80 protein-coding genes and 5 pseudogenes are annotated in these 88,358 nt (G+C 72.5%); 51 read left to right on the top strand and 34 right to left on the bottom strand.

Annotated elements, in window-relative coordinates; genetic code table 11:
* A pseudogene (locus ACWC91_RS31965) lies at positions 1–105 on the top strand (GTP-binding protein); the annotation flags it as partial.
* Between the two features lie 251 nt (positions 106–356).
* On the opposite strand, the gene ACWC91_RS31970 reads toward ACWC91_RS31965, so the two are convergent.
* Positions 357–1,655, bottom strand: a complete 1,299-nt coding sequence (locus ACWC91_RS31970; protein WP_450641019.1) for an Ig-like domain repeat protein — start codon at positions 1,653–1,655, stop codon at positions 357–359.
* Positions 1,656–2,029: 374 nt separating this feature from the next.
* On the opposite strand from ACWC91_RS31970, the pseudogene ACWC91_RS31975 reads away from it, so the two are divergent.
* Positions 2,030–2,629 (top strand): annotated as a pseudogene (locus ACWC91_RS31975) (CobW family GTP-binding protein); the annotation flags it as partial.
* 31 nt (positions 2,630–2,660) lie between these two features.
* Here the strand turns inward: ACWC91_RS31975 and ACWC91_RS31980 are convergent.
* Entirely contained in the window at positions 2,661–2,885 is a 225-nt protein-coding gene (locus ACWC91_RS31980; RefSeq protein ID WP_225077205.1) for a YozE family protein, read from the bottom strand.
* Positions 2,886–3,132: 247 nt separating this feature from the next.
* Between ACWC91_RS31980 and ACWC91_RS31985 the strand changes: the two genes are divergently transcribed.
* The 4 genes from ACWC91_RS31985 to ACWC91_RS32000 are packed head-to-tail and all read left to right on the top strand — an operon-like array spanning position 3,133 to position 7,772.
* On the top strand, positions 3,133–4,212 hold the full coding sequence (locus ACWC91_RS31985) for a Dyp-type peroxidase (RefSeq protein ID WP_281156530.1): 1,080 nt from the start codon (positions 3,133–3,135) through the stop codon (positions 4,210–4,212).
* A 19-nt stretch (positions 4,213–4,231) separates the two neighbouring features.
* Positions 4,232–5,065 carry a family 1 encapsulin nanocompartment shell protein gene (locus tag ACWC91_RS31990; protein ID WP_281156531.1) on the top strand — a complete coding sequence of 278 codons (834 nt, stop codon included), beginning with the start codon at positions 4,232–4,234 and terminating at the stop codon, positions 5,063–5,065.
* The gene (locus tag ACWC91_RS31995; protein WP_281156532.1) at positions 5,062–6,012 is read left to right on the top strand and encodes a lactate/malate family dehydrogenase; all 951 of its coding nucleotides are present in this window, start codon (positions 5,062–5,064) and stop codon (positions 6,010–6,012) included. Before ACWC91_RS31990 ends, ACWC91_RS31995 begins: the two co-directional genes overlap by 4 nt.
* A 41-nt stretch (positions 6,013–6,053) precedes the next feature.
* Positions 6,054–7,772, top strand: coding sequence for an alpha-keto acid decarboxylase family protein (locus ACWC91_RS32000; RefSeq protein ID WP_450641022.1), 1,719 nt, complete (start codon positions 6,054–6,056; stop codon positions 7,770–7,772).
* Between the two features lie 37 nt (positions 7,773–7,809).
* Here the strand turns inward: ACWC91_RS32000 and ACWC91_RS32005 are convergent, their stop codons facing one another.
* The 4 genes from ACWC91_RS32005 to ACWC91_RS32020 form a co-directional block, all read right to left on the bottom strand.
* Positions 7,810–8,118: a sulfurtransferase TusA family protein gene (locus ACWC91_RS32005; protein ID WP_450641023.1), complete on the bottom strand. Its 309-nt coding sequence runs from the start codon at positions 8,116–8,118 to the stop codon at positions 7,810–7,812.
* The gene (locus ACWC91_RS32010; protein ID WP_450641024.1) at positions 8,115–9,302 is read right to left on the bottom strand and encodes a cysteine desulfurase family protein; all 1,188 of its coding nucleotides are present in this window, start codon (positions 9,300–9,302) and stop codon (positions 8,115–8,117) included. The genes ACWC91_RS32005 and ACWC91_RS32010 overlap by 4 nt, the downstream gene beginning before the upstream one ends.
* Complete coding sequence (locus ACWC91_RS32015) at positions 9,299–9,967, bottom strand: ArsR/SmtB family transcription factor (RefSeq protein ID WP_225077212.1); 669 nt, start codon at positions 9,965–9,967, stop codon at positions 9,299–9,301. Before ACWC91_RS32015 ends, ACWC91_RS32010 begins: the two co-directional genes overlap by 4 nt.
* A gap of 155 nt (positions 9,968–10,122) precedes the next feature.
* Complete coding sequence (locus ACWC91_RS32020) at positions 10,123–11,391, bottom strand: MFS transporter (RefSeq protein ID WP_450641025.1); 1,269 nt, start codon at positions 11,389–11,391, stop codon at positions 10,123–10,125.
* 312 nt (positions 11,392–11,703) lie between these two features.
* Here ACWC91_RS32020 and ACWC91_RS32025 point away from each other — a divergent pair, with 312 nt between their 5' ends.
* Together ACWC91_RS32025 and ACWC91_RS32030 are read left to right on the top strand one after the other, a co-directional pair.
* The gene (locus ACWC91_RS32025) at positions 11,704–12,087 is read left to right on the top strand and encodes an MBL fold metallo-hydrolase (RefSeq protein ID WP_225077214.1); all 384 of its coding nucleotides are present in this window, start codon (positions 11,704–11,706) and stop codon (positions 12,085–12,087) included.
* 347 nt (positions 12,088–12,434) lie between these two features.
* Positions 12,435–12,953 (top strand): GNAT family N-acetyltransferase, encoded by a 519-nt coding sequence (locus ACWC91_RS32030; RefSeq protein WP_281156533.1) that lies wholly within the window; start codon positions 12,435–12,437, stop codon positions 12,951–12,953.
* 24 nt (positions 12,954–12,977) lie between these two features.
* Here the strand turns inward: ACWC91_RS32030 and ACWC91_RS32035 are convergent, their stop codons facing one another.
* Complete coding sequence (locus ACWC91_RS32035; RefSeq protein WP_225077216.1) at positions 12,978–13,490, bottom strand: GNAT family N-acetyltransferase; 513 nt, start codon at positions 13,488–13,490, stop codon at positions 12,978–12,980.
* 260 nt (positions 13,491–13,750) lie between these two features.
* Between ACWC91_RS32035 and ACWC91_RS32040 the strand changes: the two genes are divergently transcribed.
* A complete protein-coding gene (locus ACWC91_RS32040; protein WP_450726134.1) occupies positions 13,751–13,915 on the top strand; it encodes a hypothetical protein in 165 nt (54 codons plus the stop codon).
* A gap of 165 nt (positions 13,916–14,080) precedes the next feature.
* Here ACWC91_RS32040 and ACWC91_RS32045 read toward each other — a convergent pair whose 3' ends face one another.
* Together ACWC91_RS32045 and ACWC91_RS32050 are read right to left on the bottom strand one after the other, a co-directional pair.
* Positions 14,081–15,418, bottom strand: coding sequence for a dicarboxylate/amino acid:cation symporter (locus ACWC91_RS32045; protein WP_450641029.1), 1,338 nt, complete (start codon positions 15,416–15,418; stop codon positions 14,081–14,083).
* A 107-nt stretch (positions 15,419–15,525) separates the two neighbouring features.
* Positions 15,526–15,654 (bottom strand): hypothetical protein, encoded by a 129-nt coding sequence (locus ACWC91_RS32050; protein ID WP_281156534.1) that lies wholly within the window; start codon positions 15,652–15,654, stop codon positions 15,526–15,528.
* A gap of 549 nt (positions 15,655–16,203) precedes the next feature.
* Between ACWC91_RS32050 and ACWC91_RS32055 the strand changes: the two genes are divergently transcribed.
* On the top strand, positions 16,204–16,728 hold the full coding sequence (locus ACWC91_RS32055; RefSeq protein WP_450641030.1) for a transglycosylase SLT domain-containing protein: 525 nt from the start codon (positions 16,204–16,206) through the stop codon (positions 16,726–16,728).
* Positions 16,729–16,985: 257 nt separating this feature from the next.
* Complete coding sequence (locus ACWC91_RS32060) at positions 16,986–18,236, top strand: glycoside hydrolase family 3 N-terminal domain-containing protein (protein ID WP_450641032.1); 1,251 nt, start codon at positions 16,986–16,988, stop codon at positions 18,234–18,236.
* A gap of 116 nt (positions 18,237–18,352) precedes the next feature.
* Here ACWC91_RS32060 and ACWC91_RS32065 read toward each other — a convergent pair whose 3' ends face one another.
* The 3 genes from ACWC91_RS32065 to ACWC91_RS32075 form a co-directional block, all read right to left on the bottom strand.
* Positions 18,353–18,508 carry a hypothetical protein gene (locus tag ACWC91_RS32065; RefSeq protein ID WP_172633279.1) on the bottom strand — a complete coding sequence of 52 codons (156 nt, stop codon included), beginning with the start codon at positions 18,506–18,508 and terminating at the stop codon, positions 18,353–18,355.
* A 106-nt stretch (positions 18,509–18,614) separates the two neighbouring features.
* Entirely contained in the window at positions 18,615–19,238 is a 624-nt protein-coding gene (locus ACWC91_RS32070; protein WP_450641033.1) for a LysE family translocator, read from the bottom strand.
* A complete protein-coding gene (locus tag ACWC91_RS32075) occupies positions 19,232–20,428 on the bottom strand; it encodes a diaminopropionate ammonia-lyase (protein ID WP_450641034.1) in 1,197 nt (398 codons plus the stop codon). The genes ACWC91_RS32070 and ACWC91_RS32075 overlap by 7 nt, the downstream gene beginning before the upstream one ends.
* Positions 20,429–20,529: 101 nt before the next feature.
* Here ACWC91_RS32075 and ACWC91_RS32080 point away from each other — a divergent pair, with 101 nt between their 5' ends.
* A complete protein-coding gene (locus tag ACWC91_RS32080) occupies positions 20,530–21,450 on the top strand; it encodes a LysR substrate-binding domain-containing protein (RefSeq protein WP_225077223.1) in 921 nt (306 codons plus the stop codon).
* An 84-nt stretch (positions 21,451–21,534) separates the two neighbouring features.
* Here the strand turns inward: ACWC91_RS32080 and ACWC91_RS32085 are convergent, their stop codons facing one another.
* Positions 21,535–21,981 (bottom strand): VOC family protein, encoded by a 447-nt coding sequence (locus ACWC91_RS32085; RefSeq protein ID WP_225077224.1) that lies wholly within the window; start codon positions 21,979–21,981, stop codon positions 21,535–21,537.
* 206 nt (positions 21,982–22,187) lie between these two features.
* Here ACWC91_RS32085 and ACWC91_RS32090 point away from each other — a divergent pair, with 206 nt between their 5' ends.
* Positions 22,188–22,919 carry an MgtC/SapB family protein gene (locus ACWC91_RS32090; protein WP_172633278.1) on the top strand — a complete coding sequence of 244 codons (732 nt, stop codon included), beginning with the start codon at positions 22,188–22,190 and terminating at the stop codon, positions 22,917–22,919.
* A 190-nt stretch (positions 22,920–23,109) separates the two neighbouring features.
* Here ACWC91_RS32090 and ACWC91_RS32095 read toward each other — a convergent pair whose 3' ends face one another.
* The 3 genes from ACWC91_RS32095 to ACWC91_RS32105 all read right to left on the bottom strand — a co-directional run bounded on the left by ACWC91_RS32095 (position 23,110) and on the right by ACWC91_RS32105 (position 26,349).
* Positions 23,110–23,928 (bottom strand): anti-sigma factor family protein, encoded by an 819-nt coding sequence (locus ACWC91_RS32095; protein WP_450641037.1) that lies wholly within the window; start codon positions 23,926–23,928, stop codon positions 23,110–23,112.
* Between the two features lie 25 nt (positions 23,929–23,953).
* Complete coding sequence (locus tag ACWC91_RS32100; protein ID WP_225077226.1) at positions 23,954–24,487, bottom strand: sigma-70 family RNA polymerase sigma factor; 534 nt, start codon at positions 24,485–24,487, stop codon at positions 23,954–23,956.
* Positions 24,488–24,696: 209 nt separating this feature from the next.
* The gene (locus tag ACWC91_RS32105) at positions 24,697–26,349 is read right to left on the bottom strand and encodes a phospholipase C (RefSeq protein WP_450641039.1); all 1,653 of its coding nucleotides are present in this window, start codon (positions 26,347–26,349) and stop codon (positions 24,697–24,699) included.
* A 386-nt stretch (positions 26,350–26,735) separates the two neighbouring features.
* Between ACWC91_RS32105 and ACWC91_RS32110 the strand changes: the two genes are divergently transcribed.
* The 6 genes from ACWC91_RS32110 (at position 26,736) to ACWC91_RS32135 (ending at position 31,826) form a co-directional block, all read left to right on the top strand.
* Positions 26,736–28,631 (top strand): ATP-binding cassette domain-containing protein, encoded by a 1,896-nt coding sequence (locus tag ACWC91_RS32110; RefSeq protein ID WP_450641040.1) that lies wholly within the window; start codon positions 26,736–26,738, stop codon positions 28,629–28,631.
* 137 nt (positions 28,632–28,768) lie between these two features.
* A complete protein-coding gene (locus ACWC91_RS32115; RefSeq protein WP_225077229.1) occupies positions 28,769–29,134 on the top strand; it encodes a DsrE family protein in 366 nt (121 codons plus the stop codon).
* Between the two features lie 80 nt (positions 29,135–29,214).
* Positions 29,215–29,601: a hypothetical protein gene (locus ACWC91_RS32120; protein ID WP_450641042.1), complete on the top strand. Its 387-nt coding sequence runs from the start codon at positions 29,215–29,217 to the stop codon at positions 29,599–29,601.
* Between the two features lie 65 nt (positions 29,602–29,666).
* Entirely contained in the window at positions 29,667–30,155 is a 489-nt protein-coding gene (locus ACWC91_RS32125) for a hypothetical protein (protein ID WP_450641043.1), read from the top strand.
* 67 nt (positions 30,156–30,222) lie between these two features.
* Positions 30,223–30,969, top strand: coding sequence for a DsbA family protein (locus tag ACWC91_RS32130; RefSeq protein WP_281156540.1), 747 nt, complete (start codon positions 30,223–30,225; stop codon positions 30,967–30,969).
* Positions 30,966–31,826 carry a cytochrome c biogenesis CcdA family protein gene (locus ACWC91_RS32135; RefSeq protein WP_450641044.1) on the top strand — a complete coding sequence of 287 codons (861 nt, stop codon included), beginning with the start codon at positions 30,966–30,968 and terminating at the stop codon, positions 31,824–31,826. Before ACWC91_RS32130 ends, ACWC91_RS32135 begins: the two co-directional genes overlap by 4 nt.
* A gap of 83 nt (positions 31,827–31,909) precedes the next feature.
* Here ACWC91_RS32135 and ACWC91_RS32140 read toward each other — a convergent pair whose 3' ends face one another.
* Complete coding sequence (locus ACWC91_RS32140) at positions 31,910–32,521, bottom strand: restriction endonuclease (protein WP_374113966.1); 612 nt, start codon at positions 32,519–32,521, stop codon at positions 31,910–31,912.
* 208 nt (positions 32,522–32,729) lie between these two features.
* On the opposite strand from ACWC91_RS32140, the gene ACWC91_RS32145 reads away from it, so the two are divergent.
* Positions 32,730–33,062, top strand: coding sequence for a putative quinol monooxygenase (locus ACWC91_RS32145; protein ID WP_225077234.1), 333 nt, complete (start codon positions 32,730–32,732; stop codon positions 33,060–33,062).
* A gap of 53 nt (positions 33,063–33,115) precedes the next feature.
* Here the strand turns inward: ACWC91_RS32145 and ACWC91_RS32150 are convergent, their stop codons facing one another.
* Positions 33,116–34,963, bottom strand: a complete 1,848-nt coding sequence (locus ACWC91_RS32150) for an exo-alpha-sialidase (RefSeq protein ID WP_450641045.1) — start codon at positions 34,961–34,963, stop codon at positions 33,116–33,118.
* Between the two features lie 287 nt (positions 34,964–35,250).
* Between ACWC91_RS32150 and ACWC91_RS32155 the strand changes: the two genes are divergently transcribed.
* Complete coding sequence (locus tag ACWC91_RS32155) at positions 35,251–36,129, top strand: endonuclease/exonuclease/phosphatase family protein (protein ID WP_450641046.1); 879 nt, start codon at positions 35,251–35,253, stop codon at positions 36,127–36,129.
* Positions 36,130–36,194: 65 nt separating this feature from the next.
* On the opposite strand, the gene ACWC91_RS32160 is transcribed toward ACWC91_RS32155, so the two are convergent.
* Complete coding sequence (locus ACWC91_RS32160; protein ID WP_281157663.1) at positions 36,195–36,623, bottom strand: PucR family transcriptional regulator; 429 nt, start codon at positions 36,621–36,623, stop codon at positions 36,195–36,197.
* 283 nt (positions 36,624–36,906) lie between these two features.
* On the opposite strand from ACWC91_RS32160, the gene ACWC91_RS32165 reads away from it, so the two are divergent.
* A complete protein-coding gene (locus ACWC91_RS32165) occupies positions 36,907–37,722 on the top strand; it encodes an IclR family transcriptional regulator (protein ID WP_450641047.1) in 816 nt (271 codons plus the stop codon).
* Positions 37,723–37,773: 51 nt separating this feature from the next.
* Here the strand turns inward: ACWC91_RS32165 and ACWC91_RS32170 are convergent, their stop codons facing one another.
* On the bottom strand, positions 37,774–38,979 hold the full coding sequence (locus ACWC91_RS32170; RefSeq protein WP_281157518.1) for a cytochrome P450: 1,206 nt from the start codon (positions 38,977–38,979) through the stop codon (positions 37,774–37,776).
* A gap of 264 nt (positions 38,980–39,243) precedes the next feature.
* Here ACWC91_RS32170 and ACWC91_RS32175 point away from each other — a divergent pair, with 264 nt between their 5' ends.
* On the top strand, positions 39,244–40,197 hold the full coding sequence (locus ACWC91_RS32175; protein WP_225077240.1) for a PDR/VanB family oxidoreductase: 954 nt from the start codon (positions 39,244–39,246) through the stop codon (positions 40,195–40,197).
* Between the two features lie 11 nt (positions 40,198–40,208).
* Here the strand turns inward: ACWC91_RS32175 and ACWC91_RS32180 are convergent, their stop codons facing one another.
* Positions 40,209–40,931 carry a CBS domain-containing protein gene (locus ACWC91_RS32180; protein WP_450641049.1) on the bottom strand — a complete coding sequence of 241 codons (723 nt, stop codon included), beginning with the start codon at positions 40,929–40,931 and terminating at the stop codon, positions 40,209–40,211.
* A gap of 321 nt (positions 40,932–41,252) precedes the next feature.
* Between ACWC91_RS32180 and ACWC91_RS32185 the strand changes: the two genes are divergently transcribed.
* The 7 genes from ACWC91_RS32185 (at position 41,253) to ACWC91_RS32215 (ending at position 48,582) form a co-directional block, all read left to right on the top strand.
* A complete protein-coding gene (locus tag ACWC91_RS32185; protein WP_450641050.1) occupies positions 41,253–42,149 on the top strand; it encodes an ABC transporter substrate-binding protein in 897 nt (298 codons plus the stop codon).
* Positions 42,146–43,105, top strand: coding sequence for an amino acid ABC transporter permease (locus tag ACWC91_RS32190; RefSeq protein ID WP_450641051.1), 960 nt, complete (start codon positions 42,146–42,148; stop codon positions 43,103–43,105). Before ACWC91_RS32185 ends, ACWC91_RS32190 begins: the two co-directional genes overlap by 4 nt.
* 8 nt (positions 43,106–43,113) lie before the next feature.
* Positions 43,114–43,869: an amino acid ABC transporter ATP-binding protein gene (locus ACWC91_RS32195; protein WP_225077307.1), complete on the top strand. Its 756-nt coding sequence runs from the start codon at positions 43,114–43,116 to the stop codon at positions 43,867–43,869.
* Positions 43,866–44,681 (top strand): hypothetical protein, encoded by an 816-nt coding sequence (locus ACWC91_RS32200; RefSeq protein ID WP_450726136.1) that lies wholly within the window; start codon positions 43,866–43,868, stop codon positions 44,679–44,681. Before ACWC91_RS32195 ends, ACWC91_RS32200 begins: the two co-directional genes overlap by 4 nt.
* Positions 44,678–45,769, top strand: coding sequence for a histidinol-phosphate transaminase (locus ACWC91_RS32205; protein WP_450641405.1), 1,092 nt, complete (start codon positions 44,678–44,680; stop codon positions 45,767–45,769). Before ACWC91_RS32200 ends, ACWC91_RS32205 begins: the two co-directional genes overlap by 4 nt.
* Positions 45,770–45,789: 20 nt before the next feature.
* A complete protein-coding gene (locus tag ACWC91_RS32210; protein WP_450641407.1) occupies positions 45,790–47,451 on the top strand; it encodes an HAL/PAL/TAL family ammonia-lyase in 1,662 nt (553 codons plus the stop codon).
* Between the two features lie 81 nt (positions 47,452–47,532).
* Positions 47,533–48,582: an aldo/keto reductase gene (locus ACWC91_RS32215; RefSeq protein ID WP_225077247.1), complete on the top strand. Its 1,050-nt coding sequence runs from the start codon at positions 47,533–47,535 to the stop codon at positions 48,580–48,582.
* Between the two features lie 43 nt (positions 48,583–48,625).
* On the opposite strand, the pseudogene ACWC91_RS32220 reads toward ACWC91_RS32215, so the two are convergent.
* Positions 48,626–48,745 (bottom strand): annotated as a pseudogene (locus ACWC91_RS32220) (3-hydroxyacyl-CoA dehydrogenase family protein); the annotation flags it as partial.
* Here ACWC91_RS32220 and ACWC91_RS32225 point away from each other — a divergent pair.
* Entirely contained in the window at positions 48,717–49,013 is a 297-nt protein-coding gene (locus ACWC91_RS32225; protein WP_450641442.1) for a hypothetical protein, read from the top strand. The pseudogene ACWC91_RS32220 and the gene ACWC91_RS32225 sit on opposite strands and share 29 nt — an antisense overlap.
* Positions 49,014–49,045: 32 nt before the next feature.
* Here the strand turns inward: ACWC91_RS32225 and ACWC91_RS32230 are convergent, their stop codons facing one another.
* Positions 49,046–50,188: an acyl-CoA dehydrogenase family protein gene (locus ACWC91_RS32230; RefSeq protein ID WP_450641410.1), complete on the bottom strand. Its 1,143-nt coding sequence runs from the start codon at positions 50,186–50,188 to the stop codon at positions 49,046–49,048.
* A 285-nt stretch (positions 50,189–50,473) separates the two neighbouring features.
* On the opposite strand from ACWC91_RS32230, the gene ACWC91_RS32235 reads away from it, so the two are divergent.
* Together ACWC91_RS32235 and ACWC91_RS32240 are read left to right on the top strand one after the other, a co-directional pair.
* Entirely contained in the window at positions 50,474–51,667 is a 1,194-nt protein-coding gene (locus ACWC91_RS32235; RefSeq protein WP_450641411.1) for a CaiB/BaiF CoA transferase family protein, read from the top strand.
* Between the two features lie 158 nt (positions 51,668–51,825).
* Positions 51,826–53,250 (top strand): purine-cytosine permease family protein, encoded by a 1,425-nt coding sequence (locus ACWC91_RS32240; protein ID WP_281156177.1) that lies wholly within the window; start codon positions 51,826–51,828, stop codon positions 53,248–53,250.
* Positions 53,251–53,275: 25 nt separating this feature from the next.
* Here the strand turns inward: ACWC91_RS32240 and ACWC91_RS32245 are convergent, their stop codons facing one another.
* The 5 genes and pseudogenes from ACWC91_RS32245 to ACWC91_RS32265 form a co-directional block, all read right to left on the bottom strand.
* Positions 53,276–55,165, bottom strand: coding sequence for an aldehyde dehydrogenase family protein (locus tag ACWC91_RS32245; RefSeq protein WP_450641413.1), 1,890 nt, complete (start codon positions 55,163–55,165; stop codon positions 53,276–53,278).
* A 138-nt stretch (positions 55,166–55,303) separates the two neighbouring features.
* Positions 55,304–56,401: a P1 family peptidase gene (locus tag ACWC91_RS32250; protein WP_450641415.1), complete on the bottom strand. Its 1,098-nt coding sequence runs from the start codon at positions 56,399–56,401 to the stop codon at positions 55,304–55,306.
* A gap of 71 nt (positions 56,402–56,472) precedes the next feature.
* Entirely contained in the window at positions 56,473–56,832 is a 360-nt protein-coding gene (locus ACWC91_RS32255) for an LLM class flavin-dependent oxidoreductase (RefSeq protein WP_263638080.1), read from the bottom strand.
* A 521-nt stretch (positions 56,833–57,353) separates the two neighbouring features.
* Positions 57,354–58,505, bottom strand: a pseudogene (locus ACWC91_RS32260) (winged helix DNA-binding domain-containing protein).
* A gap of 73 nt (positions 58,506–58,578) precedes the next feature.
* The gene (locus ACWC91_RS32265; protein ID WP_450641417.1) at positions 58,579–60,759 is read right to left on the bottom strand and encodes an MMPL family transporter; all 2,181 of its coding nucleotides are present in this window, start codon (positions 60,757–60,759) and stop codon (positions 58,579–58,581) included.
* A 209-nt stretch (positions 60,760–60,968) separates the two neighbouring features.
* On the opposite strand from ACWC91_RS32265, the gene ACWC91_RS32270 reads away from it, so the two are divergent.
* The 13 genes from ACWC91_RS32270 to ACWC91_RS32330 all read left to right on the top strand — a co-directional run bounded on the left by ACWC91_RS32270 (position 60,969) and on the right by ACWC91_RS32330 (position 72,287).
* Positions 60,969–62,093: a sensor histidine kinase gene (locus ACWC91_RS32270; protein ID WP_281156182.1), complete on the top strand. Its 1,125-nt coding sequence runs from the start codon at positions 60,969–60,971 to the stop codon at positions 62,091–62,093.
* A complete protein-coding gene (locus ACWC91_RS32275) occupies positions 62,090–62,752 on the top strand; it encodes a response regulator (RefSeq protein ID WP_225077256.1) in 663 nt (220 codons plus the stop codon). Before ACWC91_RS32270 ends, ACWC91_RS32275 begins: the two co-directional genes overlap by 4 nt.
* A 105-nt stretch (positions 62,753–62,857) precedes the next feature.
* Complete coding sequence (locus ACWC91_RS32280) at positions 62,858–63,124, top strand: hypothetical protein (RefSeq protein ID WP_308043094.1); 267 nt, start codon at positions 62,858–62,860, stop codon at positions 63,122–63,124.
* A gap of 172 nt (positions 63,125–63,296) precedes the next feature.
* Entirely contained in the window at positions 63,297–63,470 is a 174-nt protein-coding gene (locus ACWC91_RS32285) for a hypothetical protein (RefSeq protein WP_225077257.1), read from the top strand.
* An 85-nt stretch (positions 63,471–63,555) separates the two neighbouring features.
* Positions 63,556–64,383: a class I SAM-dependent methyltransferase gene (locus tag ACWC91_RS32290; RefSeq protein ID WP_225077258.1), complete on the top strand. Its 828-nt coding sequence runs from the start codon at positions 63,556–63,558 to the stop codon at positions 64,381–64,383.
* A complete protein-coding gene (locus ACWC91_RS32295; protein ID WP_450641419.1) occupies positions 64,380–66,149 on the top strand; it encodes a CoA transferase in 1,770 nt (589 codons plus the stop codon). The genes ACWC91_RS32290 and ACWC91_RS32295 overlap by 4 nt, the downstream gene beginning before the upstream one ends.
* Positions 66,146–66,610: a hypothetical protein gene (locus ACWC91_RS32300; RefSeq protein ID WP_225077260.1), complete on the top strand. Its 465-nt coding sequence runs from the start codon at positions 66,146–66,148 to the stop codon at positions 66,608–66,610. Before ACWC91_RS32295 ends, ACWC91_RS32300 begins: the two co-directional genes overlap by 4 nt.
* Positions 66,600–67,595, top strand: coding sequence for a UbiA family prenyltransferase (locus ACWC91_RS32305; RefSeq protein WP_376499753.1), 996 nt, complete (start codon positions 66,600–66,602; stop codon positions 67,593–67,595). Before ACWC91_RS32300 ends, ACWC91_RS32305 begins: the two co-directional genes overlap by 11 nt.
* A 124-nt stretch (positions 67,596–67,719) precedes the next feature.
* Positions 67,720–69,315 (top strand): class I adenylate-forming enzyme family protein, encoded by a 1,596-nt coding sequence (locus tag ACWC91_RS32310; RefSeq protein WP_450641421.1) that lies wholly within the window; start codon positions 67,720–67,722, stop codon positions 69,313–69,315.
* Between the two features lie 101 nt (positions 69,316–69,416).
* Positions 69,417–69,743, top strand: a complete 327-nt coding sequence (locus ACWC91_RS32315) for a hypothetical protein (RefSeq protein ID WP_225077263.1) — start codon at positions 69,417–69,419, stop codon at positions 69,741–69,743.
* 154 nt (positions 69,744–69,897) lie between these two features.
* Complete coding sequence (locus tag ACWC91_RS32320; protein ID WP_450641423.1) at positions 69,898–70,575, top strand: TetR/AcrR family transcriptional regulator; 678 nt, start codon at positions 69,898–69,900, stop codon at positions 70,573–70,575.
* Positions 70,526–71,320 carry a maleylpyruvate isomerase family mycothiol-dependent enzyme gene (locus tag ACWC91_RS32325; RefSeq protein ID WP_225077265.1) on the top strand — a complete coding sequence of 265 codons (795 nt, stop codon included), beginning with the start codon at positions 70,526–70,528 and terminating at the stop codon, positions 71,318–71,320. Before ACWC91_RS32320 ends, ACWC91_RS32325 begins: the two co-directional genes overlap by 50 nt.
* Before the next feature lie 148 nt (positions 71,321–71,468).
* Entirely contained in the window at positions 71,469–72,287 is an 819-nt protein-coding gene (locus ACWC91_RS32330) for a maleylpyruvate isomerase family mycothiol-dependent enzyme (protein ID WP_225077266.1), read from the top strand.
* 43 nt (positions 72,288–72,330) lie between these two features.
* Here ACWC91_RS32330 and ACWC91_RS32335 read toward each other — a convergent pair whose 3' ends face one another.
* Positions 72,331–74,142: a glycoside hydrolase family 35 protein gene (locus ACWC91_RS32335; protein WP_450641425.1), complete on the bottom strand. Its 1,812-nt coding sequence runs from the start codon at positions 74,140–74,142 to the stop codon at positions 72,331–72,333.
* 321 nt (positions 74,143–74,463) lie between these two features.
* Here ACWC91_RS32335 and ACWC91_RS32340 point away from each other — a divergent pair, with 321 nt between their 5' ends.
* Positions 74,464–75,507: a LacI family DNA-binding transcriptional regulator gene (locus tag ACWC91_RS32340; protein ID WP_450641427.1), complete on the top strand. Its 1,044-nt coding sequence runs from the start codon at positions 74,464–74,466 to the stop codon at positions 75,505–75,507.
* 226 nt (positions 75,508–75,733) lie between these two features.
* Positions 75,734–79,789 (top strand): endo-alpha-N-acetylgalactosaminidase family protein, encoded by a 4,056-nt coding sequence (locus ACWC91_RS32345; protein ID WP_450641429.1) that lies wholly within the window; start codon positions 75,734–75,736, stop codon positions 79,787–79,789.
* Between the two features lie 58 nt (positions 79,790–79,847).
* Here the strand turns inward: ACWC91_RS32345 and ACWC91_RS32350 are convergent, their stop codons facing one another.
* Positions 79,848–81,110 carry a DUF418 domain-containing protein gene (locus ACWC91_RS32350; protein WP_450641430.1) on the bottom strand — a complete coding sequence of 421 codons (1,263 nt, stop codon included), beginning with the start codon at positions 81,108–81,110 and terminating at the stop codon, positions 79,848–79,850.
* A 197-nt stretch (positions 81,111–81,307) separates the two neighbouring features.
* Between ACWC91_RS32350 and ACWC91_RS32355 the strand changes: the two are divergent.
* Positions 81,308–81,655 (top strand): annotated as a pseudogene (locus ACWC91_RS32355) (response regulator); the annotation flags it as partial.
* A 76-nt stretch (positions 81,656–81,731) separates the two neighbouring features.
* On the opposite strand, the gene ACWC91_RS32360 reads toward ACWC91_RS32355, so the two are convergent.
* The 4 genes from ACWC91_RS32360 to ACWC91_RS32375 form a co-directional block, all read right to left on the bottom strand.
* Positions 81,732–82,370, bottom strand: a complete 639-nt coding sequence (locus tag ACWC91_RS32360) for a hypothetical protein (protein WP_376499743.1) — start codon at positions 82,368–82,370, stop codon at positions 81,732–81,734.
* Positions 82,371–82,450: 80 nt separating this feature from the next.
* Positions 82,451–83,734: an ATP-binding protein gene (locus ACWC91_RS32365; protein WP_374113968.1), complete on the bottom strand. Its 1,284-nt coding sequence runs from the start codon at positions 83,732–83,734 to the stop codon at positions 82,451–82,453.
* 104 nt (positions 83,735–83,838) lie between these two features.
* A complete protein-coding gene (locus tag ACWC91_RS32370; RefSeq protein ID WP_450641432.1) occupies positions 83,839–84,738 on the bottom strand; it encodes a class F sortase in 900 nt (299 codons plus the stop codon).
* A 137-nt stretch (positions 84,739–84,875) separates the two neighbouring features.
* Positions 84,876–85,742 carry a hypothetical protein gene (locus ACWC91_RS32375; RefSeq protein ID WP_450641434.1) on the bottom strand — a complete coding sequence of 289 codons (867 nt, stop codon included), beginning with the start codon at positions 85,740–85,742 and terminating at the stop codon, positions 84,876–84,878.
* Between the two features lie 727 nt (positions 85,743–86,469).
* On the opposite strand from ACWC91_RS32375, the gene ACWC91_RS32380 reads away from it, so the two are divergent.
* Positions 86,470–86,679 carry a hypothetical protein gene (locus ACWC91_RS32380; RefSeq protein WP_225077274.1) on the top strand — a complete coding sequence of 70 codons (210 nt, stop codon included), beginning with the start codon at positions 86,470–86,472 and terminating at the stop codon, positions 86,677–86,679.
* A gap of 325 nt (positions 86,680–87,004) precedes the next feature.
* Positions 87,005–88,252, top strand: coding sequence for an FAD-dependent oxidoreductase (locus ACWC91_RS32385; protein WP_281156194.1), 1,248 nt, complete (start codon positions 87,005–87,007; stop codon positions 88,250–88,252).
* Positions 88,253–88,358 lie beyond the last annotated feature (106 nt).

Below are 88,358 nucleotides of genomic sequence, written 5' to 3' on the forward strand. Positions count from 1 at the left end.
TGCACCCTGCGCGACGACCTGCTCGAGGAGGTCGACCGGCTGGCCCGCGAGGGCCGCTTCGACTACCTGCTCATCGAGTCGTCCGGCATCTCCGAGGAGATACCTCCTAAGTGGCTACGACTCCCCGAGGGCCGGGTGCACGCAGATGCCCCGGTGCGACCCGCTCGGTCCGTGCGTCTTCTGAGGCACGCGTGGCTGTGTAGGTGAGCGCTGAGAGGGGTGTCGGTGTGTTCTGGCATCGGTTTTTGATCGGGATGCCGGGAGGGCGTGTCGGTGGGTCGGGACGTGTGGGCCCCCGCCGGGTGGATGGTTCGGCAGGGGCCCGTAGGGGTGTGCCTAATGGTTGTGCTGCGGCGTCACCAGCGCGGGAGCACCGTCAGCGTGAGGGTTTCGGGGTTGCCGCTGTTGCCCTGGTAGACGGTGTCGCCGCTGTAGACGGCCGTGATGGTGTGCGTGCCGGCGCTCTGGAACGAGGTGATGACCATCGCGGCGGCGCAGTTCCGGCGGAAGGGCCTCAGGGGAGCTGTGCCCAGGGTTGTGTGGTTGGTGGTGTCGGTGAGTGCCACGGTTCCGGTGGGCCTTGTCGTGGCGCTCGTGTCGGTGGGGCAGACCACATCGCGTAGTTGCACCCTCTTGCCAACTCGGGGGGTCCGGTGCGGGCGCGAGACCAGATCCGTGGTCACGGGCTTGCCCGGGGTGAGGTAGCTGATGGTGATGCCCGCGGCGGCGCTGGTCACCGTGGGGCCGGTGCCGCCGGTGGGGACCAGGGACGAGCCGCCGCCTCCGCCACCCCCGCCGCCGCTCGGAGTGATGAAGGGGTTGATGTTGCCGCCGCCGCCTCCGCCGTAGTAGCCCCCGCCTCCGCCGCCACCGGTCAGGGAGTTGCCCGGGCCGCCGCCGGTCCCGCCGACACCGAGCGTGCCGGGCCCACCGTCGAACACCCCGCCCCCGCCGGTGCCGCCGGTCCCGCCGTGGGTGGACGTGCCCGCCCCGCCGCCGTCTCCTCCGCTGCAGGTCGCGTCCGCGCCTGGCTGACCGGCGTCTCCGCCCGGGCTTCCGGTGCACTGGCCAGCCCAACCGGCTCCGCCGCCGCCCGCGGCCACGATGAGGCGGGAGTCGGTGGTGGTCAGGGGGGTGGTGCCGGGCTGGGTGCGGACGTCGGAGGCACCGCCGCCTCCTCCGCCGAAGTGGGTACTGCCGCCGCCGTTGAAGCCACCGGCGCACTGCGCGCTGCCGGCGCACGAGCCGCCGCTGCCGTTGGTGGGGGTGCCGCCGACTTCGACGTAGAGGGTCTGCCCGCCGGACAGCCCGGTGAGCGTGCCGGACACCTGGGCGCCCCGGCCGCCGCTCACGCCGTTGTCCTCCACGCCGCCGCCGGCGCCGATCGCCATGACGTCGACCTGCGTGACACCGCTGGGCACGGTGAAGGTCTGCTCGGCGCCGGTGAAGGCGAACGTGCAGGTGGTGGTGGGGCCCGAGACCGTACAGGTGCCCTGCGCGTGGGCGGCCCCGGACAGCGCCACCGGAGCGATGGCGGCGGTACAGAACACGCCGGCCGCCACGGCCGCCGCCCGGCCCCGGGCGGCGGCCGAGCCGGCACGATGCCCGGCACCAGGTCCCGACCGGCCGGCAGCATCCGACAGTGAGAACGTCACGATCCACTCCAGAAGACGGAAGAGGGCCTCTCGGCGGAGGATTTCCTCCCGCCACTGTGGATCACCCGGCCAGGGCCACGGCCCGCCTTCGGCCTGACACACCGTCGGTTCACACCAGCGGGTCCCCGGGCCCGGCCTTCGACCCCACCCGAGTCCGAGATCACGATCATGGTCTCGAAGCAAGCACTCGAGTGCTCTCAAAACTCGGCGATCCCGCGCGACTGGAGCATCGAGTGCTCTCGTCCCCGAGCAACAGATGCTCTCTCAACTCACGTATAAAGCCACACGAGGGACGGCCGCCACCGACGGTCCGCCCCCGCGTGGTTGCTGCTATCACCGGTGTCCTGCGGTCGCGGGGCGATCCGTGGCGGTGCAAGTCGGCGGAACGGCTTCGGGCGGCGCTCACCCGCCTCAACCCGGTGGCGCGCGTCGTCCAGGCCGTCCACGGCCGCGTGCGGGCCGCAGACGTGCTGGGAAACCCGACTGTTCGACCTGGAACGCGCCCAACAGGCCCCCGGCTGGGTGATGGAGCTCAACGGGGCGACCACGTCCCCGAGACGGAGGAGTACGGGATCTCCTCGACCGCCTTCCGCGCCGAACTGCCGTTCCGCCCAGGCCGGCTGTGGACGTTCGTGACCCAGGAACTCGACAGCGGCGCATTCGGGCAGATCCTGCGCTCCAAAGGGTTCTTCACGCTGGCCGGCCACGGGCAGGTGACGGGCCTGTGGTCACAGGCCGGCTCCGTCGCACGCTTCGAGCCCTCCGGCGCCCGCGACACCGACAGCCCGGAAGGCCAGGAACTGGTCTTCATCGGCACGCATCTGCGCGCGGACGCGCTGCACGCGGCACTGGGCGACTGCCTCATGGCCGACGGTGAAAGCCTGCCGCCCGTCGACCCGTTCCCCGACTGGGACACCTACGGCATCGGCGACACCTGCGAGCACGAGCACCCCGAACCCGTGGCGCACGTCTGAGCGCACGCCCGTGCCCTCAGTGGGCGTGCCTTCAGTGGGTGTGAGGCAGGTGCTGGAACTCGTTCCAGGCCTGACGCAGGGTGTCGATCACCTCCGGGGCCGCCCCGCTGCGCTCCAGGTACTGCCGGTACGTCTCGACGGTGCCCGCCGCGGGCCAGTGGGGGTCGTTCGCAACGGCGCGGGCGAAGGAACCCAGACGGTTCAGCTCGTCGGCGTGACTCTTGAGCCACCGCGTGAAGTCGGCTGTGTCGTTCATCGCATGTCTTCTCACAGAAGGAACGCCCACTGGTCCTCACCCGGCCGTCCGCCCCGTCGGCTGCCGTTTCTCCAGACTCCCACGAGCACGCGGCAAGTCAAACCGGTCGTCGGGCGTCCCCTGGAGAGGTTCGCGGCGACGCCTGTACGTATGCCGCCGGCGGCCCGCGGGCGCGGTGGCGAGTGCCGGGCCTGCGCCATACGGTGAACAGGTGCCCGCCCGTGACCGTCAGGAAGGGGCGTGCTCCATGTGCGCACACTCCCGGGCCCCGGAGCCCCAGCCGGTGCTGTCCCCGCTGACGGGCGCGGCGATCTTCCTGGTCGTGACCATCGACCGGGGTGGCGAGCCGGTCGTACGGGACACGCTGTCCGAACTGAACGGGCTCCAGCGGGCGGTCGGTTTCCGGGCGACGCCGGACGGGAAACTGAGCGTGGTCGTGGGCATCGGCTCAGAGGCGTGGGACCGCCTGTTCGCGGGTCCGCGCCCGGCGGAGCTGCATCGTTTCCGCGAGCTGGTGGGAGACCGGCACCGGGCGGTCTCGACCCCCGGCGACCTGCTGTTCCACATCCGCGCGGCCCGCCCGGACCTCTGCTTCGCGCTGGCCGCCGAGATCATGGAGCGGCTCCGCGACGTCGTCACCGTGCGTGACGAGGTGCATGGCTTCAAGTACTTCGACGTACGTGACCTGCTCGGATTCGTGGACGGCACGGAGAACCCCACGGGCCGGGCGGCGGACACGGCGGTCCTGATCGGTGACGAGGACCCGGAGTTCGCCGGGGGCAGCTATGTGGTCGTGCAGAAGTACGTGCACGATCTGGAGGCGTGGAACGCCCTGCCGGTGGAGGCGCAGGAGTTGGTGATCGGGCGCAGGAAGCTGTCCGACGTCGAACTGGACGACGCGGTCAAACCGGCCGACTCGCACGTGGCGCTGACCACCATCGAGGACCCGGACGGGACGAAGCACGAGATCCTGCGCGACAACATGCCCTTCGGGACCGTGGGGCAGGGCGAGTTCGGAACGTACTTCATCGGTTACGCCCGTACGCCGGCCGTGATCGAGCGGATGCTGGAGCGCATGTTCCTGGGCGATCCGCCGGCCACCCACGACCGGATCCTGGACTTCTCCACCGCGGTGACCGGGTCGTTGTTCTCCGTGCCCACCAGTGACTTCCTCGACGACCTCCCCGATGCGCCGGCCGCGCGCGAGGGTGCGGAGGGCGAGGAGAGGCAGGAGGGCGGCGGAGCCGAGGAGACGGAGCCCGTGCCTGCGGCGGTCCGGCCGCCGGCCGTGGACGGCTCACTGGGGATCGGCGATCTGAGGATGTGACAGGAGGCGAGCACCCGCGATGGACAATCTGCATCGTGAACTGGCACCCATCTCCGCCGCCGCGTGGGCCGATCTGGAGGAGGAGGCACGGCGTACGTTCAAGCGGCACGTCGCGGCCCGCCGTATCGTCGACGTGCCCGAGCCGTGCGGCCTTGAGCCGGCTGGTGTGGGGACCGGACACCTGCGGACCGTGGCGGCGCCGGCCGAGGGGGTCGAGGCGCGGCTGCGCCGGTTCCAGCCGCTGGTCGAGCTGCGGGTGCCGTTCACCGTGGACCGGCAGCAGGTCGACGACGTCGCGCGGGGTGCCAAGGACGCGGACTGGCAGCCGGTCAAGGACGCGGCCCGGCAGATCGCCTTCGCCGAGGACCGCGCCGTGTTCGAGGGCTATCCGTCCGCGGACATCGCCGGTCTGCGGGAGAGTTCGTCCAACTCCGCCCTGACCCTGCCGGCCGAGGCGCGCCAGTACCCGGACATCGTCAGCAAGGCCCTGACCGTGCTGCGGCTCGCCGGTGTCGGCGGCCCGTACGCACTGGCGCTGAGCGCCGCGGCGTACACCGCTGTCAGCGAGACGTCCGACTACGGCTACCCGATCATCAAACACATCGCCCGGGTGCTGGACGGCGACATCGTCTGGGCGCCCGCCATCGAGGGGGCCTTCCTGCTCTCGACGCGGGGCGGGGACTTCGAACTGCGCCTCGGCCAGGACCTGTCCATCGGTTACCTGTCGCACGACGACACCAGCATCCGGCTGTACTTCCAGGAGACGCTGACCTTCCTCGTGCACACCGGCGAAGCCGTCGTGCCCGCGCGGGGGTCGACTCCCCCGTCCGCACCCGCGGAGGGGTGGGCATGAAAGTCGCCGTCGTGGGAGCAGGCGCGGTCGGGTCGGCCACGGCGCTGTCCCTGGTCGAACGCGGGGGAACCTGCCGGGAGATCGTGCTGATCGACCGCGACACCGCCCGCGCCGACGGCGTGGCCGCCGACCTGCGCTACGCCGCTCCGCTGTCCCCCACGGTCGACGTACGCTCCGGTGGCTACGGTGACCTGGCCGACGCCGCCGTCGTCGCCATCACCGCGGGCGTCAACGAGAAGGCCGGGGGCGCCACCGACCGGTCCGAGCCCCAGGGGCGCCTGCGGCTGCTGGAGACCAATGCCAAGGTCTTCGCCGACGTCGTCCCCCGGGTGGTCGCGGTCGCGCCGGAGGCGGTGCTGATGGTGGTCACCGACCCACCGGACCCGCTGGCGGACCTCACCCGTCATCTCGCCGGGCACGACCGGGTGTTCTCGACGGGCACCCTCATCGACAGTCTCCGGTTCCGTGTGCAGCTCGCCGACCGCCTGCGGGTGCGGCCACGTGACGTGCAGGCCCTTGTGGTGGGCGAACACGGCACCTCCGAGGTGCTGTTGTGGTCCTCGGCGGGTGTCGGCGGCATTCCCGTCGCCGAACTGCTCGCCCAGGACGGCCGGTCGGTCGAGGACATACGCGAAGAGGTCGAGAACGACATCCGGTACGCCAACATCACCATCATCGAGGGCACCGGCGCGAGCCAGTACGGCATCGGCGCCGTCTCCGCCCGGCTCGTCGAGGCGGTCCTGCGCAACGAACGCGCGGTGCTGCCGGTGGCCGCGTACTCCTCCGCCCACGGGGTCACCCTCTCCCTGTCCAGCGTTCTCGGAGCGGGCGGCGTCCAGCAGATGCACGAGCCCGCCATGACGCCCGAGGAGCGACGGGCCCTGGAGGAGAGCGCCGGGGTGCTGCGCGAAGCCGCCGAACGGGCCATTGCCGTGGGGGCGACTTGAGTTGGGGGGCCCGACGAACGGCCTGACAGGGGACGGACACCATGACGACCACGACCGCATCATCCCGGACCGCGCCTTCGACGGCGAGTATCGGTGACTTCCTCCTGCGGCGCTTGCGGGAGGTGGGCATCGGGCACCTGTTCGGCGTCGCGGGTGACTACAACCTCGAGTTCCTCCTTCAGATGGAGGACGGCCACGACTTCATGTGGGTGGGCAACTGCAACGAGTTGAACGCCGCCTACGCCGCCGACGGGTACGCGCGGATGAACGGGATCTCCGGACTCGTCGTGACGCACGGCGTCGGGGCGTGGAGCGCCATCAACGGTGTCGCGGGCGCCTACAGCGAGCACGTTCCCGTCATCTGCGTCTGCGGATCGGTTCCGCTGAAGGCGCTGGATCGCAAGCTGCGGATGCACCACACCTCCGGGGAGCCCGAGTACGACGACGTGCTGCGCGGTTACGCGCAGGTCACCGCGGCACAGGCCCGGCTGACTCCGCAGAACGCCGTGCGGGAGATCGACCGGCTCATCCTGACCGCCTGGCAGCGCAAGCTCCCGGTCTACATGGAGCTGCCCTCCGACATCGCGCACCTCGACGTCGAGGTGCCGGCGGAACCGCTGGTGCCGGCGATGCCGAAGAGCGACCCGGAACGGCTGACGGCGTGTGCCGACGCGATCGTCGCGCGCCTCACCAACGCCCGTTCGCCCGCGATCCTGCTCGACCTCGACGCCGACCGCTTCCAGGTGACCGGTGAACTGCTGGAGCTGGCCGCCAAGCTGAAGGCCCCGATCGCGGCCATGAACACCTGCAAGGGGATCGTCGACGAGAACAGCCCGTACTTCCTGGGCCTTTACGCGGGCTCGGGCAGCAAGCCCGAGATCCGCGAGGCGGTGGAGAACAGCGACGGGCTGCTGGCGATCGGAGTGCGGCGGGTGGACACCACCTGCGGCGGCTTCACCGACGCGCTCCCCGCGGGGCGGATCGACGCCCGCGGTGACAGCGTGGACATCGGGCCGGACAGCTACCAGGGCGTCTACCTGAGGGAACTGCTCCGCCGGGTCGCCGACGGCGCCCCGGCCAAGGAATCCGGATACGCACGGCCGGCCGGCACGCCGCGTGAACCCAGCGCGGTGGCGGGATCCGACCCGCTGACCCAGGCGGCGTACTGGAGCATCGTCCAGGATTTCGTCCGCGAGGGCGACGTGCTCATCGCCGAGGACGGCACCTCCGAGGCCGGCTGCTGGGGCCTGGACCTGCCGCCGCGGTGCTCCATCGTCACCCAGGCCGTCTGGGGTTCGATCGGCTACAGCGTGGGAGCGGTCCTGGGCACGCTCCTGGCCGCACCGGAGCGCCGCCACCTGCTGTTCGTGGGCGACGGATCCTTCCAGCTCACGGCGCAGGAGGTGTCGACCATGCTCAGGCACGACCTGAAGCCCGTCATCTTCCTGATCAACAACGGCGGTTACACCATCGAGCGCACCATCTGCGGAAAGGACGGGCGCTTCAACGACATCGCGAACTGGGCCTACGCCGACCTGCCCAAGGTCCTCCATCCGGGGACGAACGCCCGGACGGCCGTGGTACGGACCCCGGCCGAACTGAAGGAGGCGCTGGCCTCACCGCACGACAGCATGCTCTTCATCGAAGCCGTCATGGACAAGTACGACGCACCGCCGATCGCCGTCGAATCCGGACACCGCATGGCGGACATCGACTACGGCCCACGCGGCCCCCAACATCGCCCGGGCGTCCAGATCTGAACCGAACAGACAGCACGGGGGCATCACTGACAACTCGTCAGAATCGCTGGTGGGTCGGTTCGGTGGTGTGCCAGGGGGCATCGGGGTGGGTCGGGCGCGCGTGGGTGGTCAGGCGGAGGGCGTAGACCGGGGGTTCGGCGGTGTTCGGGACGGGGCCGAGGTAGTGGTGGCCGGTCATGTGGCACCAGGCGGGGAGGTCGAGCGGGGCAGCGGGGTCGGTCGCGATGACGTGCACGTGGGTGCCGGGGGCGGCGTCTTCGATGGCGGCACGGAGTCTGAGCAGGAGGGTGACGCACAGCAGTCCGGTGCCGTCGACCGTGATGTCCGCCTCGCCGGCGGCGGTCACCGGGTGCCTGCCGCAGAAACGTTCGCCGCGGCGGCGATCGCGGTCGCGGCTGCGGCGATCTCGTCCCGGGTGGTCCAGCGGCCGAGGGAGAGCCGGACGGCTTCCAGGGCCCGCGCGGGGTCGGTGCCCATCGCGGTGAGGACGGGCGAGGGGGTGTGGATGCCGCTGTGGCACGCGGAGCCGGTGGAAGCCGCGATCCGGGGTGCGCCGTCCAGAACGCGGTGTCCCGGTACTCCGTCGATGCCGATGTTCAGCGTGTTGGGCAGCCGCTGTTCCACGGGTCCGTTGAGCCGGATCCGCCCGGGCAGGGCGTCGACGAGTCGGCGGTGCAGTTCGTCGCGCAGGCCCCTGATCCGCTCGTGCGCACCGTCGGCGAGGTCGTCGGCGGCGAGCTTCGCGGCGGCGCCCAGGGCGACGGCGAGGGCGACGTTCTCGGTGCCGGCGCGCAGCCCGCGTTCCTGGCCGCCGCCGTAGACGACCGGCTCCAGTCGCACGCCGTCGCGCACGAACAGGGCGGCCGCGCCCTTGGGCGCGTACATCTTGTGCCCGACGACCGTGAGCAGGTCGGCGCCCAACTCACGTACGTCCAGAGGGATTTTCCCGACGGCCTGGGCGGCGTCGCAGTGGAGCAGCGCTCCGGCCCGGTGGGCGGCGTCGGCCAGTTCCCCCACCGGCTGGAGGGCGCCGGTCTCGTTGTTGGCGACCATGACCGAGACCAGCACGGTGTCGTCGTCGAGCGCGGCGGTCAACGCTGCCGGGTCGACCAGGCCCTCGCGGTCGACGGGCAGCACCGTGATCCGTGCGTGGTGGAGGCGTTCGAGGGCCTGGCAGGTGGCGAGGATCGCGGGGTGTTCGGTGGCCTGGGTGATGACGTGGGGGCGGGTCCGGGTGGCGGCCAGGGTGGCTCCGCGCAGGGCGAGCAGGTCGGCCTCGGAGCCGGAGGAGGTGAAGACGATCTCGCCCGGGCGGGCACCGATCAGCTCGGCGACCTGGGCACGCGCCGCCGTGAGGGCGCTGCGGGGTTCGCTGCCGTAGGGGTGGGTGCTGGAGGGGTTGCCGAAGTGGCCGGTCAGGTGGGGCAGCATCGCTTCCACGACGCGCGGGTCGACGGGTGTGGTGGCGTTGTAGTCGAGGTAGACCGGTCCGCCGGTCAGGCCCTGATGCGGCGGCGGACGGTGGGTCATGCGCCGGCTCCCGCGTCCACGGGCAGTTCCGCCAGGCGCCATTCGAGCATGCCGTCGTTGAGCCGGATGGCTCGGCGGCCGTTCTCGGTGAGGAGGCGGACGGCGTCGTGGGCGAGGACGCAGTACTCGCCACGGCAGTAGACGACCACCTCGGCGTCCTCGGGCAGTTCACCGACGCGGTGGGCCAGTTCCTCGACGGGGATGGAGACGGCACCGGGAATGTGCCCGGCCCGGTACTCCTCGACCGGGCGGACGTCCAGGAGCACCACCTGCCCGGATTCCGCGCGGGTCCGCAGCTCGTCCCGGGTGACCGCGCGGCCGCCGCCGTCGCCTAGGTAGGCGTCGCGGGCGGCCGGAACGCCGGCCTGATGGGTCTCGGCGACCTTGCGCAGCAGGGCGAACAGTTCGGCGACGTCGTCACCGGCGAGCCGGTAGTGGATGCGTACGCCCTCACGCCGGGTGCTGACGAACCCGGCCTGTTTGAGCGTCTGGAGGTGCGCGGAAGCGGTCGTCAGATTCAGTCCCGCCGCCTTCGCGAGCGCGTCGACCGTGCGCTCGCCCTGGGCGAGGAGGTCGAGCAGTTCCAGCCGTTTCCCGCTGGCCAGCGCCTTCCCGCTGGCCGCGAACGCGTCGTAGAGCCGCGCCTTCGTGGCCGTCTCCGCCATGATCTCCTCCCTTTCCTCCAAAAATCTATGGAATATGGTACCCGGGCTGAGGCCGGACGGCTGTGGGTCGTGGCGTTCGCCGCACGGGCGGCCGTGCACTCGGCGGCCGCACCGTGCCGGCGGTCCCGTGCCGCCGTCACGTCCTCTTCACCGGTTCACCGGCTGTGGGCGGTGACGGCGATGGCCGGGAGGACGGCCAGGGCGAGAACACCACCGGTCAGGGCGAGGACGGGATAGCCGGCGAGGTCGACGACGATGCCGGAGGCCAGTCCGCCGGTGGCGCCCGCGATGGCGATGGAGACGTCGACCATGCCCTGGGTCTTGGCGCGGGTCGCCAGCGGCACCGCGTCGGTGATGATCGCGGTCCCCGAGACCAGGCCGAAGTTCCAGCCGAGGCCGAGCAGCGCCAGGGCCAGCGCCAGCGCCAGCAGGGCGACGGAGTCGCCGGGGGCGACGGCGGCGACCAGGCCCGCGACGAGGAGGGTGACTCCGGAGGCGGCGGCGAGCGCGATGCGGCCGTAGCGGTCGACGAGGCGGCCGGTGAGCGGCGAGGGCAGGTACATCGCGCCGACGTGGATGGCGATGACCAGCCCGGAGGCGGCGGTGCCGTGGCCGTGATCGTGCATGTGGACCGGGGTCATGGTCATCACCGCGACCATGACGAGCTGGGTGAGGATCATGACCAGGGCTCCGAGCACGACGCCGCCGCGCGGCTTCGCCGGTGCCTCTTCGACGGCCGGACGGGCCTGCGCCGGCGGCACGGCGGGGTCCTGCTCCGCTTCGGCGAGGGTGCGGGCCAGCAGGAGGGGGTCGGGGCGCAGCCAGAGGGCGAGGACGACGGCGGCCGCCGCGTACGCTGCCCCGGCGAGAAGGAAGGGTCCGGCCAGGCGGGGAATGCCGAGGGCGGCGGCGAGGTCGCCGGTGGGGGCGGCGAGGTTGGGGCCGACGACACCGCCGAGGGTGGTGGCGACCAGGACGGTGGACACGGCGCGGGCGCGGTGGGTGGGGGCGGCGAGGTCGGCTCCGGCGTAGCGGGCCTGGAGGTTGGTGGCGGTCCCGGCGCCGTAGACGAACAGCGCGATGAACAGCAGGACGGGGCTGCCGAGGCCCGCGGCGGCGAGGACGCCGGCACTGCCGACGGCGCCGGTGAGGTATCCGGCGGCCAGGCCCGGGCGGCGGCCCCTGGCCTGGGATATACGGCCGACGCCTATCGCGGCGAGCGCGCTGCCCGCGGTGAACAGGGCGCTGGGCAGTCCGGCCAGACCCGTGGTGCCGAGCATGTCCTGGGCCAGCAGGGCTCCGACGGTGATGCCCGCCGCGAGCCCGGCGCCGCTGAGGACCTGGGAGGCGACGAGGACTTTCAGGATGCGGCGCTGCACGTCGGGGCCGGCGGCGAGGGTGGACGGAGCTGCGGTGCTCGTCACGGGTGGGGCTCCTTTCGGTGGCGGGCGCTTCCCGCCACACGGCGGGAAGGGGTACGGGCCGGACGGCCAGGGATTGTCAGGCGTCGGACACCTGGGCGCGGTCGGCGAATCGGGCCGGCGGGGTCCGGGCCGCCAACGGACTCCGGGCATGGCTCTCGGTCATGTTTCTCCTTGTGACGGCGGAGCAGGATGGTCGCACGCCTCCGCGGCACCCGCTCCGATCAGGCTTCATACCGCCTGGAGACGAATCTGCGCCCCTCAGCGAGGGCCCCGCCCACACTATTCCATAAATCCATGGAATAGTGTGGGGCGGTGAAGGAGGGTGGCACCAGCGCCTATCCGCTCGGCCCGGGCGACGGACGCGCCCTGGCTGTGGACTCCGATCGCGACCTGCACGCCCCGTATGCGGTGGCCGAGCGGCGCGGGCCGCACGTGGCGTTCGCCGCGGACGCGTATTCGCACACCGGCTCTCTCTCCGGCGCCGTGCGGCTCGGTCAGGACGCCGGGGCGACCGTGCTCGCCTCCGCCGCCGGCCACAGGGCCTTCGCGCACACGCCGCCGGACGACGGTGACGAGGTGGACCTGGGCGGGCTCACGCTGTGGGCGCTCGCCACCCCGGCCGAACCGACGAGCACCTGTCGTACCTCGTCCTGGACGGCCGCACCGAACTCGGCGCGTTCACCGGCGGGTCGCTGACCGTGGGCGCCGCCGCCCGGACCGACCTCCTCGGCGCCGGGACGTGGAGCGGCCGATGAGCACCCCACCTGGCGGGCCAACGCGCCGCGGACCCAACAGTTCTGGCGCGATGTCGGCCACGCCGCCGGAGCCCTCGTCGCCGGTGTCCTCGCAGACACCCTCGGCCCGAACGCCACCGTCATCGCGGCCGCGGCCCTCACCGCCGCCTCCGGCCTGCTCGCCGCCCGCTGGATCACCGACCGCCCCGTCCACCGGCCATCCGCACACCGCGTCCCGGAGAGGTACGCGTCCCCGCCGACCATCTCCCCGGCAGCCGAAGCCGACGCCCGCATGGTTGAGTTGCGGGCATGAGCACCCTCACGGCCCACGCCATCGGCACCAGGCGGCTGGATCTGCTGCCGCTGCACGTCGAGCACGCCGAGGAGATGGCCGCGGTCCTGTCCGATCCGGCCCTGCACACCTTCATCGGCGGCACGCCGGACACCCCGCGAGCCATGCGCTCGCGCTACGAGCGCATGACGGCCGGCTCTCCCGATCCGGCCGTCTCCTGGCTGAACTGGGTGATCCGGCTGCGGGAGGAGTCCTGCCTGACGGGCACGGTCCAGGCGACGGTCGGCCCCTCCGACCACGGGCTCACCGCCGAGCTCGCCTGGGTGGTGGGGACTCCGTGGCAGGGACGAGGCATCGCCGGCGAGGCCGCCCGGGCACTCGTCGACTGGCTGGGCCGCCGGCGGGTGCGGACCGTCGTCGCCCACATCCACCCCGACCACCGGGCATCCGCTGCCGTCGCCACCGCCGCAGGGCTCACGCCCACCGACGCATGGCACGAAGGCGAGCGCCGATGGTGCCTGAGCGTCAGGCGATGACGTCGGCACGCTGCGTCACGGTCTTCAGCGCGCCAGTTCGTCGGCCAGGAGGTCCATCAGGAGGCCGTCGTGCCAGGTGCCGTCGGTGCCGCGCTCGTACTGGCGCATGATGCCGACGGGCCGGAAACCGGCCTTGGTGTAGCAGCGGATCGCCGCGGTGTTGTCGGCCGCCGGGTCGATGACCAGGCGGTGGTAGCCGTGGGTGTCGACGAGATGACGGGCCAGGGTCCGTACGGCGTCGGTGCCCAGGCCCCTGCCGTGCACCGAGGGATCGAGGAAGATGTCGATGCCGGCGTGCCGGTAGTCCGGCTCCTCCTCGGCGTGCCACTGGATCATGCCGACGGGCCGCTGCCGGAAGTCGACGGTCAGGCACCGGGTGTGAGGGTCCTCCAGATCGGCCGCGATGTCCGCAGCGAGGTCGTCCCCGCCCCTCCACCGTGCGCGTACTTCCGGTGTGGCCCGGATGCCCGCCAGGGCGGGGATGTCCTCGCGGGCCGTGGGGCGGAGGACGACAAAAGCGCCGCGCAGCTCGGTCATGACCGGGAATTTTACGGGAGTCGGGCACGCGCGGTGTGCTCGGATTTCCGCGGTGTCCCAAGGCTGATGTGAGGGCGCAGAGTTGCGTTCGCGGGCGCGCGGCTGCTCGTGATCGAGATGCAGGTTGCGGGGAGCGGTGCCAAGAATCGAACTGAGAGGCAGTGACGCCGACTACAGAAAGGCAGTCGATCATGCGAAGCAGGATCATACGCGCTCTGACCGCCAGCGTCGCCGCAGGCATGCTCGCCAGCGGAGCAGCCGTGGCCTCTACAGGAACCGCCTTCGCGGTGCCGGCGAACGCCAAGGTGTCCGACAGTCACCACGCGTCCGTGCCGGAATCCACCAAGATGCCGCACCACAAGAAGTGCCCGAAGGGTGAGCACTACAAGAAGGTCCACGGCAAGTGGGGCTGCCACAAGAAGTAGCCGCCGTGCCGGGCGCCGGGGACATTCGGCCGACATCCGTGCCGACTGCGCGACTCCCCGGCGCCCGTCATCCCGCGTGGTTCTCCCCCTGAGGACGCACCTCCGCCCTGACGGCCGTTGGCCGTCAGGGCGGAGGAGGTAGTCAACCCGGAATGAGGCGGGGCGTCAGGCGGACACGGGAGCGGCCTGCTTCGGGTCGTCGTAGAGGCTCTCCGCGTGGTCGGCCGGGGAGGCCGAGGCGTTGTCGTACTTCGTGTGGTCCAGGATCTTCTCACGGGCGGAGACGAGCACCGGGACGAGTGCCTGACCCGCGACGTTGGTCGCCGTGCGCATCATGTCCAGGATCGGGTCGATGGCGAGGAGCAGGCCCACGCCCTCCATCGGCAGGCCGAGGGTGGACAGGGTGAGCGTCAGCATGACGGTCGCGCCCGTCAGGCCGGCGGTGGCCGCCGAGCCGATCACCGAGACGAAGGCGATGAGCAGGTACTCCTTGATGCCGAGCTGCACATCGAAGATCTGCGCCACGAAAATCGCGGAAATGGCCGGGTAGATGGCCGCGCAGCCGTCCATCTTGGTCGTCGCGCCGAACGGCACGGCGAAGGAGGCGTAGTCCTTCGGGACGCCGAGGCGGATCGCCGACTGCTGGGTGACCGGCATGGTGCCGACCGAGGAGCGGGAGACGAACGCCAACTGGATGGCGGGCCAGGCGCCCTTGAAGAACTGGATCGGGTTCAGCTTCCCGACGAAGGAGAGCAGCAGCGGGTAGACGCCGAACAGGACCAGGGCGCAGCCGATGTAGATGTCGACGGTGAACGTCGCGTAGTCGCCGAGCAGGTTCCAGCCGTACTGCACGATGGCGCGGCCGATGAGACCCGCCGAGCCGATCGGGGCGAGCAGGATCACCCACCACAGGGCCTTCTGGAGCAGCTCCAGGATGGACTCGGAGAGCGTGAGGACCGGCTGGGCCTTCGAGCCGATCTTGAGGATCGCGATACCGGCGACGACCGCCATGAAGACGATCTGAAGCACGTTGAGCTCGGTGAACGGCGTGATGACGTCGGTCGGGATGATGCCGGTGAGGAAGTCGAGCCAGCTGCCGGCGTGGTCCGGCTTGGCGCCGTCGGCGGGGGTGAGGGCGGAGCCGGAACCCGGGTTGGAGACCAGCCCGATGACGAGGCCGATGACGACGGCGATCAACGAGGTGATCATGAACCAGAGGAGGGTGCGGCCGGCCAGGCGGGCCGCGTTGTTGACCTTCCGCAGGTTGGTGATCGACACCATGATCGCGAAGAAGACCAGCGGTGCCACGGCCAGCTTCAGAAGCTGCACGAAGATGCCGCCCACCTTGTCGAGGGTGGTGGCGAGCCAGGACACGTCGTAGGTGCGGGCCACGAAGCCGAGGATCAGGCCGACGACGAGACCGAGCAGCACTTGGGCCCAGAAGGGGACGGGTATCCGGAAGCCTGAGTTCGCGGGCTTCGGATCAGCGGTGTTCGCGGACACGGACACACTCCAGTAGGGACGCGCGAAAAGGTGGGTTTGAGCGGGGACTTACAGGAGCGGCGCGCAGAAGAGACGTCAACAGCGCCGCTGCATAGATGAGTTCGCGGTCAGGCGCGACAAGCCGCGGACACGCAGCGGCAGAGATCGACATGCAGGCGCGCCACGAGCGGTACGCCCATGACGACACGGCAGACGCCGTAGGAGGCGTCTGCGCGGTACGCGGCTGCTGTCTTCACGGTGAAACGTTAACACTTCTACTTTGAGAACCTCAAAGGGCCCCTTTGGATCGAGGGTGCCCTTTTCCCGTCTTGCGGGGACCCCCTCCCTCCGGGAGCCGGCTTCTTGCGGGGACCCCCTTCCTCCGGGAGCCGGCTTCTTGTGGGGACGCCCTCCCGCCGGGGCGCCGGCATCCGCTCCGTTTCCGCGCCGCCGGGGCCCGGACAGCGGCCTCGAGAGGCCCGTGGATGTGATGCCACCCATAGGAGCCAGATCACGTCCTAAGACGGTTCGTAGCGAGCATGCCGCCCCAAGCAGCAAAGAAAGCCCCATGATGGAACATTTCGGGCATTTGCTACGTAGTTGGGTAGTACGTCACATCATTGCGCCCCGTCCGGCCGACGGCTAAACATTGCTGTCGTTGCTCCGAACCACGAGACGGACGACCCGGCGAACTCCGCCGGATCCGCCCGCTCCGGTCTGTGCAGCGCGGGGCTTCGCCCCACGCCACCGCAATCGATTGCGGCCGGCACCCACGACCACGTCCCCCACTGGAGGGTTACTTCCGTATGACCACGACCACTCGCACCGCCCGCTTCGCCCGTCTGCGCACCCTCACCGTCACCGGCATCGCCACGACCGGCGCCGCAGCCGCCGCCCTGACCCTGATGCCGTCCCCCGCACAGGCCGCCGAAGCGACGCAGGTGCAGGCCTCCCCCGTGGTCGCGGCCCGCTCCACCGACAGCCACGCCTACAGCGGCAAGGCCGGCTACAGCAACAACCTCGACGGCTGGATCAAGCAGTCCCTGGCCATCATGAAGGCCAAGGGCATCCCCGGCAGCTACGAGGGCCTGCACCGCAACATCATGCGTGAGTCCGGTGGCAACCCCTACGCCCAGAACAACTGGGACATCAACGCCCGCAAGGGCACCCCCTCCAAGGGTCTCCTCCAGGTCATCTCCCCCACGTTCAACGCCTACCACGTCGCCGGCACGGCCCACAGCCTCACCGACCCGGTGGCCAACATCACCGCGGCGGCCAACTACGCGGCCCACCGCTACGGTTCCATCGACAACGTCAACTCCGCGTACTGATCCCGCCCACGCGGTACTGATCAGCGCACACACACGCGCACGACAGGGCCGGGGCCGGCAGCGACAACCGCTGCCGGCCCCGGCCCGTTCCGTCGCTGGAGGCGTCGGCACCCTGCGTAGTCACCGAAGGGGCGGACAAATGCCCAATAAAGTACCGTGAGATGGTCATGGCGAGCGTGGCTCGCCATGAGGAAACAGCCGCGAGACAGGCGGCTGCGGGGAGGCCACAGCACCCGTACAGGCCAGGAGACGAACCCATGACATCACGTGTCCGGCAGATCAGGAGCCGCCGTTCCACAGCCCTTCGCTGCGCGGCACCGATGATCACCCTGGCGCTGGCCGCCACCGGCTGCGGTGCGTCGGTCACGCCCGGGCGAACAGGCGACTCGCCCTCATCCCCCACCACCGCGGACGCGCCCCCCGCCGCCGCGAGCACCCCCGCGCCGACACGGGCGGCCACCTGCACCGACCGCTACTTCTCCGGCATGACCACCGCTCAGCGGGTCGGGCAGCTCTTCATGGGCGGGATCTACGCGGCCCACCCCGACCAGGCCCAGCTGCGCACCCTGCGCGACAACCACGTGGGCGCCATCATGCTGACCGGCCGCAGCACCGCCGGCACGACGGCGACGAGGAAGACAGTGGACGGCTTCCGGGGCCAGGCGGACCAGGTCGGCGGCCGCCGGGTCGGTCTGCTGGTCGCCACCGACCAGGAGGGCGGCCAGGTACAGGTGCTGAACGGCCCCGGCTTCTCGGCCATACCCAACGGCCTGACCCAGGGCAGCTGGTCGACCGCGACGCTGCGCAGTCAGGCCGCCGGATGGGCCAAGCAGCTGAAGGCCGCCGGTGTCGACCTGAACCTGGCGCCGATCGCCGACGTGGTGCCGGCCGCGCTGGGCACCCGCAACATGCCCATCGGGTCCTTCCAGCGGGAGTACGGCCACACCCCGGTAGCCGTGACCTCCCACTCCGGTGCCTTCGCCGCCGGCTTCGCGCAGTCGGGCGTGCTGACCACGCTCAAGCACTTTCCCGGGCTGGGCCAGGTGATCGGCAACACCGACACCACCGCCAACGTCGTGGACTCGGTGACGACCGCGAGCAGTTCCAGCCTCGAGCCCTTCCGGGCCGGGATACGGGCCGGCTCCCCCTTCGTGATGGTCTCGTCGGCCACCTACACCAAGATCGACCCCAAGCATCTGGCGGCCTTCTCACCGACGGTCATCGGTCAGCTGCTGCGCGGCCGGCTCGGCTTCAAGGGCGTGGTCATCTCGGACGACATCGGGAACGCGGTCGCGGTCCGGTCCTTCAGCCCCGCGCAGCGGGTCGTGAACTTCATCGCGGCCGGCGGAAACATGATCCTCACGGTGCGGCCGAGCACCGTGCCCGCGATGACACAGGCCATCGCGGCCCGGATGCGGCAGGACGCGTCCTTCCGGGCCAAGGTCGACGACAGCGTGCGCCGAATACTGGCCGCCAAGCAGTCCGCGGGACTGCTCGACTGCCACTGAGGGTCCCTGCCCGCGACTGCCACTGAGGTTCTGCCTGCGATCAGACGCTCAGGGCAGGTGCTCAGGGTGCGCGATCAGGTGCTCAGGTCGGGTGCTCGGGATGCGTCCGAGGCGCCTCAGGCAGCGGCTGTCATCGGGCGGCCGCTGCGGGCGAAGGCGTTCCAGAGCTGGACGAGCAGACGGATGACGAGCGCCTCGATCACGGCGACCGCCACTTGTGTGAGGAGCGAGGTCAACAGGTGGGGCACGGGGGTGCCGCCCTTCTTGTGCATGTTTGGGTCACTTACCTTTGTCCGCTACCACGACGTCGCGCGGACCGACCGCAGGTGACCGCGGGTTTAACTTTCGGTTTCGCCCGGGACCGGGGGACGCGCGGGATCAGCCGGCCGTGGTCGCGACCACGAGACCGAGACCGATCAGCACGACGCCCGTGGCCCGCCCCAGCATGCGGCGGGTCCCCGGCCTTTCGAGGACGCGCCCCGCCCTGGACAGCAGAAGAGCATAGCCGCCCAGCCAGGTGAGGGTCAGGGTGGCATGGAGAAGGACCAGCAGCGTCATGGCCCAGGCGGCGGGCACCTGCGGCGGGGCCAGGGTGGGAAGCAGCCCGGAGTAGAAGACGGCGATCTTCGGATTGAGGGCGTTGCTGACCAAGCCGGTCCGCCACGGGCTCCCGATGGCGGGGGAGCCGCTGTCCGTGCGGGTGGTGTGCGAGGCGCCGCGGCGGTTCTGCCACAGGGCCTGCGCGCCCAGGAAGACCAGGTACGCGGCGCCGAGGAGCTTGACGGCCAGGTAGGCCGCGGGTGAGGCGGCGAGCACGGCCGCGAGTCCGGCCACGCTCAGCGCGCCCCAGAGCAGCAGCCCGGTCGCGATTCCGCCCACGGTGCGCAGCGCGTCCCCTGGCCCCGCCACGAGGGCGCGTCGTGTGACCACCGCCATGTCCGGGCCGGGCACGACGGTCAGCAGGCCGAGGACACCGAGCGCGGCTGCGAAGTGGGTCAGCACGCCGGTCTTCTCCTGATCGGACTGACGGGAGTGGTCAACGGGGGTCCTTCCGGTGTGGCGTGATCGGCGACGGGGTGCGGGTTGGCGTCCCGGCCCTCGGTGCTCAGCAGCACGACCACCGAGGTCGCGTCGAGTCCCAGGGCCGTGCGGCGCTCCTCGCCGCCCGCACCGGTGAGCACCGTGCGGAGACCGGCGAGCGCGGCGGCTCCGCAGGGGCCCGAGGAGACCCCGAGGGCCGTGAGGCGGACGGCCGCGCGGGCGCTGTCGGTGTCGGGGACGGCGACAGCGGCGTCCAGGCCGCCGCGCAGGTAGGGCCAGGCGATGCTGGAGGGGGTGCCGCAGTTCAGCCCCGCCATGGTGGTGTCGCCGCAGGTGACGGTGACGGGTTCGCCGCGGGTGAGGCTTTCGAGCACGCAGGCCGCTGCCTCCGGCTCCACAGACAGCAGCGCCGGAGCGCGCCCGGAGGGGCGGCTGCGGTAGTGGGTGACCACGGCCTGGGCCAGGGAGCCCACGCCCACCGGAACGGAGACGAGGTCGGGGCCGTCGGCGGCCCCCTCGGCCGCCAACTGCTCGTCGATCTCCGCGCAGAGGGTCGAGTAGCCCTCGACGATCCACCCGGGGATCCGTTCGTAGCCCGGCCAGGCGGTGTCCTGGACCAGGACCGCGTCCGGCGCGGCGGCCGCCTCGGCTGCCCGGCGCACGGCGTCGTCGTAGGACCCCGGGACCTCGGTCACCTCCGCCCTCTCGGCGGCTATGGCCGCCACGGCCCGCGGATGCACTCCCCGCGGCACGAAGACGTGGGCGTGCTGCCCGAGCAGGTGTGCCGTGCGGGCCACCGCCCGGCCGTGGTTGCCGTCGGTGGCGGTCACCAGCACGGCCGGTCCCGCCTCCCCGCTGCTCGCGGCCCGCTCGGCAAGGGTCCGGTGGACCGCCCAGGTCGCGCCCAGCACCTTGAACGCGGGCAGCCCGAAACGGCACGACTCGTCCTTGACGAAGACCCGACCCACGCCCAACTCGAATGAGAGTGAAGGGAGTTCGGTCAGCGGGGTGGGTGAGTAGCCGGGCAGCGCGGTATGGAAACCCCGCACCTCGGCGGGTGCGGGCCCGCACCGCCAGGTGCGGGCCCGTGGTCGTACGGGCCACAGCGGCGTACGGCGGGAGACGTTGTCGGACACATGCTCAGGGTCCACGCCCTCGTATGATCGGTCCAGCGAATGTTTTCGACTTGTACTCGTCGGAGAAAACGATGATTCAGCAGGTCGTTCCGCGACGGTGAGGAGAGCCCCCGGCGATGTTCGATCTGCACCGGCTTCGGCTGCTGCGTGAACTCAAGCACCGCGGCACGCTGGCCGCTGTCGCCGCCGCCCTGTCCTACGCCCCCTCCTCCGTCTCCCAGCAGCTCTCGCAGCTGGAGGCCGAAGTCGGCGTCCCGCTGCTGGAACCGGCCGGCCGGCGGGTGCGGCTGACCGCGCAGGCCGAGATCCTCGTCGCCCACACCGAAGCGGTCCTCGAACGCCTGGAGCGCGCCGAGGCGGAGATCGCCACCTCGCTGTCCGATCTGACCGGAACCCTGCGTATCGCCTCGTTCCAGACGGCCGCCCTGGCTCTGATCCCCACCGCGCTAAGCCTGTTGCGCGACCTCCACCCGCAACTGCGCGTCCACGTTACGCACATGGAGCCCGAGAAGTCCCTACCCGCCCTGCTGGCCCGGGACTTCGACCTGGTCCTCGCCGAGGAATACCCCGGCAACCCCCATCCACGGCCGTCCGAACTCGAACAGGAGGACCTGCTCGACGACCCGCTGCACCTCGCGCTGCCCCACCCGGCCGACAGCCCGGACACCGACGGTCCGATGGCGGCGCTGCGCTCGCTCCACGGGCACCCCTGGGTGATGGAACCCGAAGGCACGGCCGCACGGCACTGGGCCATGACCCTGTGCCGCAACGCCGGCTTCGAACCCGACGTACGGTTCGAGACCACCGACCTGCTGCTCCACCTACGCCTCGTCGAGCAGGGGCACGCCGCCGCCTTCCTGCCCGACCTGGTCTGGTACGGGCACTCCCCCACGGTGGATCTGCGGCAGCTCCCCCGCGGTCAGCGCGCGCGCCGCATCTCCACCGTCGTACGCCGCGGCCGCAGCCGTCACCCCGCCGTACTCGCGTGCCGCGACGCCCTTCTCCGCGCGGTCACCCTCCACTCCGGCCGGGCGTAGGGCGGCACAGCGCGCGAACTCGTTTCGAGAGGGGCTGCGCGAAGCCGTCGTCCTCGATGACGGCCCTGGTGGAATCGAGGGGTCTCACTCCTCCGCGCCCGGCGCCTCGACAGGCGTCAGTGTCACGGTGCCGTCGTCGGCGACCGACCAGCCGGGGTTGTGGCACACCTCCCAGCGGTGGCCGTCGGGGTCGGCGAAGTAGGCGTGGTAGCCGCCGAACGCCGCGCGTTGCGGCTCCTTGAGGACCGTCGCCCCCGCCGCACGGGCCCGCTCCACCACCGCGTCCACGTCGGCGGGCGTGTCGAGGTTCTGCGCGAGGGTGAAGGGGGTGCCGGCCACTGCCGCCTGCCCGGTGTCGGCGCCCAGGTCGGCCAGGGGGAAGAGCCCCAGGGCCAGCCCCGGGCCGGCCTGGTAGAAGACGATCTCGTCCAGATCGAGCAACGGCGTCCAGCCCAGGCCTTCGCTGTAGAACCGGCGGCTGACCGCCAAGTCCTCCACGCCCAAGGTCACCAGGTTCAACTGCTGCTTCATCGATCGCCCCCACACGCCGCCAGGAATCGGTCGTCCAGGCGCAACGCTACCGCCCGCGACGGCGCGACCCGGTACAGGACGCGGCGGCCTGTTCATTGCCCCTTTGGCCGGAACCGATGCGTGAACTCCGCGCAGCGCCGATCGTGTTGTGCCAGGTTGGGGGTAGATGTCGGCTTGCTGGAGTACGTACGGATCGGGAGGTGCGCGTGAGCGTGCTGGCGGCGTCGTTGTGGGACTTGAGCAACGGGCAGGGCGTGCGGCAGCTGTCCGAGCTGGGGCTGGCGCTGCTGTTGTCGAGCCTGATCGGCTGGGAGCGGGAGGCCAAGCAGAAGAGCGCGGGCCTGCGGACGCACACCCTGGTCGGTATCTCCAGCGCCCTGATGATGGAGGTCTCGCAGCACGGGTTCACCAATGTCCTGGGGCTGGAGAACGTCTCGTTCGACCCGTCCCGGGTGGCGGCGCAGATCGTCTCGGGGATCGGGTTCATCGGCGGCGGACTGATCTTCGTGCGCCGGGACGCGGTACGGGGCCTGACCACGGCGGCGACGGTCTGGCTGACCTGCGCCGTCGGCATGGCCTGCGGCGGCGGACTGCCCATCCTCGCGACGGCGACCACCATCGTGCACTTCCTGGTCGTCCGCGGATATCCGCGCCTGCTGTCCACCCGCCTGATGCCCGGCACGTCCACCAGCATCTTCGAGGCGCGTCTGACCTACCGGACGGGCACGGCGCTGCTGCCGCGCCTGATGCAGGTCTGCACCCGTCGGGGCTTCCGCATCCTCCAGGTCAGAGTCGAGCGGCTGCCCGGTCGCACCGACGACGCCGCGAAGGTGCTGCTGGAGCTCGAAGGCACCGAGGATCCCGCGCAACTGGCGTCCGAGCTCTTCCAGGACGACGGAGTGATCGACGTGGAGATGACGACGGGCGACGAGGAATAGGCGGTATCCGCGTCTCGTCCGCGTCCGCACCCTCGACCGGGCGGGTACGGGATCGCGTCACGCCCGGCACCGCAGACGGGCGCGGAACCTCACGGCCGTACTGGGCGGCGTTCGCGGCGAGTTCGTCGAACATGGTTCGGGACTGGTTGCATCTTTCGCCGAGTTTCTGCGGGTGGCGGCCTTCGCTCGCCTACGCTCGCATCGTGACCAGCTTCTGACCGTCGCCCGTGACGATCTCGAAGTGCTGGATGGTTCGCGGTGAGAGCGGGATCGCTCCTGGAATCGTGGTGCCGGGAGGGTACTGGCCCGCCCGCCAGGTGGCGGCGTCCGACCTGGCCCCGCCGGGCCCGATCGCCTGCAACCGGCAGATGATGCCCGCGGGCGCCCCTCCGGCGGAGACCTGGAGGACGCTGCCCCACGCCGAGGGCGAGACCTTCACCGATGCGGTGACGCCGGTGACGGGATCGTGTCCGGAGAAGGTGCGTGACGGCGCCTGCGTGGTCGGTCCGGGCGGCGTCGCCTCACTGACCACGGATCCGGTGGTCGCGAGCCATGTGCCGCCGATCGACGCCGCGATGAGCGTCAGGGAGGCGGCGGCTCCGGCCCACTGGAGCCGCCAGGTCCTGCGGCGCCTGGCCGCGGCCTGCCGGAGCATGCGGTCGAGGAGGCCCGCTTCGGCCGCCTGAGGGGCGGCGGGCGTGTCGGAGGGTGCGGCAGGCGCGTTCGACACGGTCTCGGCGGCCCGCCGCACCAGCCGGTCGGCGAGGTCCCCGCTGACGGCGGGCATCGCCCGGCCCGCGGCTCCGGCTCCGACGTCGGCGGCAGCAGCTTCGGCTTCGGCTTCGGTGACCGTCGCGAGCAGGGCCGGCAGTCCCGCCAGCTCCGCGTGCTCCTGCCGGCACTCGTCGCACACCGCGAGATGGGCTCGTACCAGCTCGCTCTCCGCCGGGGACAGCGCGCCCAGGACGTATCCGCCCAGCGCCAGCCGGAGGGCGTCGTGGTCGCTCATGGTCGACACCTCCTCCATCCCGCCGTCATGGCTCGATCCCCCGTTCCTGGAGCGCGAGCCTGAGGGCGTGCAGGGCGTAGTAGGTCCGCGACTTCACGGTGCCCAGCGGGATGCCCAGCACGTCGGCGGCTTCCGCCATGGTCCGGCCCCGGTAGTACGTCTCCAGCAGTACGGCGCGATGGTCCGGTGACAGCGTGCGCAGGGCGTCGGCCACCGCCCAGCTCTGCAGCGCCTGCTCGATCTGGTCCTCGCCCCGCGTCTGCTCGGCGGCCTGCTCCAGGGCCTCGCCGTCCACCTCGGGCGGCCTGGCCTTGCGGGCCCGGTGGCCGTCGATGACCACGTGCCGGGCGACCGTGCACAGCCATGCGCGCGCCGGACCGCGGGCCGGTTCGAACGCGGCGGGGTGCTGCCACGCGCGCAGCAGCGTCTCCTGCACGACGTCCTCGGCCCACTGCCGGTCTCCTGAGGTCAGTCGCAGCACGTAGTGGAACAGGGGGCCCGCATGCTCGGCGTACAGAGTGCGGAGCAGTTCCTCGTCCGTGGTCGAAGCGGTCCCCATACCAGGGACACGGTGCGCGGAGCGATCCGGTTCGGCCGTTGGATCACGTTTTCGGTGAGTCCATGGCATATGCCGATCATCGCGCAATTACTCCCTTTTGTCGTGCGGCATCCGGCACGCGTCGGCCCCGGCAGCGGGCGCCCTCGCCCCAGGTCATGAGCAGGGCCGGGCCGGCACGCTGCTGCTCCTGGCCGCCCGGCGGGCCGCGGCTACGGGGTTCCGCGGCCACCGGCGGCTACGGCCGGGGAGAGGTCGTTGACGACCGCGTCGCGGGTGGCGACGGGCTTGAGGCCGTAGCCGCGTTCGATGGTGGCGATGATGGAGGTGGTGTCGTAGACGGTGTGGTCGACGGCCGAGCGCGGCAGCGAGCGGGAGATGATCAGTGCGGGGACGCGGGTGCCCGGGCCCCAGGCGTCATGGGCGCCGCGCGTGGGCGAGCCCGGTCCCGGGGGCGGCAGATGGTCCCACTGGCCGCCGAACTCGTCGTAGGTGACGACCACGAGCGTCTTGCCGGCCTGCGGGCCCTCCGTCACCGTCTTGAGCAGGTCGACGAGGTGGTCGCTGCCGGCCGCCTCGCCGGCGTAGCCGGGGTGCTCGTTCTCGGCGCCGTAGGGCTTGACGAAGCTGACGGCCGGCAGCGTGCCGGTCCTGGCCGCGCGCAGGAACTCCGTCTCGTCGCGCAGGTGGCCGCGGCCCGGGGTGCCGGGGGCGTAGTCGGCGAAGTAGTCGAACGGCTGGTGGTGGTACTGGAAGAGCGGTCCGGGGTGCCCGGCCTGCGCGTCGTTCCAGCCGCCGGAGTACCAGTTCCAGGAGACGCCGGCGGTCGTGAGCCGGTCGCCGATGTTGGGGTACTTCGCGTCGTCGATCAGCGGGATCCGGGGGCCGCTGCCGTGCGGCGCGCTGGACGGCTGCACCGTGTTGACGGCCAGGTCGCCGCAGGCGTGCGCGTAGTCGGCCGGGTCGCCGTCCGGGCAGGCGGTGGTCAGAGCGCCGTCCGCCACCGGGCCGGTCGCCCGGTACAGCGGGTACGAGGCCGGCATGCCGTCGGCGTCGAGGACCGTGTTCTTCGCGCCGGACGCGCCGCCGCTGGTGTCCTGCGGCGCCCGCGCGGCGATCAGGTATTGGTGGTTGAGGAAGGAGCCGCCGAACGCGGCCTGGAAGAAGTGGTCGGCCAGGACGTAGCGCGGGGCGCCGGGGGTGTGCAGGTAGCGGTGGACCGGCAGTGACGTGGTGTCGTAGTGGCCCATCGTGAGGCCGACCGCGTCGGAGGCGGTGACGTAGCGGTCCTGCCGGCCGCCGTCGATGGCGTACCGGTTCTGGTAGAAGCGGTGCACCAGGTCCCGGGTGCAGCCGCCGGGCCGGGCGCCCGGCGAGTCCTTGACCACACCGCCGTCCGCGCGGGCTCCGGGCGCGGGGCAGGTGCGGTCCCGCGGCCCGATGTGGTCGTCGACGGTGAACGGCTCGTTGGCGAACGCGCTCGCCGCGACTCCGTGGGCGGCGTCGCGGCAGGTCGGCGCCAGGGGCGGGCTGGTCAGGTTCACGTCGTTCTGGAGCAGGCAGCGATACGGCGTGCCGTCCTGGGCGCGTTGTGTGCGCTGCCGGACGGTGGCCCGGGCCAGGCCCTCGACCTGCCGGCCGCCGACCGGTCCCCAGGTGCCGTAGAGGTTGTCGAAGGAGTGGTTCTCCTCGTAGATCACCACCAGGTGCTGGTACCCGCCGGGCAGTGTGTGCGGCGCGGACTGCCGCGGAGGTGCGGCACACGAGGCCGAGGGCGTCAGGGCCAGGATCAGGGCGGACGTACCGGCCGCGACGGCGGACAGTCGGCGTCCGGCGGGCGGCCGGGGTCGAGTGCTGCGTCCCATGGGACTCTCTCCAGCGGTGGTTGACGGCATGTCAGGGGTCGGCCCTGGCACGCCGCGGTCAGCCCGAGGCGGCCGGCGCGGAGAAAGGTAACGGGTCGGTGCGTCCTTCGGCAGGGGGCGCGCCCAGCCGTGCGTGTGCGGGCCGGCCGGCGGTGCGGGCGGGGGCCTCGCCCCGGGAAAACCCATGTGCACCAGGCATCTCGGGCATCGGCGTTTCGGCCACCCGGCCACCGCTCGGCGGTGGCTCCAGTGCGGCGGCCGCGTGAGCGAGCCCTTGCTCCTCAACGGGTCCACCGCGTCCGGAATCGAGCGTGTTCGAATCTCGCGGCACCTCGTTGTACCGGGCACTGCCGAGCCGTCCAGGCGCGGTGCGAGCCCAAGGAGGGATGCAGGTGACTGTGACTGACGCCTCGACCGCGAACGGGGAAACGCCTCCCCCGCCGCCCCCCGCCACCATCACCTTCGAGGGCGAGTACGGCAGGAACCCGCTGGCGGAGTCCGGTTTCGGCGCCATGTGCCGCCGGCTTCCCGCCGTGCTCTGGCGCACCGCGCGCATGGCCTGGTCCGTCGACAGGACCGGCGTCGTGCTCCTCCTGGCCTGCCAGCTCCTCACGGGCGCCACGGCCGCGCTCGTCCTCGCGTTCACCGCGCGGGCCATGACCCACATCCTCGGTACGGGCACCGTGTCCGAACGCCTGCACGGCGCGCTGCCCGCGCTGATCGTGGTGATGGCCGCCGCGGGCCTCGGCCGGATCGGCAGCGCCCTGTCCTCCTACGCCGACGGGCGGATCACACCGCTGCTGACGACCGAGGCGGACATCGCGCTCGTCGCCGCCGTGTGCCGGGTCGAGGCGTCGGCGTACGGCGAGGACGGCTTCGCCGACCGGCAGGAGGCCGCCGAGGTCGGTGTCACCCGGACCCGGTTCATGGTGCAGGACAGCCAGCGGTTCACGGCCGCCCTGATCCGCATGATCGCGGCGAGCGGTGTCATCACCGCCCTGCACCCGCTGATGCTGCCGCTGCTCCTGCTGGCCGTCGTCCCGGCCGGTGCCGGCGCCGTACTGTCCGCGCGCGTCGACTACGAGACCCACTACCTCAACGTCGGCGACCGCAACGTGCGCTCCATGATGCGCTGGTGGGCCACCTACTCGCGCTTCGGGGACGAGGTCCGCGCCAACGGCATGACCGGCTACCTCGTCTACTGGTACCGCGCCCTGTCCGACCGCATCGACCAGCGCACCCTCACCGCCGCGCCCCGCATGCTGCGCATCATGCTGGCGACCAGCGCCCTGGGCGGCGTGTTCCTGCTCGGCACCTGGGCCACCCTCGCGTGGCTGGCCACCACCGGCCGTGTCGCCCTCCCGGTCGCCGCCACCGCCGTCGTCGCCGTGCAGACCACGCTGGCCGCGCTCTCGCAGTTCGTCGTCAACGGCGCCGCCATGTTCCACACCTCGCTCTACCTCGCCGACATGCGGTCCTTCCTCGACATGGCCCGCGAACGCGCCCCGAGGCGCGGTGAACTGACCATCCCGGAACGCGTGGACGAGATCCGGCTCGACGAAGTCGTCTACCGGTACCCGGGCAAGGACGAACCGGCCGTCAACGGGGTGTCGCTCACCCTGCGCCGCGGCCAGATCCTCGCCGTCGTCGGTGAGAACGGCTCCGGCAAGTCCACCCTGGCCAAGCTCATCACCGGCATCCTCCTCGCGGACAAGGGACGCGTCCTGTGGGACGGCACCGACCTCGCCCACGCCGACCCCGACGCCGTATGGCGGCGCACCGCCCTCGTCCCCCAGAACTTCGCCTGCTGGCCCCTGCGCGCCCGCGAGAACATCACCCTCGGCCAGCCCCGCACCTACGACGACGGACCGGTCTGGGAGGCGGTCGAGGCCGTCGGCATGCGGGAGGCGGTCGAGAAACTGCCGCAGCAGCTCGACACCCTCCTCGCCAAGGAGCTGTGGGGCGGCGCCGAACTGTCCGGTGGCCAGTGGCAGCGTCTGGTCTGCGGACGGGCGCTGTACCGGCAGACGCCGCTGCTGATCCTGGACGAGCCGACCTCGCAGATGGACCCGCGGGGCGAGCACGGGATCTTCGGGAAGATCAAGGCCATCGCCGGCGAACGCATCACCATCGTCGTCACGCACCGCCTGGAGAACACCAGGATCGCCGACCACGTCGTGGTCATGGCGGAGGGCCGCATCACCGAGCAGGGCCCGTACGACGAACTCGTCCGGGCGAACGGGGCCTTCGCGGATCTGCTGCGCCTGTCCCAGGACCGCTGACTCCAGCCCGGCGCGGCGGCGGCGCGGCCTGCCCGCGGTCAGGCCTGCGCGGCCGCGGGTTCCCGTTTTCCGGTGGGATCGGGTCGTGCCGCGCGGGCCCCCGGTCCAGACGCCGTCCGGTGTGCGAGGGTGGCCCCATGAACGCCGAGAACGCCGAGGCAGCCGGGTCCCGGTTCCCCGCTCCCGTACGTGTCGTCGTGGCGGCTCCCCAACCGGACCGCGTGGTGCGCGCGGTGACGAACCTGGTGGCGGCGGCGGATCGGCCCGTCGAGGTCGAGGTCGTCGTCCACGGCGCCGGACTGGACCTCGTGCTGGGGGAAGAGTCCGGCGAACAGGTCACCCGGCTGCTGGAGACCGGGGCGCGGGTCCTCGCCTGCGCCAACAGTCTCTCGGGGCGCGGACTGACCGCTGACACCCTCGTGGCCGGCGTGGGGGTCGTACCGGCCGCCGTGTGGCACCTGGCGCTCCGTCAGCACGAGGGGTGGTCCCTGGTCCCGCTGTGATGACGCGCCCGGTCCCGGCTTCGATACGCCCGGGGGTACCTGGGCTATGGTGTCGGGACCGAGGAAGTGGAGGAAGGGCGATGCGTCGCACGCGGCACGGTGCCATGAGCGCCGGCCTCGCGCTGCTCGTCCTGCTGGCCGCGCTGTTCTGCGCCACGACCGCCTCCCCGCCCGCGTTCCGGGCGGCGTCCTCCTCCGCCGCGGCCGACCCGCACGTGGCACCGTGCCCCGAGACGCTGGACGACGCAGGTCACGGCGCGCCCGCCGCGGCGGGAAGCGGGCCCTGCCTGAAGAAGGCGCAGCCGGAGCAACAGCACCCGCGGTTCGGTGCACTGCTCTCCCGTGCTCTGCCGGCGCAGGCCGACGACACGGCACCGGAGTGGGCGTCCGCGCACCGGGATGTCCGGCGCCACGGTCCGGAACCGTCTCCTCCCGACCTCACCGAACTCTCCGTACGACGGGTGTAGGCCCGCGCGGCGTGTCCGCGCGTCCCTGCCGCCCCGTCCATCCCGTACGACCGGAGAGTCATCCGTTGTCCGTGTCCCGATCCCCCCGTGCGGCGTGGGCCGCCCTGCGCCGCTGGCCCCGACGTCGCTGGGCCGCTGCCGCGGCGGCCACGCCGCCCGCGGTCCTCGTCCTGGGCGTGCCCACCGCCCTCGTCCCGACCCCGCTGTTCTCCCGCTCGGTGCCGCCGGTGTGGTGGAACTACCCGATGCTGGTCCTCAGCGCCGTGCTGTCGGCCGTGGTGCTCGCCACCTATGTGCGAACGGGGCCCGTCGCGGGCCGTGACGACACGACCGGGCGTTCGCTCGGGTCGGCCGGCGCCGTGCTGTCCTTCCTCGCGGTCGGCTGCCCCGTCTGCAACAAGGTGGTCCTGCTTCTGCTGGGGGCCTCCGGCGCGCTGAGTTACTGGGCACCCCTGCAGCCCGCGGTCGCGGTGCTCGCCCTCGGCCTGCTGGCCGAGGCCGCGCTGCGGCGCCTGGCCACCGAGGCGGCCTGCCGCGTGCGGCCCGCCGCCTGACCCCTGTCCTTCCCTCCTCCTTCGCACACTTCGCTTCCTTCGCACACTTCACTTTCGGAGGTGCCCCATGCCTTCCTCCCCTCGTGCCCACCGTCGCCGTCTGACCTTGATCGCCGTGGGCGGCGGTGCGGCGGCCGCCGTCGCCGCGGCCGCCGCTCTCGGCGCCGGTTCCGGGGACCCCGTGTCCCGGGACCGGCCGGCCGCCGCCGTCTCGTCGTCCGTCGCCGGAGCCACCCCCGACGAACAGGAGAGGTCGCTGCTCGCCCTGGCCCGCAGGGACCAGAAGGACCCGCTGGCCCTGGGCCGCGCCGACGCGCCCGTCGTACTGATCGCCTACGAGGACTTCCAGTGCCCCTTCTGCGGCAAGTTCGCGCGGGAGACAAAGCCGGAACTCGTCCGCTCGTACGTGGACAGGGGCCTGCTGCGCATCGAGTGGCGCAACTTCCCCGTGTTCGGCGCCGAATCGGAACGCGTCGCCCGCGCTTCCTGGGCCGCCGGACGGCAGGGGCGGTTCTGGCAGTTCCACGACGTCGTCTATGCCAGGGAACGCCCGCGCAACAAGGGCGCCTTCTCCTCCTCCCGGCTTCGTGAGATGGCCCGCGAGGCGGGCGTCGCCGACCTCGACCGCTTCGAGGCCGACCTGAGGTCCCAGGCCGCCGAGGTGTCGGTGAGCAGGGACCAGGAGGAGGGATACGCGCTGGGGGTGTCCAGCACGCCCGCCTTCCTCGTCAACTCCACACCCATCCTGGGCGCGCAGCCGCTGAGCGCGTTCACCGCCGCCGTGGAGAAGGCCGCGAAGGAAGCCGGGCGATGAGCGGGATCACCGCCGCGACCGCCTTCCTCGGCGGCCTGCTGGCACTGCTCAGCCCGTGCAGTGCGCTGCTGCTGCCGGCGTTCTTCGCCTACGCCTTCACCAGCCGCACCCGGCTGTCGCTGCGTACCGCCGTCTTCTACGCCGGGCTGTGCACCACGCTGGTGCCGCTCGGCGTGGCCGGCTCCTTCGCCGGCCGCCTGTTCTACGGGCACCGCGAGCTGCTGGTCCTGCTCGGCGGCTGGACGATGATCGCACTGGGACTGGCGCAGATCCTGGGCCTCGGCTTCGGTTCCCGCCGTCTTCAGCAGGCGGCGGGCACCCGCAGGAGCGGGTCCGCCGCCTCCGTCTTCGCCCTGGGCGCCGTCTACGGACTGGCGGGCTTCTGCGCCGGTCCCATCCTGGGCGGCATCCTCACCGTCGCGGCGCTCGGCGGCAACCCCGTGCACGGCGGGCTCCTGCTGGCCGTCTACGCGCTGGGCATGGCCGTTCCGCTGTTCGTCCTGGCGCTGCTGTGGGACCGCTGGGACCTCGGGCGTCGGCGCCGGCTGCGGGGGCGCGCGGTGCGGTGGGGACCGCTGACCGTGCACACCACCTCGCTGGCCGGCGGGATGCTCTTCGTCGTGCTGGGCGTCGTGTTCCTGCTCTTCGACGGCACCTCGGCACTGCCCTCCCTTTTCGGCATCGACACCGAGGCGGCCTGGGAGAGCGGTGCCAGGCGGCTCGGCGAGGCCGTCTCGGACCGGGTTCTCCTGCTGGTACTGGCGCTGGCCGGCGCCGTTACGGCGACGGTGGCCGTGCTGCGGCTTCGCCGTCTTCCGCGCGGGGAGGGCGGAGAGGGCACCGACTCCGCCGCCTGACCGGACGGAGGTCGCCCCGTGTGCCGTACGCGGACGGGGCGTCCCGCCGGTGTCCCGCCCGCGCACGGCACACGCGGCTCCCGTCAGTCGTGGTCCGGGCGCAGCCGGCGGTTGGTGCCGGACCGGTCGATGTCCAGGTCCAGGAACGAGGTCAACGCGGTGCCGCCGTTCCAGAAGCCGAGCAGATCGACGTCGATGAGGCACAGCCGGTGCCGGGCCGCGAACTCGCGGGCCGGCCGCGTGAAGACGCAGGAGGCGACGAAGACCGGGACGTCGGCCCGGTGCTCGGCTCGTGCGGTGCCGTTGAAGGTCTGGAGGTCACGGCTGCCGACGGTGCGGTGCTTGGCGTACCGCTTGCACTGGATGACGATGCGGCGGCCGTCGGGCAGCCGGCCGGTCACGTCCGCGCCCAGATCTCCGGCGCCGCCGACCCGCCGGACGTCGGTGCAGCCGTCCCGGCGGCACAGTTCGGCGACGTACTCCTCGAACTGCCGGTCGTCCATCGCCCACACCGCGTCCAGCGAACGGCGCGCCCGCCGCCGCGCCTCCCCGGCGAGCCGGGTCCTCTCCGCCCGTGCCTCACGTCGCCCGGCCCGCACCAGGCCCGTGACGACGGCCGCCGCCACGACGGCGGCCGACGCCATCAGCAGCACGATCCCCATCGGCTCCGTCCCCTCGCCCCTGCGGCGACGCACCGCCGCACCCCCGGGCGGTTTGTCACCCGTCGGCTACGATCATCACAGCCTGCCGTGTCCGACCTGTCACGGCTACGGCCGTGTTCGGCCGGTCCACCGCGCCGCCGGCCCGTCCCGGTCCGCGGTGCGGCACGCCTGTGGCGCCGTTCGCGCGCCGGACCGCACGGCGGGCGCGCGGCTGCGCGCAGAGAACCAATGAGGGAGACCGATGATCTTCATCACCGCCAAGTTCCGTGTCCGCCCCGAGTACGCCGACCAGTGGCCACGGATCGCCGCCGAGTTCACCGCGGCCACCCGCGCCGAACCGGGCTGCCTGTGGTTCGACTGGTCCCGCAGCGTCGAGGACCCGACGGAGTACGTCCTGGTCGAGGCCTTCCGCGACGACGAGGCGGGGGCGGCCCACGTGCGGTCGGAGCACTTCAGGGCCGCACAGCAGGCCTTGCCGCCCCACCTGGCCGAGACGCCCCGGATCGTCAACACGACCCTGGCGCAGGACGGCTGGTCGCTGCTGGGCGAGATGGCCGTCTCCGGACAGGAATGACCCACCGCCTCGCGGGAGTCCTCCCGCGAGGCGGTTCGACGAGAAGAGCCGGGTCAGTTCAGTTCGACGCGCTCGCCGGTGTGCCCGACCACGGTGACGGTGTCGTCCGAGATCGAGGTCCACTCGGTCACCGGTGTGAAGTGCCCCGCGTCCAGGTCCTCCTGTGAGACGACGTGGTACGGGAAGGCGCACGTGTAGGAGGCGTGCGCCGTGAGGCCGCGCCACCGGCAGTTGCGTGCGTCGGCAGCCGGGTCGAGGTCGTCGAGGTTCCCGCTCGGCACCACCGTGGTGGCCGCGTCGGACAGGTTGGTGACGGTGTAGGTGAAGACCAGCCTGTCACCGGCCCGGTAGCCGTCGTCCCGCGGGTTGGTGAGCGTGCCGCCGGTCACCCGGATGCGGCCCGGCGTGTTCTCGTCGGCCGTCTTCCGCACCTCGGCGGTGAAGGAACCCCGGGAGGTGCGCCCCTTGGTATCCGTGAGCGTGGCGGTCACGGGGTAGGTGCCCCCGGTCGCGTCCTCCGGGACGGTGAGGTGGACCGTGACGGCTCGGGAGGAGTCCGGGAGGATCCGGTCCGGCGGCGTCAGTTCGTACGACCAGCCCGCCGGCACCCCGAGGGTGAGGTCCTTCACGTGGAGGGCCGACCCGCTCTGGTTCGCCACCGTGAGCTCGAAGGCCGCCGTGCCGCCGCGTTCGACCGTGAGGTTCTCGGCCGTGAGCGGCGCTGCGACGCCCTGGAGCCAGGCGAGGTTGAACCGGGCGAAGCGGATGCCGCCGTTGCCGGCGTCGGGCTCGTAGAGCAGGCCGACGTTGCCGTCGGGCAGCGTCGCCAGGGTCGAGTAGGCCATGCCGTCCTGCTGGAAGACCCGCGCGACCGGCCATGTCTCGCCGTCGTCGAAGCTCATCCGGACGGTGCCGTTGGCCCGTTGGCTGGTGGAGCCCGCGTTGGAGAACAGCAGCACCTTGGCGCGGTCCGAGCCCTTCGGCGCGTTGGGGAAGGCGCGGACGATGGAGGCGTTGTTCGCCGGGTCGGGCAGTTCCCGGTCGACGGTCACCTTGCCGTAGGTGACGCCGCCGTCGTCGGAGATCGCGACCTTGCGGTAGCCGGAGCGGCCGGAGTCGCGGGAGTTGAGCATGACGCGGCCGTCGGAGAGCTCCACGGTCTTGTTCTCGTCCATGCCCGCGCCGACGGCTTCGCCGACCTTCCAGGTCTTTCCGTGGTCGTCGGAGTACACGGACACGGCCTGGAAGACACCGTCGCCGTTGATGATCGTGTACTGCTGGAGCAGCCGCCCGGCGTACTTGCCGTACTTCAGCTGGATGCCCTGGCCCGACGCGGCGAACCGGGAGCGCCAGCCGAGGTCGGCGGTGACGTCCGAGGTGATGACCCGGTGCTGCCAGGTCCGGCCGTCGTCGTGGGAGACGCTCACCTCGGCCTGGAGCACGTTGCGGTCCTCGGGGTCGACGCCGGGCCGGGACCCGCCGAAGCCCTGGTCGAAGGACTTCACGTGGAAGTTGAAGATGTCGCCGGTGGAGCGGTCGACGAGGTAACTGGGGTCGGAGTAGCCCTCGATGGGCGCGTCCCGCTTGCCCCCGTGGACGACCGTCTGCTCCCCCCAGGTGGCGCCGTCGTCGGTGGAGCGGCGCTGGAGGATGGAGTTGGGGCCGGGCGCGTCGATCGCGGTGGGCCGGCCGTCATAGGCGGCGAGGATGTCACCGCGGTTGGTGACGGCCAGTGCCGGGATGCGGTAGTTCGGGAAACCCTCGCCGTTCGTGGCGAGTTGCCGCTCCGCGTAGAAGGGCTTGCCGGCCTGAGGGGGCGTGGCATCGAAGTCCGGTGCCTGTTTGGTGGCCGCGGTCGCGGGCACGCCGCCCGCCAGTGCCACGACGGTGGAGAGCCCCACCAGACCTGCTCCCCATCGGAGCCTTCGCCGGAAGTGAGACATCGCTGTCCTATCGCTCGGAACGGCAGGGCGTCTGCCGTCGACGCGGATCATATGACGTCTGATGTCTGACGTGAACCCCTCCGGCTCCACATGATGTTCCAGGGCGGGGACGACGGCCCGTCGCGGCACTGAATGCCCGTCAGGGGCTCGACGGAGGCGGGCTCGACGTGGGCGGCCTCGTCAACCACACTCGTCACACCGGCTGTTGTGTGACTCTCCAAGAAGACGGTGAAGGGATCGACGGCATGAAGCCCACGTTCCGACGTCCTGTCCCGCGCGGCGTCGCCGCCGTGCTCGCCGCCACCGCCGCGCTCGCCCTGGCGGCACCGGCGACGGCCGCGGACGCCGGCGCCGCCGGGTCCCGCGCACCCGCGGTGCCGCTGCGGGTGGCGACCTACAACATCCACGCCGGGGCCGGCGAGGACGAGGTCTTCGACCTCGACCGCACGGCGCGGGCGATACGTGACCTGCACGCCGACGTGGTCGGTCTCCAGGAGGTCGACGTCCACTGGGGCGCCCGCAGCGACTTCGCCGACGAGGCCCGGGCGCTGGCCGAAAAGCTGGGCATGCGGGTGTTCTTCGCGCCGATCTACGACATGGACCCGGCCGCCCAGGGCGCGGACCGCCGCCAGTTCGGCGTCGCCGTGCTGAGCCGCCACCCGGTGCTCGAGGCCGAGAACCACGACATCACCCGGCTCTCCACCCAGACGCCCGATCCGGTGCCGGCCCCGGCGCCCGGCTTCGCCGAGGTGACGCTCAACGTCAGGGGCTCGCACGTGCACGTCTACGACACGCACCTGGACTACCGGGGCGACCCGTCCGTCCGCAGGGCCCAGGTCGCGGACATGCTCGACGTGCTCGCCGCCGACCGCGGCCCGAAGATCCTGGTCGGGGACTTCAACACCGAGGCGAACGCTCCGGAGTTGGCACCGCTGTGGCAGCGGCTCAGGGACGCCGACCCGGACGGCGGAGGAACGTACCCGGCGATCCGTCCGGAAAAGCGCATCGACTTCGTGACGGTCTCCCCCGACATCACCGTGACCGGCGCCCGAGAGATCGCCACGGAGGCGTCCGACCACCGCCCCGTGGTCGCGGACCTGGAGCTCCACCGGCGCGGCCGCTGAACTCGCACGGTACCGCCGTCCGCGTCGCGCCGGCCGGTCTCACCCGCCGCGACGCGATGGGGGCGTCACCCCGGTGCCGGCTGCACCGCGCGGCAGGCCATCTGGAGGGCGAGCCGGTGGCCCGGATCGTCCAGGTCCGCGCCGAGCCGGTCCCTCACCTGCCGCAGCCGGGCGGCCACGGTATTGCGGTGCAGCCCCAGGGCACGTGCCGTGGCCGTCGACGAACCGCCGTTCTCCAGGAAGACCCGCAAGGTGGTCAGGAGGTGGGCGTGGTCCGCGTCGCGCAGCGGCGCGAGCACGGTCTCGGCGAAGGCCTGAGTGATGTCGGACTGCTGCCGGGTGGCCAGCAGCCGGGCGACCCCGAGTTCGTCGGTGAGGTCGTACGGGTCGGGCTCGCGCCGTACACCTGTGCCGACGACATCGACCGGCTGCTCGCCGCGTTGGGCGCCCTCGCCCGCTGACCGGGACGGGATCGCCCGAACGGCACGGGGCACCCTCCAATGTCCACGGCTGCGGTGTCCACAGCGGTCCGGCCGGCGGCGGTGGGCCGCCGAAGCGTCGGCCCAGGCCCGTGCGGGAGTCGTCGCCGCTGTGCGGGCACGGGGTTCGCGACTCGGCGAGAGGCGTTCTCACGGGACGAGAACGAGGTGTGCGCCAGAGCCCTCGATGCGGCACGGTCGAGGTCTCGTGCGAGGCGGGGACGATCGTTTACGCTGACGCCCCCGTCGCTCCGCACGGCGACCGCTGACGCCCCATGGGCAGGCCGAGGAGGGCTTCATGGCAGGAGTGGTCCCTTGCGGTGCGGGCGACGCGGGTGGTGCGGGCCGGTCCGGGGTGTCACCGGGCGTCTCGTTCCAGCGCGGCCTCAACGTGCTGATCAGCGTGGCCGAGTCGGGTGAGGCCCGGGTCGAGAAGATCGCCGCCGACGCCGGGATCCCGGTGAGCACCGTCTACCGGTATCTGCGCACCCTGCGCGAGCTGGACCTGGTGGAGGAGCGCGCGGGCACCTACGCTCCCGGCTGGCGGCTGCTGGAGATCTCCGGTCAGCACCTGACCCACACCCGCCTGGTCGAGCTGGGCCACGGGCTGCTCCAGGAGCTGACGGACGCGACGGGCGAGACGGCCGTGCTGACCGTGCGGGTCGGCACGCGGGCCATGTGCCTGCGGCAGACCCAGTCGCCCCACCCGATCCGGATGGCGTTCCGGATCAACCAGTTGCTGCCGCTCTACGCGGGAGCGGGTCAGCGCCTGCTGCTGGCCCATGCGCCGCGTGCCGTGATCGACCACGTTCTGGAGCAGCCGCTGCGCGGCATCACCGCCCGAACGCTGGGACGCGCCCAGCTGGCCAACGAGATCGACCGGGTCCGCCGGAGCGGATTCCTGGTCACCAGGGGCGAGTTGAGCGAGGGCGCGGTGGCGGTGGCGGTGCCCGTCGTGGCGGGAGGCGAGGTGCTGTGCGCGCTCACCGTGGCCGGGCCCGAGAGCCGGTGCGGCTCGGCCTGGCGCCGGCACGCCCGGAGCCTGCTGCGGGCGGCCGGCCGGCAGCTCGGCGAGCTGCTGGAGCACCGGGCCGCGCCGCTGCCCATCGGGTGAACGCCGGCCGCGGGCGCCCGATGGGCTGCGGCGCGGCCCCCCGAGGGCTCCTCAGGCCGGGGTGACCCGGACCGGCAGGTGCGTCCAGCCCCGCAGCGTGTTGTGCAGGAACGGCACCGGCTCACCCACCACTTCCACCGTCCGCACCCGCCGGGCCAGTTCGCTGAACAGGACGTCCATCTCGAGCCGGGAGATCGGCTGGCCCACGCACTGGTGGATGCCGATGCCGAACGCCAGGTGCCCCGAGGCGTCCCGCTCGATCCGGTACTCGCCCGCGTCGTCCCCGAACCGGCGCGGATCGCGGTTGGCCGCGCCCATGAACAGCGCGATCTTCGTGTCCCCGGCAAGCCGCACCCCGTGGAACGCCGCCTCGCGGGAGGTGGTGCGGAAGAAGGACTGGAAGGGCGACTCGAAGCGCAGCGCCTCGTCGACGGCGAACCGGGCCAGCGCGGGGCTCTCGTGCAGGGCCGCCCACTCGGAGGGGTGGGTGGCCAGGCATTTCATGGTGTTGCCGATGGCCAGTACGGTCGTGTCCAGGCCCGCCGACAGCAGGGCGCGCACCAGCCGGGTCGCCTCGTCCGGGGTGATCACGCCCTGGTCGGCGTACTCCCAGATCTTGGCGCCGAGGCCGTCCGGGGTCAGGTTCTCGCGGGCGCAGTTGCTCATCACCCACTCGACGGTCCCCTCGCCGGCGGCGAAGTACCGTGCGTAGCGGGCGTCTTCGGGGCCGAACGCGGAGAAGTTCATGGCACCGTGCGGCAGCAGGTTCTCCGCTCGGCCTTCGCGGGGTATGCCGACCGCGTTGCCGAACACCTCGATCGGGAACAGCTCGGCCAGTTCGGTGACGGCGTCGAACTCGCGCTGTTCCAGGACCCGGTCCACGAGCCGCACGGCGAACTCCTGGAACGCGGCGCGCAGCACCCGGGTGTTGCGGGGGGAGATCACCCCGGCCATCGCGGTGCGCAGCGGGGTGTGCGCGGGCGGGTCGGAGTCGAGGATGCCCGCGGGGCGCCACGGCGGCTCCTGGTGGTAGTTGCGCGGCCCGACCCCGGCGCCGGAGATGAACGTCTCGTGGTCGGCGAGGATCCGCCGGCACTGCTCGAAGCGGGTGAAGGCGTGGACGCCGTACCGCTCCAGCCACACCGCCGGTCCCGCCTCGCGCATGCGGTCGAACAGCGGGTAGGGGTCGGTCAGGTTGCCGTCGTCGTAGGGGTCGTCCGGGATGGATGCGACGACGCCGTCGGCGGTGCTGGTCATCAGGCCCCCTCGGGTGGGCGCGGGTGGTGGTCGGGTACGCGGGCCGGCGGTGCGGACGGGGCGTGCCGGCGACGCGCGCCGGGCTGCGCCGCCTCGTGCCGGCCGGCGCGCAGGAACGGTAGTCCGGCGGTGGGCGTACGGGACACGGCTGTTATCGCCTGCTGAGAAAGGCCGTTGCCGCGTACCGGCCGCGCTCCGCACGATGCGGCGACCGGGGTGCCTCGGAGGGCGCCCCGCACAGGCCGAGTCGGAGACGGAGGAGCCATGTCGGCGCAGCAGTTCGTGACCGTCACGGTCGAGGAGGTGACGACGGAAGCGGCGGGAGTCGTCTCCCTCGTCCTGGCGGCGCGCGACGGCCGGGCCCTGCCGCGGTGGACGCCGGGGGCCCACATCGACGTCGTGCTCTCCCGCGATCTGATCCGGCAGTACTCCCTGTCGTCGGCTCCGGAGGAGGCACGCTGGCGGATCGCGGTGCTGCGCGAACCCGGCGGGCGCGGCGGTTCGGTCCACCTGCACGACCGTGTCCGTGCCGGGGACACCCTGCTGGTGAGCACCCCCCGCAACACCTTCCCGCTGGACCTCGGAGCCGACCGGCACGTCCTCGTCGCGGGAGGAATCGGGATCACACCGCTTCTGCCGATGGCGGCCGCGCTCGACGCGGCGGGCAAGGAGTGGACGCTGCTGTATCTGGGGCGGGCCGCCGCCTCCATGGCGTTCACCGCGGAGCTGGCCCGGTACGGGGACAGGGTGCGACTCCACCGCGACGACGAGTCGGGCGTCGCCGACATCTCGGCGGAGCTCGACGGGCTGGGAGCGGCGGACGCCGGCGTGTACGCGTGCGGTCCGCCCGGACTGCTCACCGCCGTCGAGGACTACGCCCGGACCCGCCCCGGCACCCGGCTGACCGTGGAGCGCTTCACCGCCGGTCCCGGGGGCGCGCGCCGCGAGGGCGACCGGCCGTTCACGGTGCGGACCCGCGACGGCCGTGAGATCACCGTGGGCGCCCGCCAGTCGATCCTCGACGCGCTGTCGCAGGCGGGCGTGCGGACGCTCAGCTCCTGCCGGGAAGGCGTCTGCGGGACCTGCGAGACGGCGGTTCTCGGGGGCGAGCCGGACCATCGTGACCGGGTGCTCGGCGAGGAGGAACGCGCCGCGGGCGAGACCATGATGATCTGCGTCTCGCGGTGCCTGGGGGAACGTCTGATCCTGGACGTGTGACTACCGGCGGCTCACCGGCGGCGTCCGAAGCGGAGCCGGGGCGGTGACAGCACCGACGACAGGCCGTGCCCACCACCCGGCGCCGTGCGCACACCGGCCTCCGAACGAGCCGAACCGCCGCGTACCGCCGGAGGGTTCAGGGTGTCGTCCCGGTCGAAGCCGAGCCGGTTCACCACCTCCACCACGCCGTCGACGCTGTCGCACAGCCACACGGTGACCGGGATCAGGCTCCTGCGCTCCACTGTGCCGCTGAGCACGACCCGGCCCTCGGCGACCTCGACCGCCAGCGCCGAAGGCCGCAGGCCCAGCGTCCGTACGATGACGCCCTCCAGGATCTCCTGCTGGATCTCGCGGTCCCGGCGCAGGAACAGCCGCACCAGGTCGCTGCGGCTGATCACGCCGATCAGCCGGCCGCCGCCGTCCACCACCGGCAGGCGCTTGACCTTGTGCCGCTCCATGGTCCTTGCGGCACGCACGGCGTGCCAGTCCGGCTCCGCGACCACAGCGGGGCTCGTCATCAGCTCCCCCGCGTTCCTCCCGGCGCCTCCGCACGTCTGCCTGCGGAGCAGGTCCGCCTCGGACACCACTCCTATCGGCCGGTCCTCGTCGTCGACCACCGGGACGGCGGTGATGTCGTACTCGTCGAGGACACGTGCGATCTCCTTGAACGCCGTGCCCGGTCGCACACTCACGGCGGTGGGGCTCATCAACTCGCCCACGCTGCGTCGTCTCATCACTCGGCGCCCTTCCTGTCGCCTCCAGTCCACCGCACGCACCGCCTTGCCGCTGAGGCCGAACAGTCCCTGCCGGGACCCCGAAAGTCCCTTCGTGCCCCGCGCGGTCACCCGTTTCGGCCGATGGCGGATTCTCGCCCGCTGAGAACGGCTCGTTGGCGCCTGCCGGTCGCCGCCCTAACTTCCAGGCACCGAGCCGCCGTCCCGCGCACCCCGCGCACCGGAGCGCGAACCGGTGGCCGGCCGACAGGGCCCGCGCCGTCCCCGCCGCTTCACCGCGGCACGCGGACCGCGCGCCGAGGACTTCGACAGGAGCCGTCCATGCCTCTTTCCCGCCGTCGGGGCGCGTCCTGTACCGCGCTCGTCCTGGCCACCGCCGGCGCCTGCCTGCTGGCCGCCTGCGGCTCCGCCACGAAAGCACCACCGGACCGCCCCGCCGCCACGAACGCGCCGCTGCACTCGCTCATGCGGAACGCGGCGGCCGGGAAGACGACCCTCGACGTCGCCAGCGACATCGAATACCCGCCGTTCGAGTCCTACGCGGCCGACAACACCACGGTGCAGGGCGTCGACCGTGAACTCGCGGACGAATTCGAGAAGTTGCTGGGCGTCAAGCTGGTCTTCCACAACACCGCGTTCGACGCGATCATCCCCGGCCTGGCCGCCAAGCGCTACGACCTGGCGATGTCGGCGATGTCCGACACCGTCGAGCGGCAGAAGCAGGTCGACTTCGTCGACTACCTCAAGGCCGGCGGCGGCATCATGCTGCCCAAGGACAACCCCCACAAGGTGTCCGCACTCGACGACCTCTGCGGTCTGAAGGTGGCCATCGACAAGGGGACGACCGAGGTCCAGGACGGCCAGGACCGGATCAAGAAGTGCCGGGCGAACGGCAGGCCCGCGCCGGCGATCTCCGTCTTCCCCGGGCAGAACCAGATGGTGCTCGCCCTCCAGAGCGGACGGGCCGACGCGGCCCTGATCGACTCGACCGCGGGTGGCTACGTGGCCCGGCAGACGGGCGCGTTCACGATGCTCCCGCCGTACGAGAGCGGCAGCTTCGGCATCGTCTTCCGCAAGGGCGACACGGCACTCGAGCAGGCCTTCGCCAAGGCACTGGAGCGGCTGGCGCAGGACGGCACCTACCGGAAGATCCTGGCCAAGTACGGCCAGGACACGGGCGCGCTGGACAGCTTCCCCGTCAACGGGGTGACCTCATGAGCGACCCCGCGTCCACCGTCGGGGCGCGGCCGGCCGGTCAGGGGGGCGAGGCGGTCGTACCGGCCCGCCACCCGGGGCGCTGGCTCGCCCTGCTGACTCTCGCCGTGCTCGCCGCGATGGCCCTGCACCTGCTCGTCACGAACGAGCGGCTCGAGTGGCCGGTGGTGTGGCGGTACCTGTTCTCCGAGCCGATCCTCACCGGCGTCGCACGCACGCTCGAACTCACCGGCATCGCCATGGTGATGGGGCTGGTGATCGGGATCGTGGTGGCGATCGGGCGGCTCTCCCCCAACCCCGTCCTGTCCAAGGTGGCCTGGCTGTACTCGTGGTTCTTCCGCGGGACGCCCCTGCTGGTGCAGTTGCTGTTCTGGTTCTACCTCTCAGCGCTGCTGCCCCGGATCTCGATCGGGATCCCGTTCGGGCCGGAGCTCGCCTCGGCCGGCACGAACACCCTGATCACGCCGTTCCTCGCGGCCACCCTGGGCCTCGGCCTCAACGAGGGCGCGTACATGAGCGAGATCGTCCGCTCCGGCATCCTCGCCGTGCCGCGCGGCCAGACCGAGGCGGGGCAGGCGATCGGCATGAGCCGGGGCCAGGTGATGCGCCGCGTCGTGCTGCCCCAGGCCATGCGGGTGATCATCCCTCCGACCGGCAACGAGACCATCGGCATGCTGAAGTACACCTCGCTGGTGCTGGTGATCGGCTACGCCGAACTGCTCACCTCCGCGTCGCTGATCTACTCCCGCACCTTCCAGACCATTCCCCTGCTGATCGTCGCGGCGTTGTGGTACCTGACGATCACGGCGGTGCTCTCCCTCGCGCAGTACTACGTCGAACGGCACTTCGGGCGCGGCTTCCAGGTCACCTCCTCGCGCCGGACCCGGCCGTCGCGGCTGCTGCGCGCTCGGCCCGCCGCCCCCGTCGAAGCCACCACGTCACTGCGGAGCGCGTCATGAGTGAGCCCATGTTCGAAGCCAGTGACGTGCACAAGTCGTTCGGTCACGTCGAAGTGCTGCGCGGAGTGAGCATGCGGGTCGCCCGAGGAGAGGTCGCCTGCCTGCTCGGCCCGTCCGGCTCGGGCAAGAGCACCTTCCTGCGTTGCATCAACCACCTGGAGAAGCTCGACGCCGGGCGCATGTCGGTCGACGGCGACCTCGTCGGCTACCGCCGCGTCGGTCACCGGCTGCACGAGCTGACGGATCGTGAGGTGGCCCGCCGCCGGGCGCGGATCGGCATGGTGTTCCAGCAGTTCAACCTCTTCCCGCACCGCACCGCGCTGGAGAACGTGCTGGAAGGCCCGGTCACCGTCAAGGGGGCGCGCCGACGGGACGTGCTGGACGAGGCGCATCAGCTGCTGGAACGGGTGGGTCTGGCCGACAAGGCGCGGCATTACCCGGGCCAGTTGTCGGGCGGGCAGCAGCAGCGCGTGGCGATAGCCCGGGCGCTGGCCATGCGTCCGGCGCTGATGCTGTTCGACGAGCCCACCTCGGCGCTCGACCCGGAGCTCGTCGGCGAGGTGCTGGACGTGATGCGTGACCTGGCCGAGGGCGGCATGACCATGATCGTGGTGACCCATGAGATGGCCTTCGCGCGCGAGGTCGCCGACGTCGCGCACTTCATGTCCGACGGCGTGCTCGTGGAGAGCGGTCCGCCCGCCGCGGTGCTGGGCGACCCGCGGCACGAACGCACCCGTACCTTCCTGTCGAAGGTCCTGGCGTGAGCGCGCGCGGGAGTGGACGCGGAGCCGGCGTCCGGCTGCGGGAGGCGCCCGGCGGGTACGCGCGGACGGTCCGGGCCGCCGGGGAGCGGCGTGCCCGCCGCTGCCACGGCCCGGCCCCGTCCGGCCCCGGCCGGATCCCGCCCGCCCGGCGCGCGGATCCCGGCGCGACGACCGGGACGGAGGCCACCCGCAGCCGACGGGTCGCGGTTCCTGCCCGCGCCGGCCTGCTCCCCGGTGGGGCCGTTGTCCGCCATGGCCTGCTCCCCGGTGGGGCCGTTGTCCGCCATGGCCTGCTCCCCGGTGGGGCCGTTGTCCGCCATGGCCTGCTCCCCGGCGAGACCCTCGCCCGCCGTGGCCTGCCCCCCGTCCAGATGCCCTCCCGTCATGACATGCTCCCCGGCAAGGTACCCGCACCCGACGAGGCACCCACCCGCCACAGCCCCCACCCCGACAAGGCGTTCGCCTGCGGCGGCCTGCACCCCGGCGAGGCCCTCGCTGGCCTGCCCCCCGTCGAGATGCCCTCCCGTCATGACATGCTCCCCGGCAAGGTACCCGCACCCGACGAGGCACCCACCCGCCACAGCCCCCACCCCGACGAGGCGTTCGCCTGCGGCGGCCTGCTCCCCGGTGGGGCCGTCGCCCGCCATGGTCTGCTTCCCGGCGAGGCACCCACCCGCCACAACCTGCACCCCGACGAGGCACCCACCCGCCACAACCTCCTCCCCAGCGAGGCACCCATCCGCCATAGCCTGCCCCCCGACGAGGCGTTCGCCTGCGGCGGCCTGAACCCAGGTGGGGTGGTGGCCGCATGACGCCGCGCCCCCGTGCGGAAGTTCTCCGTCTGCCCGCCTACGGCGGTGGCCGGGCCGGGGACGAGCCGACGCACCGGCTGGGTTCCAACGAGTCGCCGTTCCCGCCGTCGGCCGCGGTGCGGGCCGCGATCGCGGCCAGTGCCGGCGCCGCCCACCGCTACCCGCCGCTGCGGCCCGCCGAACTCGAGACGCGCCTCGCCGGGCACCTGGGAGTCCGCCCGGAGCAGGTGCTCGCCGGCGGTGGCTCCATCGCGGTGCTGGAGCAGCTGGTGCGCGCGTTCGCCGGCCCCGGGGACCGGGTCGCCTACGCGTGGCGCTCCTACGAGGCCTACCCGATCCTGGTCGCCGCCGCGGGCGCGACCCCGCTGGAGGTGCCGCTGCGCGACTCGGCGCCCGACCTGTCCGCGGTCGCGGCGGCGCTGACGCCCGACGTGCGCGTGATCCTCGTCTGCAATCCCAACAACCCGACCTCGACCGTGCTGCCGCCGGGCGCCCTGGCCGCCTTCGTCGCGGCCGTTCCGGAGGACGTGCTGATCGTCGTGGACGAGGCCTACCGCGAGTTCGTGCCGGCGGGCGGGACCGACGACGGGGTGCGGCTTCAGCGGGCGTATCCGAACGTCGCCGTGCTGCGGACGTTCTCCAAGGCCTACGCCCTCGCCGGTCTGCGGGCCGGATACTGCGTGGCCGACCCGGCGGTGCTCGACGCCGCCCGGCGCGTGGCGCTGCCGTTCAGGCTGAGCGCGCCCGCGCTCGCCGCCGCGCTGGCGACCCTGGACGAGCCGGAGCCGACGGCGCGTCGGGTACGGCGGCTCACCGGCTCGCGGGACCGGCTCGTCGCGGAGCTGCGCGCGGCGGGCCTGGAGGTGCCGGCGTCCGGGACCAACTTCGTCTGGCTGCCGTTCGGGGACGTGAGCCGGGAGTTCCTGCGGCAGTGCACGCTCGCCGGCATCGGCGTGCGCGTGTTCCCCGGTGAGGGCGTGCGGATCACCGTCGGCGACGAGGACGCCAACGCCGAGGTGGTCGCCGCGGCCCGGCGCTGTTCTCACCCCCTGAGAACAGCCGATTGCGGCCCCCGACACGGCACGTAGCCTCTGCGCAGGAGGAACCCATGACCGAGCCATTGACCTTGGGCGAAGCGCCCGTTTCCCTCGACGATCTCCTCGCCGTCGCGCGCGGCGGCCGTCGGGTCGTCGTCGGCGAGAGCGCCGTGAAAGCCATGCGTGCGAGCGAGCAGTGGGTCGACTCGATCGTCGAGGGCATGCGGGCCGGCGAGCCGGTGGAGCCGATCTACAGCGTCAACACCGGCTTCGGTTCGCTGGCCGGACGGCAGGCGTTCGCCACCGCCGAGGACGCCGCCGAGCTGTCCCGCCGGCTGATCGTCTCCAACGCCAGCGGGGTGGGCCGTCATCTGGACGAGGAGGTGGTGCGCGCCGCCATGCTGATCCGGGCCGCGAGCCTGACCCGCGGTCACTCGGCCGTCCGGCCCGACCTGCCCGAGACCCTCGCGCGGATGCTCGACGCCGGGGTGCACCCGGCGGTCCCCGAATACGGCTCGCTGGGCGCCAGCGGTGACCTCATCCCGCTGGCCCACCTGGCGATCGTGCTGTCGCGTCCGGCCGGCGAGGACGTCGAACTCGACAGCGGCGAGGCGTTCTGGGACGGCGAGATCGTGAGCGGTCTCGAGGCCATGCGCCACGCCGGGATCGAGCGGATCGCGCTGCGCGCGAAGGAGGGCCTCGCCCTGACCAACGGCACGTCGTTCTCCACGGCGCAGGTGGCCCTCGCCCTCGCGGACGCGCGGAACCTGCTCGCCACCGCCGAGATCACCGCGGCGATGTCCATCGAGGCGCTGATGGGCTTCGGGGACGCGTTCCTCCCGCAGATCCACCAGGCCCGCGGGCACCGCGGCCAGATCGAGTCCGCGGCCCGCATCCGGCAGTTGCTCGGCGACAGCGGCCTGATCGACGGCGACGTGGACCGCGACCCGGTCCGGCGGCCGCCGCAGGACGCGTACTCGTTGCGCTGCACACCGCAGGTGCTCGGACCGGTCCGCGACACCCTGCGTTTCGTGCACGGCATCGTGGAGACCGAGATCAACGCGGCCACCGACAACCCGCTCGTGTTCCCGGACCTGCCGGCGACCCGTGGCCTCAAGGCGGTCTCGGGCGGCAACTTCCACGCCCAGTACCTCGCGTTCGCCGCGGACTTCCTCGCCATCGCCGTCACCGAGATCGGCAGCATCGCCGAGCGCAGGCTGTTCCGCCTCGACGACGGCTCCCTCAACCGCGGGCTGCCGGACATGCTCGTCGCCAGCGAGAAGGTGGGCATGGACTGCGGCTACATGCTGCCGCAGTACCTCGCGGCCGCGCTGGTGTCGGACTGCAAGACGCTGGCCCATCCCGACAGCGTCGACTCGATCCCGACCTGCGCGAACCAGGAGGACCACGTCTCGATGGCGAACAACGCCGGCCGGCACGCCCGGCAGGTGGTCGCCAACATCGAGGCCGTCATCGGCATCGAGCTGCTGATGGCCGCGCAGGCACTCGAACTGCGCCTGGCCGAACAGGCCGCCGACGCCTCGGTGCTGTCCGGCGCGAGCCGGGCGGTCCTGGAACTCGTACGCACCACGCGGTCCGCCGATGGACGGCCCATCGACCACATCACGCGGGACGTCGTCCTGTACCCCCGGGTCCGTGCGGCCGTCGACCTGGTGCACAGCGGCTCCGTCGTCGAGGCCGTACGGGCCGTGCACCCTGAAGGAGCACCCTGAGCGTGGGCCGCGCTTGCCTTGGAGAGGACTCCAATTCGTAGGGTCGGCCCGTCCAAGTGGGGCCCATCCAAGGAGAGTCGTATGCGCCACCGCGTTCTGGGCGGGACCGGTATCGAGGTCAGCCCGTACTGCCTCGGCACGATGATGTTCGGGTCCGTCGGCAATGCCGACCACGACGAGTGCGTCCGGATCATCCACGCCGCGCTGGGCGAGGGGATCAACTTCGTCGACACGGCCGACATGTACTCGGCCGGGGAGTCGGAGACGATCGTCGGCAAGGCGCTGAAGGGCCGACGCGACGACGTGGTGCTCGCGACCAAGGTCCACTTCCCCATGGGGGACGGTCCCAACCGCGGTGGCAACTCACGGCGTTGGATCTTCCGGGAGGTGGAGGACAGTCTGCGGCGGCTGGGAACGGACTGGATCGACCTGTACCAGGTGCACCGGCCGGACCACACGACCGACATCGAGGAGACGCTCTCGGCCCTCACCGATCTGGTGCGCCAGGGCAAGATCAGGGCGTTCGGCTGCTCCACCTTCCCCGCCGACGAGATCGTGGAGGCGTACCACGTGGCCGACCGGCGGGGGCTCCAGCGGTTCCGCACCGAGCAGCCGCCGTACTCGCTGCTGGCCCGCGGCGTCGAGCGGCATGTGCTGCCGGTGGCGGAGCGCCTGGGCATGGGGGTGCTGACCTGGAGTCCGTTGGCCTCCGGGTTCCTGACCGGTCGCTACCGCAGGGGCCGGGCCCTCGATCTGAGCAGCGGACGCCCCACCCTGCACCCCGACCGCTTCGATCCGTCGGCGCCGCGCACGGCCGCCAAACTGGAGATCGTCGAGCAGCTCGTCGAAGTGGCCCGGGAAGTCGGCTGCTCACTGCCGGAGTTGGCCATCGCCTTCCCGCTCGCGCATCCCGCCGTCACGTCGGTGATCATCGGCCCGCGCACGATGGAGCAACTGCTCAGCACGCTCAAGGGCAGGTCCGTGGTGCTGGACGACGCCGTACTCGACCGGCTCGACGACATCGTGCCGCCCGGAACCGACGTCTACCCCCCTGACGGCGTCTGGACTCCGCCGTCTCTCGCCGTACCGGCGCTGAGGCGACGCCCGGCCGAGTCCCGGTCCGCCGTGTGAGGTTCGGCCGTCCGTCGCGACGGGGGCGGGCCCAGGCCGTCGGGTAGAGACGAAAGCCGCGGCCGGTCTTCCTGCCGAGGTGGCCGGCCTCCACCATGCGCTGCAGCAGCGGGGGCGGAGCGTACAACGGCTCCTTGAACTCGGCGTACAGGGACTGGGCGATCGCCTGCGTGGCACCGGTGACCCCGGCACGCGACCGGCGCGAGGTCCACTCCCTGCACCCGATCCCCCTGCACAGGCTCACCGACCCGGACGTCCCCCGCCGGCGCACCGCCGACGACGGGCGACCGCTCCTCCAACTGCCGCTGCCCCGCGGGATGGTGGTCCACCCGCCCACCGGCGCGCTGCTCTGGCGGTTCCGCGAGGTCGCGCTGCTGGGCCGCCCGACGCGCGTGGCCGGCCTGGCCCAGTCCGTCTTCACCCGCACATGAGCCGGTCCCCGGTCCTGTGATGGGCCGGGGGGCTACGGCAGGTTGCGGGCCACCACGATGCGCTGGATCTGGTTGGTCCCCTCGTAGATCTGGGTGATCTTCGCATCGCGCATCATGCGCTCGACGGGGAAGTCCTTCGTGTAGCCGTAGCCGCCGAGCAGTTGCACCGCGTCGGTCGTCACGGCCATGGCGGTGTCGGAGGCGAGGCACTTGGCGGCCGCGCCGAAGTACGTCAGGTCGGGCGATCCGGCCGAGCTGCGGGCCGCGGCGGCGTAGACCATCTGCCGTGCCGACTCCACCTTCATCGCCATGTCGGCGAGCATGAACTGCACGCCCTGGAAGTCGGCGACGGCCTTGCCGAACTGCCGCCGCTCCCGGACATGGCCGACCGCGGCGTCGAGGGCGCCCTGAGCGATGCCGAGCGCCTGGGCGCCGACCGAGACCCTGGTGTGGTCCAGGGTCGCCAGCGCCAGCCGGAGCCCCCTGCCGCGCTCGCCGAGCAGGCGGTCGCCGGGGATCCGGCAGCCGTCGAAGTACACCTCGCGGGTGACGGAGCCCTTCAGCCCCATCTTCCGCTCGGGCGCCCCGTAGTCGATGCCGGCGTCGTCCGCGTGGACGACGAACGCCGAGATGCCGCGGGAGCCCGCGTCGGGGTCCGTGACCGCGAAGACGATGAGGTACCTGGCCACACCGGCCGAGGTGATCCAGGTCTTGACGCCGTCCAGGACCCAGCCGTCCCCGTCGGCCGTCGCACGGCAGCGCATCGCGGCGACGTCGCTGCCCGCCTCCCGCTCGCTGATGGCGTAGGCCATCAGCGCCTCTCCGGAGGCCACTTCGGGCAGGTAGCGCTGCCGCTGCCGCTCCGTGCCGGCCAGCAGCAGCGGGACCACGCCGAGCTTGTTGGACGTCTGGACGGTGGACGAGGAGGCGCACACCCGGGCGACCTCCTCGACGGCGAGGGCCGCGGCGAGGGCGTCGACACCGTCGCCGCCGTACTCCTCCGGGATGCCGGGTGCGTGCAGCCCGGCGGACACCAGTGTGTCGTAGTTCTCGTACGGGAACCCGCCCCGCGCGTCGACCTCCGCGGCCCGGGGGCCCAGTTCCTTCTCGGCGACGGCACGGGCCGCGGCGCGGAACTCGTCGTACATCGGGGGCAGCAGGTACGGCGTCGTCATGGAGTGCTCCTCGGTCGGAGAGTCGGGGGGCGGACTGGCGGACTGGCGGAGAGTCGGGTGGCGGAGTGCCGGAGAGTCGGGCGCCGCAGTGCCGGAGTGCCGGAGTGCCGATCGGGCGCGGGCCCGGCTCCATTGCGGCGCAGAACCGCCCGCCGCGCCAATGTGCGCGTGCACGACGATCCGGCGGATCTTCGTGCAGCCGCACATCGACCCCCCGAAGGCCCCCGGCTTACGTTCCGCATGCCGCGGCGTGATCCGGCCGCCCCGACCGAAAGGCGTGAAGCCATGACTGTTCTGCGCGGCCTGCGCGTGCTCGACCTGAGCCGGGTGCTGGCCGGCCCGTACTGCACGGCCCTGCTGGCGGACCTCGGCGCCGACGTGGTCAAGGTCGAGCCGCCCGGCGGCGACGACGCCCGGCACCTCGGGCCGTTCCGGAAGGGCGAGAGCGTGTACTTCGCCCAGCTCAACCGCGGCAAGCGCAGCATCGCCCTCGATCTGAAGGACCCCGACGACCACGCGCTGCTGCTGCGGCTGGCCGGGCAGGCGGACGTCTTCGTCGAGAACTACCGCCCCGGGGTCGCCCGGCGGCTCGGCATCGACCACGCCACGCTCCGCGCGGCCAACCCGCGTCTGGTCTACGCGAGCATCTCCGGCTTCGGGCAGAGCGGCCCGATGCGGGAGCACCCCGCCTACGACCTGATCGTCCAGGCCATGTCCGGCCTGATGGCCGGCACCGGCACGCCCGAGGGTCCGCCCACCAGGGTCGGCGAGTCGGTCGGCGACCTGGTGGCCGGACTGTTCGCCTCGTGGGCCATCAACGCCGCGCTGTTCGATCGGGAGCGCAGCGGCCGGGGCCGGTACATCGACGTGGCCATGCTCGACTCCCTGGTGTCGCTCCAGGTGACCGCGATGAGTTTGCTCACGGCGACCGGAGGCCTGCCCGGCCGGGTCGGCAACCGGCATCCGGTGTCCACCCCGTTCGACACCTATCGGACCGCCGACGGCCTGGTGGCGATCGCGGTCGCCGGCGAGGCGGTGTTCGCCCGGTTCGCCCGGATGGTGGGGCGGCCCGACATGCCGTCGGACCCGCGGTTCCGCGACGACGCCGCCCGGGCGCACCACATCGAGCGGGTGCGGGAGATCACCGAGCGGTGGTCCGCCGGACTGACCACGGAGCAGGCCCTGGAGTCGGCGCGGGCGGCGGGGGTCCCGGCCGCCCCGATCTGGGACCTGACCGATGCGGTGAACAGCGAGCAGATCCGCGCGCGCGGGCTCGTCGGCGAGTTCGACCACCCCGTACTGGGCCGCACGCCGTACCTGCGCCAGCCGGCGCGGTTCGGGCCGGACGGCACGACGGACGGGGCGGGCAGCGCCTCCGGAGCCCCCGGGACGGCGGCTCCGAGCCCGGCTCTCGGCGAGCACGCCGACGCGGTCGTCGGGCAGTGGCTCCACGAGGACCGGGACCGGAGCCGTCGGTGAGGCAGGGCGGCCACCGCCCGTAGGTTCGGGCCCCGCCACCCGGCCCAGGCAATCCTCAGCCCATATTTTGCAGCAAAGTATTGACCTCTCATTCATCCGATCCCATTCTGAATGACCTTATGCATGTCAGAAGCGGATCCGTGGAAGAGGGCATATCCATGACAGGCGTGGTCGAACAACGCTCGATCGATGTCGTCCCCGACGCCGAACGGCACGGCAGCGCGTTCAGCCAGTTCACTCTCTGGCTGGGCGCGAACCTCCAGATCACCGCGGTCGTCACCGGCGCGCTCGCCGTCGTCTTCGGCGGGGGCGCCTTCTGGTCGATCATCGGTCTGCTGCTCGGCAACCTGCTGGGCGGCGCGGTGATGGCCCTGCACTCCGCCCAGGGACCGCGCCTCGGCCTGCCGCAGATGATCTCCAGCCGGGCCCAGTTCGGCGTCCGCGGAGCCGTCGTCCCGCTGATTCTGGTCATCGTGATGTACGTCGGCTTCTTCGCCAGCGGCAGCGTGCTGGCCGGCCAGGCGGTCGGCGAACTCACCCACCTCGGCGACACCACCGGCATCGTGATCTTCGCCGTCGTCACCGCGGTCACCACGCTCGTCGGCTACCGGCTCATCCACACCCTGGGACGGGTGGCCAGCGTCGTGTGCGCAGTCGCCTTCGTCTACCTCGGCATCCGCCTCCTGGAGCACGCCGAACTGAGCACCCTGCTCGCCAACCGCTCCTTCGACCTGCCGCTGTTCCTTCTCGCCGTCTCCTTGTCCGCCTCCTGGCAGCTCGCCTTCGGCCCCTACGTCGCCGACTACTCGCGCTACCTGCCCCGCTCCACCTCTCCCCGCGCCACCTTCTGGTGGACCCTCGGCGGTTCGGCCCTCGGCTCCCAGTGGTCCATGACGTTCGGCGCGCTCGCGGCGGCCGCGGCAGGCAGCGCCTTCGTCGACAACCAGGTCGGCTACGTCGTCGGCCTGGGCGGCGCGGGCCTCGCGGCCTCGTTCCTGTACTTCGTCATCGCCCTGGGCAAGCTGACGGTGAACGTGCTCAACACCTACGGCGGTTTCATGTCGATGGTCACCGGCATCAGCGGCTTCCGCGGGCAGCGCGCGCTGTCCACCCGCGGCCGCGCCGCCTACATCGCCGGGATCATGATCGCGGGAACCGCGGTCGCCCTCCTGGGCAAGGACAGCTTCCTGACCTCGTTCAAGGACTTCCTGCTCTTCCTGCTCACCGCCTTCACCCCCTGGTCGGCGATCAACCTGGTGGACTACTACCTGATCGCCAAGGAGCGCTACGACCTGCCCGCCCTGAGCGACCCCCACGGCCGCTACGGCGCCTGGCGCGTCAAGGCACTCATCGTCTACGGCATCGGCCTTCTGGCCCAACTGCCGTTCCTGGCCACCAGCTTCTACACCGGCCCACTGGTGAAGCCGCTCGGCGGCACGGACATCTCCTGGATCGTCGGCCTGGCCGTCCCCGCCTTCCTCTACTGGCTCACGGCCCGCCGCGACACCGCCCACGTACCGGACCGCATGATCCTCACCACCGAGCCGGGGACGAGGACCGCTTCCCCCTCCCCCACCCCCTGACGGCGGCGAAGGCGGGCGCGTCCGCTCACTGCCCGGGCGGTGTGCCGGCGGGGTCGGCCTCCAGCGCCAGGAGGGCCAGCCACAGCTCCGTGCGGTCGGCCAGGCGGTCGAGGTCACGTCCGGTGAGCTGCTCGATCAGCCGAAGCCGGTAGCGCAGGCTGTTGCGGTGGAGCGTCAGCTCCCGAGCGGTCGCGGCGGACCCGCAGTCGTGGGCGAGGTACGACCGCAGCGTGGCGACCAGCTCGGCCCGCTGTTCCTCGTCGTGCCGCAGCAGCGGCGCGAGCACGGCATGGCCCAGCTCCCGCAGCGGCAGGTCCAGATTGCCCATCAGCAGTCCGGCGATGCTCAGCGGCGCCGCCCGGTGCACCCCGGGGCCGGCCTGCGCCGCCTGGCGCGCCTCGAAGTAGCCGAGCCGCAGCCCGGCCACGCCGCGTCGCGGCTCGCCCACGCCCACGCGGACCCCCGGGTCCAGCACGGTCAGGTGGTCCGCGACGGTACGGGCGGCGGCCGCGGCGTCGACGCCTTCGGGCACGATCACCATCACCGTGTCGTCGATCAGGGCGGTGGGCAGCCGGTCGCCCTCACGCTCCAGGAGCGGCCCCAGCGTCCACGGCAGGCTGCGCAGCCGTCCGGGGGCGCCGCCGACCCGGGCGACCACGACCACGTGCGGCCCCTCCACCGCGAGGCCGTACGCCGTCAGCCGGCGGCGGGCGTCGGCGTCGGAGACCGTGCGGTGCAGGACGTCCTCGAGGAGCTGGCCCAGCAGCTCCCGCCGGCCGTTGAGCACGGCCTGGTGACGGGCCACCTCGAGGCCGATGATGCTCGTGGCGAACGACAGCACGTCCTGCCGCACCGTGCCCAGCCGGGTGCGCAACCACGCGACCGGCACGCCGTCCACCACGATCGGCACGGACGTCCCCGCGTCGTCCGCCATCCCCTCGTCCCCACCGGCCCGCGGCCACTCGGACGAGGAGGGATGGCGCGCCAGCACGCGCCCACCCGGCTCGACCACGGCCACCGGCCCCGCACCCAGTTCGCGGTGCAGCCGCCGCAGCAGCCCGCGCAGCCCGTGACCGGACAGCAGCTCCCGGACCAGCTGGTCCTGGAGGACGACGGCCGATCGCACCGCGTCGTAGCGCTCCGCGAAGATCCGGTCGGCCACCCACCGGCTGATCTGCGCGAAGGGCACCTCGACCGGTGAGCCCAGGAGGGCCAGACCGGCCCGCTCGGCGGTCTCGACGACGACGGGCGGCACGTCCTGGTGCACCAGGCCGGTGCCGAAGCAGAGCGCGGCCACCGGAAGCTCCGCAAGACGGCCGAGCAGCCGTACCCACTCGGCGTCGTCCCGGTCCAGCATGCCCGTCGTCATCACCAGTTCGTCACCGCGCAGGAACGGCGTCGGGTCCGGCAGTTCCGTCGTGGACACCCAGCCGATCCGCCGGTCCTCGTCATGGCAGTGGCTGCTCAGCGCTCGAAGCCCCAGGGCGGGTTCGGCGAGGAGGTCGGGAACCGTGACGGGCACACGACGATTGTGCACCAGCACGAATCGGCCCGTGCAAGCCGGGCCACGTCGGCCCCGGCCGCCGTTCAGGAAATCGCGGACTCCGGGATCGGCGAGCAGCTTGCCCTGCTCGCGGGTGATGGCGGCGGCGAACTTCTCGGCCCGCTCGGTCAGCAGTGTCCCGGCCCGGGCGAGGAACTCGGCTCGTTCGACCGGGCCGAGCGCGCGCCAGCCGGGCGACGCGGCGGTGGCGGCGTCGACCGCGCGGTCCACGTCGACGCCGCCCGACTCGGCGAACTCCCCGATCCGGTCGGTGACATCGGCCGGGTTGATGTTCTCGCGGGTCTGCCCCGACTCGGCCGGGTCCCACCGTCCGTCGATGCAGTTGCGCCGAAGGTGCTGTGACTGTGCCATGCCCTCCCCTTCGCTGGACCACGCCGGCCGTGCCGCCGGACGTCGTCAGGCTCTCCGAAGGACCGGGCCGTCACAATGCGCGATTGCCGAATGCGGCCGATAGCCGCGGCCTATCGCCTCCCCGCCGCGGATCGCATGTCAGCCGGACGGTTGTTTCCGGCCGCCTGGCAGTGGGGCGGCCGCGGGATCCGTGAGGGCGTCGAGCAGCCGGTCCGCGGGCAGGGCCGGCAGTGTGCGGCCGCCGAAGCCCGTGGTCGTGGTCGCGGCCAGCAGGGAGTTGAGCACCGCCTCCTCGACGGCGTCGAGGACGGCTTCGAACAGGGGCCCCAGTTCGGCGTCCGCCACCGGGGCGCCCGCCTCCTGCCGGGTGCCGAAGGCGATGGCGTAGTCGCCGCTGCCGTGGCTGTAGGCCGCGCCCGTGCGGGCCAGGGCGAACACGGCCCGCCGCGCGACGCGGGTGAGCTGCCGCGCGTCGACGGGGGCGTCCGTGGCCACCACGATCATGCAGGAGCCGGTCTCCGTGACCGGCGCCGGGTGGCAGGTCAGGCCCAGGGACCGCGGGGTGACGCAGCGGCCGAGCACCCGCAGCGTGCCACCGAAGTTCGCCTGCACCAGGACCCCTGCCGTGTACCGCCGGCCTCCCAGTTCGGGGGTGCGCGAGGCGGTTCCGATCCCGGCCTTGAACCCCAGGGCGCCGGTGCCGGTTCCCGCGCCGAGGCAGCCCTCGGCCACCGGACCGCCGGCCGCCCCGTCGAGCGCGGCCCGGACGTGCTCCTCGTGCACCGGCCGCGCGCGGATGTCGGACAGGAAGCCGTCGTTGCACTCGCCCACCACGGGGTTGAGGCTCTGCACCTCGCCGCATCCGGGCCGTTCGAGCATCCACCCGACCAGGGCGTCGGCGACCCGGAACGCCGACAGGGTGGAGGTGAGCAGTACGGGGGTCTCCAGCGTGCCGAGTTCGGTGATCTGGGTGGTGCCGGTGAGCTTGCCGTAGCCGTTGCCGGTGAACACTCCCGCGGGCAGCGGCGCGTGGGGGCCGACGGCACCGGGCACGACGGCGGTCACTCCGCTGTGCACATCGGGGGGACGCCGGACGGTGGCGTGCCCGACCCGGACGCCCGGCACATCGGTGATCGCGTTGAGGGGACCCGTGTCGCCCCGCCCGATGACGATGCCGAGGTCACGGGCCCGGCGCCGGGTGCCCTGTACCGACTGGAGGTGAGCCGTGGGTTCCATAGGACCGGACGCTACGTCATGTACGGCCGGGACCGGCGCGCGGCGGGCGCCCCGGCCGCATGAACGGCCCGTCACCGGAAAGCCGGTACGACCTCCTTGACGAACAGCTCGAGCGACTTGCGCTTCTCCTCGTGCGGGAGGCTGTTGTCGCACCAGAAGCCGAACTCGTCGACGCCGAGCTCCTCGTAGGGGCGCAGCCGTTCGACGATCTCGCCCGGCGTGCCGATCACCACCGTCCGGCGCAGCGACTCGGGTGCGAGCTCGGGGCGTTCGGCGAACTCGGACTCGGGGCTGGGGTCGAGGAATCCGTTGACGGGTGTCGTCCTGTTGCCGAACCAGGCGTCGAACGTGCGGTAGAACTTCGAGATCGCGGCTGCGGCCGGGCGCCACCCCTCGGGGTCGTCCTGGACGTGCGTGTGCCGCAGCACCATGAGGTCGGGCCGGGGACCTCGGGATGCGCGGCCACGGCGTCGTCGAAGGGGCTCGTGCTGCTCGGGCAGTTGGCCCCCCGGTCACGGTGGTCACCTCCGACCAGCTTCCGTGACGGGCTCCGGGACCGCACGAGTCGCACCGGACAAGCGGGGCCGGCTCCGGGACCGCACGAGTCGCACCGGACAAGCGGGGCCGGCTCCGGGACCGCACGAGTCGCACCGGACAAGCGGGACGGGCGCCAGGGCCGCACGAGTCGCACCGGACAAGCGGGACGGGCGCCGGGACCGCACGAATCGCACCAAACAAGCGGGACGGGCGCCAGGACCGCACGAATCGCACCAAACAAGCGGGACGGGCGCCAGGACCGCACGAATCGCACCGGACAAGCGGGACGGGCGCCAGGACCGCACGAATCGCACCGGACAGGCGGGGCCGGGTGCCGCTCGGCACGGGCACCCCGCCGCCGCTGCCCGCCAGGACTCCCCGCGGGCGGGGAGCGCGGCGGGACCGGCCCGTCGGCTCAGCCGCCGTGGAGCAGGCGTGTCTCGGCGGCCGGGAGCCCCTTCGTCCACCAGTGGCCGTAGCGCCGGTAGACCGTGTCCTCGCGGTCGGCGAGGAACAGGACGAGTGATCCGGCCTCAGCGGCCAGCCCGCGCCGGACGTGCTCCGGAAGCGGGTGGAAGGCGGTGGCCTCGATTCCTCCGTCGACGGGACGCCAGACCCCGGCGACGTATCCGTCGACCAGGAGGGTGGGCAGCACGTCGCCGTTGACGCGCGTCACCAGCTTGCGGTAGGCGGGTGGGATGACGCGGCCGCGGTCGGCCTAGGCCAGCAGGATGCTGTCCCACATCGCCATCAGCCGGGGCGGGGCCGGGGTGTCCTCGGCCGGCCGCGGCGCGCCGGGGATGTCGTACAGCACCGCGCCGTCGGGGCCTTCCCACTGCTCCAGTTCGGCGGCGAGTGACTGCACCGCCGCCCTCACTCTCGTCCGCTGGACCAGCGCGAACTGCGCCATGTCCGCCACCGAGGCCGGGCCGAAGCCCTCCAGGTAGCGGCGTATCAGAGTGCGCAGACCCGCGACGGCGGCGGCCGGGTCGGCCAGCTCCGGCGGCGTGCTGGCGGCTATGTACGACTGCTGCGTGCCGAACGACCAGGGCCCTCCGGTGGGCGCGTGCCACAGCGGCGCGTACTGCCGCAGCATCCGCCAGGCCGCCGGCTCCACCGGCGCGCCCAGCAACTCCTCCACCCGGCCCCGCGCCTCGGCGGCGGACCGCGGCCGGCAGGCGTACTCCAGCAGTCCCGGGACCAGCGCGTCGGCGTCGGCCGCGGTGAGCCCGGTCGCGGTGAAACGGGAGTCGCCGAGCCGGGAGGCGCGCAGTGTCGGCTCCATGGCCTCGCGGAACGCCGGGTAGTCCGCCGCGTGGACCATGTGCAGCGTGACCCGCATCAGCGTCGACCTGACCGCCCGGTGGCCGGCCACGGCGGCGTCGAGGCCGGCCGGGTCGAAGCCGCTGAGCCGGTTCCACAGCGCCAGGTACGGCGAGGCGGGCTGCTGTGCCTGGAGAGCGACCACGCGCCGCACCGCGTCGGCGGCGGTGAGCGGTTCCCGGCCGAGCAGCAACTGACGGGCGAGGGTCGAGCGGTTGAGGGCGCGCGGTAACCATCCGGTCATCATGCCGAGCTTGTCTCGCGGTCGTGCGGGGAACCCCGCCCAAGGGTCCCCCGCACCCCGGCCTGAGCAAGGGTCAGATCCTGGCCTCCTCTCCGACCTCGGCGCCTCGAACCGCGGTCGTCTTCGGCGAACGGCGTCCGGGCATCCACCAGTTGGCGTTGCCGCACAGTTCCATCACCGCGGGGACGAGGATCATCCGGATGATGGTGGCGTCGATGAGCACGGCGACGGCCATGCCCAGACCTCCCTGCTTGACCGCGACGTCGGGGCCGAGCAACGAGGTAGTGAAGACGGCGACCATGATGGCGGCCGCGGCCGTGATGACCTTGGCGGTCCGCGCCATTCCGCGAGCGACGGCCGTCCGGGTGTCGCCGGTGCGCTCGTACTCCTCACGGATCCGCGAGATCAGGAAGACCTCGTAGTCCATGGACAGGCCGAACAGGACCGGGAAGATCATCATCGGCACCCAGGTCGTGATCGGCATCCCGGTGGGGAAGCCGAGCGCCGAGCCCAGCCATCCCCACTGGACGACCGCGACGAGCACGCCGTAGGCCGCGCCGATCGCGAGCAGGTTCATCACCGCGGCCTGCAACGCGATCGTGACCGACCGGACCAGCGCGATGAGCAGCACCAGGGACAGCGCGATGACGACCGCGATCATCAGGGGCAGGCGCGAGCCGATGTCGTCGGCCATGTCGATCGTGCCGGCGTTCGGGCCACCGACGTAGACCCTGTCGCCGCCGGGTGCCCTGGGCAGCACCTCGTCGCGGAGCCGGTGCACCACGTCCGCGGTCGCCTCGTCCTGGTATCCGGTCCGGGGGAAGGCCATGAGGATCGCGGCCTGCCCGTCCTTGCTGACCTGGGGCGGTGTGGTGTGGGCGATGCCCTCGGTCCTGCCGACCGCTTCGACGACGGGACGCAGACCGGTGTGGCCGGAGCCGACCTCGGCGACGAGGATCAGGGGTGCGCCGTAGCCGGGACCGAAGCCCTCGGAGAGGATCTTGTACGAAGTGTAGCTGCTCCTGTCGTGGGGCTGGACACTGGCGTCGGGGTTGCTCAGCCGCATCGAAAGCGTGGGGGCGGCCAGCACCAGCAGGACCGCGCCGGCCAGCACCGCGGCGACCAGCGGCCTGCGCTGCACCACCCCGGCCCAGCGCTCGGCGAGGGTACGGCGCTCCCGCGCCGGGACACCGCCGGACCCGCTCCGGCGGTACGTGCGACGCGGCAGGCGCAGCGAGTTGATCGTGTACCCGGTGAAGCCCAGGAACGCCGGCAGCAGGGTCACCGCGGCGATCATCGTCACCAGCACGATCACCGAGGTGGCTACGGCCACCCCGGTCATCAGCCGCTGTCCCATGACGATCAGGCCCATCAGCGCGATCACGACGGTCGTGCCGGCGAACAGGACCGCGTGACCGGCCGTTGTGATGGCCCTGACCGTGGCGGTCTCCGGCTCGTCGCCGGCCTGCAGGCCGTCCTTGTAGCGGGTCACGATGAACAGCGCGTAGTCGATCCCGACGCCGAGACCGATCATCGCGGCGAGGATCGCGGTGAAATCGGGTGACGGGACCAGGTATCCCACCAGCTTCATCAGAGCGATGCCGGCGACGATCGCCAGCAGCGCGGTCACGATCGGCAACCCCATCGCCACCAGTGACCCGAAGGCGATGAACAGGATCACCGCCGCCGCCACGATGCCCACGCTCTCGGACGAACCCTGCGCGGGCGTCTCGGCCTTCTCCGCCTTCTCCCCGCCCAGCCCCAGCGTCACACCGTCGCCGGAGGCTTCCTTGACCATGGTCACCAGGGGCTTGACCTCGGACTTCTTCACATCCTTGGCGGTCAGCGGGATGGTCGTACGGGCGATACGACGATCCTTCGTCACCAGATCCTCGTCCCTGTACGGCGAGGTCACCGGTCCCGTAAGGGGGGAGGCGTCCAGACCGGCGATGACCTGCTCGATCTTCTGCCGGGCAGCGGGGTCGTCGATCCCCTTCTCCGCCTTGATCGCGAGAGTCAGCGTATCCCCCTGCCGCTCGGGGAAGTGCTTCTCGATCAGCGCCTGCGCCTTGGCGGAGTCGGAGCTTCCGCCGGAGAAGTCGTTGTCGGGGGCGGCGCCGAAGCCGAAGCCGGCGAACGCCACGGCGATCACGCCGACGATCCAGGCCAGGAGCACCAGGCGGCGCCGCCGGTAGCAGAACCGGGCAAGTCCCGCCAGGGCTCCTTCCGTACGGGGGGTGTCGGTTGCCGTCATCTTCTCCTCCTGCGGCTGGACGTCGCCCGATCATGTCCGCCGGACCCGTCGCCGAACGTCCCGCAGGCGCGGACACTTCGGGCTGCCGCCGACGGCGCACGCGGCCGCGGCGGATACCGCGGGCGCCGGCCCTGTACCGCGGGCGCGGTACAGGGGCGCTCCTCCGCGAGCGTGATCCGCCCGCGACGGCATCCCGTTAGGGTGCGCCCATGGACAGAGCACGGTTCGGTGTCCCGGCCGGTGTCGGGGACTGGGCGATCGCCGTCGGCGTGGCGGGGGCGCTGCTGGCCACCGGGCTGTCCGGAGGGCACTCCGCCGAGGGTCTCGGCCCGCTCGGCTACACGCTGCTGGCGGTCGGCGGTCTGGCGCTGGCCGCCCGCCGCCGGGCCCCGCTGCCCGTGCTGGCCGTCACCGGACTGTGCGCGGTGGGCTACCAGGCGGTCGGCTTCGATGTGCCCGCCGTCGCCTACCTGTTCGCGGTGTACGCCGCCATGCGGGCGGGGCACCGCACCGTCACCGTCGTGGCGAGCGTGGCCATGCTGGCCGCCCTCCCCCTCGCGGCCCTCGCCTCCCTGCACGACACGGGGGAGGCGTTCGCGCAGGCCCGCGGCGCGCTCGAAGTGGCCTGGCTGATCGCGGCCGGCGCGGCGGGCGAGGCTCTGCGGCAGGCCGAGCGGCGGGCGGACGAGGCCGAGCGCACCCGGGAGGAGACCGCCCGGCGCCGCGCCGACGAGGAACGGCTGCACATCGCACGGGAGTTGCACGATTCGCTCACCCACCAGATCTCGATCATCAAGGTGCAGGCCGAGGTCGCCGTCCATGTGGCCCGCCGGCGCGGCGAACAGGTGCCGGCGGCCCTGCTGGCGATCCAGGAGGCGGGACGTGAGGCGAGCCGGGAGCTGCGCGCGACCCTGGAGGCGCTGCGCGACGACGACACGGCCCCGCCGCGCGGTCTCGACCACGTCCCGGAGCTGGTGGAACGGGCCCGTGCCATCGGCCTGGACGCGACGCTGACGATCAAGGGGCAACGGCACGACGTGCCCGCCGCGGTGGACCGGACCGTGTACCGGATCGTGCAGGAGTCGCTGACCAACATCGCCCGGCATGCCGCCGCGGATTCGGCGTCGGTCCGGATCGACTGCCGTCCGGACGCGCTCACGATACGCGTCGACGACGACGGCCGGGCCACGCCGGGCACCGCCCCGGTGCCCGGCGTCGGACTGCTCGGGATGCGTGAGCGCGTCACCGCCCTCGGGGGCCGGCTGCGGGCCGAGCCGCGTGTCGGGGGAGGCTTCACCGTCCAGGCCGAACTCCCCGTGGAGCAGACGTCGTGATCCGTGTCCTGCTGGTCGACGACCAGCCGCTCCTGCGCAGCGGCTTCCGCGCGCTGCTCGACATGGAGGACGACATCGAGGTGGTGGCCGAGGCCGGTGACGGGCTGGAGGGCCTGGCCCTGGTCCGGGAGCACCTGCCCGACATCGCGCTCATCGACGTCCGGATGCCGGTCCTCGACGGCATCGAGGTGACCCGGCGCATCGCGGCGGACCCGGCGCTGTCGGGGGTGCACGTCGTCATCCTCACCAACTACGGCCTGGACGAGTACGTCTTCGACGCGCTGCGCGCCGGGGCGGCCGGGTTCCTCGTCAAGGACATCGTGCCGGAGGACTTCCTGCACGCGGTGCGTGTCGCCGCGCGGGGCGACGCCCTGCTCGCGCCGTCGATCACCCGCAAGCTGATCAGCCGGTACGTCACCCAGCCGCTCGACACGGGAGCCGGCCCGGGGCTGAAGGAGCTGACCAACCGCGAACGCGAGGCCGTCGCCCTGGTCGCGCAGGGGCTGTCCAACGACCAGATCGCCGACCGCATGGTGATCAGCCCGATGACCGCGAAGACCCACGTCAACCGGGCCATGGTCAAACTCCGGGTCCGTGACCGCGCCCAACTCGTGGTCCTGGCATACGAGTCGGGCCTGGTGACCCCGCGAAGCCGTTGAGCGAGGCGGGCGGCCGTGCCAGTCGGGGCGCTGCGGCACCCGGGGGGAGGACGGGCGTGGCTGATCAACCTGCCTCACCTGTGCTCCTGGCCTGGGGATCCCCCCATGGACAAGAACGCTGATGACGGAGCCGATGGCCACCGAGGCGGCGGCGTGCCGGCTGGTCATGTGGGTTTTACCGGTGAGCGGGACTTGCCAGTGCTGAGCGCCCCGGACGCCGGTGCGGGCGGGATCGACGGCGATCACGCCGATGGCGGCTTCCGCGCACACGCAACGGCCGTCACCGCTGTGCGTCGTGCACCGGGCCGCCGCCCCGGAGGCCGACAGGCCGCGCGCAGCCGACCGGGCGATCACGGTCACTCCGCGCAGTGAAACCCGCGCGCCCCCGGAAGCGGCCGTCCCGGCGGCAAACCCGTACCGCACGGCGGGGATGCCGCGGTGCGACCACGAACGCAGCCGACACGGATAGCGAGATGACTGTCGCTCAATGTGATCTTCTGTGAGTGTCGTCGGTTACCGGGCCCGAGATGTCCAAGGAGATCTCATGCACAGATCCGCTGTCGGAAAGCGCTTAGCCACCGCCCTCGCCACCGCGTCCCTCGCGGGCGTCCTGGACCTGGCCGGCTCGGGGTCGGCCCACGCGGCGAGCGCGGGCGTCCCGATCCTCCCCGGACACGGCATGCACTCCACGCAGCTGTCCAGGAGCTTCTCCTCCTGACACGGCGGACGGCGGACAGGGCCGGGGTCGCCCGGCCTCATCCGCGCGCCCGGTCCCGTACTCACCCGCATCCCAGGAGCACTTGGTGAAGTCCGCTCTCCACGCACCCGCCGCCGCGGTCGCGGATCCCGGCGAGGGATACGCCTTCGACAACGACAACGTCCACGCGACGGAGCAGTACCGCTGCCCTGCCGCGTCGCTGGACCCGATCACCACCGCGCGGCTGGCCGGCACCGGAGTCACCGACGGCTGGCGCTGCCTCGAGGTCGGCGCGGGCGGCGGCAGCGTCGCCGCCTGGCCGGCCGAACGCGTGGCGCCCACCGGCGACGTGGTGGCCACGGACATCGATCCCATGCACCTCCCCGGGCACCCGCGCCTTCGGACACTGCGGCACGACGTGACCCGCGACCCGCTGCCCGAGGAGGCCTTCGACCTGGTCCACTCCCGTCTGGTGCCGCTCCGTCTGCCGCAGCGCCGGTCGGCGCTCGCCACGATGACCCGTGCCCTGCGGCCGGGCGGGTGGCTGCAACTCGACGAGTTCGACATCGACTACGGCCCGGTCCTGCTCGCGCCGAGCCGTGCCGCAGCCGAGGTGTACGAGCGGTTCCTGGCGGCCAAGGCACGCGTGTTCGCGCAGGCGGGAGCGGACGGCAGCCGGGGACGGCACGCCGCCGGTGCCCTGCGGGACGCCGGGCTTGTCGACGTCGACCCGGTGCCCTTCCTGATGCCGTGGCACGCCGACTCGCCCGGCGTCCGCCTCCTGATCCACCACACCCACCACCTGCGTGACCGCCTCGTCGCCGCCGGCATGACCGACGCCGAACTCGCCGAGGTGCGCGAGGTGATGCGGCATCCGCGGTTCCGGGCCGGCTCGTGCGTGATCCACTCCGTGCAGGGACGGCGGGCCCGGTGAGCGTCGACGCGTGCGTACGGGCCGAGGCGCGTCGGACGCCGGAACCGCACCGGCCGCTGGCCGGGATCCAGGTGAGCGCCACGGGCGGCTCGACGGCGCTCGCGGTCGCCGCCGGCCACCTGGCGCTCCTCGGCTGCGAACCGGCCACCGCCGGCCTGGAGCACGGCACCGGTGACAGCCGTCCGGGGCACGTCACCGGTGACGCCGGTGACGCGGGCACCCTCGTCGACGCCACGGGTGCCGGCAGCCTCACCTGCGCCATCGACTGGGCGGGCCCGGTGGCGCTGCCCCTGGCGAGCGAGGCCGACGTGCAGTCCGCCTGCGGCATCGCCCACATCCACGGGCGCCGGTACGGGGAGCCCACGCCGCTCGGCCTCGACTACGCCGGAACGGTGGCCGGGGTGCTCGCCGTGACCGGCATGCTCGCCGCGTTCCACGCCGCCGCGCGCGGCACCCGGATCTGCCGGGTGCGCACCTCGGTCGCGCAGGGCGCGCTCCTCGCCACCGGCCAGTACCTGGCCATGGCGAGCGCCCCCCGTACGCACCCTTCGGACCGGCCGGTGCCGCTGAGGTCCCCCGGTCCGGGCGCCGGCCCACCGCCGTTCACCAGCGCCGACGGGATCAGGTTCGAGATCGAGACGCTCGACGCCGAGGCCTGGCAGCGTTTCTGGACCGTCCTCGACGCGGAGCGGACCGCGATCCGCCGGGGCTGGTCGCCGTTCCAGAACCGGTTCGCCACCGCGGTCTGCCCGCTGCCCGCCGCACTGCACCGCGTCACCGCGCGGCGTTCCTACCAGGTGATCCGTTCCGTGGCCGCCCGGACCGACGTCAGCGTGCTGCCCGTCCGCGGCCCCGACGCGCCGGAGCCGGGCGCCCTGCCCGAGACCCCATGGACCGTCAGGGCACTGCCCACGGACCGGCGGACCGCGGCGGGGCCCTCCGTGCCCTCACCCGCCGCGGCCTCCCCCACGGTGTCCCGGCCGCTCGCCGGGCTGGTCGTCGTGGAGTCCGCCGGACGGGTGCAGGGGCCGCTCGCCGGGCACGTACTCGCCCGGCTCGGGGCCCGGGTCGTCAAGGTCGAACCGCCGGGCGGGGATCCCCTGCGCGGCGCCGAGCCGCTGGTCGGCGGCTGCTCGGCCCGGTTCCTGGCGTTCAACCACGGCAAGGACGTGGTGGAGGCGAACCTGCGGACCCCGAGCGGCCGCGGCACGCTCCGCGAACTCGTCCGCGACGCCGATGTGTTCCTGCACAACTGGGCCCCGGGCAAGGCGGCCGCGTGGCATCTCGACGCCACCGATCTGGCCGGTGTCCGGCCCGGCCTCGTCTACGCCCGGGCGTCCGGCTGGGGCGAGGCCCTCGGGCCCACCCCGCCGCTCGGAACCGACTACCTGGTGCAGGCGGGCAGCGGTCTGGCCGGGCTGACCGCGCGGCACGGCGAGCCACCGACGCCCTCGCTGATGACGCTGCTCGACGTGCTCGGCGGCCTGGTCTGCGCCGAGGGGGTGCTGGCCGCGCTGGTGGCGCGCTCCACCGGCGGCCGCGACAGGCACGGCAGCGCCCCAGTGCTGCGTGTGGACACCTCCCTGCTCTCCGCCGCGACCGTACTGACCCGGCACGGATCCGGCGCCGCCGCCTCACACCGTCCCGGGCCGTCGGTGCCGCTGACGTCCGACCTCACCGAACTCGCCGAGGACCCGCGGTTCGGCGCCGCGCTGACCCGGGCCGGCTGCGTCCTGCCCGGCACGCCCTGGGAGTTCACCGCATGACGGGGACCTGGACCACGGCCGGCGGCGTCGAGGTGCCCCACCGGGTGCCGGCCCGGCCGCGCCGCCGGTACGTCGAACAGGGGCTCGTGCCCGGCCGTGACCTCTCCGCGCTCCTCCGCGCGCAGGCCACGGCCCACCCCGAACGGCCCGCGGTCATCTACCCCGAGGGCACGCTCGGTTGCGCGGCCCTCGACCGGCGTGCCCGGCGGATCGGCGCGGCGACGACGGCTGGGTGCGCACCGGGGACCGCGGGCTGCCCGACGCCGACGGCCACGAGGGCTCGGCCCCGCGACACCGCTCGCCGTCGTACGCGGCCCCCTCGCCCCACCGGCCCCCGGCCACCGCTCACCCCGGCGGAGCGGACCACGCTCGCCGGGGCGGGCGCCGCTCGGGCGACGCCGCTGCTCCACGCCCCGCGGACGCCCGACGCCACGACCACAGGGAGCGTCCATGACCAGTGAGCTCAGCACCGGCACCGCCACGGAGCCGCCGCGCCGGGAGGGCGGCGTCCGTACCGGCCGGGGTCCGGGGGCGCGGCTGCCCGCCTACCTCCGGCCGGCCAGGCCCGGCACGGTCGACCACTACCTCGGCCTGGCCGTCGTCTGGTCGCTGCTTCCCGCGTCCCAGCGGCTCGACGAGGCGTCCCTGGCGACGCTGCTCGCGTTCCTGCTGGGCGCGGTGTGCCTGGTGGCGGCGGCCGTCGCGTTCGACGACGCCAGCGGCTACCGGGACGGGAGCGACGCCGCGAACCACGGCCCCGACGCGCCGGCACGGGCACTGGCCCGCAAAGCGCTGCCGGCCGGGACGCTCACCGAGGCGGCCGCGGTCCGTTTCGCCTGGTGCGCCCTCGTCGCCGGGTGCCTGTGCTGGACGACGGCGCTGGTCTGGGCGCCGTACCGCCCGCTGTGGGCGGTGCTCGCCCTCGTGGCCGCCACCGTCGTCGTCCCGCAGTACTCGTGGGGCCCGCGGCTCAGCCACCGGGGCTTCCGGGAAGTGTTCCCCGCCGTGGTCGGCTGGGCCTCCGTGCTACCGCTGTTCGGCCTGCTCACCGGGGAGGCGACCGGGCTCGCGGCCGTGGAGGCGTTCCTGTTCGGGCTGGGTCCGGTCCTGTTCGGCGTGTACTCCAACACCCACGACCTCGAAGGGGACCGCGCGGTGGGCCGGCCGACCGCCGCGTGTCTGCTGTCCCTCAAGGGCAACCGCTGGTTCATCGGGGCGCTCTCGGTGCTCGAGACCACGGCAATCGTCACCGCGCCGCTGCTCGGGTTCTGCCCGTGGTGGTTCCCGATCGCCTTCGTCCCGCTGAAGGCGACCCGCGTCCGGCAGTTCACGGTCGGCATGGTGCGCGGTGACGTCCTGCGCGGCCGGCTGATCGGCATCCGGGCCCACCGGATCCTCGTCGTCACGCTCGTGGCGGTCAATCTCACGATCACCGGCCTCGTCTGAGCCCGAAGGGCGGGGCGAGGACCCGAGCGACGTCCCCACGCTCCGTGCGGAAGCCGCCAGAACCGCCGCGCCCCACCGTCCATCAGCTCCCGTGCGCGTAACGGGATTTCTCGGAGGTCACCCGATGAAACTCCTCGCCCCCGGACCGTTCTTCGACGTCCTGGCCGACCGCGGCACCGGAACGACGGTCCATCTGAGCCGGCCACTGGACATCGCGGACGACGGCAGGACGACGTACGACATCCCGGACCTGGCCCATCTGGTGAGCCAGGCCGCGGGCTGGCTGGAGGGTCTGGGCGTGACGCCGGGCGACCGGGTCGCCGTGATCAAACCCAACCACTGGGACTACGTCCTGCTCGCCTGTGCCGCCGCCCGCATCGGCGCGGTGCCCGCGCTGATCTCCGACCGCCTCCCGGTGGAGACACTTCAGGTACTGCTCAAACGCCTCGACGCCAAGGCCCTGGTCACCACCTCGGCCACGCTGGCGGCCGCACGCGGCGCGGAGACCGACCTCACCGCCTTCACCCGCCGCACCCTCACCCTCGACGCCCCCGCACCCGGCGCGATCCCGCTCGCGGACGTGCGCGGCCACCGGACGCCGCCGCCCCGTCCACGCCCGAACGACCTGACCCTGGCCATCATGCACACCTCGGGAACCACCGGGATCCCCAAGCTGGTCCGGCACTCCGCCAGAACGCTGATCCACCGGATCGCCGCCGCCGAGGCCCGGCGCCTGCCCCTGGTGTCCACCCGGCGTGCCGACACCGTCGCCCAGGCCGCGTCGTACGCGCACGGGCGGGGCCTCGCCTGGACGATCAGCGTGTTCTGGCTCGCCCCGCGCGCGGCGGTGATCCTGGACGCCTACGACGCCCGGCTCGCCGAACCCGTCCTGCGCGCCCATCCGCCGACCGTGCTGGAGGCCGCGCCCTCGGCCTTCGTGCACTGGCAGCCGCTGGCGGCGTCGCCGGACAACCCCTTCCACGACGTGCGGCTCTACGTCAACGCCTTCGACGCCGTGCACCCGCCCACGGTACGGACGTTCCTGACCGCGACCCGGCGCCGGCTGCCGCTGTGGGTGCAGGTCTGGGGGCAGTCCGAGACCGGGCCGCTCACCTTCCGCTGCCTGACGCGCAGGTCGGTACGCACGACCGGGGAGCGCCACCCCACCACCCGGGACCTGGGGCGGACCGTGCCCGGCAAGGCCGGACTGCGCGTGGTGGACCCGACGACCCTCCAGCCGGTGGGGCGCGGCAGGCCCGGCCTGGTGCAGGCCCGTACCACAACGCTGTGCGCCGGATACGTCAGCGAACCGGAGCGGATGCGCGCCAAGTTGTCCGGGCCCTGGTTCACCACCGGGGACCTCGGCCTCATCACCCGTTCCGGCCGGCTGCTGCTGCTCGACCGCGAGGTGGACACGATTCCCGACGGCAGCTGCGTCGAGATCGAGGACGTGATCCACGACCGGCTGCCGGAGGTCGTCGAGGCGGTCGTGCTCGGTCGTGCGAGCGGACTGCCGCAGCCGGTCCTGGTGACCCGGGACGGCACGCTGGACCCCGGGGCGTGGCGGCAGGCCGTGACCGACCTTCCGCCGCTCGGCGAGCCGACGGTGCTGTCCCTGGACCAGCTCCCGCTCACCGCGACGGGCAAGGTCCGGCGGCAGGAACTGCGCGACCGGCTGCTCGACGGGGCACCGCCCTACGGCACCGGACGGTGGACCTGATCCGCACCCGGGCCCTGTCCGGGCGGTGACCGTACGCGCCACCGCCCATCCGCACGCGTGCGGCCACCCGTCCGTACCCGCACCACAACCCACCCGTACACGTGCGGCCCCCCGTCCGTCCCCACGCCTCACCGGACCTGCTGGAGCGGACCGACGAGAAGGTCGCGTCCGTGGTCGCCGGGCGCGCCGGGCGGTATCTGCCGCGCCTGACCGAGGGGACCCGCGAGGCGCACGTGGTGCGCCGACTGGTGGGGCTGCCGGAGGCGACGCCGGCCGCGCTGCGCCCCGACAGCGAGGCCATAAGCAGCAGCGCCAGGAGCATGAACACCCCGTCCAGGAAGCGGGCGGAGAGCCGTGCGCCCAGGTTGCCGAGGGCCCCGGGAGGCGGGCCCGGCGGGCGGGGGCACGTCGGCTGTCAGTATCCGTAGCCACGGTCACTGGAGGGTCGCGGAGCCCTGTCCGCACGTCAACCTCCGGGATGGTCTTGGCAGTTGCCCGCCACGAACGCCCGTGTCCCGCGTGCCCGTTCGCCGAACTGACGGGGTATTGACTGCCCTACGCTCATTAGGTTTTCCTAAGGATATGAGGGAGGACCGCAGGCTGCGCCGGCGCAACGACACCGTGCGGGAGATCCTCGACATCGCGCTCGAGGTGATGGCGGAGGAAGGCGTTGCCGCGCTGAGCATGGCCGAGGTGGCACGGCGGATGGGCATGCGGCCGCCCTCGCTCTACCAGTACTTCCCGTCCAGGACGGCCGTCTACGACGCCCTGTTCGAGCGAGGGATGCGCGAGACGGTCGACGTCCTGGAGCCGTACCGGGCCATGCTCTCGCGGGACCCGCGCGGTGCCCTCCTGGCGGGCCAGCAGGCCACCGTCGCCTGGGCGATGGCGCATCCGGTCCTGGCACAACTGCTGTACTGGCGGCCCGTGCCCGGGTTCGAACCGACCCCGCGGGCCTTCGAACCCGCGGTGCGGCAACTGGAAGTCCTGCGGGCCGCCCTCCAGACCGCGGTGCGCGCCGGGCGGTTGTCGCCGGCCGCCGCCGAGGAGGACGGGGTGGCCCTCTACACGGCGCTGATGGCCGGCGTGATCAGCCAGCAGCTCGCCAACGAGCCGTCCGCGCCGGTCGAGGAGGGCCGTTTCACCCGGCTCACGCGGACGACGGTCGACATGTTCTTCCACTTCTACGCCCCCGAGGAGGGCGAGTGCGATGACTCAGACCTACGGGGAGGCCGCACGCCTGCCGCAGACCGGCCGTGACCAGTCGGCAGCGGTCGCCGAGGCGGAAGGCCGGGCCGCGATGGACGTACTCGGCAAGCTCGGGGACGAGCACTGGCACCGTCCCACCGACTGCGTGGAGTGGGACGTGCGCACGCTGGTCTCCCACCTCGTCGCCCAGTGCGAGGACAACATCTCCCTGGCCACCATGGTGCGCAGGGAGATCACGGGCAGGCGGCGCCACCGGGGCATGGGCCCGGTCGACGCGCACATGGCGGCCCAGATCGCCGACCACGCCACCGCCTCCGGACCGGAGTTGGCCGAGCGGTTCACGCTGCTGTGGCCCCGCGCCGTACAGGCCCGTCGCCGCCGTCCGGGACTGATGCGGCGCGCCAGGGTCGCCACCGGTGTGGCCGAGGCACCCCGGATGTCCGTGGGCCATCTGCTCGACACCATCTACAACCGCGACCTGTGGATGCACCGCGTCGACCTGTCACGGGCCACGGGGCAGCCGCTCGTGGTGGGAGAGCACGACCGGCTCATCGTCGAGCAGGTGATCCGCGACCTGGCCCTGACCTGGTCCGGGGCACCCGTCGTGCTGGAGCTCACCGGGCCCGCCGGGGGCACGTGGCTGATCGGCTCGGGCGAGCCCGCGTCGGTCGTGCGGGCGGACGCCGTCGCCTATCTGCGCGCCCTGGGCGGACGCGATCCGGACGTGCCGCTGGAACTGGTCTCCGGATCCGACGCGGCCCTCGCGGCCGCCCGCCGGGCCCGGGTCGTCTTCTGATCCTCCGTCGGGCGCCCTGGGAGCGGATCCGATCGCGGTCGTGGGGCAGCCGTCGCGGTACCGACCCGCCGGTTGCCCGACCCGGTACGCTCGGCCCCCCGCTCCCAGCGGGAACTCGACGACACATGGCAGGAAGGGGTCGAAGGGCGTGCATCCCACAGTGCGGCCGGGCGACGGGGGACCGTTGCCCGAAGGGCTCGCGGAGGCGATACGTGAGACCGCCGGTGACATCGCCGCACTGCTGCGCGGCGCGGCCGACCCGGCGCTTCCCGTTCCGCGGTCGGAGTGGACGGTCGGCGAGGCGGCCGCTCATCTGGCGCTGGCCAACGAGCTGATGGCCGACCTCGCGCGCGGGCGGGAACGCCCCTACGGGGACGGCACACCGCAGAGCCTGGCCGCGGCCAACGCACGGGCCCTCGGCGGGTTCGAGGAGCGCCGGTCCGAGCCACTCGCGGCGATGATCGCGGAACAGGCCGAGGCGTTCCTGGACGCCGTGGACCGGGCCGCGGACGACCCGGCGCTCGTCACGCCGCTGGGCCCCATGGGCAGGGCCACGCTCGCGTCCTACCTTCTGACGCACATGCTGGGCCACGGCTACGACCTGGCCCGGGCCCTGGGCCGCCCGCACATGGTCGACCGTGCACGTGTCGGGTTGTGCATGCCGTTCATGCTCCTGGTCATGCCGAGGGTCACCGCCGCGTCCGCCGCGGGTAAGAGGGCGTGTTACACCATCCGCCTGCGCGGCGGCGCCGCGTTCGGCGTCGCTCTCGACGACGGCGCCGTGCACGTGACCACCGGGCCCGCGATCCGGCCCGACTGCACGATCCTGATCGAGCCGGTCGCCTTCCTCCTCATCGCGCTGGGCCGCCTCAACCCGTGGCGGGCCATCTCCCGGGGCCACGTCATCGCCTGGGGCCGCAAACCCTGGCTCGCGCCCCGCTTCCCGAACCTGTTCACGGCACCCTGATCGCTCCCCAGCGGCGCGGGCCCCGGCCGTCCGGTCGGCGCCGCTACGAGGAGAAGGTCTCGACGTACTCCTCGGTCTCCCCCAGCTCCGGCGCGTCGCGCAACTCGATCCGCTCCCCCAGGCGTTCCAGTTCCAGCAGGATCACGGTGTTCTCGCCCGGCACCAGGAGGGGCGCCGGGACGTACAGCGTCGTCTGGGGACCGATCTCCCAGTACCGCCCGAGCAGGAAGCCGTTGACCCAGACGAACCCCTTGCCGAAACCGGGAAATGTCAGGAAGGTGTCCGCCCGCTCGTCCACCGTGAACCGTGCCGTCGCGAATCCGGCCGGGCCCCGCGGGTCGGTGGCGGCCGCCGCGCGGCCGACCTCCTCCGCCGACCACTCGTCCAGCGGCAGCGGGTGCGCCGTCCAGCCGTGGACCATCCGGCGTCCCACCCGGACATGGCCGAGGATGCCCTTGCCCTGGCCGAGGAGCGGACCGTAGTTGATCCGCCCCTGGTTCTCGACGAGCAGTTCCAGCCGCACCCGCCGCCCCGTGCCGTGGAGGGTGAGCGAGCCGGTCTCCCGGTCGACCACCCCGGCCGGGGCGCCGTCCACGAAGACCTGGGCACGGTCGTGCAGTCCGCTGACGGTCAATTCGACGGCGCCCTGGGGAAGTTTCGGATGCGCACGGTAGAGCACCAGGCCGGAGGACTGTCCCAGTTCCTCGAAGCTCGGCGGGTGGGGTGACTCCACCGTGCGGGAGACGGCTTCCAGCCCGCCCAGCAGTTCGGCGCCCCGGACGACCGGGACGACGCGGGGTGCCAGCAGCGCGGCGTCGGTGGGCAGTGGCTGCTTCGGGAGGCCGGTCACGGCGCCGAGCCGGTCGCGCAGCGCGAAGAACTTCGGGGTGAGTCCGCCGTGTTCGGCGATCGGCGCGTCCGAGTCATAGCTGGTCACGGTCGGCTGGATGGCCTCACCGTCGTGGTTGGCGCCTGCCCAGAGCCCGAAGTTGGTACCGCCGTGGGCCATGTAGAGGCTCACCGATCCACCCGCGTCGAGGATGTCGCCCAGTGTTCCCGCCGCGCTCCGCGGCGACCGGACGTGGTGCCGCTCCCCCCAGTGGTCGAACCAGCCGTTCCAGAACTCCGCGCAGACGAACGGCTCGCCCCGGCGGCGCGCCCGCAGCAGTGCGGCGGCCTCGGCCGCCTGGGAGCCGAACGTCGCGGTCGCGAGCTCGTCGGGCAGCGTGCCGCCGTCGAGCATCAGCTCGGTCGGGCCGTCGGCCGTGAAGAACAGTTCGGTGATGCCGCGTTCCACCAGGGCGTCGCGAACCCGGCGCAGATACACGTGGTCGTCGCCGTAGCTGCCGTACTCGTTCTCGATCTGCACCGCGACGACGGGGCCTCCCCGCGCCGCCTGAAGCGCGGCGAGACGCGGGATCAACTGGTCGAACCAGCCCGCCACCGCGTCCAGGAAGGGGCCGTACGAGGACCGCGGCCGCATCCCCGGGGTGCCCGTCAGCCAGGCGGGCAGCCCGCCGTTGTCCCACTCGGCGCAGATGTACGGGCCGGGTCGCACGATCGCGTCCAGCCCGGCCTCCTGCGCGAGACGGAGGAACCGTTCGACGTCGCACCAGCCGTCGAAGCGCGCCCGGCCCCGCTGCCGCTCGTGGAAGTTCCACGGCACGTAGGTGTCGACCGTGTTCAGCCCCAGGGCGGCGAGTCGTGCCAGCCGGTCCGGCCACTGGTCGGGATGGACACGGAAGTAGTGCAGCGACCCGGCGAGGACACGGTGCGGGCGGCCGTGCCGCAGGAGTTCGCCGTCGGGATGGGACAGGGCAGGCGTCGACCGGGGCATTGGGCGTGCCTCTCTCATGGCGCGATGGTGCCCGAGGCCGGCCCGCGATCGCGGGGGCCGCGCCCGGGAACGGGTCCGGGCGGGACCGCGCTCGCAACTGCCGCCCTGCGCGTGGTTGGCTTCCTCACGGCCTCTCCTTAGACATGGGGTGGGGAGAGCGGAACCCGGCTCCTCTGCGGTCCGCCGCACGGCCGGGGCACGCTGACGTGCCGGAACTATGACACACGATGATAGCGATGCCAATGGGGGGTTGCCGACGCTGCGACGGGTGCTCCGAGCAGCACGGACACCGCTGTGCGGGCGCTATCATCGCGGTGGGACGAGCGGACGAGGGAACGCATGAAGAAGCGGAGCGAAGGCGACGGCGCCGTACGGCCCCCGGGCATGACCGATGTCGCCCGGCTCGCCGGGGTCTCCCCGCAGACCGTGTCGCGGACCCTGTCCGGCCACCCCAACGTGCGGGAGAGGACGCGGTCCAAGGTCCTCGCGGCCGTCGACCAGCTCGGGTACCGCAAGAACAACGCGGCGCGGATGCTGTCGTCCGGCCGCAGCCGCACCATCGGCGTGGTGACGCTTCAGACCACCTTCTACTCGCGCACCGCCGTGCTCTACGGCATCGAGAGCGCGGCGCGCGAGGCGGGCTACTCGGTCTCCACCGCCACCACCGCCTCCCTGGACACCTCCGCCATCGAGGCGGCGCTGGCGCGGCTCGCGGAGCAGGGTGTCGAGGGGATCGTCCTCGCCGTCCCGCTGATCCATGTGAGCAGGCGGATCGAGCAGCTCACGGGCTCGGTTCCCACCGTCACCATCGACGGTTCGCGCACCTCCGCCACCGAGGTGGTGGCCGTCGACCAGACCCAGGCCGCACGCCTGGCCACCCGGCATCTGCTGGACCTCGGGCACGAGACGGTCTGGCACGTCGCCGGTCCGCGCGAGTGGCTCGACGCGGCCAGCCGCACCCGGGGCTGGCGCGACACGCTGGAGGCCGAGGGCAGAGGCGTCCCGCCCGAGCTGGAGGGTGACTGGTCGCCCGCGTCCGGGTACCGCAACGGCCTCGTCCTGGGCCGGATCCCGGACGTCACGGCCGTCTTCGTGGCCAGCGACGAGATGGCGTTCGGAGTGATCCGGGCGCTGCACGAGCTCGGCAGACGGGTGCCCGACGACATCTCCGTCGTCGGCGTCGACGACATCGCCCTGGCCGAGTACTGCTCGCCGTCGCTGACCACCGTCGCCCAGCCGTTCACGCAGATGGGAGCTCTCGCCGTCTCCCATCTGATGCGCCATCTGGAGAACCCGGACGCCGCCCCCGAACCCGCGTCCGTCGAGCCGGCCCTGGTCGTGCGCGCGAGCACCGCGCCGATGCGGCCCGGCGGCGGCCGGTAGGGGTCCTTCCGCTCCGGCCGCGGACGGCCGGCGGCCGACGCCGTCGTCCGGCGATGCACAGCGATGCCATGTACATCGGGGAATCGCAGTCTGCATCTGGTGTTATCGATGCCATTCCCCTACTGTCTCCCCCGCCCCATCAGCGTCATGACGGCCCCGGCAGGGGCCACTCGTCGCCACTCGTCTTCCTCGCTCTCCCGTACCGGAGTCATCAGGAGGCCCCATCGTGGATGCCATCCACCCGCAACGCCCTCGACGCACACCCCGGTCAAGAACGGGCGCCGCCGCCGCGACCGCCGCGCTGCTCACCCTGGGCACGCTGTCGGCCGGCGCCCTTCCCGCCCATGCCGGCCCGGCCACCGTGTCCGCGACGGCGGCGCCGGCTCCCCCGGACCGCCCCGCGACACCGGTCGAGCTGACCGGTCCCGGCCTGAGGGTCCAGGTGGCCAAGGAGTTCCCGCAGGTCATCTCGTACACGATGGGCGGCAGAACGCTCGGCGGCCAGGCTCGGGCCCTGGACACCTTCATCGTCAACGGCACGGCGCACACCGCCACCACGACCATGACGGCGCACGGCGACCAGGCCGTCTACACCTCGGTCTTCGCCGATCTGCCGGACCTCACCATCACCTCGACGATCACGGTGACCGACGAGCGGACCGTCGTCTTCGCGGTGAAGAGCATCGGGGGCGCCGCCGCCTCCACCGTCGACCAGCTGTCGATCCCCGACCAGTCACTCGTCTCCGCCGACTCATCCTCACCGCAGACGACCCTGGCGCGTACGAAGATCTCGACGAACTCGACCACCACGGCCGACGAGTTCGTCCCGATCACCGCCGCCACGGCCCCCGACAAGGCCGCCGTCGGCACGCCGTACGGCTTCGTGAGCAACGGCGATCTGGCGGGCGGCGTCATCACCAACGCCACCGACGACTCCGCGCAGGACAACAACGACAACTGGAACACCCGCCTCCAGTCGCGGATCGTGGACGCGGGCAACGGCGCCCGGCGCGCGGAGCTGTCGGCCGGCACGTACACCTACGCGCCCCGGGGCGCCACCGACCCGCGGGTGAGGACGTTCGCCCTGCCCAAGGCGACCGTCGTACTCGCCGCGGACGCCAACGGGGACGGCCGCGTGGACTGGCAGGACGGCGCCATCGCCTACCGCGACCACATGCCCCGGCCGCTCGGCGCGGACCGGGTGCCCGAGCGCGTCGTGCAGCACATCCCGTTCAACTTCGCCAGCCAGGCGACCAATCCGTTCCTCAAGACGCTCGACAACGTCAAACGCGTCTCGATGGCCACCGACGACCTCGGCCAGTGGGTCCTGGAGAAGGGCTACGCGAGCGAGGGCCACGACTCGGCCCACCCGGACTACGGCGGCAACTACAACACCCGGGCGGGCGGCCTCGCCGACCTGAACAAGCTCACCAAGGCCGGTGCCGAGTACAACTCCGACTTCGCCGTGCACGTGAACGCCACCGAGGCGTACCCGCAGGCGAAGAACTTCAGTGAGGCCCTGGTCAAGGGCCAGGTCAACGGCTGGGACTGGCTGAACCAGTCGTACCACATCGACCAGCGCGCCGACCTGGGCTCCGGAGCCGTCCTCGACCGGTTCGAGCAGCTGCGCCGCGAGGCCCCGGGCGTCAAGGGCCTCTACATAGACGTCTACTACTCCAGCGGCTGGCTGGCCGACTCGCTGGCGGCGCGGCTGAGGACGATGGGCTTCGAGATCGCGACCGAGTGGGCCTACAAGTTCGAGGGCACGTCGACCTGGTCCCACTGGGCGAGCGACAAGGGCTACGGCGGCGCCACCAACAAGGGCATCAACTCCAACATCGTCCGGTTCATCGCCAACTCCGACCGCGACGTGTGGAACGTGGACCCGCTGCTCGGCGGCGCCAGCGTCAAGGAGTTCGAGGGCTGGACCGGCCACGACGACTTCAACGCCTTCTACCGGAACATCTGGACCGACAACCTGCCGACCAAGTTCCTCCAGCACTACCAGGTCATGAACTGGGACTTCGGCAAGTCCGCCACCCTCACCGGCGGTGTCCGGGTCGCGATGGCCGACGGCAGGCGCCAGGTGTCGACGGACGGCACGGTCGTGCTCGACGGTGACACCTATCTGCTGCCCTGGGGCGAGGCGAAGGGCGGCAACGGCACCTCCTCGCCGAGCCGGGCCGACAAGATGTACTACTACAGCGCCTCCGGCGGCACCCACACCTTCGACCTGACCCGGCAGTTCGCCTCCACCCGCAACTTCACGCTGTACAAGCTCACCGACCAGGGCCGGGTCAAGGCCGCCCAGGTGAAAGCCCAGGACGGGCGGGTGACGCTGACCGGCGACAAGGACCAGCCCTACGTCCTGGTGCCGAACGGGAACCAGGCCCCGCACCGGGACGCGCACTACGGCGAGGGCACCGGCCTGGCCGACCCCGGCTTCAACGCCGGTGACCTGGACGCCTGGAACCCGCGGGGCGGGGCGGCGGTCGCGCGCAGCGCCACCGGCGACAACGTCGCGCGGCTCGGCGCCGGCGAGTCCGGCATCTCCCAGCAGGTCAAGGACCTCAAGCCGGGCCGGCGGTACACGCTGAGCGCCCATGTCGAGGTCGCCGCAGGGCGGCGCCGCGCCGTCACACTGGGCGTGACCGGCGACGGGGTGAAGGCGCACAACGGTTTCGACACCACCCCGCTGCGGAACACCATGGCCGCCGACTCCAAGCAGGGCACCTACGCGCAGCGCGCGTCCGTCGCCTTCACCGCGCCCGCCGACGGCAAGGTCACCGTGGCGATCGGGGCGGCCGCCGGGGACGCGGCGGTCACCCTCGACGACGTACGGATCATGGCCGACACCTCCACACCGCTGCCGCGGGGCGAGAACGGCCCGACCGGCGGCACCGTGGTCGCCCACGACGACTTCGAGGGCAACCAGCCCGGTTGGGGACCGTTCGTGAAGGGCGACGCGGGCGGCTCCACCGACCCGCGCACCAGCATCAGCGACCTGCACGCCCCGTACAGCCAGAAGACCTGGAAGAACACCTACTCGCCCTACGCCTCGGGCACCCTCAAGGGTCAGGCGGTGGACGACGTCGTCGGCGGGAAGCACTCGCTGAAGGCCCACGAGGAGAACACGGGCCTGGTGTACCGGACGGTCCCCGCCACGGTGCCGTTCGTCGCCGGGCACAAGTACGCGGTCTCGTTCCGCTACCAGACCAACGTCGAGGGCCAGTGGGCCTGGGTGACGGGAGCGGACCGGGTCGGGGACGGAAAGGTGGTCTCCAAGGACATCACCCGTGAGACGCTCGCCCCCGCGCTGGACACCGCGACCTACTCCAAGGAGATCGTCGCGGGCTGCGGCGACACCTGGGTCGGCCTGCGCAAGCTCGGCGGCGCGGCCGGTACGGACTTCGTCCTCGACGACTTCCGTGTGACCGACCTCGGCCCGGTGAGCGGCGGCGCCGCCTGCGCGAGCGTGACCACCCCGGCCGGCACCGACCTGAGCCCCGGTGTGCCGGGCGAGTACGTCACGACGTTCACCAACAACGAGCAGAGCGACGTCACGAACGTCGCCCTTCGGCTCGACGGCCTGCCCGACGGCTGGACCGCGATGGTCGAGAAGCGCGACGGCAACCTCTTCGAGAGTGTGAAGCCGGGCGCGACCGTGAGCACCACCTGGATCCTGACCCCGCCGGCGAGCGCCGCGGGGACGTCGGCGACCTGGAAGGCGACTGCCGTCTACGCCGACTCCGGCGTCACCAAGACGGTGTCGGCGGACGCCAGGGCGACGGTCTCGACCGAGCCGGTCCTCTCGCCCGGCTCGATGACGGCGACCGCCGACTCGGAGAACCTCTCCTCGGGACCGGCGGAGGGCCCGGTGTCCAACGTGCTGGACGGTGACCCGGGCACCATCTGGCACACCGACTACAGTCACGGGAACGCGCCGTACCCGCACTGGGTGACGCTGAAGCCGACCGGTCCGGCCGACGTGAACGGCTTCGGCTACCTCGACCGGCAGAGCGGCGGGCAGAACGGCCGTGTGGCGGACTACGAGGTGGCCGTCTCCGACGACGGCCGCACCTGGACCACGGTGGCCGGCGGCACCCTCGTCGACTCACCGCAGATGCAGCGCGTCTCCTTCCCCTCGGTGCGCGCCTCCTACGTGAGGTTCACCGCGCTGAACGCTCTCAACGGCCAGCCGTTCGCGGCCGCCGCCGAGATGCGCGTGTACGGCACTCCGGTGGACCTGCCCACCGGGTACCCGCCGGCCGACCGGCCGTAGCGGCACCGACAGGGCCTGCCGCCACCGGTGCCTTCACCACCGGTGGCGGCGGGCCCGTCTACGGAACGTGCCGGGCCGGGCCGGTGACCACGTGGAGCAGGGACTCCAGGGGGCCGCGCCGGAACAGCCTGGTCCATGCCGTGGCCAGCAGCACGGCCGCGGCGATGAAGGCGAGGAGCACCGGAAGCGCGGACATGCCGCCGTCGTCGATCGCGGCCACGTGCCAGACGTCGGAGAGCAGCCACAGGGCGACGATGTGCAGGACGTACACGGTCAGGGCGGTCATGCCGACCGCGGCGACGGGACTGGCCGCGCGCGTGAGCCGTGGCAGCCGGTCGGCGGCGGTCAGGCACGCGGCCATCACGGCCAGGGCCACGCCCGTGTTGCCGAGGACGGAGAACGTCGTATCACTGTGCGGTGCGGCCACCAGCAGCCAGGCGGGCGGGACGTGGGACCCGGTGTCGCCGACCCGGTCGGACCACCACGCCGAGTTCGCCGCGCCGCCGTCCGTGGCGGCCGAGACGGCCGACAGGGCGCGCGGGACCAGGCGCAGGGCCAGCCAGGAGCCGCCGTATCCGAGCAGGACGAGGGCGCCGCCCGCGGCGGCCAGCCGGGACCGGACGCCGGACCGGGTGAGGTCGAGCCGGGCCACCGCCATGCCCGCGATCAGGTACGGCACCCAGGCGAGGACCGGATACCCCCCGGTGAACAGCAGCTCGATGACGCCGCCCGTGCCGGTGATCCGGGCCAGCGGGTCCCGGGCGACGACCGCGTCCGCCCAGTGCCCCTGCTCGATCGACTTCCGCACCACGTAGAGGACCTGCGGCAGGACCAGCGCACCGGCGGCGGCGATGAGCGCCAGCGCCCCGGCCCGCAGCCGGTACAGCGGCAGGACGGCCAGGAAGAGCAGTCCGTAGAAGCTGAGGATCACCTCGACGCCGGTGTCGAGGGCGGTCAGGGCGTAGCCGAGCGGGACGAGCACGGCGGAGCGGATCATGATCCTGGCCATCGCCTGACGGCCGGCCCGCCCGGTCCGGGGGCGCGGCCGGCCGGTCAGGATGATCAGCGAGAAGCCGGCCAGCAGCGCGAAGAGCGCGGACGACCGGCCCCGTGCCGTCTCCAGCAGGAACCCCACCGGCCCGCCCACGGTCACGTCGGGGCCGACATGGGCGGAGTACATGCCGAACACCGCGAGTCCGCGGGCCAGGTCGATGCCGATCAGCCGTCCCGTCGACGGGGGCCCGGCGTGGGTGGCGGTGGGCTCGGTCCCCGGCCCGGACGGCGCCTGTGACGGCACGGTCGGCGATGCGTTCTGCGTCATGTCATCAGACTCTGCCAAATTCCCGGCACGACGTACATGTATCCATTCCGGAGACACCCGGCCGACCGGCCGGAGCCGCCCCGGCCGGTCGGCGGGACCCGCGGCCGCCGGCCGGCAGGAGGCGCCTGCGGTCCGCGAGCGGACGGACACCCCTCGTGATACAGGTCGAGCGACGGGCTGCGACGAGCGGAGCGCACGTGATCCGGGTAGTGGTGGTCGACAACGAGGCCCTGGTCCGCGGGGGCTTCACGCACATTCTCAACACGGCGGACGACATCGAGGTCGTGGCGGCAGTCGACGGCGGCCGGGCCGTACGGGCGGTGCGCGGGTCGCGCCCCGACGTGGTCCTGCCGGACATCCGGATGCCCGACGTGGACGGGCTCACCGTGCTCGACGGCCGCCGGCGCCTGCCGGACCCTCCGGTGGTCGCCATGCTCACCACGTTCGACAACGACGAGTACGTGGCGACAGCGCTGTGCTCGGGCGCCGCCGGTTTCCTGCTCAAGGACACCGACCCCGAGAAACATCCTGTCCCCCCGAAGACGCGCCCGCGCAGCGACAGCGCCAGGATAGACCCGGGATGCCCGGTTGGTCGTCCGCCGGGACGGCGGTCCCGCGCCGTCAGGACCTCCATCGCACATAGGACTTGAAGGCCGGACCGGGCAGCCGGGCGGCGAGGCGGTCCTGGCTGTGGCGGGACAGGCCGGCGAACGCGCAGCCGATCGCCGGGGCGGCGAGGAGCGCGATGAGGACGGCGACCAGTGCCGCGTCGAGCGCGCTCTCCCTCTGGTAGCCGCCGAGGATCAGGGCGCGGACCCGGATCCGTCCTCCCGCCTCGCCCTCCGCCCAGTGCAGGACCGCGGCCGTGTCGACGAGGCTTCTGTCCTCGGCGACGAACGACCCGGAGCAGGCCTTGCTCTTGCCTCCCCTGCCGCTCTCCTCCCGATGGCACTCGCGGGCCGTGAACATGCCCGGGGTGCCCGCCCATCCCACCGCGGAGGCGGCCACCGTGCCCAGCAGCACGATGCCGGTCAGGAACACGGCGGACCCGCACCACCACGCGAGCCGCCGGAGCGGGGCGGCCGTGGACGCGTCCGCTCGATCGGCCAGTTTCCGCAGGGTCCGCTGCCGGTCCGCGCCGATGCCCCATCGGGCACCCCCCGGGGCGCCGGGCGCGCGGTACGTGCTCGCGCGGCCGGCCGCGGCCCTGCGGCGCAGCGCTCTCCGGCGCCGCGCCGACCTGTTGCGTGACCTCGCCACACCTGCCTCCCGCCCGACCGCGGCGTCGCCGCCGGCACGCCGGCTTCGTCGTCGACGTCGGCCCGGCATCGTCGCCCGTCTCAGAGGCGACTGTACGTCTCGATGTCCTCGGTGAACTCCTCGATCGCCTGCGCGGTGAGCGTGGGCCGGGTGTCGGCGATGGCGTCGAGGTAGTCCTCGGTGGTGGCCGGACGGCCCTGGCGATGCGCGACCTCGCGTTCGAACGCCGCCTGCGCTCCCTTGCGGGCGGCGAACTCGATGTCGGCGGGGGTGAACAGCTCGCTGGCGGCGACCAGTTGTGCCACGTCCACCGAGTCGGCGGCCCGGAGATAGCGGTCCCAGATCGCCGAGCGGGCCGTCGCGTCGGGGGGTCCGATCGGGATGACGTAGTCGAACCGGCCCGGCCGCAGGAACGCCGGATCGAGGGAGCGCACCGAGTTCGTGGCGCAGGCCAGCAGCCGGGAGTCGTGCTCGCGGAAGCCCGGTATGAGCTTCAGCAGTTCGTTGGTCACCCCGTGCCCCGGGTCCACCGCCATGCCGGACCGCACACCGGCGATCTCCTCGACCTCGTCGATGAAGAGCAGCACCGTGTCCAGTTCCGCCAGATCGGCGAACACCACCCGCAGCGCCGTCGCCAGCCCCTCGCTCGTGTCGGCGGCGAGCCGGGACGGGAAGAGTTCCACGAACGGCCAGCCGAGCCGTGAGGCCACCGCCTTCGCGAAACTGGTCTTCCCGGTGCCGGGCGGGCCGAAGAGGATGACCCCTTTCGGCGGGGCGACGCCGTAGCGGTCGGCGAGGGCCGGCTCCGCCAGGGGGAGCACGACACGCCGTTCGACGACCTGCTTCTCCCGTTCCATGCCGGCCATGGCGTCCCAGAGCCCCTCGGGGAGCATGCGACCACCAAGTTCCGTGAGGGCGCCTGCGTCGGAGGGTCCCTGCGGTTCGAGTTTCTCGTAGTAGACCAGGTCGTCCCGGAGCCGGTAGCCGCAGTGTTCCAGGGCCGTGGTTCCGGCGGCGCCGGGGGGAAGCAGGGCGCTGATGCGACGCACGCCCAGTGCCCTCAGCCGCCGTTCCAGTTCGGTGAGGAGGGCGCTGCCGATGCCGCGCCGGCGCCACCGGGCGGCGAGCGCCACCAGGAGGACCCATCCTCGCTGGCCGCTCGCCCGTGCCGCGGCCATGCCCACCAGTTCGTCACCCACGACGGCGACCACGGCGTTATGTCCGGCCCGGGCCTCGGCCATCACCTCCGAGACCGGGAAGACCGGATCCTCGTTGGCCTGCCGGCTCTCCTCCCAGATCAGGATCGCCTGGTCAAGATCGTCGTCGCGATAGTCGCGCAGGTGCCATGCGGGCATCGCAACCACCTCACCGCTCCCGGCAGTCCATTGTCTCCGCTGGAGCGCCGGGCGGCGAACCATGCAGGCCGGGGTGGGTGCGACACGCATGGGTACGCACCCTTCCCGGTCCGTCAGCGTCGTGAGCCCGAGTCGAGATGGGCGAACACGACCACGTTCTCCTGGTAGCCCCCCTTGGCGCGGTCGAACTTCCCGCCGCAGGTGATCAGCCGCAGCTGGGGAGTCGCGGTGTCCGCATAGACCCTGTCGTCGGGGAAGTGCGCCTTGCTGAAGGCATCAATGGAGTCGACCTTGAAGCGGGCGACGGTGCCGTCCGCGCGGGTGATGTTCACGACGGCTCCGGGTTCGAGCGAGTCCAGCTCGGCGAAGACCGCGGGACCGGTCTTCGTGTCCAGATGACCGACGACGACCGAGGCTCCGCGCTCGCCGGGCGACGGCCCGCCCTTGAACCATCCCACCAGGTTGGTGTTGTTGGCCGGCGGCGGGTTCAGTTGTCCCGAGGCGTTGACGGACAGTTTGGTGAACGGCGCGTCCACCCCGATCTCCGGGATCGAGATCCGCGTCGGTTCCGAGCGGGGCAACGACTTGCCGGCTTTGGCGCCGGACTTGATGCCGGTCCTGGTGTGGGTTCTGGGGTCGGTCGTCGAGCCGGTCCTGGTATCGGTCGTCGTCGAGCCGCTCCTGGAGTCGGTCGTCGAGCCGGCCCTGGGATCGGTCGTCGTCGAGCCGGTCCTGGGATCGGTGGTCGTCGAGCCGCTCCTGGGGTCGGTCTTCGTGGCGGTCCTGGTGCCGGTGTCGACGCTCGGCTCCGGCGACATGGGGGCCAGGGAGGTGACCGCCGCCGGACGGTTCGTGTGCGTGGGGTGCGCCACGGGCGCGGCGACCAGGGAGTTGTGAATGAGGGCGATGCCCAGCCCGACCGCTGCCGCGGGCCACAGCAGGCGGAGCCGGAAACGACGCCTGGCGGGCTTGATCCCGCTCTGCTCCGTCTGGGGCGGCTGCTGAGAAGCCATGGACGGTGCCTTTCGTCAAGAGGTGGTACTGGCCGCGGGCGACGGTTGGGGCCGGCCGCCGCTGCCGCGGCCCGCGCTGTCCTCCTGGGGAGGTGACGCGGACCGCGGCAGCCCAGCGACGAACAAGAGCGGCCCGATCAGACCGCGGAGGGGTCCGACGCCTGACGGCGGCGGAGCATGTACGCACCGGCGCCCAGGCCGCCGAGCAGCAGCGCGGCCCCCGCCCCGAGGCCCAGGGTGTTGGAGGACTGAGCCAGACCGCCACCGCCGGCGCCCACGCCACCCTGCGGCCGGCCCTCACGGCCCTCACCACGGCCTTCGCCGCGACCCTCGCCACGGCCCTCGCCGCCGTTGTCACGGCCCTCGCGACCCTCGTCACCGTCGCCGCGCTCGTCCTCGTCACGACCACCGCGGTCGCCCTCGGCCTTCAACATGGCAAGGGCTCCGCCACCGGCCTGCACGCCACCCTGCGGCCGGCCCTCACGGCCCTCACGGCCCTCGCCACGGCCTTCGCCGCGACCCTCCCCACGGCCCTTGTCGCCCTTCTCACGGCCCTCGCGACCCTCGTCACCGTCGCCGCGCTCGTCCTCGTCACGACCACCGCGGTCGCCCTCGGCCTTCAACATGGCAAGGGCTCCGCCACCGGCCTGCACGCCACCCTGCGGCCGGCCCTCACGGCCCTCACGGCCCTGACCACGGCCTTCGCCGCGACCCTCGCCACGGCCCTTGTCGCGACCCTCCCCACGGCCCTCGCCGCCGTTGTCGCGGCCCTCGCCGCCCTTGTCGCCGTAGTCGCGGCCTTCGTCGTCTCCGCGGTCCTCGCCCTTCTGGCCCTCGTCGCTGTCGTTGTCGTCGGAGTCCTCGCCGCCGGAGTTGTCGGCCTTGACGGCATGCTGCTGCGAGGAGGGGAGCGCGGTCAGGGTCACCGCGCTCGCAGCAGGGGCGGAGAACGCCACAGCCGCGGCCAGGGCCGCGGAGGTGAAAAGAGTACGGGTGATACGCATGGGTGTTCCTTCCGTCAGGACTGCGAGAGCCGGCCCAACGCCCACTCAATCGGGAATCGCAGCCGCGACGTGATCACCTTCAGCGGAATCCTGACGCCCCACCACCTGAGCGTCGCATTCGGACTACTGACGCCCTCTCCATACCTCCGCACGAGGGAACGAGGACGTCCTTGGCCGCTGCTGCCCCTCGCTCAGGTCGGGAAGGGCCCAATCCCGTTGTCCGGGTCGGTCTCCCGCTGTCCGGAGCCGTCCGCGGGCCGCCCGCGGGCCGAACGAAGCCGTGCGGGGGCCGGCGGCCCGCCCCGGCCATCCATATGGCCCACAGCCGATCGGTGACAGCCCGTCTTCAGCGTCGAACAGCCATCCGTCTTTGGTAAACCCGCGCACTGAATACGCAAAGAGGACACAAAGAATCATGAAAACACACAAAGACGCGACGGTCGCAGCATCGCCGCACGCGAGTCACGCGTTCGGAACAACGCCGGGACGGAATCGACACCCGAATGTCGTACGGCGTGTGCCGAAGCATCCCCGAAGTCGTGGGCACGTCTGCACAGATAGGTCACCGGTGCGGTCAACCCCTTGATGCGGCGAACAGGTTGAGTGGAGACCCCGGCCGGCTCCGTGCTTGGATCCTTCGCGTCGCGGGGGTGATCCAGTCGCGACCCGCACACTGTCCCCAGCGGGTCGGCCCCCGTCGGCGGACATCGGTACGAAGGGAAGTTTCATGAACACCGCTCCCCGGCTCCAGACGGCCGAGATCTCCGAGGCCGCGCTCGACGACATCTCCGGCGGTCTGAGCCCGCACGCCGGCATCGCCGCCGGCCCCACGGCGGTCTGCGACTCGGACCTGCTGGGCCAGGTCGCCGCCACCGGCGAACAGGTCCTCGGCACCGTCGGCCAGTACCGTCAGGCGAGCGTCAGCGTCTCCTTCTGAGCTGCGCTGACCAGCACTGACCAGCACTGACCTGCGCTGACCAGCGCCGAACGGCACTGACCGGCGCTGACCGACACGGATCGGCACCGGCCCGCGCCGTGGACCGGTCTCCCGGCGGGCACGGGCGACACCTGCGCCCGCCGGGCACGGCGGACCCGCCACCGGGCCACGGTTTCGGATCCCGCTTCGGCTTCGGGTGGCGCTTCAGGATCGTGGTTCCGGACCGCGGTTCCGGACCGCTCAGAGGGTCTGCCCGTCACGTCCCTCGGGGAGTATGATTTTCATCAGCCGATGAATTACTGCTCTCCTGAGAGGCAGGGCCGTGATGGAGCGGACCACGTGTTGTGTGGTGGGGGGCGGTCCCGCGGGCATGGTGTTCGCCCTGCTGCTGGCCCGGTCGGGCGTACGCGTGACCGTGCTGGAACAGCACGGCGACTTCCTGCGCGACTTCCGCGGCGACACCGTGCACCCCTCGACCTTGGCGTTGCTGGACGAGCTGGGTCTGGCCGAGCGCTTCGCGCGGCTGCCCCAGCGCCGGGTGCGCACCGTCCAACTGCCCGCCGGACCCGGCCGGTCGATGGTGACGGTCGCGGACCTCACCGCGCTTCCCGGCCCGTACAACTACGTCGCGATGGTGCCCCAGTGGGACCTGCTCGACCTCCTCGTGGACGAGGCCCGGCGCGAGCCGTCCTTCGACGTGCGCATGAACACCGAGGCGACCTCCTTCCTGATCGAGCGCGGACGGGTCACCGGGGTGCGCTACCGCACCTCCGACGGCCGCACCGGTGAACTGCGCGCGGTCCTCACGGTCGCCTGCGACGGCCGCGGTTCACTGGCCCGCTCGCGGCCGGAACTGGGGCTGCGCCGCTTCGACTGCCCCATGGACGCCTGGTGGTTCCGGCTGCCGCGGCACGAGGGCGACCCGAGCGGACTGGTCGGCGGCGCGGGCGACCGCTTCCTGACCGCGATGATCGACCGCGGGTCGTACTGGCAGTGCGCCGCGCTCATCCCCAAGGGCACCGACGCCGAGCGCCGCGCCGCCGGCCTCGACCGCTTCCTGGCCGATTTCGCCACCGCCGTGCCCTGGGTCGCGGACCGCACGCACACCCTGCGCTCCTGGGACGAGGTCAAGCTCCTGGACGTGCGGCTGGACCGGCTGCGCCGCTGGCACCGGCCGGGACTGCTGTGCATCGGCGACGCCGCGCACGCGATGTCCCCGGTCTTCGGCATCGGCATCAACCTCGCCGTGGAGGACGCCGTCGCCGCCGCCCGGCACCTGGTCGAGCCGCTGCGCCGAGGGACCGTGGGCCTGCGCGACGTACGCGCCGTGCAGCGCCGCCGCCGTCCCACCACCGTCGTCACGCAGGGGCTGCAACGGGCCGCCCACGCCGGATTCATCGCGCCCGTCCTGCGGGGGCGGCAACCCCTCGGCAGCGCCGACCGGGCCCGGCGCACCGCCGGCCTGCTCACCGGATCCCGGCTGGTCCGGCGACTGCCCGCGTACTTCCTCGCCTACGGCGCGCTGCGCGAGCGCCCACCGGAAAGCGCCGTACGCCGGCTCCGGCGGCCGTAGGACCGAAGGACCGGAAGGCCGGAAGGCCGGAAGGCCGGAAGGCCGGAAGGCCGGAAGGCCGGAAGGCCGGAAGGCCGGAAGGCCGGAAGGCCGGAAGGCCGGAAGG

It is taken from the genome of Streptomyces sp. NPDC001204 (assembly GCF_053598035.1).

Coding starts and splice junctions, on each gene's coding strand:
- ACWC91_RS32000 (WP_450641022.1), top strand. CDS start 6,054: ATGACGACCACGACCGCATCATCCCGGACCGCGCCTTCGACGGCGAGT.
- ACWC91_RS32265 (WP_450641417.1), bottom strand. CDS start 60,759: ATGACGGCAACCGACACCCCCCGTACGGAAGGAGCCCTGGCGGGACTT.
- ACWC91_RS32375 (WP_450641434.1), bottom strand. CDS start 85,742: ATGCGTATCACCCGTACTCTTTTCACCTCCGCGGCCCTGGCCGCGGCT.
- ACWC91_RS32370 (WP_450641432.1), bottom strand. CDS start 84,738: ATGGCTTCTCAGCAGCCGCCCCAGACGGAGCAGAGCGGGATCAAGCCC.
- ACWC91_RS32065 (WP_172633279.1), bottom strand. CDS start 18,508: ATGCACAAGAAGGGCGGCACCCCCGTGCCCCACCTGTTGACCTCGCTC.
- ACWC91_RS32280 (WP_308043094.1), top strand. CDS start 62,858: ATGGACAAGAACGCTGATGACGGAGCCGATGGCCACCGAGGCGGCGGC.
- ACWC91_RS32155 (WP_450641046.1), top strand. CDS start 35,251: ATGAAGCCCACGTTCCGACGTCCTGTCCCGCGCGGCGTCGCCGCCGTG.
- ACWC91_RS32135 (WP_450641044.1), top strand. CDS start 30,966: ATGAGCGGGATCACCGCCGCGACCGCCTTCCTCGGCGGCCTGCTGGCA.
- ACWC91_RS32325 (WP_225077265.1), top strand. CDS start 70,526: ATGACTCAGACCTACGGGGAGGCCGCACGCCTGCCGCAGACCGGCCGT.
- ACWC91_RS32205 (WP_450641405.1), top strand. CDS start 44,678: ATGACGCCGCGCCCCCGTGCGGAAGTTCTCCGTCTGCCCGCCTACGGC.
- ACWC91_RS31980 (WP_225077205.1), bottom strand. CDS start 2,885: ATGAACGACACAGCCGACTTCACGCGGTGGCTCAAGAGTCACGCCGAC.
- ACWC91_RS32145 (WP_225077234.1), top strand. CDS start 32,730: ATGATCTTCATCACCGCCAAGTTCCGTGTCCGCCCCGAGTACGCCGAC.
- ACWC91_RS32015 (WP_225077212.1), bottom strand. CDS start 9,967: ATGGCGGAGACGGCCACGAAGGCGCGGCTCTACGACGCGTTCGCGGCC.
- ACWC91_RS32320 (WP_450641423.1), top strand. CDS start 69,898: ATGAGGGAGGACCGCAGGCTGCGCCGGCGCAACGACACCGTGCGGGAG.
- ACWC91_RS32010 (WP_450641024.1), bottom strand. CDS start 9,302: ATGACCCACCGTCCGCCGCCGCATCAGGGCCTGACCGGCGGACCGGTC.
- ACWC91_RS32130 (WP_281156540.1), top strand. CDS start 30,223: ATGCCTTCCTCCCCTCGTGCCCACCGTCGCCGTCTGACCTTGATCGCC.
- ACWC91_RS32380 (WP_225077274.1), top strand. CDS start 86,470: ATGAACACCGCTCCCCGGCTCCAGACGGCCGAGATCTCCGAGGCCGCG.
- ACWC91_RS32115 (WP_225077229.1), top strand. CDS start 28,769: ATGAACGCCGAGAACGCCGAGGCAGCCGGGTCCCGGTTCCCCGCTCCC.
- ACWC91_RS32340 (WP_450641427.1), top strand. CDS start 74,464: ATGAAGAAGCGGAGCGAAGGCGACGGCGCCGTACGGCCCCCGGGCATG.
- ACWC91_RS32030 (WP_281156533.1), top strand. CDS start 12,435: ATGAGCACCCTCACGGCCCACGCCATCGGCACCAGGCGGCTGGATCTG.
- ACWC91_RS32190 (WP_450641051.1), top strand. CDS start 42,146: ATGAGCGACCCCGCGTCCACCGTCGGGGCGCGGCCGGCCGGTCAGGGG.
- ACWC91_RS32170 (WP_281157518.1), bottom strand. CDS start 38,979: ATGACCAGCACCGCCGACGGCGTCGTCGCATCCATCCCGGACGACCCC.
- ACWC91_RS32235 (WP_450641411.1), top strand. CDS start 50,474: ATGACTGTTCTGCGCGGCCTGCGCGTGCTCGACCTGAGCCGGGTGCTG.
- ACWC91_RS32175 (WP_225077240.1), top strand. CDS start 39,244: ATGTCGGCGCAGCAGTTCGTGACCGTCACGGTCGAGGAGGTGACGACG.
- ACWC91_RS31995 (WP_281156532.1), top strand. CDS start 5,062: ATGAAAGTCGCCGTCGTGGGAGCAGGCGCGGTCGGGTCGGCCACGGCG.
- ACWC91_RS32300 (WP_225077260.1), top strand. CDS start 66,146: ATGACGGGGACCTGGACCACGGCCGGCGGCGTCGAGGTGCCCCACCGG.
- ACWC91_RS32305 (WP_376499753.1), top strand. CDS start 66,600: ATGACCAGTGAGCTCAGCACCGGCACCGCCACGGAGCCGCCGCGCCGG.
- ACWC91_RS32350 (WP_450641430.1), bottom strand. CDS start 81,110: ATGACGCAGAACGCATCGCCGACCGTGCCGTCACAGGCGCCGTCCGGG.
- ACWC91_RS32085 (WP_225077224.1), bottom strand. CDS start 21,981: ATGAAGCAGCAGTTGAACCTGGTGACCTTGGGCGTGGAGGACTTGGCG.
- ACWC91_RS32335 (WP_450641425.1), bottom strand. CDS start 74,142: ATGAGAGAGGCACGCCCAATGCCCCGGTCGACGCCTGCCCTGTCCCAT.
- ACWC91_RS31990 (WP_281156531.1), top strand. CDS start 4,232: ATGGACAATCTGCATCGTGAACTGGCACCCATCTCCGCCGCCGCGTGG.
- ACWC91_RS32055 (WP_450641030.1), top strand. CDS start 16,204: ATGACCACGACCACTCGCACCGCCCGCTTCGCCCGTCTGCGCACCCTC.
- ACWC91_RS32165 (WP_450641047.1), top strand. CDS start 36,907: ATGGCAGGAGTGGTCCCTTGCGGTGCGGGCGACGCGGGTGGTGCGGGC.
- ACWC91_RS32270 (WP_281156182.1), top strand. CDS start 60,969: ATGGACAGAGCACGGTTCGGTGTCCCGGCCGGTGTCGGGGACTGGGCG.
- ACWC91_RS32240 (WP_281156177.1), top strand. CDS start 51,826: ATGACAGGCGTGGTCGAACAACGCTCGATCGATGTCGTCCCCGACGCC.
- ACWC91_RS32105 (WP_450641039.1), bottom strand. CDS start 26,349: ATGGGACGCAGCACTCGACCCCGGCCGCCCGCCGGACGCCGACTGTCC.
- ACWC91_RS32385 (WP_281156194.1), top strand. CDS start 87,005: ATGGAGCGGACCACGTGTTGTGTGGTGGGGGGCGGTCCCGCGGGCATG.
- ACWC91_RS32250 (WP_450641415.1), bottom strand. CDS start 56,401: ATGGAACCCACGGCTCACCTCCAGTCGGTACAGGGCACCCGGCGCCGG.
- ACWC91_RS32035 (WP_225077216.1), bottom strand. CDS start 13,490: ATGACCGAGCTGCGCGGCGCTTTTGTCGTCCTCCGCCCCACGGCCCGC.
- ACWC91_RS32310 (WP_450641421.1), top strand. CDS start 67,720: ATGAAACTCCTCGCCCCCGGACCGTTCTTCGACGTCCTGGCCGACCGC.
- ACWC91_RS32255 (WP_263638080.1), bottom strand. CDS start 56,832: ATGGTGCTGCGGCACACGCACGTCCAGGACGACCCCGAGGGGTGGCGC.
- ACWC91_RS32210 (WP_450641407.1), top strand. CDS start 45,790: ATGACCGAGCCATTGACCTTGGGCGAAGCGCCCGTTTCCCTCGACGAT.
- ACWC91_RS32110 (WP_450641040.1), top strand. CDS start 26,736: ATGCAGGTGACTGTGACTGACGCCTCGACCGCGAACGGGGAAACGCCT.
- ACWC91_RS32185 (WP_450641050.1), top strand. CDS start 41,253: ATGCCTCTTTCCCGCCGTCGGGGCGCGTCCTGTACCGCGCTCGTCCTG.
- ACWC91_RS32245 (WP_450641413.1), bottom strand. CDS start 55,165: ATGGCACAGTCACAGCACCTTCGGCGCAACTGCATCGACGGACGGTGG.
- ACWC91_RS32180 (WP_450641049.1), bottom strand. CDS start 40,931: ATGAGACGACGCAGCGTGGGCGAGTTGATGAGCCCCACCGCCGTGAGT.
- ACWC91_RS32080 (WP_225077223.1), top strand. CDS start 20,530: ATGTTCGATCTGCACCGGCTTCGGCTGCTGCGTGAACTCAAGCACCGC.
- ACWC91_RS32215 (WP_225077247.1), top strand. CDS start 47,533: ATGCGCCACCGCGTTCTGGGCGGGACCGGTATCGAGGTCAGCCCGTAC.
- ACWC91_RS32100 (WP_225077226.1), bottom strand. CDS start 24,487: ATGGGGACCGCTTCGACCACGGACGAGGAACTGCTCCGCACTCTGTAC.
- ACWC91_RS32285 (WP_225077257.1), top strand. CDS start 63,297: ATGCACAGATCCGCTGTCGGAAAGCGCTTAGCCACCGCCCTCGCCACC.
- ACWC91_RS31985 (WP_281156530.1), top strand. CDS start 3,133: ATGTGCGCACACTCCCGGGCCCCGGAGCCCCAGCCGGTGCTGTCCCCG.
- ACWC91_RS32195 (WP_225077307.1), top strand. CDS start 43,114: ATGTTCGAAGCCAGTGACGTGCACAAGTCGTTCGGTCACGTCGAAGTG.
- ACWC91_RS32120 (WP_450641042.1), top strand. CDS start 29,215: ATGCGTCGCACGCGGCACGGTGCCATGAGCGCCGGCCTCGCGCTGCTC.
- ACWC91_RS32060 (WP_450641032.1), top strand. CDS start 16,986: ATGACATCACGTGTCCGGCAGATCAGGAGCCGCCGTTCCACAGCCCTT.
- ACWC91_RS32230 (WP_450641410.1), bottom strand. CDS start 50,188: ATGACGACGCCGTACCTGCTGCCCCCGATGTACGACGAGTTCCGCGCC.
- ACWC91_RS32095 (WP_450641037.1), bottom strand. CDS start 23,928: ATGAGCGACCACGACGCCCTCCGGCTGGCGCTGGGCGGATACGTCCTG.